Annotated in this window: 102 protein-coding genes, 2 tRNA genes and 1 pseudogene (1 of these 105 only partly in view); 65 read left to right on the forward strand and 40 right to left on the reverse strand. The window is 73.6% G+C overall.

The annotated features are described in order from the left end of the window. Positions 1-137: 137 nt before the first annotated feature. The 3 genes from LG396_RS26800 to LG396_RS26810 all read right to left on the reverse strand — a co-directional run bounded on the left by LG396_RS26800 (position 138) and on the right by LG396_RS26810 (position 2,623). Positions 138-347 carry a DUF397 domain-containing protein gene (locus LG396_RS26800; protein WP_018839091.1) on the reverse strand — a complete coding sequence of 70 codons (210 nt, stop codon included), beginning with the start codon at positions 345-347 and terminating at the stop codon, positions 138-140. 219 nt (positions 348-566) lie between these two features. Then, on the reverse strand, positions 567-1,424 hold the full coding sequence (locus LG396_RS26805) for a helix-turn-helix domain-containing protein (protein ID WP_037745526.1): 858 nt from the start codon (positions 1,422-1,424) through the stop codon (positions 567-569). 446 nt (positions 1,425-1,870) lie between these two features. Further along, positions 1,871-2,623, reverse strand: a complete 753-nt coding sequence (locus tag LG396_RS26810; protein ID WP_037745529.1) for a GOLPH3/VPS74 family protein — start codon at positions 2,621-2,623, stop codon at positions 1,871-1,873. A gap of 204 nt (positions 2,624-2,827) precedes the next feature. On the opposite strand from LG396_RS26810, the gene LG396_RS39815 reads away from it, so the two are divergent. Both LG396_RS39815 and LG396_RS26820 read left to right on the forward strand, forming a co-directional pair. Next, the gene (locus LG396_RS39815; protein WP_225796727.1) at positions 2,828-6,457 is read left to right on the forward strand and encodes a D-alanyl-D-alanine carboxypeptidase; all 3,630 of its coding nucleotides are present in this window, start codon (positions 2,828-2,830) and stop codon (positions 6,455-6,457) included. Between the two features lie 81 nt (positions 6,458-6,538). Continuing rightward, the gene (locus LG396_RS26820; protein WP_225796728.1) at positions 6,539-8,605 is read left to right on the forward strand and encodes a DUF8823 domain-containing protein; all 2,067 of its coding nucleotides are present in this window, start codon (positions 6,539-6,541) and stop codon (positions 8,603-8,605) included. A 76-nt stretch (positions 8,606-8,681) separates the two neighbouring features. Here LG396_RS26820 and LG396_RS26825 read toward each other — a convergent pair whose 3' ends face one another. Further along, the gene (locus tag LG396_RS26825) at positions 8,682-9,305 is read right to left on the reverse strand and encodes a TetR/AcrR family transcriptional regulator (RefSeq protein WP_225796729.1); all 624 of its coding nucleotides are present in this window, start codon (positions 9,303-9,305) and stop codon (positions 8,682-8,684) included. Positions 9,306-9,370: 65 nt separating this feature from the next. Between LG396_RS26825 and LG396_RS26830 the strand changes: the two genes are divergently transcribed. Both LG396_RS26830 and LG396_RS26835 read left to right on the forward strand, forming a co-directional pair. Then, positions 9,371-9,778: a RidA family protein gene (locus LG396_RS26830; RefSeq protein ID WP_018839096.1), complete on the forward strand. Its 408-nt coding sequence runs from the start codon at positions 9,371-9,373 to the stop codon at positions 9,776-9,778. Positions 9,779-10,247: 469 nt separating this feature from the next. Further along, a complete protein-coding gene (locus LG396_RS26835) occupies positions 10,248-11,549 on the forward strand; it encodes a winged helix DNA-binding domain-containing protein (protein WP_225796730.1) in 1,302 nt (433 codons plus the stop codon). A 76-nt stretch (positions 11,550-11,625) separates the two neighbouring features. On the opposite strand, the gene mihF is transcribed toward LG396_RS26835, so the two are convergent. Beyond that, entirely contained in the window at positions 11,626-11,955 is a 330-nt protein-coding gene (gene mihF / locus LG396_RS26840; RefSeq protein ID WP_018839098.1) for an integration host factor, actinobacterial type, read from the reverse strand. Between the two features lie 225 nt (positions 11,956-12,180). On the opposite strand from mihF, the gene LG396_RS26845 reads away from it, so the two are divergent. From LG396_RS26845 to LG396_RS26885, 9 genes are all read left to right on the forward strand, one after another. Further along, positions 12,181-12,654, forward strand: a complete 474-nt coding sequence (locus LG396_RS26845) for an RrF2 family transcriptional regulator (RefSeq protein ID WP_225796834.1) — start codon at positions 12,181-12,183, stop codon at positions 12,652-12,654. 50 nt (positions 12,655-12,704) lie between these two features. Continuing rightward, on the forward strand, positions 12,705-14,006 hold the full coding sequence (locus tag LG396_RS26850) for an MFS transporter (RefSeq protein ID WP_225796732.1): 1,302 nt from the start codon (positions 12,705-12,707) through the stop codon (positions 14,004-14,006). A gap of 65 nt (positions 14,007-14,071) precedes the next feature. After that, positions 14,072-14,515 (forward strand): RidA family protein, encoded by a 444-nt coding sequence (locus LG396_RS26855; RefSeq protein WP_225796733.1) that lies wholly within the window; start codon positions 14,072-14,074, stop codon positions 14,513-14,515. 101 nt (positions 14,516-14,616) lie between these two features. Next, positions 14,617-15,990, forward strand: a complete 1,374-nt coding sequence (locus LG396_RS26860; protein WP_225796734.1) for a radical SAM protein — start codon at positions 14,617-14,619, stop codon at positions 15,988-15,990. 31 nt (positions 15,991-16,021) lie between these two features. Next, the gene (locus LG396_RS26865) at positions 16,022-16,675 is read left to right on the forward strand and encodes a class I SAM-dependent methyltransferase (protein WP_225796735.1); all 654 of its coding nucleotides are present in this window, start codon (positions 16,022-16,024) and stop codon (positions 16,673-16,675) included. Between the two features lie 54 nt (positions 16,676-16,729). Continuing rightward, on the forward strand, positions 16,730-17,140 hold the full coding sequence (locus tag LG396_RS26870; RefSeq protein ID WP_100299680.1) for a MerR family transcriptional regulator: 411 nt from the start codon (positions 16,730-16,732) through the stop codon (positions 17,138-17,140). A gap of 13 nt (positions 17,141-17,153) precedes the next feature. Next, complete coding sequence (locus LG396_RS26875; protein ID WP_027742842.1) at positions 17,154-17,498, forward strand: thioredoxin family protein; 345 nt, start codon at positions 17,154-17,156, stop codon at positions 17,496-17,498. 133 nt (positions 17,499-17,631) lie between these two features. Next, on the forward strand, positions 17,632-18,222 hold the full coding sequence (locus LG396_RS26880) for a hypothetical protein (RefSeq protein ID WP_225796736.1): 591 nt from the start codon (positions 17,632-17,634) through the stop codon (positions 18,220-18,222). A gap of 105 nt (positions 18,223-18,327) precedes the next feature. Beyond that, positions 18,328-18,735, forward strand: a complete 408-nt coding sequence (locus LG396_RS26885; protein WP_225796737.1) for a RidA family protein — start codon at positions 18,328-18,330, stop codon at positions 18,733-18,735. 76 nt (positions 18,736-18,811) lie between these two features. Here LG396_RS26885 and LG396_RS26890 read toward each other — a convergent pair whose 3' ends face one another. The 3 genes from LG396_RS26890 to LG396_RS26900 form a co-directional block, all read right to left on the reverse strand. Then, positions 18,812-19,399 (reverse strand): TetR/AcrR family transcriptional regulator, encoded by a 588-nt coding sequence (locus LG396_RS26890; protein WP_225796738.1) that lies wholly within the window; start codon positions 19,397-19,399, stop codon positions 18,812-18,814. Between the two features lie 123 nt (positions 19,400-19,522). Beyond that, positions 19,523-21,055, reverse strand: a complete 1,533-nt coding sequence (locus LG396_RS26895; RefSeq protein ID WP_225796739.1) for an MFS transporter — start codon at positions 21,053-21,055, stop codon at positions 19,523-19,525. 131 nt (positions 21,056-21,186) lie between these two features. After that, positions 21,187-21,891, reverse strand: coding sequence for a TetR/AcrR family transcriptional regulator (locus LG396_RS26900; RefSeq protein WP_037745561.1), 705 nt, complete (start codon positions 21,889-21,891; stop codon positions 21,187-21,189). Between the two features lie 220 nt (positions 21,892-22,111). Here LG396_RS26900 and LG396_RS26905 point away from each other — a divergent pair, with 220 nt between their 5' ends. The 4 genes from LG396_RS26905 (at position 22,112) to LG396_RS26920 (ending at position 29,431) form a co-directional block, all read left to right on the forward strand. After that, positions 22,112-25,654, forward strand: a complete 3,543-nt coding sequence (locus LG396_RS26905; RefSeq protein WP_225796835.1) for an MFS transporter — start codon at positions 22,112-22,114, stop codon at positions 25,652-25,654. Continuing rightward, positions 25,651-27,372 (forward strand): ABC transporter ATP-binding protein, encoded by a 1,722-nt coding sequence (locus LG396_RS26910; protein WP_225796740.1) that lies wholly within the window; start codon positions 25,651-25,653, stop codon positions 27,370-27,372. Before LG396_RS26905 ends, LG396_RS26910 begins: the two co-directional genes overlap by 4 nt. Before the next feature lie 140 nt (positions 27,373-27,512). Then, entirely contained in the window at positions 27,513-27,929 is a 417-nt protein-coding gene (locus tag LG396_RS26915) for a hypothetical protein (RefSeq protein ID WP_225796741.1), read from the forward strand. 2 nt (positions 27,930-27,931) lie between these two features. Next, positions 27,932-29,431, forward strand: a complete 1,500-nt coding sequence (locus tag LG396_RS26920) for a caspase, EACC1-associated type (protein WP_225796742.1) — start codon at positions 27,932-27,934, stop codon at positions 29,429-29,431. Positions 29,432-29,503: 72 nt separating this feature from the next. On the opposite strand, the gene LG396_RS26925 is transcribed toward LG396_RS26920, so the two are convergent. Further along, positions 29,504-30,046, reverse strand: a complete 543-nt coding sequence (locus LG396_RS26925) for a DUF1707 SHOCT-like domain-containing protein (RefSeq protein ID WP_225796743.1) — start codon at positions 30,044-30,046, stop codon at positions 29,504-29,506. 267 nt (positions 30,047-30,313) lie between these two features. Between LG396_RS26925 and LG396_RS26930 the strand changes: the two genes are divergently transcribed. Continuing rightward, positions 30,314-30,802, forward strand: coding sequence for a hypothetical protein (locus tag LG396_RS26930; RefSeq protein ID WP_037745590.1), 489 nt, complete (start codon positions 30,314-30,316; stop codon positions 30,800-30,802). A 146-nt stretch (positions 30,803-30,948) separates the two neighbouring features. Here LG396_RS26930 and LG396_RS26935 read toward each other — a convergent pair whose 3' ends face one another. Continuing rightward, entirely contained in the window at positions 30,949-32,016 is a 1,068-nt protein-coding gene (locus LG396_RS26935; RefSeq protein ID WP_225796744.1) for a helix-turn-helix domain-containing protein, read from the reverse strand. A 305-nt stretch (positions 32,017-32,321) separates the two neighbouring features. Between LG396_RS26935 and LG396_RS26940 the strand changes: the two genes are divergently transcribed. Then, positions 32,322-32,906 carry a TetR/AcrR family transcriptional regulator gene (locus LG396_RS26940; RefSeq protein ID WP_225796745.1) on the forward strand — a complete coding sequence of 195 codons (585 nt, stop codon included), beginning with the start codon at positions 32,322-32,324 and terminating at the stop codon, positions 32,904-32,906. A gap of 43 nt (positions 32,907-32,949) precedes the next feature. Here LG396_RS26940 and LG396_RS26945 read toward each other — a convergent pair whose 3' ends face one another. Continuing rightward, a complete protein-coding gene (locus tag LG396_RS26945; protein ID WP_225796746.1) occupies positions 32,950-33,636 on the reverse strand; it encodes a TetR/AcrR family transcriptional regulator in 687 nt (228 codons plus the stop codon). A 44-nt stretch (positions 33,637-33,680) separates the two neighbouring features. Between LG396_RS26945 and LG396_RS26950 the strand changes: the two genes are divergently transcribed. Beyond that, positions 33,681-34,724, forward strand: coding sequence for a saccharopine dehydrogenase family protein (locus tag LG396_RS26950; protein WP_225796747.1), 1,044 nt, complete (start codon positions 33,681-33,683; stop codon positions 34,722-34,724). Here the strand turns inward: LG396_RS26950 and LG396_RS26955 are convergent. Then, the gene (locus tag LG396_RS26955) at positions 34,672-35,292 is read right to left on the reverse strand and encodes a TetR/AcrR family transcriptional regulator (RefSeq protein WP_026278497.1); all 621 of its coding nucleotides are present in this window, start codon (positions 35,290-35,292) and stop codon (positions 34,672-34,674) included. The two genes, LG396_RS26950 and LG396_RS26955, sit on opposite strands and share 53 nt — an antisense overlap. Positions 35,293-35,388: 96 nt before the next feature. Between LG396_RS26955 and LG396_RS26960 the strand changes: the two genes are divergently transcribed. Both LG396_RS26960 and LG396_RS26965 read left to right on the forward strand, forming a co-directional pair. Next, the gene (locus LG396_RS26960; protein WP_037745609.1) at positions 35,389-35,787 is read left to right on the forward strand and encodes a nuclear transport factor 2 family protein; all 399 of its coding nucleotides are present in this window, start codon (positions 35,389-35,391) and stop codon (positions 35,785-35,787) included. A gap of 107 nt (positions 35,788-35,894) precedes the next feature. After that, a complete protein-coding gene (locus tag LG396_RS26965) occupies positions 35,895-37,328 on the forward strand; it encodes a hypothetical protein (protein ID WP_225796748.1) in 1,434 nt (477 codons plus the stop codon). Positions 37,329-37,394: 66 nt separating this feature from the next. Here the strand turns inward: LG396_RS26965 and LG396_RS26970 are convergent, their stop codons facing one another. Continuing rightward, the gene (locus LG396_RS26970) at positions 37,395-38,033 is read right to left on the reverse strand and encodes a TetR/AcrR family transcriptional regulator (RefSeq protein WP_225796749.1); all 639 of its coding nucleotides are present in this window, start codon (positions 38,031-38,033) and stop codon (positions 37,395-37,397) included. Positions 38,034-38,155: 122 nt separating this feature from the next. On the opposite strand from LG396_RS26970, the gene LG396_RS26975 reads away from it, so the two are divergent. Beyond that, positions 38,156-38,944, forward strand: coding sequence for an SDR family NAD(P)-dependent oxidoreductase (locus tag LG396_RS26975; protein WP_225796750.1), 789 nt, complete (start codon positions 38,156-38,158; stop codon positions 38,942-38,944). A gap of 238 nt (positions 38,945-39,182) precedes the next feature. On the opposite strand, the gene LG396_RS26980 is transcribed toward LG396_RS26975, so the two are convergent. Further along, a tRNA-Arg gene (locus LG396_RS26980) sits at positions 39,183-39,258 on the reverse strand. A gap of 95 nt (positions 39,259-39,353) precedes the next feature. Beyond that, positions 39,354-39,914, reverse strand: coding sequence for a PadR family transcriptional regulator (locus LG396_RS26985; RefSeq protein WP_225796751.1), 561 nt, complete (start codon positions 39,912-39,914; stop codon positions 39,354-39,356). A 104-nt stretch (positions 39,915-40,018) separates the two neighbouring features. Between LG396_RS26985 and LG396_RS26990 the strand changes: the two genes are divergently transcribed. After that, on the forward strand, positions 40,019-41,347 hold the full coding sequence (locus tag LG396_RS26990) for an MATE family efflux transporter (RefSeq protein ID WP_225796752.1): 1,329 nt from the start codon (positions 40,019-40,021) through the stop codon (positions 41,345-41,347). A gap of 15 nt (positions 41,348-41,362) precedes the next feature. On the opposite strand, the gene LG396_RS26995 is transcribed toward LG396_RS26990, so the two are convergent. From LG396_RS26995 to LG396_RS27005, 3 genes are all read right to left on the reverse strand, one after another. Then, positions 41,363-42,253, reverse strand: coding sequence for a peptidoglycan recognition protein family protein (locus LG396_RS26995; protein WP_225796753.1), 891 nt, complete (start codon positions 42,251-42,253; stop codon positions 41,363-41,365). 323 nt (positions 42,254-42,576) lie between these two features. Next, the gene (locus LG396_RS27000; protein WP_225796754.1) at positions 42,577-43,239 is read right to left on the reverse strand and encodes a response regulator transcription factor; all 663 of its coding nucleotides are present in this window, start codon (positions 43,237-43,239) and stop codon (positions 42,577-42,579) included. Then, positions 43,227-44,516, reverse strand: coding sequence for a sensor histidine kinase (locus LG396_RS27005; RefSeq protein WP_225796755.1), 1,290 nt, complete (start codon positions 44,514-44,516; stop codon positions 43,227-43,229). Before LG396_RS27005 ends, LG396_RS27000 begins: the two co-directional genes overlap by 13 nt. Positions 44,517-44,699: 183 nt before the next feature. Between LG396_RS27005 and LG396_RS27010 the strand changes: the two genes are divergently transcribed. The 4 genes from LG396_RS27010 (at position 44,700) to LG396_RS27025 (ending at position 51,645) form a co-directional block, all read left to right on the forward strand. Then, positions 44,700-45,455, forward strand: a complete 756-nt coding sequence (locus LG396_RS27010) for an ABC transporter ATP-binding protein (RefSeq protein ID WP_018852696.1) — start codon at positions 44,700-44,702, stop codon at positions 45,453-45,455. 3 nt (positions 45,456-45,458) lie between these two features. Continuing rightward, on the forward strand, positions 45,459-48,032 hold the full coding sequence (locus LG396_RS27015) for an FtsX-like permease family protein (protein WP_225796756.1): 2,574 nt from the start codon (positions 45,459-45,461) through the stop codon (positions 48,030-48,032). A 140-nt stretch (positions 48,033-48,172) separates the two neighbouring features. Further along, positions 48,173-50,329 (forward strand): DUF6351 family protein, encoded by a 2,157-nt coding sequence (locus LG396_RS27020; RefSeq protein WP_225796757.1) that lies wholly within the window; start codon positions 48,173-48,175, stop codon positions 50,327-50,329. Positions 50,330-50,406: 77 nt separating this feature from the next. After that, entirely contained in the window at positions 50,407-51,645 is a 1,239-nt protein-coding gene (locus tag LG396_RS27025) for a DUF2510 domain-containing protein (RefSeq protein ID WP_225796758.1), read from the forward strand. Positions 51,646-51,750: 105 nt separating this feature from the next. Here the strand turns inward: LG396_RS27025 and LG396_RS27030 are convergent, their stop codons facing one another. Continuing rightward, positions 51,751-53,661 carry an AMP-dependent synthetase/ligase gene (locus LG396_RS27030; RefSeq protein ID WP_225796759.1) on the reverse strand — a complete coding sequence of 637 codons (1,911 nt, stop codon included), beginning with the start codon at positions 53,659-53,661 and terminating at the stop codon, positions 51,751-51,753. A 25-nt stretch (positions 53,662-53,686) separates the two neighbouring features. Beyond that, positions 53,687-55,027, reverse strand: coding sequence for an acetyl-CoA C-acetyltransferase (locus LG396_RS27035; RefSeq protein WP_100299604.1), 1,341 nt, complete (start codon positions 55,025-55,027; stop codon positions 53,687-53,689). Between the two features lie 106 nt (positions 55,028-55,133). Here LG396_RS27035 and LG396_RS27040 point away from each other — a divergent pair, with 106 nt between their 5' ends. After that, positions 55,134-56,498 (forward strand): 3-oxoacyl-ACP reductase, encoded by a 1,365-nt coding sequence (locus LG396_RS27040; protein WP_225796760.1) that lies wholly within the window; start codon positions 55,134-55,136, stop codon positions 56,496-56,498. A gap of 16 nt (positions 56,499-56,514) precedes the next feature. Next, positions 56,515-57,456: a MaoC family dehydratase gene (locus LG396_RS27045; protein ID WP_225796761.1), complete on the forward strand. Its 942-nt coding sequence runs from the start codon at positions 56,515-56,517 to the stop codon at positions 57,454-57,456. Here LG396_RS27045 and LG396_RS27050 read toward each other — a convergent pair. Beyond that, on the reverse strand, positions 57,439-58,119 hold the full coding sequence (locus LG396_RS27050) for a TetR/AcrR family transcriptional regulator (protein WP_225796762.1): 681 nt from the start codon (positions 58,117-58,119) through the stop codon (positions 57,439-57,441). The two genes, LG396_RS27045 and LG396_RS27050, sit on opposite strands and share 18 nt — an antisense overlap. An 80-nt stretch (positions 58,120-58,199) precedes the next feature. Here LG396_RS27050 and LG396_RS27055 point away from each other — a divergent pair, with 80 nt between their 5' ends. Continuing rightward, entirely contained in the window at positions 58,200-58,664 is a 465-nt protein-coding gene (locus tag LG396_RS27055; RefSeq protein WP_037745908.1) for an SCP2 sterol-binding domain-containing protein, read from the forward strand. Positions 58,665-58,711: 47 nt separating this feature from the next. Here the strand turns inward: LG396_RS27055 and LG396_RS27060 are convergent, their stop codons facing one another. Next, a complete protein-coding gene (locus LG396_RS27060; RefSeq protein ID WP_225796763.1) occupies positions 58,712-60,007 on the reverse strand; it encodes a PucR family transcriptional regulator in 1,296 nt (431 codons plus the stop codon). A gap of 339 nt (positions 60,008-60,346) precedes the next feature. Here LG396_RS27060 and LG396_RS27065 point away from each other — a divergent pair, with 339 nt between their 5' ends. Beyond that, on the forward strand, positions 60,347-60,808 hold the full coding sequence (locus tag LG396_RS27065) for a pyridoxamine 5'-phosphate oxidase family protein (protein ID WP_225796764.1): 462 nt from the start codon (positions 60,347-60,349) through the stop codon (positions 60,806-60,808). Between the two features lie 13 nt (positions 60,809-60,821). Here LG396_RS27065 and LG396_RS27070 read toward each other — a convergent pair whose 3' ends face one another. Further along, entirely contained in the window at positions 60,822-62,036 is a 1,215-nt protein-coding gene (locus LG396_RS27070; protein WP_225796765.1) for a PucR family transcriptional regulator, read from the reverse strand. A 457-nt stretch (positions 62,037-62,493) separates the two neighbouring features. On the opposite strand from LG396_RS27070, the gene LG396_RS27075 reads away from it, so the two are divergent. Further along, positions 62,494-63,078: a hypothetical protein gene (locus LG396_RS27075; protein WP_018841799.1), complete on the forward strand. Its 585-nt coding sequence runs from the start codon at positions 62,494-62,496 to the stop codon at positions 63,076-63,078. A gap of 132 nt (positions 63,079-63,210) precedes the next feature. Then, positions 63,211-64,737, forward strand: coding sequence for a DUF6801 domain-containing protein (locus tag LG396_RS27080; RefSeq protein ID WP_225796846.1), 1,527 nt, complete (start codon positions 63,211-63,213; stop codon positions 64,735-64,737). A 63-nt stretch (positions 64,738-64,800) separates the two neighbouring features. Here the strand turns inward: LG396_RS27080 and LG396_RS27085 are convergent, their stop codons facing one another. Beyond that, a complete protein-coding gene (locus LG396_RS27085) occupies positions 64,801-65,442 on the reverse strand; it encodes a hypothetical protein (RefSeq protein ID WP_225796766.1) in 642 nt (213 codons plus the stop codon). A 678-nt stretch (positions 65,443-66,120) separates the two neighbouring features. Between LG396_RS27085 and LG396_RS27090 the strand changes: the two genes are divergently transcribed. From LG396_RS27090 to LG396_RS27155, 14 genes and pseudogenes are all read left to right on the forward strand, one after another. Next, positions 66,121-67,137, forward strand: coding sequence for an ABC transporter ATP-binding protein (locus LG396_RS27090; protein ID WP_026276549.1), 1,017 nt, complete (start codon positions 66,121-66,123; stop codon positions 67,135-67,137). After that, a complete protein-coding gene (locus LG396_RS27095; protein ID WP_225796767.1) occupies positions 67,134-68,009 on the forward strand; it encodes an MlaE family ABC transporter permease in 876 nt (291 codons plus the stop codon). The genes LG396_RS27090 and LG396_RS27095 overlap by 4 nt, the downstream gene beginning before the upstream one ends. A gap of 3 nt (positions 68,010-68,012) precedes the next feature. Beyond that, a complete protein-coding gene (locus LG396_RS27100) occupies positions 68,013-68,894 on the forward strand; it encodes an MlaE family ABC transporter permease (RefSeq protein ID WP_225796768.1) in 882 nt (293 codons plus the stop codon). Then, a complete protein-coding gene (locus tag LG396_RS27105; RefSeq protein ID WP_225796769.1) occupies positions 68,891-70,201 on the forward strand; it encodes an MCE family protein in 1,311 nt (436 codons plus the stop codon). The genes LG396_RS27100 and LG396_RS27105 overlap by 4 nt, the downstream gene beginning before the upstream one ends. Next, a complete protein-coding gene (locus LG396_RS27110) occupies positions 70,198-71,229 on the forward strand; it encodes an MCE family protein (protein ID WP_037745673.1) in 1,032 nt (343 codons plus the stop codon). The genes LG396_RS27105 and LG396_RS27110 overlap by 4 nt, the downstream gene beginning before the upstream one ends. Next, positions 71,226-72,251, forward strand: a complete 1,026-nt coding sequence (locus LG396_RS27115) for an MCE family protein (RefSeq protein WP_225796770.1) — start codon at positions 71,226-71,228, stop codon at positions 72,249-72,251. The genes LG396_RS27110 and LG396_RS27115 overlap by 4 nt, the downstream gene beginning before the upstream one ends. Then, positions 72,251-73,420, forward strand: a complete 1,170-nt coding sequence (locus tag LG396_RS27120) for an MCE family protein (RefSeq protein ID WP_225796771.1) — start codon at positions 72,251-72,253, stop codon at positions 73,418-73,420. Before LG396_RS27115 ends, LG396_RS27120 begins: the two co-directional genes overlap by 1 nt. Next, positions 73,417-74,811 carry an MlaD family protein gene (locus tag LG396_RS27125; protein ID WP_225796772.1) on the forward strand — a complete coding sequence of 465 codons (1,395 nt, stop codon included), beginning with the start codon at positions 73,417-73,419 and terminating at the stop codon, positions 74,809-74,811. The genes LG396_RS27120 and LG396_RS27125 overlap by 4 nt, the downstream gene beginning before the upstream one ends. Next, positions 74,808-76,073, forward strand: coding sequence for an MCE family protein (locus LG396_RS27130; RefSeq protein ID WP_225796773.1), 1,266 nt, complete (start codon positions 74,808-74,810; stop codon positions 76,071-76,073). Before LG396_RS27125 ends, LG396_RS27130 begins: the two co-directional genes overlap by 4 nt. Further along, positions 76,070-76,612, forward strand: a complete 543-nt coding sequence (locus tag LG396_RS27135; protein WP_225796774.1) for a hypothetical protein — start codon at positions 76,070-76,072, stop codon at positions 76,610-76,612. Before LG396_RS27130 ends, LG396_RS27135 begins: the two co-directional genes overlap by 4 nt. Beyond that, positions 76,609-77,313, forward strand: coding sequence for a nuclear transport factor 2 family protein (locus LG396_RS27140; protein ID WP_225796775.1), 705 nt, complete (start codon positions 76,609-76,611; stop codon positions 77,311-77,313). Before LG396_RS27135 ends, LG396_RS27140 begins: the two co-directional genes overlap by 4 nt. Positions 77,314-77,324: 11 nt before the next feature. Further along, positions 77,325-77,852: pseudogene (locus LG396_RS27145) on the forward strand (Rv1363c family protein); the annotation flags it as partial. Positions 77,853-77,967: 115 nt separating this feature from the next. Then, positions 77,968-78,696, forward strand: a complete 729-nt coding sequence (locus LG396_RS27150; protein ID WP_225796777.1) for a hypothetical protein — start codon at positions 77,968-77,970, stop codon at positions 78,694-78,696. A gap of 96 nt (positions 78,697-78,792) precedes the next feature. After that, a complete protein-coding gene (locus LG396_RS27155; RefSeq protein ID WP_225796778.1) occupies positions 78,793-80,094 on the forward strand; it encodes a lytic transglycosylase domain-containing protein in 1,302 nt (433 codons plus the stop codon). Positions 80,095-80,233: 139 nt separating this feature from the next. Here LG396_RS27155 and LG396_RS27160 read toward each other — a convergent pair whose 3' ends face one another. After that, entirely contained in the window at positions 80,234-80,662 is a 429-nt protein-coding gene (locus tag LG396_RS27160; RefSeq protein WP_018839169.1) for an OsmC family protein, read from the reverse strand. A 207-nt stretch (positions 80,663-80,869) separates the two neighbouring features. Here LG396_RS27160 and LG396_RS27165 point away from each other — a divergent pair, with 207 nt between their 5' ends. Beyond that, on the forward strand, positions 80,870-81,532 hold the full coding sequence (locus tag LG396_RS27165; RefSeq protein WP_130456201.1) for a TetR/AcrR family transcriptional regulator: 663 nt from the start codon (positions 80,870-80,872) through the stop codon (positions 81,530-81,532). Positions 81,533-81,670: 138 nt separating this feature from the next. Beyond that, the gene (locus LG396_RS27170; protein ID WP_225796779.1) at positions 81,671-83,191 is read left to right on the forward strand and encodes an MFS transporter; all 1,521 of its coding nucleotides are present in this window, start codon (positions 81,671-81,673) and stop codon (positions 83,189-83,191) included. Positions 83,192-83,353: 162 nt separating this feature from the next. Here LG396_RS27170 and LG396_RS27175 read toward each other — a convergent pair whose 3' ends face one another. Both LG396_RS27175 and LG396_RS27180 read right to left on the reverse strand, forming a co-directional pair. Next, the gene (locus tag LG396_RS27175) at positions 83,354-84,124 is read right to left on the reverse strand and encodes a dioxygenase family protein (RefSeq protein WP_225796780.1); all 771 of its coding nucleotides are present in this window, start codon (positions 84,122-84,124) and stop codon (positions 83,354-83,356) included. A gap of 94 nt (positions 84,125-84,218) precedes the next feature. Then, positions 84,219-85,340, reverse strand: coding sequence for a questin oxidase family protein (locus LG396_RS27180; RefSeq protein ID WP_225796781.1), 1,122 nt, complete (start codon positions 85,338-85,340; stop codon positions 84,219-84,221). Positions 85,341-85,805: 465 nt separating this feature from the next. Between LG396_RS27180 and LG396_RS27185 the strand changes: the two genes are divergently transcribed. Beyond that, on the forward strand, positions 85,806-86,825 hold the full coding sequence (locus tag LG396_RS27185) for a sigma-70 family RNA polymerase sigma factor (RefSeq protein ID WP_037745695.1): 1,020 nt from the start codon (positions 85,806-85,808) through the stop codon (positions 86,823-86,825). A gap of 64 nt (positions 86,826-86,889) precedes the next feature. Here LG396_RS27185 and LG396_RS27190 read toward each other — a convergent pair whose 3' ends face one another. From LG396_RS27190 to LG396_RS27200, 3 genes are all read right to left on the reverse strand, one after another. Then, entirely contained in the window at positions 86,890-88,011 is a 1,122-nt protein-coding gene (locus tag LG396_RS27190; RefSeq protein WP_225796782.1) for a serine hydrolase domain-containing protein, read from the reverse strand. Beyond that, entirely contained in the window at positions 88,008-88,529 is a 522-nt protein-coding gene (locus LG396_RS27195) for a pyridoxamine 5'-phosphate oxidase family protein (RefSeq protein WP_225796783.1), read from the reverse strand. The genes LG396_RS27190 and LG396_RS27195 overlap by 4 nt, the downstream gene beginning before the upstream one ends. Positions 88,530-88,684: 155 nt before the next feature. Then, a complete protein-coding gene (locus LG396_RS27200) occupies positions 88,685-89,893 on the reverse strand; it encodes a P1 family peptidase (RefSeq protein ID WP_225796784.1) in 1,209 nt (402 codons plus the stop codon). A gap of 101 nt (positions 89,894-89,994) precedes the next feature. On the opposite strand from LG396_RS27200, the gene LG396_RS27205 reads away from it, so the two are divergent. Continuing rightward, a complete protein-coding gene (locus tag LG396_RS27205; RefSeq protein ID WP_018839180.1) occupies positions 89,995-90,153 on the forward strand; it encodes a hypothetical protein in 159 nt (52 codons plus the stop codon). 67 nt (positions 90,154-90,220) lie between these two features. Here LG396_RS27205 and mscL read toward each other — a convergent pair whose 3' ends face one another. The 6 genes from mscL to LG396_RS27235 all read right to left on the reverse strand — a co-directional run bounded on the left by mscL (position 90,221) and on the right by LG396_RS27235 (position 96,364). After that, entirely contained in the window at positions 90,221-90,739 is a 519-nt protein-coding gene (gene mscL / locus LG396_RS27210; RefSeq protein ID WP_037745704.1) for a large conductance mechanosensitive channel protein MscL, read from the reverse strand. Positions 90,740-90,853: 114 nt separating this feature from the next. Further along, complete coding sequence (locus LG396_RS27215) at positions 90,854-91,456, reverse strand: hypothetical protein (protein ID WP_225796785.1); 603 nt, start codon at positions 91,454-91,456, stop codon at positions 90,854-90,856. A 531-nt stretch (positions 91,457-91,987) separates the two neighbouring features. Beyond that, positions 91,988-92,836: an S-methyl-5'-thioadenosine phosphorylase gene (locus LG396_RS27220; RefSeq protein WP_100299576.1), complete on the reverse strand. Its 849-nt coding sequence runs from the start codon at positions 92,834-92,836 to the stop codon at positions 91,988-91,990. Between the two features lie 36 nt (positions 92,837-92,872). Then, on the reverse strand, positions 92,873-93,247 hold the full coding sequence (locus tag LG396_RS27225; protein ID WP_225796786.1) for an FmdB family zinc ribbon protein: 375 nt from the start codon (positions 93,245-93,247) through the stop codon (positions 92,873-92,875). 67 nt (positions 93,248-93,314) lie between these two features. After that, positions 93,315-94,574: an MFS transporter gene (locus LG396_RS27230; RefSeq protein WP_225796787.1), complete on the reverse strand. Its 1,260-nt coding sequence runs from the start codon at positions 94,572-94,574 to the stop codon at positions 93,315-93,317. A 332-nt stretch (positions 94,575-94,906) separates the two neighbouring features. After that, positions 94,907-96,364: a potassium/proton antiporter gene (locus LG396_RS27235; protein ID WP_308190131.1), complete on the reverse strand. Its 1,458-nt coding sequence runs from the start codon at positions 96,362-96,364 to the stop codon at positions 94,907-94,909. 202 nt (positions 96,365-96,566) lie between these two features. Here LG396_RS27235 and LG396_RS27240 point away from each other — a divergent pair, with 202 nt between their 5' ends. Beyond that, entirely contained in the window at positions 96,567-99,284 is a 2,718-nt protein-coding gene (locus LG396_RS27240) for a penicillin acylase family protein (protein WP_225796788.1), read from the forward strand. A 26-nt stretch (positions 99,285-99,310) separates the two neighbouring features. Here LG396_RS27240 and LG396_RS27245 read toward each other — a convergent pair whose 3' ends face one another. After that, the gene (locus tag LG396_RS27245; RefSeq protein WP_225796789.1) at positions 99,311-100,024 is read right to left on the reverse strand and encodes a 5-formyltetrahydrofolate cyclo-ligase; all 714 of its coding nucleotides are present in this window, start codon (positions 100,022-100,024) and stop codon (positions 99,311-99,313) included. A gap of 30 nt (positions 100,025-100,054) precedes the next feature. On the opposite strand from LG396_RS27245, the gene galU reads away from it, so the two are divergent. From galU to LG396_RS27280, 7 genes are all read left to right on the forward strand, one after another. Then, positions 100,055-100,963: a UTP--glucose-1-phosphate uridylyltransferase GalU gene (gene galU, locus LG396_RS27250; RefSeq protein WP_026276554.1), complete on the forward strand. Its 909-nt coding sequence runs from the start codon at positions 100,055-100,057 to the stop codon at positions 100,961-100,963. Further along, positions 100,960-102,423 carry a molybdotransferase-like divisome protein Glp gene (glp, locus tag LG396_RS27255; protein ID WP_372483574.1) on the forward strand — a complete coding sequence of 488 codons (1,464 nt, stop codon included), beginning with the start codon at positions 100,960-100,962 and terminating at the stop codon, positions 102,421-102,423. The genes galU and glp overlap by 4 nt, the downstream gene beginning before the upstream one ends. Positions 102,424-102,534: 111 nt before the next feature. Beyond that, on the forward strand, positions 102,535-103,026 hold the full coding sequence (moaC, locus tag LG396_RS27260) for a cyclic pyranopterin monophosphate synthase MoaC (RefSeq protein ID WP_018841820.1): 492 nt from the start codon (positions 102,535-102,537) through the stop codon (positions 103,024-103,026). Next, positions 103,023-103,622: a MogA/MoaB family molybdenum cofactor biosynthesis protein gene (locus LG396_RS27265; protein ID WP_308190132.1), complete on the forward strand. Its 600-nt coding sequence runs from the start codon at positions 103,023-103,025 to the stop codon at positions 103,620-103,622. The genes moaC and LG396_RS27265 overlap by 4 nt, the downstream gene beginning before the upstream one ends. 35 nt (positions 103,623-103,657) lie before the next feature. Beyond that, positions 103,658-104,236, forward strand: coding sequence for a GNAT family N-acetyltransferase (locus LG396_RS27270; RefSeq protein ID WP_018839193.1), 579 nt, complete (start codon positions 103,658-103,660; stop codon positions 104,234-104,236). A gap of 123 nt (positions 104,237-104,359) precedes the next feature. Then, positions 104,360-105,649, forward strand: a complete 1,290-nt coding sequence (locus tag LG396_RS27275; protein ID WP_372483575.1) for a SepX/GlpR family protein — start codon at positions 104,360-104,362, stop codon at positions 105,647-105,649. A gap of 72 nt (positions 105,650-105,721) precedes the next feature. Next, positions 105,722-105,795: transfer RNA gene (locus tag LG396_RS27280), tRNA-Ala, on the forward strand. A gap of 264 nt (positions 105,796-106,059) precedes the next feature. Here the strand turns inward: LG396_RS27280 and LG396_RS27285 are convergent. The 3 genes from LG396_RS27285 to LG396_RS27295 all read right to left on the reverse strand — a co-directional run bounded on the left by LG396_RS27285 (position 106,060) and on the right by LG396_RS27295 (position 111,151). Beyond that, entirely contained in the window at positions 106,060-109,635 is a 3,576-nt protein-coding gene (locus LG396_RS27285; protein WP_225796790.1) for an amino acid adenylation domain-containing protein, read from the reverse strand. Positions 109,636-110,063: 428 nt separating this feature from the next. Next, complete coding sequence (locus LG396_RS27290) at positions 110,064-110,432, reverse strand: hypothetical protein (RefSeq protein WP_225796791.1); 369 nt, start codon at positions 110,430-110,432, stop codon at positions 110,064-110,066. Positions 110,433-110,686: 254 nt separating this feature from the next. Next, positions 110,687-111,151 carry a MarR family winged helix-turn-helix transcriptional regulator gene (locus LG396_RS27295; RefSeq protein ID WP_130456194.1) on the reverse strand — a complete coding sequence of 155 codons (465 nt, stop codon included), beginning with the start codon at positions 111,149-111,151 and terminating at the stop codon, positions 110,687-110,689. 136 nt (positions 111,152-111,287) lie between these two features. Between LG396_RS27295 and LG396_RS27300 the strand changes: the two genes are divergently transcribed. From LG396_RS27300 to LG396_RS27320, 5 genes are all read left to right on the forward strand, one after another. Beyond that, complete coding sequence (locus tag LG396_RS27300; RefSeq protein WP_037745733.1) at positions 111,288-111,944, forward strand: hydrolase; 657 nt, start codon at positions 111,288-111,290, stop codon at positions 111,942-111,944. Positions 111,945-112,066: 122 nt separating this feature from the next. Then, positions 112,067-112,375: a GNAT family N-acetyltransferase gene (locus LG396_RS27305; RefSeq protein ID WP_225796792.1), complete on the forward strand. Its 309-nt coding sequence runs from the start codon at positions 112,067-112,069 to the stop codon at positions 112,373-112,375. A gap of 30 nt (positions 112,376-112,405) precedes the next feature. Then, complete coding sequence (locus LG396_RS27310) at positions 112,406-112,828, forward strand: (4Fe-4S)-binding protein (protein WP_037745736.1); 423 nt, start codon at positions 112,406-112,408, stop codon at positions 112,826-112,828. Positions 112,829-112,890: 62 nt separating this feature from the next. Further along, the gene (locus LG396_RS27315; protein WP_225796793.1) at positions 112,891-113,730 is read left to right on the forward strand and encodes an alpha/beta fold hydrolase; all 840 of its coding nucleotides are present in this window, start codon (positions 112,891-112,893) and stop codon (positions 113,728-113,730) included. A gap of 21 nt (positions 113,731-113,751) precedes the next feature. Then, a protein-coding gene (locus tag LG396_RS27320; protein ID WP_225796840.1) for an NAD(P)H-binding protein crosses the window boundary here: on the forward strand, positions 113,752-113,853 show its start. The gene runs 252 nt beyond the window's last position; the window shows 102 of its 354 coding nt (coding positions 1-102); the start codon lies at positions 113,752-113,754; the stop codon falls past the right edge of the window.

The following is a 113,853-nucleotide window of genomic DNA, read 5'->3' on the forward strand; positions in this document are numbered from 1 at the left end:
CGTCGTTCGGGGCCTGTGGGGAAAGGCCGAGCCCTCTCGGCCGGGACGGCGTGCCAGTCGAGAGGGCCATCGAAGGTGCGGCGGTGTGATTCCGGGGCTGCGTCACACGGTCGTGGCGTGCACGGAATCACCCGCGGTCACTCGTGGCGAAATGCACCGCCGGCGGCCTCGGCCACGAATGCGGCCCACGAGTCGGGGGCGAAGTCCAGGACGGGTCCGTCCGGGACCTTGGAGTCGCGCACAGAGACAAGTCCGGGAGCGGTCGAACGCACCTCGATGCACTCGCCGTTGCCCGCGGAATAGGTCGATTTGGTCCAGGCGCCGGTGGCGCCGAGTTCGATTGCCATGTTCTCTCCGGTTGGTGAAGTACTCAACTTCTTCCCTGCCCGTTCCAGGCCGGAGTGTTGTCGACGCCCCGGCCCGACGCCGAGACGCTACCGCCCAACAACCCACCGGTCAGGGAGCTTTCACTCAACCGGATGGCGAAAGGCCGCTGCCCTTCCGGTGCGTCCCGGTACGGGTGTACCGTGCCTCCGTTTCGGGATACCCGGACGCGCACGCGAATATCAGCGGGCGTAGTTCTTCGCCCTGTCCACGATGAATTTCCGGGTCTGCTCGGGATTGAGTGCCTGTGCCCGCAAATGTTCGTACATCATGCTGTAGTTGTGGACGTCGTCGCTCTTCTCCAGGTAGAGATCGCTGGTGACGCCCTCCAGATAGATCACGCTGGAGTCGGACTCCTCGGGGAACTCCAGGATGGCGTACTGCCCCGTCACGCCCGGGTGTGCGCCCGTCTCGAAGGGCAGCACCTGCACAGTGACGTGCGGCAGCTCCGACACCTCGACGAGGTGGTCCAGCTGCTCGCGCATGATCTGCTCGTTGCCCACCACGCGGCGCAGCGCGGCCTCGTCGAACACGGCCCACAGCCGCAGCGGCTGCTCCGTCTCCCTTATCCGGTCCTGCCGCCGCATCCGCACGTTCACCCGCTTCTCGACGTCAGCGGGGGTCACCTCCGGCGAACTGCCGGCGATGACGGCCTCCGCGTAGGTGCGCGTCTGGAGCAGTCCCGGAACGACGAGCGACTGGTAGATGCGGAGCGAGGCGGCGGCGGTCTCCAGACCGATGTAGACGCTGTACGGCACGTCCCCGAAGGCGTTCCACCAGCCCTGCTGGCGGGATTCCCGCGCCATCTGCATCAGGGAGTTGACGATCTGCTCGTCGTCCACCTCGTACACCCCGCACAGGTCGCGTACGTCGCGCTGGCTGATGCTGCGCCGGCCGTTCTCCAGCCGGCTGATCTTCGACTGCGAGACCAGCAGCCGGTCCGCGACCTGTTCCGCGGTCATGTTCTTCTGCTCGCGCAGCCTGCGCAGCTCCTGGCCGAGGCGGCGCCGCCTGACCGTGGGGTTGACGTTGGACGCCAAGGGAGTTGCACCTCCGGGTGCGTAATCCGCGTACGGACGTATCTCATTACTGGGTGCAGCCTGCCACCGACGGAGTGTGCGCCGCTGCGATCGTCGCGAAATGGCCGCAGAGGGCAAAGGTTTGGCCCACAATGTGCGCCGCACGGGCGGCATATGCCTGTCGTGGTCACGGAACGCGGCGATGAGATGCGGCGGTGGCACGAGGCAAGGGGGTGCGGCGAGGGCGCGGCCGGGGACGGCCGTGGGGCGGCCGGGGGCGCATCACGCGGCCCGCGCGGCCCCGGGGCAACGCACGGCAGGGCCCCGCCGGTCGAGGCCACTCGACCGGACAGGGCCCTGCACTGTTGCGGCTCCCGTTCCCGGCCCGGCGCACCGGCGTGCGACGCCTGGCCCGTACGCGGAAGATCGCGTACGGGCTCGGCGCTGCTCGCGGCCGTCGGGCGGGCTCAGCGCACCGCGGCCGTCCGGATCATCCCCGCGCGGCGGGACCCCGCGGGAACTCCGGCCGGCTGCGCGACAGCCGGCGGACGAGCCGCGGGACGGCTGCCTCCTCCGGAAGTGCGCCGCGGCTGAGCGGTGACGCCGTTCTGCACGTCCATCACGGCGTGCGCCACCAGACCGCCCATCGGGTCGTGCCTGATCAGATCCCGGAGCCGGGAGCGCGCGGAGCGCCCCTCGTTCCCGGGGTAGAGATGCTTGCCGAGCCCGACCGCGTGGGCCAGTGCGGCAAGCGCCGCGGTCCGCGGGTCCGGCGGGACGCCGGTGCGGATCGCGCTGTCCAGCCGGGCACGTATCTCCCGGCTGATGGCGGTGTCGGTTGCCTGATATCGAGTGGTTGGTAGGACCCCGCACATTTGGCTCTCCACGGCATGCACCATGCCGCAGCGCTCCAGATGAGCGAGATACGTCTGGCGCAACCCCAGACGTGGCCCGCCTATCCAGTTCACCGCGCGCACGGGACTGCCCCGGCGACGCAGCAACTCCAGCGCTGTGTCCAAAGTGGGGTCCCCGGTCGGACGCGGAAGTATCACGGCGATACGATCCCCGTCCGGGGCTATTCGCCCGGCCAGAGCGAGCTCGACGAGCTGTGCTCCTGCCAGGCCGAGGTCGAGCGACTGCGGCTGCGCAGTGGTACCCGTGGCCGGGTCCAGTGCCAGCAGCAGAAGCTCCTCCGGAAGTGTTCTGCGGCTCCTGCCCATCCATGCCTCCCCGCGTGGATGAATGACAGGGTGACGCCTCTCACATTGGTCTGTCGAGAGTGCGTGGGTGCTTTGGACGGGAACCTGTAGGTATGTCGTTCTCGTCTCCCAGGTACGGGCGAGAGACGGCTGCGTCCCCGTAGGGTGGGTGGCCACGCCATGGTTGACGCGGTTGTGCGGTTGTGACGCAGGAGGAGGAAGTCGGTGGCGGTCGAGTCCCCCGGGAGGCCCGAGGAGCAGCAACCGTCGGGGTCGGCGACCGTGGACGAACGCGAGCCGCGCGACGCGCGGGACCCGGACGGCGAACGTGACCCGCGCCTGGCGTTCACGTCCCCCACCGACAACGCCCCCGCCTCCGCGCCGGTTCCCGCCCAGTCCCAGTCGGACGCCGAGCCGGCGGAGCGAACTGCGCCTGGGGCGGCGGCGGATGGCGAGGACGGCGCGGAGGCCGCCGAGGACGGCGGCGCGCAGCCCTCCGGGGGCGCGAAGACGGCGCGGCCCCGTCCGAAGGCCAAGTCCGCGGCGGGGCGCGACAAGGCACCCGAGAGCGACGCCGCTGATGCCTCGGGCCCGAAGGCCGAGGCGGAGCCGGCAGCGAAGACCGGCAGGGCGGGCAGGCCCGCGGACGAGGACGGCACGGCGGAGAGCACGGCCGGATCCCGCCCGAAGGGCGGCGAGGCGGCACCTGCCCGCAAGCGGGGCGGGGCGGCGAAGTCCGCGGACGGGGACGGCAGGACGTCCGGGGCGCAGGCGGCGGAAGCCGATCCGGCGAAGCCGGCGGAGGGCTCCGGCGCGAAGGCGAAGCCCCGTACGCGGGGCGGGGCCGCCCCCAAGGCGAAGACCGGCCCGAAGGCCGACGGCGCCAAGAAGACCGGCTCGGCCGGCACCGGCCAGGCGGCACGAGGCAAGACCCCCGACGCGAAGCCCACGGCTCCGAAGAGCGCAACGCCGGCACCCGCCGCGGAGTCCGCGGCCCCGGCCGCGGACGCAGCTGGCCCGTCCCGCCCGAAGTCAGGCGGATCGCCTGCCGCCGGGTCGCCGTCGACCGCCGGCGGCGCCGCCGCGAAGCCCGCGGACAAGCCTGCGGCGCGGGGCGCCGCGGAGACCGGTTCGACAACAGGCGAGCCCAAGCCCGCTGCCGGAACACCGGGCGCCGCCGGCGCCGAGCCGGGTCCCTCCCGGCCGAAGGCCGAGGACGTGCCCGACGGCGGCGGTACGCCGACTGATGAGCGTGGGTCGGCTGCCGGTGCGACGGGCGACGATCGCGCCGAGTCGGGTGCGCCCCGGCCGAAGGCCGGGGGTTCGGCGGACGCCGACGCTTCCGCTGCCCGGCCTGCGTCCCGGCCCAAGGCCGCCGACGCGCGTGCCGTGGACGGTGCGTCTGCCGGTGCGGCCGCCGCCGATGGCGGCGCGCCGGATTCCTCCCGGTCCAAGGACGACGGACCGGCGGACGCCGGGGCGTCGGCGGCTGCCGACCGTGCCGAGTCCGGCCCCGCCGGGTCGAAGGACCGGGACGCGGCGGGTGCCGAGGACTCCGGTGCCCGGTCCGCGTCCGGGCCGAAGGCCGGGGACGTGCCTGCGCCGTCCCGGTCCCGGGGGCAGGACGACACCGCCACCACGACGTTCCGGGTTCCCCCCGCCGCTCCGGACGCTCCGGGGCCGGGCTCCGGTCGGTCCGCGGCGCCGGCCGCAGGCCGGACCGTGCCGGGGGCGCGGGCCCAGGAGGGCTCTGAGGGCGCTCTGAGCGCCTCTCGTCCGGCTCCCGAGGGCTCGGGTGGGTCCGACCGCTCTGAGGCGACTGAGGCGCGTGTGGAGGGCGATCGCGCCCCCGGCCGTGCCGCGGAGTCCGGGGGTGACGCCTCCGACGGGTCCGGTTCCTCCGGGGACTCCCCGGCCACCGGGTCCTCCGGCCGCCCCTCCGCCTCCACATCCGGTGCCAAGGACTCCGCCACCGCCAGCTTCCGCCTCGTCGCCGAGGCCGACGCCGCCAAGGTCGACGGCGAGGACCAGCTGCGTGCCGCCGTCGCCGCCTGGGTGACCAAGACCGACGCTTCGGCCCCCGCGGCGCCCGCCGTCGAGGACGAGCCCAGCGACGCCGTACCCGCGGCCGCGTCCGGTGACGACGAAGACGGCTCCGTCCAGGACGAGCCCGCCGACGCCGTGCCCGGGGCCGCCGGCGGCGACCCCGCCGACACCCCGCCCGTGGGGAAGCTCGTCGGGCCGCCCGGCAGCACCTTCGTGCCGCTCAAGACCGACTCCGACCTGCCCCCCAAGCCCGCCGCCGCCCCGCCGCGCCCCGCCGCGCCCCCGGCGCAGCCGGCGCCGACGGCGCAGCCCGCGCCGCCGAAGCCCTCCGCGGTCCCCGCCCCCGCCGCGGCCCCCGACTCCGCGCCGCCCAAGCCCGCCGCGGCTCCACCCAAGCCCGCCGCGGCTCCGCCCGCGCCCGCCACGCCCGCCCCCGGCGGGCCCACCGCGCCGCCCCCGCCCCCCGGCGGGCCGGACGCGCCGCCCGGGTGGGAGCGGACGCAGCAGCAGCCCCTCCCGCCGTACGAGGAGAAGCGGCCGCTCGACCTGCTCGCCGAGCTGACCAACACCCCGCCGCCGCCCGAGACCCTCACCCGGACCCTCGTACGGCGCGTGAAGATCTGGACGCCGCTGGTCATCCTGCTCGCGATCGCCCTCGGCGTGGTCCAGATGCTGCGCCCGCTGCCGGCCCCGGCGCTCACCCTCACGGCCGAGTCCGGCTACGCCTTCGAGGGCGGCACGCCCGAGATGCCCTGGCCCAGCGAGGGCCAGGCGTCCATAGACGTCGCGGGGCTCGGCAGCCTCGGCTCGTACGGGAAGCAGAAGTCCGTGCCGATCGGCAGCGTCGCCAAGGTCATGACCGCGTACATCATCCTGCGCGACCACCCCATGAAGCCCGGCGGCAACGGCGCGGCCATCCCGGTCGACGACACCGCCGTCGACGAGGCCGCGCTCAGCGCCGAGGGCGAGACGACCGTCGAGCTGGACCCGGACTCGAAGCTCAGCCAGAAGGAAGCGCTGCAGGCCCTGCTCATCGCCTCCGCCAACAACGTCGCCCGGCTGCTCGCCCGCTGGCACTCGGACGGCGACATGCAGGCGTTCGTGGACGAGATGAACAGGACCGCCGAGGAACTCGGCATGGACGACACCACCTACAGCGACCCCAGCGGCCTGAAGGACACCACCGTCTCCACCGCCGAGGACCAGGTGATCCTCGGCAAGGCGGCGATGAAGGACCCGCTGTTCAAGCAGATCGTCGCCATGCCCGTCTACACCGACAGCCGCGGCGACGACCACGACAACAGCAACAAGATGGTTCCGCTGCACGGCATCGGCATCAAGGTCGGTTCGACCACCAAGGCCGGCGGCAACTTCCTCTTCGCCACCGAGAAGAAGGTCGCGGGGGAGGAGCAGCTGATCGTCGGCGCGGTCCTCGGGCAGTACGCGGTGCCGCAGCTGCCGACCGCCATGGAGTTCGGCCGCCAGCTGATGGCGGCGGGCGAGAAGGCCCTCACGGACATGACCGTCGTGAAGAAGGGCGACGTCGTCGGCGAGGTCGACGACGGCCTCGGGGGTACGACGCCGGTGGTGGCGACCGAGGACGTCGTCGCGCCGGGCTGGGGCGGGCTGAAGGTGGGCCTGGAACTCGGCACGGACCGCTCCGGAGAGGTGCCGCACGAGGGTGCGAAGGGTGACGCGGTCGGGGTGCTGACGATGGGCTCCGGCCAGGGGGAAGTGCGGGTGCCGGTGGCGCTGGCGGAGGACATGGCGGAGCCTGGCATAGGGGCGAAGCTCAGCAGGCTCGGTTAGCGCCCGGGGGCGTCGTACGCCCGTGCTAGCGTCGCTGGCACCGCCCCCGGGGACGTCCAAGGAAGACGGGGAGTCGTCGCAGTGACCACCGTGCAGCCGGACCGCGAAGCCGCGGCCGGCAGCCGATCAGCAGAGGGAGCCGCCGCCGGCGCCGCCGCGAGCGGGGCCGAGCCTGCGTCCACGGACTCCGACGATCCGGCGACCTCCGCGGAGAAGGACACGGCGGACGGGGACGGCGACAGTGCCGGCGACGGCGGTGGCGGCAGCGCCGCTGCCGGCGGTGGTGCGGACGTGAGCCGCGACGGCGGCGACGCCGCCGTCACCCGCGCCCCGTTCGCGGGGCGGCTGCGCTTCACCCCGCCCGAGCGGCTCCGGCCCCACCTGCGCTGGCTCGCCCAGCGCCCCGTGCTCACCACCCTCGTCGCCGCCGGCGTCCTGCACATCCTGTGGCTGCTGCTCCTCGCCAACGAGGGCGGGGACCTGGCGGCGCAGGACGCCTGGGCGGAGTTCGCCGGCCGGCATCCCTCCACGGCGTACAACTTCGCCTGGTACGGGGGCATGCACCCGGTCTCGTACAGCGTCGTCTCGCCGTATCTGATGGCCGTGCTCGGCGTGCGGACGACCATGGTGCTCGCCGGCACCCTGTCCGCCGGTGTGCTCGCGCTGATCCTCGCCCGCTGCCGGCAGGTGCCGCGGCCGCTGGTGCCGTCGCTCTTCGGCGCCGTGGCGCTCGTGGGCAACGCGGCCTCCGGCCGCGTGACGTTCGCGCTGGGGCTGCTCTTCGCGCTGGTCGCGATCGTGCTGGTCTTCCCCGGCGACCGCGACGACGAGGACGAGGACGAGGCCGACGGGAACGGCGCGGACGAGAAGGGCCGGCGGCGGATCGGCGGCTGGCGCGGGACGGCGATCGTGCTGTCCAGCATGCTGGCGACGGCGGCGAGCCCGGTGGCCGGACTGTTCGCCGGGGTGGTCGCCACCGGGCTGTTCCTGCAGAAGCGGCGCACCGAGGCGTATCTGCTCGGGGCGGCGCCGCCGGTGGTCGTCGCGCTGTCGAGCTGGCTCTTCCCGTTCCAGGGGAACATGCCGATGCCGTGGATCTCCGCGGTGGCGCCGATGATCACCGCCGCGCTGATCTGGCTGATGGCGCCGGAGTCGTGGCGTACGGTCCGGATCTGCGCGGCGCTCTACTTCCTCGGCACCCTCGGCGCGTGGGTCATCCCCTCGCCGGTCGGCAGCAACATCGAGCGGCTCGCGCTGATCTTCGGCGGCACGGTGCTGCTGGTCATCGCGCAGACGGGCCCGCGGCGCGCGGCGCCGCGGCTGATGCGTTCCGTGGGGGCGGCGTACCTGGCGTTCGCGGCCATCACCGTGTGGGTGGTCGTCAAGCCCGTGGTCGACCTCGTGCTCACCAGCCCGACCGCGGCCTGGACGCGCGAGCTGGCGCCGCTGGTGGACCAGTTGCAGCAGGTGGACGCGGAGGCGGGCCGGGTCGAGGTCGTGCCCGCACGCAGCCACCGGGAGGCATCCGCGCTCCAGCCGTACGTGAGCCTGGCGCGCGGCTGGAACCGGCAGGCGGACCTGGAGCGGCACGAGATCTTCTACGACGGCAGCCTGACCCCGACGACGTACCACGCCTGGCTGAAGAACTGGGCGGTGCGGTACGTGGTGCTGCCGGTGGAGGACCGGCCGGACACCGGCGCGCACGAGGAGGCGAAGATCGTCGCCGCGGGGCAGCCGTACCTGACGGAGATCTGGGCGGACGCGAACTGGCGGCTGTTCCGGGTGAACGACCCGACGCCGCTCGTCGAGGCCCCCGCGGAGGTGCGGCGGGCGGACGAGGGCGAGCTGGTCATCGACGTGAAGTACGCGGGTCCCGTGCTGGTGCGGGTGCCCTTCTCGCCGTGGCTCGGGCTGGTCGACGAGGACGGCGAGGGCGTCGAGGCGCCGGAGGTGCTGGAGGGCGACGGGTCGGACGAGGCGGACGTCGACGGGGTCCGGGAGTGGTCGGAGAGCGGGCAGCTCTACGTCAACCTGGAGGGCTGTGTGACGAGGGCCGGCGAGTGGACCCGCCTGCACGCCCCCCGCCCCGGCACGTACCGCATCTCGGCTCCGTACCAGTTGCCCCGCGGCACGCACTGCCCGGACTAGGGCCGCGGCGTACCTTGCCGTTGCGGACCGGGCCGTTGCGGACCGGGCCGCTGCGGACAGGGCCGCGGCGTGCCGGTCACGGTGCCGCCGCCCGCAGGCCGGCCCAGCCCTGCGCGACCGAGTCGCGGCACCGGTCCGGCTCGTCGCCCGCCGCCGTGAACAGGGCCGTCAGCATGGGCACGCCGTGGCCCAGGGCCGCCGGCGGCAGCGGCCCCGAGGTGACGAGCGACGCGAGCCCGTGCCCGACGGCCCAGCTCTGCGTCGCCAGTTCGAGCGGGTCGGTCCCGGTGGCGAAGCGCCCGTCGGCCGTGGCCCGTTCGACGGTACGGACGAGGGTGTGCAGGGTCTCGTCGGCGGCGCCGGGGTCCTCGAGGTCGAAGCCCGCGTCGAACATGATGCGGTAGAGGTCGGGGCCCTCCACCGCGTTGACCAGGTACGCGGCCCCCAGCGCGGCGAGGTCGCGGACCGCGTCCGCGGTCGTGTCGACGGCCGCCAGCCGGGCGGTCAGCCGGCTGAAGCCCTCCTGCCGCAGCGCCCGCCACAGCCCGTCCATGCCGCCGAAGTAGGTGTAGACGGCCATCGTCGAGACGCCTGTGCCGGCGACCAGGGTGCGGAGGGTGACGGGCGCTCTCGTACGGAGCATGTGTGCGGCCCGCTCCAGCAGCAGGGCGCGCACCGCCGGGTCCTTCGTCCGTGCCATGACCGTGCACTATACATAACACTGCTATGTATAGTGCCGGGAGAGGCGCGAGGAAGGGGCCGTTCATGTCCGTGACGCTGGTCAATCCCGAGGGGCTGCCGAAGCCCGAGGTCTACCGGCAGTTGTCGGTCGCCACCGGGTCGAGGCTCGTGTTCCTCGCGGGCCAGGTCGCCCGCGACGCCGAGGGCCTGCCCGTGGGCGAGGGCGACCTGGCCGCCCAGGTCGAGCAGAGCTATCTCAACGTCGCCACCGCCCTGGCCGGGGTCGGCGGCACCTTCGACGACGTGGCGAAGCTGACCGTCTACGTCGTCGACTGGAGCCCGGAGAAGATGCCGCTGCTGGGCGAGGGCGTGAACCGGGCGGCGGCGAAGCTCGGCGTGGACCCGGTCAAGCCGATCACCCTGCTCGGGGTCGCGGCCCTGGGGGAGCCCGACCTGCTGGTCGAGGTCGAGGCGACGGCGGTGCTGGACTGACGGGGCGACCGGCGGTCGCCTGGTGGGCGGCGGGCCGCCGTAGGCCTGCCGGCCGGGTGCGGAGCCCGGTGCGGGCCGGCTTCAGCGGCAGCCGCTGCGCGGCCGGCCGCCCGGGGCCACGCACCTCCGGTCGCGCGCGGGAGGTCTCGTGGGCGCGGCGCAGCGTCTCGGCGCGGGCGTGCGCCAGTAGCGCCTGGTCTTGCCGGTCTTGCAACGGCGGGAGTTCCACGAGCCACATGCCATCGGCGACCACCTCCTCGGCCCGCGCCGCTGCCCCGTGCGCCGACCGTGACTCCAGTGTGGTGGGGGAGCGGGTGAGCGGGACGATTCCGCGGGAAACGGCTGTGTGCGGGTGGGGCCGGTGGTAAAGGAGATCGGCGAGGCGCCGGCCGGGGTTGCGGACAGTATCTGACCGGAAGTCGTCCTACGGTCGGCTCGTCAGGCCGGCGGCAGTGGGGAGAGACGGCGGATGGGTACGCGGACGATGACGTGGGCGCAGGCCAGCGCGCGGCGGCTGGCGCGCAGCGGGCTGGCGGCGCGGGTGGCGCCGGAGGGCGGCCGGGAAGCGGACGGCGGCTCCGCGGGCGGCAGTTCTCCCGACGCCGGCTCCCCGGGCGGCACCCGGGGCCCCGCCCCCGCGGACGGCGCTCCCGCGGACGGCGGCCCCGCCGGTGACCTGCCCGACGGCACCCCCGCCGCCGTCCTCCGTACCCTCTGCGGCGCCCAGGCCCAGGTGCTCTCCGCCGCCGAGCTGTCCGTCGGCATGCGCATCCCCGGCGCCACCCGCGCCGACGTGCGCCGCGCGCTGTGGGACGACCGCACCGTGGTGAAGACCTTCGGCCCCCGCGGCACCATCCACCTGCTCCCCGCCGCCGACCTGCCGCTGTGGACCGGCGCCCTCGGCGCCCTGCCCGCCGGCTCCGGCAACGGCGGCGGCACCCTCGGCCTGCTCACCCGCGGCCAGGCCGACGCCGTCGTCGCCGCCGCGGCCGACGCCCTCGCCCACGCGGAGCTGACCGTCGACGAGCTGACCGACGCCATCGCCGAACGCGCCGGGTCGTGGGCGGCGGACCCGGTGATGGAGGCGTTCCAGACGAAGTGGCCGCGCTGGCGTGCGGCCACCGCGCTGGCCGCGCACCGCGGCGCGCTGTGCTTCGGCCCGAACCGCGGCCGGAAGGTCACGTACACGAGCCCGCAGCGCTGGCTGCCCGGCTTCACGCCCGCGGCCCCCGACGAGGCGCCCGGCGCGCTCCTGCGCCGCTACCTGTACGCCTACGGCCCCGCCACCCCGCAGGACTTCGCCCGCTGGCTCGCCGCCCCCGCCGGCTGGGCCCGCGACCTCTTCGCGGCGCGGGCGAAGGCGGCCGAGATCGAGCCGGTGGAGCTGGCCGGGGTGCCGTCGTGGGTGGTGGCCGGGGACGTGGCGGCGCCGGCCGAACCGCCGCGCGGGGTGCGGCTGCTGCCGTACTTCGACGCGTACGGGATCGCCTGCCGCCCCCGCGAACTCCTCTTCCCCGGGCGGGCCTACGAGCGCGCCCTCGCCGGCGGCCAGGCGGGCAACTTCCCGGTGCTGCTGGTCGACGGCGAGGCCGCGGGCGTCTGGCACCAGCGCCGCTCGGGCCGCCGGATCACCGTCACCGTCGAACCGCTCGACCGCCTGCCGGCGCCGCGCAGGCGGGAGCTGGAGGCCGAGGTGGCGCGGCTGGGGGAGATCATGGAGGGCCGGGCGGAGCTGACGGTGGGCCGGGTGGAGGTGGGCCCCCACGCCTAGGGCTGTCCGGGAACCCGCGCGGGCCGGCGGCGCCACGCCGGCCCTGCCCCCTGGACCTCCCGCACCCGGCGGGAGGTCAGCTCCGGACCGCCGCGCCGATCAGCTCGCGCTGCACCGGCGCCAGGCTGCGGAGCCTGCGGGTGTCGGACAGGCCCAGCCTCGCCATCAGCTTCGCCGTCTGCGCCGGCCCCACCCCCGGCAGCGCCAGCAGGAAGTCCTTCGCCAGCATGTCCCCGGCCAGGGCGTCCCGCGCCGCGCGCTCCAGCGCCTGTACGCAGTCGACCTCCCCGTTCTTGATCGCCCGGACCAGCGCGGTCCGGGCCCGCTGGGCCTCAAGTGCCTGGTCCAAGGCGCGCGCACACTCCACCGGACTGCGCTGTCCCGGGATCTTCTTCATCGGCCCCATCCGAGCTACTCCCCTCTCGCTGCTGCGACTTGAGGAGAACAGTAGCCGGAGTATCCGGATTTGATCCGCCATTTGAGTGTGTGCCGCTAAAGTCAGTTGTGCTGAAAAGTAACCGACTTGGGCGCTTAGTCGCGATGTCCGACGGTGTGCTGTACCTATCCACTGCTCCGCAGTTCTCCTGCTTGCGTTGGTAATCCTGGAGCTTTAATATCCAGAATCATGAGGATGACCGAGGGCGTCGAGTGGGCGCTGCACAGCTGCCTGAACCTGGCGTGGGCGGGCCCCGACCGCCCGGTGACGGCGGCCCGCCTCGCGGCGTACCACGAACTCCCCGCCCCGTACCTCAACAAGCAGCTCCAGGCCCTCGTCCGCGCCGGCATCGTCGCCTCCGCGTCCGGACCGCGCGGCGGCTTCCGGCTCGTCCGGCCGCTCGCGCAGATCACGCTGATGGACGTCGTCGCCGCCATCGAGGGCTCCGACGAGGCGTTCCGCTGCACGGAGATCCGGCAGCAGGGGCCCGGCGGCGGCGCGCCCGCGAGCTACCGGCTGCCGTGCGCCTTCGCGCACGCGATGGCGCGCGCCGAGCTGGCGTGGCGCCGGGAGCTGGCCGGGCAGACGCTGGAGGACGTCCGGGAGCAGGCGGAGGCGCAGGCGCCCGCCGCGCCCGAGCGGCTGCGGCGCTGGCTCGCGAACGGCTGACGGACTTTTCGGATACGGACCGGCGGTGCCGGAGCAGGGAGTAATTCTGGATGTCGAATATCCAGAACAATCGGACCGGGGCGGCGGGGGCCGCCGCGGCGCCGCGGGCGCCCGCGCGCTCCGCCGTCCGTGGCCGGCTCGCCGTCGCCGCGGTCACGCTCGGGATCTTCACCGTGATGACCGCGGAGCTGCTGCCCGTCGGACTGCTCACCCCGGTCGGCCGTGACCTGGACGTCTCCGCGGGCACCGCCGGCCTCATGGTCACCGTCCCCGGCCTGGTCGCCGCCGTCTCCGCCCCGCTGCTCACGGTGGCCGCAGGCCGCGCCGACCGGCGCCTGGTGCTGGCCGGGCTGATGGCCCTGGTCGTCGCCGCGCACGCGGCCTCCGCGCTCGCCGGGCACTTCGCCGTCGTGCTCGCCGCCCGCGTGCTGCTGGGCGTGAGCATCGGCGGCTTCTGGGCGTTCGCCGGCGGGCTCGCGCTGCGGCTCGTACCGGAACGCGAGGTGCCGCGGGCCACTGCCGTCATCTTCGGCGGCGTCTCGGCCGCCTCCGTACTCGGCGTCCCGGCCGGCACGCTCACCGGCGAACTCGGCGGCTGGCGCGTCGCCTTCGCCCTCGTGGGCGCGCTGGCCCTGGCCGTGCTCGCCGCCCTGGTGCTGCTGCTCCCGCGGCTGCCCGCCGAGCGCGGGCTGCGCCCCGCCGACCTCGTCCGGCTGCCGCGGGAGAGCCCGGCGGTACGGGCCGGCCTGGCGCTGACGGTGCTCCTCGTCACCGGGCACTTCCTCGCGTACACCTTCGTCCGGCCCGTCCTCCAGGAGCGCTACGGCGTCGGGGACGGCCTCGTCGGCGTCCTGCTGCTCGGCTCCGGGGCCGCCGGGCTGGCCGGCAACTTCCTGGCCGGCGCGGCCGCCGCCCGCAACCCGCGGCGGACCGTGCTCACCCTCGCCGCCGGGCTCGCCGCCGCGCTGGCGGCCCCGGCGCTGCTGCCCGCGCTGCCCGACCCGGTCGGCCCGGCAGCCGGCGGGGGAGCGGTGCCCGGCGTGCTGCTGCTCGCCGGCTGGGGGCTGGCGTACGGGGGCGTCTCGGTCGGCCTGCAGTCGTGGTTCCTGGCCGCGGCGCCGCACGCGGCGGAGGCGGCCACCTCGCTGTACGTCGCCGCCTTCTGCCTCTCCATCGCCGCGGGGGCGGCGCTCGGGGGCGTGCTCGTCGACACGGTCGCGCTGGGGGCGGCGCCCGCGGCGGGGGCGGTACTCACCCTGGCGGCGGTAGTCCTGTGCACCCGTACGACCCGAATACCGCCCGCCGCCGCCCGCGCCGCCAACCCGGCCGCCGCGCCGCCCGGCACGCCGTGACCCCGCCCGGCAGCGTCCCCGGTCCCCGCACCCGCCCCGAATTCACCCGAAAGGAAATACCCGCCATGACACGCACACTCCTCAACCCCCCGCAGCTCCACGACCCGACCGGATACGGCTACAGCCACGTCGCCGCCGCGCCCGGCGAGCCGGTCTTCGTCGCCGGCCAGTACGCCTCCGACCCGACCGGAGCCGTCGTGTCCGCCGACTTCGCCACCCAGGTCGAGCAGTCCTTCGCCAACCTCCGCACCGCACTGGCGGCGGCCGGGCTCGGCGTGGAGGACGTGGTGCGCCTCGGCACGTACGTCGTCGGCCACGACCACGAGCGGCTGGAGACCGTCCTCGCCGCGCTGCACCGGGTGTGGGGCGACTCGCTGCCCGCGCAGACGCTCGTCGGGGTGGCGGCGCTGGCGCTGCCGGAGATGCTCTTCGAGGTGGACGCGGTGGCCGTACGAGCCGTACCGGCGGCGGAGACCTCCGCACCTCAGGTGCCCGCCGGTCCCCGCTGACGCGGCGCGTCCGCTCCCCCGGCGCCCGGGACGGGAGGCCGCCCGTGTTCAATGGAGGGTGCGGCGTCGCTCCGCCACGGACGCCGGGAAGGAGCAACTACATGGCCACCGCAGCCACCGCAGCCGGCCGCAGCCGGACCGACCTGGTCGAGGGTCTGATGGCCCGCTTCCCGAACGTGCCCAGAGAAGCCGTCATCAAGGAAGACCTGCTGCGCGGCGGGATGGCCTTCGACGACTCCGCGCTCAGCGGCGCGGGCGAGGACGGCAGCGGCGAGGTGAAGCCGAAGTCGTACTTCATCTTCTCCTTCGACCACGGCACGCTCCCCGAGCTGGGCGCCGCCGCCCTGAACCGCCCGCCGGAGGAGGTCGTCCTCACCGGCGGCCCGTACGACCTGCGCCGCACCGTCGTCTCCGTACGGGTCAACCCCTCGTCCCCGTACCGCGTGAAGCCCGGTGACGACGGCGCCCTCGGCCTCTACCTCGACGGTGTCCGCATCGCCGACGTCGGCCTGCCGCCGATGCCGGACTACTACCGGCACAAGCTCGCCAACGGGAAGTCGGTGATGGAGGTCGCACCCACCATCCAGTGGGGCTACCTGATCTACCTCACGGTCTTCCGCGTCTGCCAGTACTTCGGCGCCAAGGAGGAGTGCCAGTACTGCGACATCAACCACAACTGGCGCCAGCACAAGGCCGCCGGCCGCCCCTACACGGGCGTGAAGCCGGTGGAGGAGGTGCTGGAGGCGCTGGAGATCATCGACCGGTACGACACCGCGAAGACCTCCACCGCGTACACCCTGACCGGCGGCGCCGTCACCCGCCACATCGGCGGCAAGGACGAGGCCGACTTCTACGGCCAGTACGCCAAGGCCATCGAGGAGCGCTTCCCGGGCCGCTGGATCGGCAAGGTCGTCGCCCAGGCGCTGCCGAAGGCCGACGTGCAGCGCTTCCGCGACTACGGCGCGCAGATCTACCACCCCAACTTCGAGGTGTGGGACCGCCGGCTGTTCGAGCTGTACTGCCCAGGCAAGGAGCGCTACGTCGGGCGCGACGAGTGGCACCGCCGCATCCTGGACTCCGCGGAGGTCTTCGGGCCCTCGAACGTCATCCCCAACTTCGTCGCGGGCGTGGAGATGGCCGAGCCGTTCGGCTTCACGACGGTCGACGAGGCCATCGCGTCCACGCGCGAAGGGCTGGACTTCTTCATGTCGCACGGGGTCGTGCCGCGGTTCACCACCTGGTGCCCGGAGCCGACGACGCCGCTGGGCAAGGCCAACCCCGAGGGCGCGCCGCTGGAATACCACATCCGGCTGCTGGAGACGTACCAGGACGCGCTGGACAGCCACGGGCTGTCGTCCCCGCCCGGGTACGGGCCGCCCGGGGCGGGCCGCGCGGTGTTCTCCGTCAGCTCCTTCATGGACTCGATGCCGCTGCCCGACGACGCCTCGGAGGCCGCCGTCCCGGCCCGCACCTGAACGCGCCCGGCCGCATGGGATCCTGACCGGCATGAGCGACTCGGGGAACGACGCGCGCGCGGCGGTGCGCGCCAGCTACGACGCCGTGGCGGAGTCGTACCTGGCCACCATCGGCGGCGAGCTGGCGCACAAGCCGCTGGACCGGGCGCTGCTCGCGGCGCTCCTGGAGCAGGCCGCGGACGGCGCGCCGGTCGCGGACCTGGGCTGCGGGCCCGGCCACGTCACGGGGTGGCTCGCGGAGCGGGGGGTGCGGGCGGTCGGGGTCGACCTGTCGCCGGGCATGATCGCCCTCGCCCGGCGGGAGCACCCCGCGGCGGAGTTCCGCGAGGGCGACCTGCTGCGGCTGCCGGCCGCGGACGGCGAGTTCGGTGCGGCGGTCGCGCTGTACTCCGTCATCCACCTGGAGCCGGCCGAGCTGGCGCCCGCGTTCGCCGAGGCGCGGCGCGTGCTGCGGCCGGGCGGGCGGCTGCTGGTCGCGTTCCACGCGGGCACCGAGGTGCGGCACCTGGACGACTGGTGGGGGCACCCGGTGGACGTGGACTTCCGCTTCCTGGAGCCGTCGGCGGTCGCCGTCCTGCTCCGGGCGGCCGGCTTCGACGTCGAGGCCACGCTGGAGCGCGCCCACTACCCCGGGGAACCGGAGACGACGCGCGCGTACGTCCTCGCGCGCCGGCCGGAGGAGTAGGGCCCGGCCGGCGCGCTTGTCCTGACGTCGGCGTCAACGTCTAACGTCGGCCGTATGCGCATCGGGGAACTCGCCGAGAGAGCCGGGGTCAGCACGCGGACCCTGCGCTACTACGAGTCGCGCGGGCTGCTGCCCGCCGCCGACCGCGGCGCCAACGGCCACCGCGTGTACGGCGACGACGCGCTGCGGCTCGTCGCGCAGATCCGCACGCTGCAGGACTTCGGCTTCGAGCTGGAGGACACGCGGCCGTTCGTGGAGTGCCTGCGCGCCGGCCATCCGGCGGGCGACTCGTGCCCCGACGCGCGCGCGGTGTACCGCAGGAAGATCGCCGAGCTGGACGGGCTGATGGCCGAACTGCGCTCGGCGCGCGACCACCTGACCGCACAGCTCGCGCGCGCCGAGGCGCTGCCGCCGCCGTGTGGAGCGGGCGGTTCCGACACGGACGTGCCGCTCTGCGGCGGCTGACGGGAGAGGGCAGATGACGACACCACAGACGACGACACACGACGTTCCGTACGTCACGGACGAGACGTTCACCGAGGAGGTGCTGCGCGCGGACGTGCCGGTGCTGGTGCAGTTCACCGCCCAGTGGTGCCCGTCGTGCAAGCAGCTCACCCCCGTCCTCGGCGCGCTCGCCGCCGAACTGGGCGACCGGGTCAGGGCCGTGCGCCTCGACGTCGACCACAACCCGCGGACGACCGTCGCGCACGGCGTCCTCGCCGTGCCGACGCTGCTCGCTTTCCGGGGCGGCGAGCCCGTACGGTCCGTGGTCGGCGCGCGCTCGAAGGCCCGGCTGCTGAGGGACCTCGACGGCGTGATCTGATCACCCGCGGCCCCGGGGAGGGGCGGTGGGGGTTTTCGGCCGGAGGGGTTCCGGTAGGAGGGGTTTCGGCCGGGCGGGGTGGTCGCCGGTGCGCCTGCGCGGCCGTACGCGCACCCGGGGCAAAACTCCGCGTATGTCTGTATACGTTCCCCTCGGCGCGCATCGGCTGCGCCGCGCCCTCACACTCCTCTTCGCGCCCCTCCTCACCGCCGCCGCCCTGCTCGCGGGCCCGGCCGCGGACTCCGCCGCCGCCTGCCCCGCCGGAGCCTGCGGTTCCGTCGTCACCGCCCCGCTCGCCCCGCCCGCGCCGGAGAGCGAGCCGTGCCCCAGCCCCGATCCCGTCGTGTGCCGGATCCGGGTGCTGCCGTGGGGCGAGAAGGTCGAGGCCCAGCAGACGCGGATGCGCTACCACGGGCTCCTGGAGGACATGCGCCGCACCGAGGCCCGGATGCGCGCGGACGGCGCCTCCGACGAGGAGATCGCCAGGAAGCTCGTCGACATGCGCAACCAGGCGAAGGAGATCACCCGCGCCGGCATGACGCCGGCGGAGGTCCGCGTCCTGGAGGAGCGCAACCGGGCCAAGTACGGCAACCCGCTCGGCCCGACCGCGGACCAGCTGTATGCCAAGTACGGCTCGTGGTCCGAGGTCATCGCCGCCTCCACCCGCACCAGCACGGCCGTCGACGAGGCCCTGAGCCTGCACTACCACCCCTGTCCGGTGTGACGCCCGCTGCCGCCGGGCCTCGTGGGGCCGTGGAAAATGCGTGGCGGGCGGGACTGATACTTGCGAGGGTCGTAGGCGCTCTGCCCCAGTTCAGAAGGAGTGCCCGTGCCCCGTGCCGTCACGCTGATCCGCTCCGCGTCCCTCTCGGACGTCGCCGAGTACGCCTACGCCGCCACCGCGCCCCCGGAGGCCCGGCTGATCTTCGCCGCGGGCGCCTGCCCGCTGAACGCGGACGGCTCCACCGCCGCGGTCGGCGACTACGCGGGGCAGGCGGCCAAGTCCGTCGAGAACCTGCGCACCGCGCTCGCGGACGCGGGTGCCGAGCTGTCGGACGTGATCAGCACGCGTGTCCTCGTCGCGTCCACCCGGCAGGAGGACCTGGTGACGGCGTGGCAGGTGGTGCGGGACGCCTTCGGCGCACACGACGTGCCCAGCACGCTGATGGGCGTCACCGTCCTCGGCTACTACGACCAGCTCGTGGAGATCGAGGCCGTCGCCGCGGTGCTGGACTAGCCGGCCGTACCGGCGCGGGCCCGCGTGCGGCCCGTGTCCGTCCCGGTCGGCCCGTGTTCCTTCCGGTCGGTCCGCGTCAGTCCGCGTCGGTCCGCAGGCTGTGCGCGAGCACCGCGCGGATCCGGCGGACGTCCGGGCGGGCGTCGGTGAGCAGGATGTCCGCGCACAGCCCGTCCGTCGCGGCCACGAGCGCGTCGACCGCCCGCGGGTCGGAGGAGTGCCGCTCGCCGATCTTCGCCACGACCTCCCGCCACCGCCGCGCGACCGGGCGGAGGGCGGGGCGGCGGGCGGCCATCGTGGACAACTCGCGCTCGGCCAGCGCGCGTCTGCGGCCGTCGCCGCCCGCGGAGGCGACGAGGGCGGCGAGGCCGTCGAGGTCGTCGGCGTCGCTCTCGATGATCTCGTGCAGGCGGTGGGTGTACTCGTCGGCGACCGTGGACAGCGCCGCGACGAGCAGGTCGTCGAGGGTGGCGAAGTAGTACGCGGTGAGGCTGGTGGGCACGTCCGCCTCGCGGGCGACGGTGCGGTGCGTGACGCCGCCGGCCCCGTCGCGCTGGACGACGCGGAGCGTGGCCTCGATGATCTCCGCCCGGCGGCGCAGGCCGCGGGCGCGGCGGCCGTCGGTGACGGGCTCGGCCTTGCGGCGCGTGACGCCGTGCTCCACGATGCGGGCCTCCCGTCGACGGTGGTGGGGTGGCACCCAGGGTAGTCAGCCTCCCCGCCCGGCCGCCCACCTCAGCCTCCCCGCCCGGCCGCCCACCTCAGCCTCCCCGCCCGGCCGCCCACCTCAGCCGTCCTCCTCCGCTTTCATCGGCCCCACCCCCCGCAGCGCGACGGCCGCGACCACGGCGAGGACGGCCACGGCCGCCCCGGCGATCCCGGTGGCGACGTTCAGGCCCGTGACGAACGCCTCCTCCGACCGCCGCAGCACCCACGCGGGCAACTCCGCCTCCGCGCCCGCCGCGGCGGGCAGCCCGTCGCCCGCGGCCTGCCGCGCGCTGTCCGGCAGCCCGGCCGGAATCCACCCCTCCATGCGGGCGCGGTACACCACCGTCGTGACGCTGCCCAGCACCGCGACCCCCACCGCGAGGCCCAACTCCTGCACCGTCTCCGACAGCGCCGACGCGGACCCCGCCTGCTCCGGCGGCGCGGAGCCGACGACGAGGTCCGTACCGAGCGCGGCGAGGGCGCCGAGCCCGAGGTAGACGAGCGCGAAGCCGGTGACGACCGGGCCCGCGCCGTCCGTGCGGTCGACGGTGGCGAGCAGCCCGTACCCGATCACGGACACCCCCAGCGTCGCCCCGACGACGTAGCCCGGGCGGATCCTGCGCGCCAGCAGCGGCGCCCCGATCGCGGCGACGAACATCATGAGCGCGGGCGGGCCCATCCACGCCCCCGCGGCCAGCGGGGTCATGCCCTCGACCAACTGCAGGTGCTGGGTGACCAGATACATCACCCCGCCGACCCCGACGAGGCCGACCAGCAGCAGCCCCAGCGCCACCCCGAACGTCCGCTCCGCGAACAGCCGCAGGTCGAGGAGCGGCGCGGCGAGCGTGCGCTGCCGTCGTACGAACCACACCCCCGACGCCGCCCCGGCCGCCAGCGCCGGCACCGTCGCACCGCCGAGGCCGCCGGCGCCCTCGGCCGCGACGTGCTTGACGGCGTAGACCACGGGCAGGATCGCGCCGAGCGAGAGCACGACGCCGGCGAGGTCGAACGGCCCCTCCTGGCGCGCCCGGTACTCGGGCAGCAGGAAGGGCGCCGCGACCAGCACCACCGCGACCATCGGCACGGCGACGAGGAACGCGGAGCCCCACCAGAAGCGCTCCAGCAGCGCCCCGCCGACGAGCGGCCCGGCGGCCATGCCCAGCGCGAACATGGTCGCCCAGATGCCGATGGCGAGCGCGCGCTGGCGGGCGTCGGCGAACATGTTGCTGATCAGCGCGAGCGTGGACGGCATGAGCGTCGCCCCGGCGATCCCGAGCGCGGCCCGCGCGGCGATCAGCGCCTCGGCGCTGGGCGCGTACGCCGCGGCGACCGAGGCGGCCCCGAAGGCGCCGGCGCCGGCGAGCAGCAGGCGGCGGCGGCCGAAGCGGTCGCCCAACGTGCCCATGGTGACCAGGAACCCGGCGATCAGGAAGCCGTACGCGTCCATGATCCACAGGGCCTGGGTGCCGCTGGGGTGCAACTCGGCGGCGAGGGCGGGGAGCGCGAGGTAGAGGACGGTGACGTCCAGGCCGAGCAGCACGGTGGGCACGGCGAGCACGGCGAGCCCCGCCCACTCCCTCGGGCCGGCGCGGCGGGCGACGGACGTGGTCATACGGGGCTCCCTCGGCGTGGACGACCGGCTCACTTTCTTGAACGATAGTTCTAGTTGTTGCTTTGTTCAAATTGTTTGCCGCGGGCGGCGAGGAGGCGGGGTGTGGCGGGAAGGGGCGGGAAAGGGCGGGCCTATGCGGGCCGGGCGGCCTCGGCGAGGAGTCCGTCGACGATGATCCGCAGCACCTGCGGGTACAGGTCGAGGGCCGACCGCTCCGGCCACAGGTCGCCGATGGCCGCGAGCTGCGGCTGCCTGGACGGGTCGAGGCGGTGCAGGCCGAACGCCGTGTCCGCGGAGCCGACCTGCGCGCGGCGGCGGTCCGAGCGGGCGCGTACGAGGACCTCGCCGACGGTGTAGTACCAGATGCTCCGGAAGACGTCGACGGCCTGCCCCTGCGTGCAGCCCGCGTCCACCGCGCCCGCGACGATCGTCTCGACGATCCACAGGGCGGAGTCGCCGAGCCGCCCGATGAACCCGTCCGCGGTCAGCGCCTCGGCCGCCCAGGGCCAGTTGGTGAGCGCGTCGTGCATCGTCGTGGCGGCGACGACGATCCGCTCGCGCGGGTCGTCGGGCAGCTCGGGGCGCGCGAGTTGGTCGAGGTGCTGGTTGACCAGCTCGACCACCAGGTCGTCCTTGTTGTGGACGTGGTGGTAGAGCGTCGTCGTCCCGACGCCGATCTCGGCGGCCAGCCGGCGGACGGTCAGCGTCTCCCAGCCGTCCTCGTCTATGACCCGGCGGGCCGCCGCGAGGATCTCGGCGCGCGACGTCGAGCGCGGCCGGCCGGTGCGGCCGGTGGGCGTGGGGGCGGGCTGTCGGCGGTCTCGTTGTCCGGGCACCGTCCCATCATGCTGCCCCGGGGTCTGCCGGGGAAATCGTCCCAGCTCAGCGGCCTTGTGCGAGGTGTTGTCGGATGGGTGGTGTACTTTAGGAACGTGTTCCGGAACATGTTCCGGAAGTCGGGTGGACGCGGGAGGGGCCATGGCGGGGGAACGGGCAGCGGCGGCGGGCCGGGAAGGTGCGGCGGGCGGTTCCGGGCGTGCGGCGCGGACGGGGCTCGTGCTCGCCACGGCGGCGGTGGCGCAGTTCCTGGTGTCGCTCGACCTGTCGGTGGTGAACGTGGGCCTGCCGGAGATCGGCGCCGCGCTCGGCTTCGGCGAGGTGGGGCTGACGTGGGTCATCCACGCGTATGCGCTCACGTTCGGCGGGCTGCTCCTGCTGGGCGGCAAGGCCGCCGACCGTTACGGGCAGAAGCGGATGCTGCTCGTCGGCCTGGGCCTGTTCGGCGTCGCCTCCCTCCTCGGCGGCTTCGCCACCGAGCCGGGGCACCTGGTCGCGGCGCGGGCCGCCCAGGGCGTCGGCGCTGCGGCCCTCGCCCCTGCGGGGCTGGCGCTGCTGACGGCGACGTTCCCGGGCGGGCGGGCGCGGGTCCGGGCGTTCGGCATCTGGAGCGCGACGAACGCGGCGGGCGGCGCGCTGGGCGTGCTGATCGGCGGAGTGCTCACGGAGTACGCGGGCTGGCGCTGGGTGATGTTCGTGAACGTGCCGATGGCGCTGATCGCCCTGGCCATGACCTGGCGCGGGGTCGCGTCCGACGGGTCGCGGGGGCCCGCCGGCGGCAGGGGGCGCGGCGTTGAGGAGTACGGCGGGGACGGCGGCGGGAAGCGGGGCCGTCCCGACGTGCTCGGGGGAGTGCTGGCGACGGGCGGGATGTCGCTGCTGGTGTTCGGCATCGTCCGTACGGACCGGCACGCCTGGACGTCCGCCGTCACGATCACGACGCTGGCCGTGGCCCTCGCGCTGCTGACCGCGTTCGTCCTGGTCGAACGGACCACCCGGCGCGACCCGCTGGTGCGCCTGGGCCTCCTCGCCAACCGCGCGGTGCTCGGCGCGATCACGTACACGCTGGTGATCGGTGCGGCGATGGCCTCGTCGTTCTACTTCATGTCGCTCTACCTGCAGCGGGTGCTGGGGAACGGCGCGGCGCAGACGGGCCTGCAGGTCCTGCCGTTCGCGCTCGGGGTGGTCGCCGGCTCGGTGCTCGCGGTGAAGCTCGGCTACCGGTACGCGCCGAGGCTCCTGCTCGCCGGGGGCGGGCTGCTGACGGCGGCGGGCTTCGCCTGGTTCGGCCTCGTCGACGCGGACGGTTCGTACGCGGCGGACGTGTTCGGGCCCTCGATCCTGGCCAGCGTCGGCTTCGGCCTCGTCCTGGGCCCGCTGGTCAGCGTCGCCACCGGCGGCGTGGCGGCCCACGAGGCGGGCATGGCGTCCGGCCTGCTCAACAGCGCCCGCCAACTGGGCGCCGCGCTGGGCCTGGCGGCCCTCGGCACCGCGGCACACGACCGCACGGGGGGATCCGCGACGCCGGCCGCCCTCAACGACGGGTATGCGCTGGGGCTGACGCTGTGCGCGGCGCTGCTGCTGGTGGCGGTCCTGATCGCCACCACGGTGCTGCCGCGCCGCGGGGCGGAGAACCCGGGGCGCGGCGACGCGGACGGGAAGCAGCCGGAGGGCGCGGACGACGCCCCACCGCCGTCCGCGGACGGGAAGCAGCAGGAAGCCGCGGGCGACGCCCCACCGCGGCACGCGGAAGCCCCGCCACCGCACGCGGAAGCCCCGCCACCGCACGCGGAAGCCCAACCGCCGTACCGGGGTGCCCATCCGACGCACTCGGACGCCCGACCGACGCACCTGGACGCGCATCCGGCCGCGGACGAGGCCGACTCCGCGCCCCGGGCGGCGCAGCCGCCTTCCCGTACGGTCTCCAAGCTCCTCCGCCCCCACCTCCGCGGGTTCGCCGCCGTCGTGTTCCTCCAGGTCGTCGGCGCCCTCGCCGGCCTCGTGCCGCTGCTCGCCGTCGTCGAGCTGGGCCGTGCGCTGCTGGCCCCCGGTCCCGTCGACCGCGACCGGGTCTGGGCCGTCGTCGCGGTGGGCGCCGCCGGGCTGTTCGTGCGGCTGCTGTTCACCGCCGCGTCGTCCGGGGCCGGGCACCTCCTCGACGGCCGGGTGCAGTTGTCGTTCCGCCGCCGGCTGGCGGCCCGGCTGGGCAGCGTGCCCATCGGCTGGTTCTCCCGGCGCCGGACCGGCGAGCTGGCGAAGGTGGTCGGGGAGGACGTGGGCGCGATGCACCCGCTCATCGCGCACGCGCCCAGCGAGCTGATCTCCGCCTTCGTCGTACCGGCCGCCTCCCTGGCGTACCTCTTCACCGTCGACTGGCGGCTCACGCTCGTCACGCTCGTCCCGGTGGTCCTCGCCCTCGCGCACGTCCCGCTGTTCATGGCCCCCGCACGGGTGCGCGACCAGGAGGAGTTCGACGCGGCCATGGGCCGGATCTCCAGCGCTTCCGTCGAGTTCGTGCAGGGGATTGCGGAGGTCAAGGCGTTCGGCGGCGGCGAGCGCGCGCACCGCGCGTTCCGCACCGCCGCCGACGACTTCACCGACACCTTCAAGCGGATGGTCCACGGCCTCTCCCCGATCGGGGCCGGCATGCAGGTGGCGCTGTCGCCGCCGTTCGTGCTGCTGGTCGTGCTCGTCGGCGGTACGTCCATGATCACGGCCGGTGCCCTGGCCCCCGCCGACCTCCTGCCGTTCCTCCTCCTCGGCCTCGGCCTCACCGCCCCCGTCGCCGCCCTCGGCCACGGCTTCGACGACCTCCAGGGCGCGCGCCGCGCGGTCGGGCGCATCCGGGACGTACTCGACGTGGACCCGCTGCCGCAGCCCGCGCGTCCGCTCACGCCGCGCGGGCACCGCATCGAGCTGCGCGGCGTCCGGTTCGGCTACGGGCCGGAGCGCGAAGTGCTGCGCGGGATCGACCTGGTCCTCGAACCCGGCACCGTCACCGCGGTCGTCGGCCCGTCGGGCAGCGGGAAGTCCACCCTCGTCCAGTTGCTGCCGCGGTTCTTCGACCCCGACCGGGGCTCGGTCCTCCTCGGCGGCGTCGACCTGCGCGACATGGCCGGCTCCGACCTGTACCGCGCGGTCTCGTTCGTCTTCCAGGACGTCCGCCTGCTGCGCGCCTCCGTCGCCGACAACATCGCCCTCGCCGTACCGCGGGCCGGCAGGGAGGACGTGATCGGCGCCGCCCGCCGGGCGCACATCCACGACCGGATCCTCGAACTGCCCCGCGGCTACGACACGGTGATCGGCCAGGAGGCGGAGCTGTCCGGCGGCGAGGCGCAGCGGCTCTCCCTCGCCCGCGCCCTGCTCGCCGCCGCCCCCGTGCTCGTACTCGACGAGGCGACCTCCTTCGCCGACCCGCAGACCGAACTCGCGGTGCGCCGCACCCTCGCGGCACCCGCCGGCGACGACAGGACGACGCTGGTCATCGCCCACCGCCTGGAGACCGTCGCCGAGGCCGACACCGTCGTGATGCTCGCGGACGGGGCCGTCGCCGAACAGGGCAGCCCGGCGGAACTGCTGGCCCGGGACGGCGCGTTCGCCGCGTTCTGGCGTACGTACCGGTCCGCGGCCGCGGACGACGAGGAGCCGCGCCCCGAGGCCCCGCCCGGCCCCGGCGCCCCGCCCGCCTCTGATCCCGCACCCACCCCCGCAAGGGCGACGGCCGGCTACGGCGGCGTCCGGCAAGGAGACGAGCGCCGATGATCCGCACCCTGCTGCGGGTGCTGGGACACCAGCACGCCCGCCCGATGCGCCGCACCCTCGCGCTCATGCTGGCGACCGCGGTCGTGGAGGGGCTGTCCTACGCGCTGCTGGTGCCCGTGCTCCGCGCGCTGTTCGGCAGCTCGCCCGAGGACGCCTGGCCCTGGCTGATCGCCTACGCCGCCGTCTTCGCGGCCTACGGCGTGCTGAAGTTCGCCGCCGACCTCGCCGGCTTCCGCGTCGGCGTCGAGCTGCTGCGCGGGCTGTACCACCGGCTCGGCGACCACCTCGCCCGGCTGCCCGTCGGCTGGTACGGCGCGGGCCGCGTCGGCGAGGTCTCCGACCTCGCCGGCCAGGGCGTGCTCCAGGCCATGAGCGTCATCGCGCACCTGCTGGCGCCTTCCGTCTCCGCCGCCGTGACCCCGCTGACGATCGTCGGCGTCATGCTCCTCTTCGACTGGCAGTTGGGGCTGGCCGCGCTCGCCGCGGTCCCGGTGGTCGCCCTCGTACAGGTCTGGACGAGCCACTCGATGGCCGCCGCCGACGAGGAGCGCGCCGCGCGCGACCACGAGGCCGCCGGCCGCGTCATCGAGTACCTCCAGGCCCAGCCCGTGCTGCGCGCCGGCGGCCGGTCCGCGGAGCGGTTCCGGCTGCTGGACGACTCCCTGCACGACGTGCAGCGCGCCTCCCGCCGCACCACGCTGTCCGTGCTGCCGGGCGCCCTCGGCCTCGCGCTCACCGTGCAGGCCCTCTTCACCGCCCTCCTGGCCCTCGGCGCCTACCTCGCCCTCGACGGCGACATCGGCGCGGCCGAGGTGCTGGCACTCCTCGTCCTCGCCGCCCGCTGCGCGGACCCGCTGCTGTCCCTGTCCGACGTGGCGGGCAAGTTCCGCGCCGCGCACACCGTGGTGACGGGACTCGACACGGTGCTGCGCACGGCGCCGCTCCCCGAAGCCGCCGACCCGGTCGAGCCGGCCGGCCACGCCCTGCAGTTCGACGAGGTCGCCTTCCGCCACGGCGACCGCACGGTCCTGGACGGCGTGTCCCTCACCGTCGCCGAAGGCGAACGCCTCGCCGTCGTCGGCCCGTCCGGCGCCGGCAAGAGCACCCTGCTGCACCTGATCACCCGCTTCTACGACGTCGACGCGGGCGCCGTCCGCGTCGGCGGCCAGGACGTCCGCGCGATCGCCACCGAGACCCTGATGTCCAAGACCGCCATCGTCTTCCAGCACGTCCACCTCTTCGACGGCACCATCGAGGACAACGTCCGCCTCGGCCGCCCCGACGCCACCGACGCCGAGGTCCGCGCCGCCGCCACCGCCGCCCGGCTCGACGAGGTCGTCGACCGCCTCCCCGGCGGCTGGGCGGCCGGGGTCGGCGAGGGCGGCACCGCGCTCTCCGGCGGCGAACGCCAGCGCGTGGCGATCGCCCGCGCCCTGCTGAAGGACGCCCCCGTCGTCCTGCTGGACGAAGTCACCTCCGCGCTCGACCCGGTCAACGAGGCGGCCGTCCACCAGGGCATCGAACGCCTCATGGCCGGCCGCACGGTCGTCATCGTCGCCCACCGCATGCGCACGGTCCGCAGCGCGGACCGCATCGTCTTCCTCGACGCCGGGCGCATAGCCGAAGAGGGCACCCACGACACCCTCCTGGCCCGCAACGGCCCCTACGCCGCCTTCCACCGCGCCACCCGCACCCCGACCGCCGCCGCAACCCCCTGACGATTGGCGCAAGGGCACCCTCGACAGCCGAGGACGCCGATTCGTTCACTCTCCGGATGGGAAACGGGGAGGCCGGTTCCTTGCCGTACGCGGGCTGAACAGCCCCTGGCCGCCGGGGTGTTCGCCATAGACTCCTTCCCATGGCGGACAGGGGCGGGGAGCGTACGGGCACCTTGCGGCTGACGGTGGCCGGGGGCGCGGACGTCGATGACGAGGAACTGGACTCCCTCACCCGGCAGTTGCGGCTCGCGCTGCTGGAGTCGGAGGTCGACGACGTACGCGCCGGGCGGGCGCCCGGCGGCGGGCCCGCGGGGGCGAAGTCCGGGGAGGCCGTGGCGCTGGGGGTGCTGTCGGTGACGTTGGCGCCAGTGGTGCTGCGGTCCGTCGTACGGCTGGTGGAGGCGTGGTTGCAGAACCGGCCCGTCCGGTCCGTACGGCTGGAGCTGGACGGGCGCAGCCTCGAACTGGGCGACGCGACCGGCGCCGAGAAGCAGCGCCTCATCGAGGCGTTCCTCGATGCGTCGCCGCCCGCCCGGGGACCCGCAGACCAGGGCTAGCCGTGGCGCCCCCCGCCCCCGGTGGCCGCGACGCCCTGCTCATCGCCACCGACGCGTACGACGACGACGCCTTCCGGCCGCTCCGCTCCCCGGGCCAGGACTGCACCGGGCTGGCCCGGACGCTCGCCGACCCGCGGATCGGCGGCTTCCGGACCGAGGAGCTGAAGGACGCCCCCGCGCACCAGGTGATGCGCGCCGTCGAGCGCTTCTTCCGCAACCGCAGCCGTGACGACCTCCTCCTGCTGCACCTCTCCTGCCACGGCATCAAGGACGACGACGGCCACCTCCACTTCGCCGCCCGCGACACCGACCGCGACCTGCCCGCGTCGACCGCCATGCCCGCCGCGTTCCTGCGCAGCCAGTTGGAGCGCTGCCGGGCGCGCACGGTCGTCGTCCTGCTCGACTGCTGCTACAGCGGCGCGTTCCTGACGGGCGCCAAGGGCGACGACCAGGTGCATGTACGGGACGAACTCGCCGGCTCCGGCAGGGTGGTGCTCACCGCCACGAACCGCACGGAGTACGCCTGGGAGGGCGAACGCCTGGAGGCCGCAGCCCCGCAGCCGTCCCGCTTCACCGGCGCCCTCATCGAGGGCCTGGCCACGGGCGCGGCGGACCTCGACGGCGACGGCCGGATCACGGTGACGGAGCTGTACGACTACGTCTACGAGTCGCTGCACCGCGCCGGCGCACGGCAGCGGCCCCGGATGTGGGCGGACGTGGAGTACCAGGTCGTCATCGCCGACGTGCCGGCCCCGCCGCCCGCGGGCCACGGCCCCGCACCGCAGGGGGACGGCCGCCGCGACGCGCGGGAGCCGGCCGGCGGACTCCCCGGTGCGGACAGCGAGCTTTCCGGGCTGGGCCGCTCCCGCCGGGGCACCGACGCCTCCCTGCGGCTCGACATGGACCTGGAGGACATGACCCGCGACTCCGTCGAGGAGATCGTGCTCGACACCGCGGTCGTCTGCGCGGCCTGCTCGGGCAGGCTCACGGCGGAGGGGACGTCGATGGAGGTGTGCACGCGCTGCGGGGGCGTGGGCCGGGTGGGAACCGCCAGGTGCCGCAGGTGCAAGGGCCTGGGCACGCTCCTGCCGCACCCCTGCCGCGCGTGCCGCGGCGACGGCCGGGTGCGTACGCGCCGTACGCTCAAGGTCAAGATCCCGGCGGGCGTCGACGACGGCACGCGCATCCGGTTCGCCGGCGAGGGCGAAGTCGGGCCCGGCGGCGGCCCGTCGGCGGACCTGTACGTCGACATCGCCCAGCGGCCGCATCCCCACTTCACCCGCGAGGGCGACGACCTCCACATCCGCGTGCGGCTGTCCACGGCGGAGGCGGCCTCGGGGACGACCGTCCGCGTACCGACCCTCGTGGACGGCGACAAGAGCGTCCGCATCCCCGCCGCCATCCGCGACGGCCAGACCCTCCGTCTGCGCAACCTCGGGATGCCCCACCTCCGGGGGCGCGGCCGCGGCGACCTCTACGTCCACGTGGACCTCCACCGCTGACGCCCCCTCGGGCACCGGTCACGTCCCGCACCCGGCGCGCCGCCCGCGTGCCGCGGGCCGCCCAGCCCTCGGTCAGCGACGCGCGTGCCGCACCGTCAGCCGGCCGAAGCCCATGACCCCGGAGATCCGGATCGTCGGTCCTCCGGGGGCGGCCCGGCGCGGCGGCCTGTAGACGGAGTCCTTCATGCCGGTCTGCACGCCGTCGAGGTCGACCACCGCGTCGTGCGGCACCGTGATCGTGGCCCTGCCCGTACCGACGTTCAGCACGATGTCGACCACCGGGTGCTCGATCACCGCCCGCGACAGGTCCAACCGCACCCGCCCCAACGCCGACTCCACCCGCAGCGTCCGCGGCACCCGCCACGCCCCGCTCCGCTTGATCCGCCCGGTGGCGGCCCCGATCGTGGCCGACCTGCCCGGGTCGGGTGCCGGCAGCGACGCCAGCGCCGCGTCCAGTTCGCCGCGCGTCGTGGCGGAGAGCGCCCGGTCGAGGCGCGCGTCCATGTCCTCGCGGGTCAGCCGCCCTTCTGCGTACGCATCACGCAGGCGCCCCGCGCAGCTGTCCCGTTCCTCGTCGCCGACGAGCGTCGAAGCGTCATCTTGAGGGGAGGTCACGGCCTCACTTTAGTGGCGCCCGCGTGCGCCCTTCCCAATCCCGGTGCGCCCGCGCCCCGTTACGCGTCGTGCGATCCCCGCCCCCGGCCCGCAGGATCGGGTGGATTTGCGCCGGATGCTTCTACAACCCCCTAGGGGCGTCACGGGTCTTACCGGGTATCCGGGGCATGAGCCGTATGCTTCTGAAATCCCTCTGTGTCCAGAAAAGGGAGTACAGCTATGCGTTCCACCCGACTCAGGAAACTCGCTCTGGCAGCCGCGGCGACCGTGCTCGTCCTCACGCCCGCCGGCGCCGCCTACGCGGGCAGCGGCCCCGCGCCGGCGCCCGCCGACAAGAGCGACCGGGCCGCGGCCACCGCGCCCACCGCGCAGGGCAACCCCGACAGCAAGCGGGCCCAGGCAGCCGGGGTCTGCGACGACGCGTACCAGGTCGGGGCGACCGGCCACATCAAGCGGAGCGGCACGACCATCGCCTCCGTCAAGCAGTTCTACTCCCCGTCGTGCAAGGAGAACTACGGCTACCTGTGGGTGTGGGACAGCTTCCACACGGGCGCGAAGCCGTACGACGTGACCCTCGGCGTGTTCAGCTATGACAGGGACGCCGTGGTCGGCAAGGTCGGGAAGAACGACACCAGGCAGCAGGAGTTCTGGACGCAGGGCACCGACACCGCGAACGAGTGCACGGCCGCCGTCGGCACGCTGCGCCCCGAGGGCGCACCGCTGCCCAACCAGGGCGCTTCCGAGAAGCGCTGCTGAACGCTCGCCGCCGTACACGTCCCCGGCGCGGGCGGGGGCGGCAGCGCGCCGCCCCCGCCCGCGCCGTCCCGGTCACCGGGATGCCGCGCGCCTCAGCCCCACTCGTGCTCCAGGGGCGTACCCGAAGGACAGGACCTCCGCCCGCCTCACACCGTCACGGCCTGGGTGTGGCCCGCGAGGAGTGCGGTGCCCAGCGGCGTGAGGGAGTGGTGGACGCGGTTGCGCAGGCGCGTGCTGGTGATCAGCCCGGCGCGGCGCAGCACCGCCGCGTGCTCGCTCGCCGAGGAGGCCGACACCCCCGCCCGGCGGGCCAGTTCCGAGGTGGTGCACAGGCCGCCGAGGCTCTGCAGGACGGCGGCCCGGGTGTGCCCGAGGAGGTGCGCGAGGCTCTCGGCCTCGACCGCCTCCGCGCCACCGCCACCGGCCTCCGAGCCCCCGGCAGACCCTCCGGCAGCCCCACCGACAGCTGAGCCGACCGAGCCGCCACCGGCAGCCCTCACCCGGTGCCGTGCCGGCGGCCGGGCCGGGTAGACCAGGATCGGCGGCAGCGACCCGTCCGCCAGCGCGACCGGCAACTGCCGGCAGAAGTACGACGGCACGAGCACGAGCCCGCGCCCGTCGAGGTGGAGGTCGCGGTCGATCGGATAGTCCACCGTCAGCACCGGGGGCCGCCACCGCAGCAGCGAGCCGAAGGTGTGCAGCATCGCGTCCGCACCCGCGACGCTCTGCGTCTGCGCACGCCACAGCCGGTCCTGCTCCGTACGCTCGCTGATCCACGACCACGCCGGCCGCAGGACGGACGCGTGGTACGCGCGCAGCGCCCGCCCCAGCCGCCGCAGGCTGTCCGGCTCGCCCTCCGCCAGCGGCCGCATCCACGCGGGCGGCGATGCCCGTTCCACGAGCCGGGTCAGCTCGGCGCGCAGCCGTGGCCGGGGCGTGGACAGCACGGCGTCGATGCCGTGCTCCAGGCCGCCCAGCGAGGCCGCCGGGGTGAGGAAGTCGGGAAAGTAGCCGCGGGGCGGCATCACGGGCCGCAGCATCCGCAGCGCGGAGCGGCCGCGGGGGCACTCCCGCGTACGCCAGGCGCGCAGCGCCGGGTCCGGGTTCCGTTCGGTGAGCTGGTGGACGCTGAGGACCGTCTCCCACAGCGGGTCCGGACCGTCGGCGATCCGGGTGCGCGCCAGGTCGGCGGCGGTGAAATGCACGCGCAGCAACTTCCCTCCCCCGTGTCGTGTCCCGGCTTGCGGGCACGTCCCCCCGATTCCCGGTCTCTCCTGCTCCGGGACTTGCCGGCGGTGCGTGGCGGGTCCGGTCCCCTGTTCCGGGCCCGCCGGCACCGACGGTGTGGAACGGCCGGGGAACGACCGTTCTCCGCAGAGACTGTAATGTCGAGAACGGTCGTTCTCAAGCGGCCGGACGCTGCCGCGACATGATCGGGACAGCCCCGGTACGTTGTGGGCGGCGAAGATCGGCGGCATCGGGCGCAACGGGCGGAACGCGGCGGAACGGAGCAGGGGACATGGACGACGCGGACAACGAGGCCGCCAGGCAGCGCGTACTCGAAGCCGCCGACCGGCTCTTCTACGCCCACGGCATCCGCGCGGTCGGCATGGACCGGATCCGCGACGCCTCCGGCGTCTCCCTCAAGCGCCTCTACCGCTGCTTCGCCTCCAAGGACGAGCTGGTCGAGGCGTACCTGCGGCGGCGCGACCGCTGGGTGCGCGGGGAGCTGGCGGACTTCGTCGCCAAGGAGGCCACCGGCCTGCCGCGGGAGCGGGTGCTGGCGGTCTTCGACTGGCTGGAATGGTGGTTCGGCGAACCGGACTTCCGCGGCTGCCCGTTCACGAACGCCTTCAACGAGGTCGGCGCCGACAGCGCCCGCGCCGCCGCCGCGGTCCGCGACCACCAGCTCGCCGTCAGCGCGTACCTCCGCGGCCTGATCGCCGCCACGGGGGCCGCCGACCCGGACGCGGTCACGAACCGCTGCCTGGTCCTGTACGCCGGCTCCCTCATGTTCGCCACCATCTCCGGCACCACCTCCCCGGCGAAGTACGCGCGCGAGACGGCGGCCGCGATCCTGCCGCCGGAGTCCGGGAGCCGCTGACTCCGGGGATCGCCGAGGCCGGAGCCGCCGGGTCCGGGAGCCCTCAGGGCAGGAGCTGGCGTACGAGGCCGTCCGCCGCCCACCGCTCCCAGCGCGCCGGCGGCCAGCCGCGGCCGGTGACGAGCAGGCCGTACGTCTCCGGACCCAGGACGGCGAACGCGACGTCGGCGGCCGAGGCGGCATCGTGCCCGTCGCGCAGCCCGCCGGCCCCGGCCGGCCCCGCCGCCCCCGCCTCAGCCCGCGCCTCGGCTCCCGCCCCGGCAGCCGCCTTGGCCGCCAGCGCCTCGGCGAACCGCAGCTGGACGGTATGCCGCTGCTCCTCGTACGTCCGCCACAGCCCGGCCAGTTCCTCATCGGCGCCGACCGCGCCGCGTACGACCTCCAGCACCTCCGCCGTACGCCCCAGGATCCGCCGCGCGCCCGCCGCCTGGCGGGCGAGCTGCGCGGCGGGGTCGGGCTCGGCGAGGACCGCGCGCGCCCAGGGGCGGTCGAGGGTGGCGACGGGGTCGGTGTCGCCGGCGATGGCGGTGTCGAGGAGTTCCTTCACGAGGGCGCGCTTGCTGCCGAAGGTGAAGTAGACCGTCTGCACGCCGACTCCGGCGGCCCCGGCGATGTCCCCGACGGTGGTGGCGGACCAGCCGCGTGCGACGAAGAGGCGGGTGGCGGCGTCGAGCATGCGCTGCCGGGTGCGGCGGGTCTTCTCCGCGCGGGTCGTCGGTCGGTCGGTCACGGCGGTGCGGTGCTCCCGTCTGGTTTCATTGGAGTGTGACTACAGTGAAATCTATCAGCGGCGGGCCGGTGCTGGTGGTCGGCGGGTACGGGGCCGTCGGCACGGCGGTGACGGAGCGGCTGGGGGAGTGGTTCCCGGGCCGGGTGCTCCCCGGCGGCCGGGACGGGGCCAGGGCGCGGAGCCTGGGCGGGGTGCGCGTGGACACGGCGGACCCGGACCACTTCCGGCGGCTGCTGGACGCCGAGGGCGTGGCCGCGGTGGTCCTGTGCGTCGAGCCGCCGGACGAGGGCATCGCGAGAGCCTGCCTGGAACGGGGCGTCCACGTGGTGGACGTGGGCGCGACGCCGCGCCGACTCGACGCGGTGGAGGGGCTGCACGACGTGGCGGCCGGCGCGGGGGCGAGCGCCGTACTGAGCGTCGGCGTGGCCCCGGGCCTGACGAACCTCCTCGCCCACCGCGCCCACTCGGCGGTCGGCGGCGCCGCGCGCCTCGACGTCACCGTGCTCCTCGGCTCCGGCGCCCGCCACGGCGCGGACGCGGTGCGCTGGACGGTGGCGGGCCTGGCCGAGCCCGCCGCGGCGGGTGCGCGGCGGACGGCGCTGCCGGGCTACGGGGTACGGGCCGCGCACCCGTTCCCGTTCTCGGACCAGCACACCCTGCGCCGTACGCTCGGCATCCCGGAGGCGACCACGCGCCTGTGCCTGGACTCCCGGGTCCTCACCGGTCTCCTGTTCGCCCTGCGCCGTACGGGCGCCCTGCGCGCCGCCGGCCGCCCGGCCCTCGCGGGCCTGCTCACCGAGGCGTTCGGCCGGGTGCACCTGGGCGGCGACGGCTTCGCGCTACGGGCCGACGCCCACCGCGGCGCCGCACACGCGGCCCTCGCCCTCACCGGCCGCGAACAGAGCACCGTCACCGGCCTGGTGGCCGCGTACGCCACCCGCGAACTGCTCACCGCCGGCCTGCCCGCAGGCGTACACCACCTGGAGCAGCTGCCGCAGCTGGCGGACCTGCCGGAGAGGCTGGCGGGGGACGGGGTCAGGGTGTGGACGCGTCGCCGAGAGCCAGCCCGGAGACGAGCTGCCGGATGATCGACTTGATCGCGAGGTCGTCCCGCGCGGAGTCCCCGCCGTGGGCGAGGTACTGGGCCGCCTCGTCCAGCGCGCCCACGAGCACGAGCGCCAGCGGCCGCACGGCCTGCGTACGGATCCGGCCCGCCGCGACGGCACCGGCGAGCGCCGACTCCAACAGGCCGATGGTGTGCCGCAACTCCACCTCCCGCCACCGCGCCCAGCCGAGCACGGCGGGCGCGTCGAGCAGGATGACGCGCTGCACCGCGGGATCCGCCGAGGCGTCGAGCCAGGCGAGGCAGCCGACGATCAGGCTGTCGACCGGATCGGCAGCACCCGCGGCGGACACGGCCGCGTCGATCTCCCCGACCAACTCGCGCTCGACGTCCTCGAAGACGGCCTCGAAGAGGTCCCGCTTGTCCGCGAACTGGTGGTACATGGCCCCCCGGCTCACCCCGGCGGCGTCGGCGATCGCCACGGTGCTGACGCCCCCGTAGCCGAGCCGCCCGAACAGCTCGCGCCCGGCGGCGATCAGCGCCTGCCGCGTCGCCACGGAGCGCTCTGCCTGGGTACGACGATCACCGGCCATATCGGCGCCAGCCTATAAGGACGCTTGACGGCCGGCCGACGCGCTGCGAGGCTTAAAAACAATCAGACTGTTTGTTTCTGCGACGGAGGCCGGCCGATGGACACGACATCCACCCGCGACCTGTTCGAGCGCTACCACGCCTGCTGGGAAGCCCGCGACCCCGCCCGCATCGCCGAACTCCACACCCCCGACTCGGTCTTCCACCTCCACTCGGGCCAGGCCCCCGCCCGCGGCCGCGACGAGATCCGCGCCGCGGCAGCCGACTCCTTCGCCCTGGTCCCGGACCTGGCCTTCGAACTGATCGCCCTCCGCGTCGGCGACGACTTCTGGGCGGCCCGCATGAAGATGACGGGCACCTCGGCCGCGGGCACGGCGGTGGCCATCGACCTGGCCGACTTCGTCCTGGTCCGCGACGGCGAAGTACTGGAGAAGCATTCGTACGTAGACGGCCCAGCCATGCAAGCGGCCCTGACCCCGCCCGCGCACACGGCCTGACGACCGCCACCCCCGGAAACTCCGGGCCGACGGCCACGCCCCGAATCCCGCCCGGCGCCTGTCACGTGACGGTCTGTAGGGTGGCCCGCTGAGTTGAGGGGGAGTGCATGGGGGTGGCGAGGCCGGGGGCCGGTGTCGCGGTTGTGCTGGGGCTGGTGCTGGTCGCGGGCTGCGGCGGCGACGGCGGCTCCGGGGGCGGTCCGGGGGGCGGTTCCGGGGGCGGCAAGGGCACGGCGGGGGCGAGCGGCGGGGACGTGGCCGGGCCGGTGGGGGAGTCGCCGGTGCCCGAGGCGTACGACAAGGCCGCGGGCTGGTCGCAGCCGCTGGAGTGGATGGCGGGGTCGACGTCCCCGGCGATGCCCGTGACCGTCGCGCCGCGGGCGGACACCGTGGCGTACCTCCTCGGCGCCTCCGGCGGCTACACCGTCGAGGCCCGCGACGCCCGCTCCGGCGACCTGCGCTGGTCGAGCAGGCCGTGGACCCCGCCGCCGCCCGTGGAGGAGCCGTCGGCGGAGGGCGGGCCGGTGGTCCCGAGCGTGGCCACCGTGGTGCAGGACGGCCGCGAGTACGTCGTCGTCTGGGCGTACGGCATGGAGGGCAAGGACGAGTTGCACGACGGCAAGGAGGTCGTGCGCCTGGCGGTCTTCCCCGCGGACGGCTCGGGCGAGGGCGCGGCGCCGGCGCGGCAGGTCTCCGTACCGGTGGACGCCTCGTCCGGCGTGCAGGTGCGCGACGGCGGCGACGGGGCGCTGGTCACCTGGGAACCGGTCGGCTCGGACGTCTACGGCGCGTCCGTGGACCTGACGACCGGGAAGAGCACGAGGTTCGGCTACGAGGACCTGGAGATGCCGCAGTGCGGGCCGGTGTCGTGCATCGACGGCAAGGTCGTCGGCGCGGGCGGCGACGGGCCGGTGGTGAGCATGGCGAGCGGCGGTTTCGGCGTACCGGGCAGCTGGTTCAACGAGGACTTCGCGCCCGCGGGCGTGTGGAAGGACCCGTACGGCGACGAGATCAATGGCCGCGTGACAGCCGCCTCCCCGGCGCACGTGGCGGCGGTCTGGCGGGTCGGCGAAGCAGGGTTCGACGCCGACTACGCGTGGTCGCTGCACGACGCGCGGACCGGGGAACTCCGGGCGCAGCTGGACTGCGACGCGGAGGACGTGGCGGAACAGGGCAGCGCGTGGGAACCGGCATCCGGCGAGACCCCCGAACTGTCCACGTCCCCCAACGGCCGCTACGCGGCGGCAGGCCCGGCGGCGTTCGACCTGAAGACCGGCAAGGGCGTCTGCCTCGCCGGCGACGGCGACCGCAAGGAGATGCACCTGCTGTCGGTCACCGACGACGGCAAGGGCTACGGCTACGTCGCCGAGGAGTCGGAAGGTCCTCAGACGGCAGTCGAGGTGGACCTGGCCACGGGCACCCCGGAGGCCCTCCCGCCCGACACGGACGTCCCGTTCCGCCCCTTGCGGGGCACGGCCCTGTTCGTCCCCCTGATCGGCGGCGGCGACACCCCGGCGGTCCAAGTACTCCACCACCGCTAGAGACCGCCGCGGACCAGCGCCCCTGGCCAACCCGTCCCTGCCGGAGATTGCAGGGGATTCCCGGTCTCAGGTGCCGTGGGTCCCCGGCGCGCCGTATCGGGCGACCATGGTGAGCACCGCTTGGTCGACCGCGTTGGTGACGGCGGAGTCGTCAGGCTCCCAGCGTGCGAGCAGCATCCGCGGCCAGAACACGTAGTTGGAGATCATCCCGAGGAACTGGGTCGCCGCCGTCTCCGCATCGTCGAGCAGGGCTGTACCGGCGGCGTTTTCCGCAGCCAGGTAGCGGCGGACCGATTCGAAGTAGGGCATCTTGCCGAGCTTGAACTGGGTCTCGCCGAGCTCCGGGAAGCGCGGCACCTCGGCGATGACGATGCGGAAGAGGGCGGCCATGCCGGGCTGGGTGAGGAGCGCCACGTACCGGTGCCCGATGGTCTCAAGCCCGGCGCGGAGGTTCCCCGGCTCGGGGAGGGGCGCCTCCTCGTCGTCGACCTTCCAGTGTTCGGTGACGATCGCCTCGAACAGGGCCGCCTTGGTGGTGAACTGCTTGAACAGAGTCGCCCTCGACACCCCTGCCGCCTCGGCGATGCGGGCCAGCGAGGTGCCGTCGTATCCGGAGTCGAGGAACAGCCTCGTCGCCGCCTCGATGATGGACGTCCGCTTCTGCGCTGCCACGCGCCGGTGGTATTCCGAGGGCTGTGCCGTCATGCACTCCAGTATGCCGCTTGCTACGAGGTGAGTCACTTGACTCACCTCTAGCGCGGCCCCTACCTTGAGAAAGGAGGTGAGCCACTCGACTCACCACTCATGCACGTCCGGAAGGAAGCATCATGGGACGCTTTGAGGGCCAGACCGTCATTGTTACGGGCGGTGGCGGGGGCATGGGCAGTAGCCATGTACGGGGCTACCACGCCGAGGGGGCGAACGTCGTCATTGCCGGCCGCGACGACGACGCCGGCCGGGATCTCGCTGATCGGCTCGGCCATCGGGCTCTGTCCGTTCACCTGGATGTCGCCAGCGAGGACGACTGGGCGGCGGTGGTGCGAGAAGTCGAAGGCCACTTCGGGCCGATCACCATCCTGGTGAACAACGCGGGCGTCCAGAACCCGGCGGCCCCTATCGAGCACACCGAACTCCGCACCTGGGAGCACACCTTCAGCGTCAACGTCACCGGCCAGTTCCTCGGCATCAGGGCCGTGGCCCCGTCGATGCGCAGGGGCGGTGGCGGAAGCATCGTCAACATCGCCTCGACCATGGCCCACATCGGCACGGCCTTCTACGCCCCTTACACCGCCAGCAAGTGGGCCGTGCGCGGACTGACCAGGACGGCCGCGCTGGAACTCGGCCGGGACAACATCCGGGTCAACTCCATCCACCCCGGCGTCGTCTCCACACCACTGATCAACGAACCCGCCGTCGCAGGCCAGCCGGCCATCGCCGACTTCTACTCACCCGATCCGTTCGCCATCCCCCGCCTCGCCGAACCCTCCGAGGTCACCCGCCTGTTGCTCTTCATCACCTCTCAGGACGCATCTTTCGCCACGGGCTCGGAATTCGTCCTGGACGGGGGCCTCCTGCTCGGCCCCGCACTGCAACCCGAAGCCGACATCGCAGCTTGAGCCGGCAATGCGGTACGGAGCACGCAGTCGCGGGCGGCCCAAGGCGAAGCGACCGTGCCTTGCGGTGATGCCACGCTGCGGCAGTCGTGACCACGACATCCGAGCCGCCCAGGATGTGGCTCGCCGCTGAAGCGTGTGCCTACGCAGGGTTCGAACCGAGGCGTCACCCACGCGCGCCGCAGCACTGGCAGCCGAGTATGCGGAGCCGTGCCGGCCTGCGGTTTCACACATCGCAGGCTGGTGCCCCCGGCAGGATTCGAACCTGCGACACCCGCTTTAGGAGAGCGGTGCTCTATCCCCTGAGCTACGGAGGCGTACCGCCATCCTGAGCGGCCTCTGACAGGGTAGCGGATGGGGCGTGGTGCCTGGTTCGTGGAGGCGCGGGTGCTGTTCGGTGGGTGGCGCGTGCTCAGGGCTCCGGGGGCGGGTCGGTCCGGGGTGGGGTGGGGTTCTCCAGGGTTGGGAGTGTTTGTTCCAGCCAGTGGCGTTCTGCCTGCCGGGTGGCTCTCGCCATCACCAGCATCCCCTTCCGGAACGGGTCCTCCACGTCCTTGGCGCGGGCCGGTTCTCCGTCCTTGCGGAAGAAGCTGCCGGGCCTGGTGAGGAAGTCCAGCCGGCGTCGCAGCACCGCCGACTGGGCGGCCGGGTCGTCGAGTTGGCCGAGGAAGGCCAGCAGGGTGAAGAAGGCGCCCCCGTCCGTGATCTCGGTTTCCTTGGGGGTCGTCAGGCGGCGGTGGAGTTCCGCGCGGCCGGTGGCGGTGAGGTGGAGCACCTGGCGGGCCGGGGCGCCCTCGCCCGGGGTCTCCTGTCGTTCGACGTGGCCCGCCTCGCGCAGCCGGTTGAGCGCCGGGTAGAGGGCGCCGTCGCTCACCGGGCGGTTGTGGCCGATCAGGTCGGAGACGACCTGCCGCAGCTCGTACGCGTGCATGGGGCGCTCTGCCAGGAAGCCGAGGATCGCGAGGGTCAGCACAGGTCTCCTTCCGCGGGTGTCCGAGTGTACCTCTTTTCGAGTCTCTCTAATCGAGGTAGTGTCCGTGTCCCCTTGTTCATCCGTGCCTTCGGAAGGTTCCGGTCGTGTCCACCGCCCCCGCCGCCACCCGCCGGACCCTGCTCACCCTCGGCGTCCCCGTCTACGTCGAGTTGCTCTCCGGCGTCATCGCCGGCGTCATCGACACCGTCTGGGTCGCCCGCCTCGGCGGGGCCGCCGTGGGGGCCGTCGCCGTCGCCACCACCCTGGAAAACGTGCTCCTCGGCGTGATCCTCATGGCCAACGTCGGCGGCACGGTCCTCATCGCCGACGCCCTCGGCCGCGGCCGGCGCGCCGACGTGGCGGCGGTCGTGCGGGCCGTCGGGGTGCTGTGGCTGGTCGTCGCCCCGGTCGTCGGCGTCGGCGGGTTCCTGCTGCGTGAGCCCGTCGCCCGGCTCCTCGCCGGGGGCGAGGGCGAGGTGTTCCGGCTGACCGCGGAGTTCTTCGCCGTCGCCTTCCCCGGGACGGCCGTCTTCTTCGCGCAGAACGTCGTCGACGGCATCTTCAAGGGCACGGGCGACACCAGGACCCCGATGCGGACCGCCGTCCTCGCCAACGTCCTCATCCTGGTCCTCGACCCGCTGCTCATCTACGGCGTCGGGCCCCTGCCCCGCATGGGCGTGCAGGGCGCCGCCCTCGGCATGCTCGCCGGCCGGGCCGTCGCCCTGTGCGTCAGCCTCGTCCTGCTGCGGCGCCGGCGGCTCACCGCCGATGCCGGCGCCCCCGCTGCCCTGCGTCTGCCCGCCGCCCTGCGCGGCGTGCTGCGCACCGGGCTTCCCGCCTCCGGCGACTTCGTCCTGCGCATGGGCATCAGCGCGGTCCTCGTGGGCATCGTGGCCCGGTTCGGGGAGGATCCGCTCGCGGCGTACGGCATCGGGATCAAGGCGATGTTCTTCGTCACCATGGCCTTCTACGCGGTCCGCCAGGCGGGCGGCATCCTCACCGCCCGCGCCCGGGGCGCCGGGCAGGCCGCGGAGACCGTGATCGGGCGGCAGAGCGTGCTGCTGGCCACCCTGGCCGGCGGCGGGGCCGGCCTCCTGCTCGCCGTCGGCGGCCGCGGGCTCATGGGGCTCTTCAGCGACTCCCCGGGAGTCGTCGACTCCGGTGCCGTGCTGCTCGTCTACCTCTTCCCCTACCTGCTGCTCCTGGCCGGCGTGGTGGGGATCGGCGGGGTCTTCACGGGCGGAGGGCGCGCGTCGTCGCTTTTCTGGGTGACCCTGGTGGGCGCGGTGGTCCAGATACCCCTGGCCCTCGGGCTGAGCGCCATCCCGGCCCTGGGCGTGGAGGGGGTGTGGCTGTCGATGAGCATCGGTGCCGCGGCCCAGTACGTCATGTCGTACGCGCTGTTCAGGCGGTATTTCCCGGCGAAGTCCTGAGCGCCCCCCGTGCCGTCAGCCCGTGCTGCCGGGCGTCCTGCGGGTGGCGGCGCCGTTCCCGTCCTGCGCTTCCTGGTTCTGCTGCCCTTCGCGGTGGCTGCGGATCCGCTGCTTCGCCTTGCTCTGCAGCAGGGTCGCCTCCTTCCGGAGGGCGGGCAGCACCTGCATGAGCGCCTCGCCCGGGCAGTTCGTCTCGTACCCGTCGATGTGGCCGAAGACCGTCGGCATCCTGACGGTGGAGTCCTTCGGGAACCGGCTGCTGTCGTTCGTCGAGACGAGCCGGGCGCGGTCGGCGGGGGCCGTGCCGGTGAGCCCGAGCTTCCAGGCTATGAGCATCTCCAGGGACTTCTGCAGCGGCTTCGGCACCGGCACGCCCTCCGTGTACGTGCCGATCGCGGCGATGCCGGTCGTGCCCCTGTTGAGGCCCACGGTGTGGGCCCCGACCACCGGGCGGTCCGCGCCGCCTATTCGGCCCTCGAAGATCGTGCCGCACTTGTCGACGAGGAAGTTATAGCCGATGTCGCCCCAGTCCTTGCTCACGGCGTGCGTCGCATACATGTCGCGGACGAGGTACGGGCTGTCCGAGCAGTCGTAGTCGTTGGAGTGGCCGGTGTGGTGCAGGACGACGGCGTGCACGGCGTCGGCGTAGCGCGGCTTCTGGTCGAGGATGCGCGGGTCCGCGCCCCACTGCCCGCGGCCGACGATCGGCGGCCGCAGCACGTCGGCCAGGGAGGGGCGGCCGGCCGTGGCGTGCGGTGCCGGTGCGGCCGGGGCGCGGTCGGCGCCGAGGGGTACGGTCCCGGCGAGGGCCAGCGTCGTCAGGCCCGCCGCGACCGTGGCTCCGGCTCCGGTGGCCGCCCAGCGGTGCGGGCGGCGGTGTCTGCCGGAACCTTGCGGTCCTCTCATATTCGATCAGCCTGAGGGCTCGGGTCCCGTCCCGCCCGTTGGATTGCTCTGGTCGGAGGCTCACGCTCCGTGAGCACGCGGCAACGCGCGAGGCCACGGGACAGCCCTTAGGTCAGGCTGAGCGTCACGTTGATGCACACGCCCACGATGACGACGGCCGCCAGCACCCAGGGCCACAGGGGACGTTCTCTTCGGGGCTGCCATCCGGACATCGCATTTCCTCTTCGCCGTCGGGTCTTTCCTCGTACGGCGACGCTATTCCGCGACCGGCGGCCCCCGCATTCCGGCTGCCCGCAGTCGTCGGGTGCAGTTTTCTGCACCCGCTAACGGTTCTGGGAATCCATCGAGTTGAGATAGGTGAGCACGGCGCGCACCCGGCGGTTGCTGCCGTCCGTCGCCGGCAGCCCGAGTTTCACGAAGATGTTCCCGATGTGCTTGTTCACCGAAGTCTCCGCGAGGAACAGCAGTTTGGCGATGACGGCGTTGCCGTGGCCCTCCGCCATGAGGGACAGCACTTCCCGTTCGCGCGAGCTGAGCGCTTCCAGCGGGTCGTCGCGTACCCGGCGGACCATCAGCTGGGAGATCACCTCGGGGTCCATCGCGACCCCGCCGCCCGCGACCCGCTCCAGTGCCTGGAGGAACTCCTCGACGCGCGAGACGCGCTCCTTGAGGAGGTAGCCCACGCCGGAGGCGCCCTGGGCCAGCAGCCGGGCCGCGTAGGCGTGTTCGACGTACTGGGACAGCACCAGGACCGGCAGGTCCGGCAGGGTCTCGCGGGCGGTGACCGCGGCGCGCAGGCCCTCGTCCCGGTACGTCGGCGGCAGCCGTACGTCCAGGACCGCGATGTCCGGCTCGTGCTCCAGGAGTACGGGCAGCAGGCTGTCGCCGTCCGCCACCGTCGCGCAGACCTCGTGGCCCACGCCGGTCAGCAGCAGGGACAGGCCCTCCAGCAGCAGGACGTTGTCCTCGGCGATCACGATCCGCACGGCAGCTCCACTCGCAGTTCGGTCGGCCCGCCGGGCGGGCTGTCCAGTTCGGTGACGCCGTCGAAGGCCGCGACGCGGCGCCTGATGCCCCGGATCCCGCTGCCCTCGCCGTCCGCGGCTCCGCCCCGCCCGTCGTCCCACACGGAGAGGTGGATCCTGCTCGCGGTCGTACGCACCCGCACCTGGCTGTGCGCAGCCCCGCTGTGCTTGGCGACGTTCGTCAGCGCCTCGGAGATGACGAAGTACGCCGCGGCCTCCACCGCGGCGGGCGCCCGCGCGCCCCCGGTCCCGGACACGACGTCCAGCTCGGTCGGGATCTGGCAGGCGGCCACCAGCGCGCGGGCCGCCTCCGGCAGGCCGTGGTCGACGAGCACCGGCGGATAGACGGAGCGGACCGCGACGCGCAGCGACTGCACGGCCCGGTCGGCCAGGTCGCGCGTCTGGTCGATCATGTCGGGCAGCCGCTCCGGGCTGTCGCGGACCAGCTGCCGCATCAGGGCCAGCCGCAGGGAGACCGCCACCATCCCGGCCTGCGCCCCGTCGTGCAGGTCACGTTCGATGCGGCGCAGTTCGGCCGCGTGGGCCTCCAGCGCCTCGGCGCGGGTGACGGTGAGTTCCTCGACGCGCCGGGCCAGGGAGGCCCGTCGCTTGCGCGGCCGGAGCAGGGCGCGGGTCATGACCGCGTGCAGTCGGGCGTACCAGGGCAGCAGGAAGCCCGCGAGCGCGCCGTAGACGAGGCCGGCGAAGGTGGCTCCCAGCACCGCCCACCAGGAGTCGACGGACCACACCAGGAGCTGCGCGTGCGGGACCAGTTGCCACCACAGGGCGACGGTCAGCCAGCTCAGCGAGCCCAGGCACAGCCCGAGGGCGAGGACGGCGCCGAGCGTGCCCACGACGGCGTGCGCGAGCAGCCAGAGCATGTCGGTGTACGTGGCCTTGTCGGTGAGCATCACCTGCGCGCGGCCGAGGACCTTGCCCTCGGCCGGACGGTACGAGGACGGGATGTCCCGGCCCAGCCAGTGCCCCGCGCGGCGCCGGTGGACGTCGGCCCCGCGCCGCAGCAGGGCCAGGGAGGGCGGCAGCAGGCGGAGCCCGGGCCCCACGAGGCTCAGGGCGAATACCGCGACCAGCGCGTAGAAGCCGGCGAAGGCGACCATTCCGGTGCCGCCCGCCGCTATGAGGTATTTCAGGGCGTGGACGAAGCGTTCGCCGAACTCCCGCCACGCGGCCGCCGGCGGCAACCCGCGGCGATCCGGCCGCTGGGCAACGCCATCCATTTTCCGCCCGGCCCCCCTATCACCTGTATTACCTGTGAATTTCCCACGCTAGCACCGCGCGCCCCGCTGGAAGGGGGCAGACAACTGCACCTTCGAACTCCAGTGAGCGCCCTGGTTTCCGCCTGATCCGGGCGCCTAGCGTCGGCTTCTCCGGCCACGGAGCCGGGGGAAGGGGGACGCGCTGTGGCGCACGGCGAGGCCACCGGGGCGAGCGGGCCCGCGGTGGAGCTGGAGTCGGTGGGCAAGACGTACGGCCGGGGGGCCGGGGAGGTCACCGCGCTGCGGGGGCTCACCATCGCCTTCGGCCGGGGGACGTTCACCGCGGTCATGGGCCCCTCGGGCGCCGGCAAGAGCACCTTCCTGCACTGCGCGGCGGGGCTGGACCGGCCGACGTCCGGCTCGGTGCGGCTGGGCGGCACCGACCTGGCGGCGCTCGACGAGGCGCAGCTGACCATGCTGCGGCGCGAGCGGGTCGGCTTCGTCTTCCAGGCGTACAACCTGCTGGACTCCCTGACGGTGGCGGAGAACATCACGCTCCCCCTGCTGCTCGCCGGGGAGCCGGCCGAGCCCGCCCGGCTGGACCGGGTGGCGCGGCGGGTGGGGATCGCGGACCGGTTGGGGCACCGCCCGGCGCAGCTCTCCGGCGGGCAACAGCAGCGGGTGGCGATCGCCCGGGCCCTGGTCACCCGGCCCGAGGTGATCTTCGCCGACGAGCCGACCGGCGCGCTCGACAGCCGTACGGGGCGGCAGGTGCTCGCGCTGCTGCGGGAGGTCGTGGACCGGGACGGCGACACCGTCGTCATGGTGACCCACGACCCGGTCGCCGCCTCCTTCGCGCAGCGCGTCGTGTTCCTGGCCGACGGCGCCTTCGCCGAGGTGCTGGAGTCCCCGACGCCGGAGCGGGTGGCCGCGCGGATGACGCGCCTTGAGGAGTGGTGAGCGGTGGTGTTCAAGCTCGTCCGCATGACGCTGCGGCAGCGCCGGGCGGGGCTCGTCGGGGCGTTCGTCGCCTTGGCGGGGGCGTCGATGCTGATCACCGCGTTCGGCATCCTGCTGCAGTCGGGCCTCGGTACGGGCGTGGCGGCCCAGCGCTACGCCGGGGCCGAGGTGGTGGTCGGCGGCGAGCAGTCGTTCTCGGTCACCGCGGGCGGGACGAAGACGAAGCCGCTCGCCCGGCCCGCGCCCCTGGACAGCGACGCGGTCGGCGAGGTGGCGGCCGTCGAGGGGGTGCGCGAGGCGGTGCCGGACGTCGGCTTCCCGGCCCGGGTGGTGCGGGACGACGGCGGGTTGGACCCCGGCGGCGGCGAGCAGCCGTCGACCGGCCACGGCTGGGCCGGCGCCGCGCTGGGCCCCTTCGGGCTGGACCGGGGCCGGGCGCCGCGGCAGGCCGGCGAGGTGGTGCTCGACGCCGCGCTGGCCGAGCGCGTACGGGCCGGGCCCGGCCGGCGGGTGACGCTGGCGACCCCGCGGGAGGCGCGGGAGTACCTGGTCACCGGGATCGCCTCGCTGCGCGGTACGGACAGGCCCTTGCGCGCGGCGGCGGTGTTCTTCAGCGACGCCGAGGCCGCGGCGCTCTACGGCCGCCCGGGACGTATCGACGCCGTCGGCGTGCTGGCCGAGCCCGGTACCGACCCGGACGGCCTGGCCCGCCGGCTCGACGAGAAGCTCGCCGGCTCCGGCGCCCGGCTGTACCGGGGCGACGACCGCGGCCGGGTGGAGTTCCCCGACGTGGCCGCGGCCCGCTCCGACCTGACGGAGATGGCGGCCTCGCTGGGCGCGACGGTCGTGCTGATCGCGATGATCGTGGTGGCCGGCACCCTCGCCCTGGGCGTGCACCAACGGCGCCGCGAGCTGGCCCTGTTGCGGGCGGTCGCGGCCACTCCGCGGCAGGTGTACAAGATGATGGCCGCCGAGGTCCTGCTGGTGTCACTCGCGGCTTCGGCCGTCGGGTGCGTGCCGGGCGTGCTGGTGGCCGGTCTCCTGCGGGAGGCGCTGAGCGCGACCGGCGTGATCCCCGGGGACTTCGCGTTCTCCTACGGGCCCCTGCCCATGCTGGTCGCCGTCTTCGCGTCGGTGGCCGCCGCCGAGGCGGCCGCGGTCGGGGCCGCCCGCAAGGCGGCGGCGATCCGGCCGGTGGAGGCCCTGGGGGAGGGGCGGATCGAGCGGGCCGGGCTGGGGCGCGGCCGGGCCTTCTGCGGCGTGCTGCTGTTCCTGCTCGGGGTCGCGGCGTCGCTGCTGCCGCTGTTCTTCGGCACGGTCTTCGCGGTGGCCGGCGCGGGCATGGGCGGGTTCCTCATGGTCATCGCGGTGCTGCTGCTGGCCCCGCCGGTGGTGAGTGCGGCGAGCAGGCTGCTCGCCGGTCCGGTGCGCCGCCGTACGGGACCGCACGGCCACCTGGCGGTGGCCAACACCCGTGCGCACGCGCGCCGGCTGGCGGCCGGCACCGGGCCGCTGACGCTGGCGGTCGGCTTCGCGCTGGTGCAGCTCTGCGTGCCGACGACGACCGCGGCGGCGGCCCGGGAGCAGGCCGGGCAGGGCGTCGTGGCCGACTTCACGCTGCGGGGCGGACCCGGCGGACCGCCGTCCGGCGTGGTCCGGGACGCGGCGTCGCTGCCGGGGGTCGCCGCGGCCACGGGGGTGGTACGCGCCGAGGTGCACGCCTACCGCGAGCTGCTGGGCTCGCCGGAGGTCTTCGACTACCAGGCCCAGGGGGTCACCCCGGGCGGGGTGGAGCGGACCATGGACCTGGGGGTGACGGCGGGCGGCCTGGCGCGCTTGGAGGGCGACGCGGTGGCCCTCAGCGGCAGCGCCGCGGAGACGCTCGGCGTGCACGTGGGCGACGAGGTGCCGGTCAACCTCCCGGACGGGACCGCCCTCAGGCCCGAGGTGGTCGCCGTCTACGAACGGGGCCTGGGCTTCGGCGATGTGACGCTGCCCCAGGAGACCGTGCTGGCGCACAGCGGCGGCGGCCGGGTGCAGGACGCGGTGTTCGTCACGGCCGCGGAGGGCGCCGAGCCCGAGGAGGTGGAGGCGCGGCTGCGGGGCCTCGCCGAGCGGTATCCGGGCCTGGAGGTGCTGGACGGGGGCGGCCTCTCGGCGGCGCAGCGCTCGCAGGCCACGGCGTCGGTGCTGACCAGTGCGCTGCCGCTGGCCCTGGTCTTCGGCTACCTCGCGATCTCGGTGGCCAACACGCTGGTGCTGGCCACCCTGGGCCGGGTCAGGGAGTTCTCGCTGCTGCGGCTGGTCGGGGCCCCGCCCGCGCAGGTGGTGCGGATGATGCGGGTGGAGGCCGGGATGGTGGTGGGCATCGCGGTGGCGGTGGGGACGCTGGTGCCGCTGCTGCCGATGGCCACGATGAGCCTGGGGCTCACCGGGTCGCCGCTGCCGCGCTTTCCCGTGCTGCTGTACGCGGGGATCGTCGCCGTGACGGCGCTGACCGGGCTGGCGGCGATCCTGCTGCCCACCCGGCTCGCGCTGCGTACGCGGCCGGTGGAGGGCATCGGCCTGCGCGAGTGACCGGCCGCCGGTGCGGCGGGGGTTCGGGGCGCCTGAGTCCGGGGTGAGAGGAGGGGACCGATTGCCGGGTGGTGTCTTCCCACGTTGAAATTGAACGCGTACGGTCAAGTTGTAGGCCGCAACGAACGGAGGACTCCTGCATGCGCCCACGCCGTGCTCTGCTCGTCCCCCTCACCGCCGCGCTCTCCGCCCTCCTCGCCCTCCCCCTCTCCGCCCAGGCCGCCGCACCACCGGCCTCCCCGCCCGTCGGCGTCGACGTGCTCTCCGGCCGCCCCGACTCCGTCACCGGCGGCGACGCCCTGCTCCGCGTCGAGGCCCCCGACCCCGGCGACGTACGCGTCCGGCTCAACGGCCGCGACGTCACCGGGCAGTTCGCCCCCGCCGGACCCGGCACGCTCACCGGCGTCGTCGACGGCGTACGCGACGGCCGCAACACCGTCACCGCCACCGCACCAGGCCACCGCACGGCCCGGCTCACCCTCACCGGCCACCCCGCCGAGGGCCCCGTCTTCTCCGGTCCGCACCAGCAGCCCTTCGTCTGCGAGACCGGCACCTTCCGGCTGCCCGTCGTCGGCGGCACCCTCGGCGACCCGCTCGACGCCGACTGCTCCGCGAAGACCCGCGTCGACTACTTCTACCGGAACACCGCCGGCGTCTACACCGCCTGGCCGGCCGGCGCCACCGCCTACCCCGCCGACCTCGGCCGCACCACCACCTCCACCGGCCGCAGCGTCCCGTTCATCGTGCGCATGGAGACCGGCACCGCCAACCGCGGCATCTACCAGTCGACGATCCTCCACGACCCCCTCGCCGAGTCCGCCCCCGATCCCCGCACCCGCCCGGCCGGCTGGAACGGCCGCGCCGTCTACACCCTCGGCGGCGGCTGCATCGGCGGCTGGTACCGGCAGGGCAACACCACCGGCGGCGTCACCGACGCCTTCATGCTCGGCCAGGGGTACGCCGTCATGTCGTCGTCCCTGAACGTCTTCGGCGCCAACTGCCACGACCTCACCGCCGCCGAGACCGCCATGACGGTCAAGGAGCGGTTCACCGAGGCGTACGGGCCGGTCGACCACACCATCGGCTTCGGCTGCTCCGGCGGTTCGTACCAGGCGTACCAGATCGTCGACAACTACCCGGGCATCCTCGACGGCATCCTGCCCGCCTGCTCCTTCCCCGACGTGGGCTTCGCGATGACGCACCGCGTCACCGACACCCGCCTGCTCACCGAGTACTTCGCCGGCGACACCGACCTGGCCTGGACCGACGAGCAGAAGCGGGCCGTCACCGGCTTCGCCTCGTACGCGGTCGCCACCGGCACCCAGGGCGACGCCGCGCGCATCGACCCGACGGGCAACTGCGGCGTGCTGCCGGAGGAGTTGCGCTACGACCCGGAGACCAACCCGCACGGCGCGCGCTGTGACCTCTACGACCACGCCATCAACGTCTACGGCCCCGACCCGCGCACCGGCTTCGCCCGCCGCCCGCTCGACAACGTCGGCGTGCAGTACGGCCTCGGCGCGCTGGCCGCCGGGACGATCGACAAGCAGCAGTTCCTGGAGCTGAACGAGCGCGTCGGCGGCTACGACCACGACGCCCGCATCGTCGGCGACCGCACCACCGCGGACCCCCTGGCCACCCGCACCGCGTACCGCACCGGCCGGCTCACCAACGGCGGCGGCGGCCTGAAGGACGTGCCGATCATCGAGTACCGCGCGTACGTCGACGACGCCCCGAAGGGTGACACCCACCTGCGCTACTACTCCCTGTCCATGCGCAAGCGCCTGGCGAAGGCCAACGGCACCGCGGCCAACATGGTCAGCCTCATGGAGGACAACCGCTACGGCGGCCAGAGCACGGCCAGCCCGCTGGTCCGCCACTCGCTGGTGATGATGGACCGCTGGCTCACGAACCTCGACGCAGACACCTCCGCCGCGCCGCGCATCGACAAGATCACGGCGGCGAAGCCGGACGGGCTGCGGGAGGGCTGCAACACCCGCGACGCCGAGCCCCGGTTCGTCGCCGAGGCGCTGGACCGCGACCCGGACAGCACCTGCGAGCGGCTCTACCCGTCGAACTCCTTCCCGCGCGAGGTCGCGGGGGAGGACATCGCCACGGACGTGATCAAGTGCCGTACGGAGCCGCCGCGGCGGGACGCGTACGCGCGCGAGTACGGCGTGACGTGGACGGACGCCGAGTGGCGCCGGCTGCGGTCCGTCTTCGACCGGGGCGTCTGCGACTACTCCCGGGCGGGGGTGGGGCAGCAGGGTCTTGCGGGGACCTGGCTCTCCTTCTGAGGGTTTGCGCAGTTGGACGCGTACAAGCCTCAGACCGCTCTCATCCGGTTCTCAGGGAGCCTCGGTAGCCTGCATGCATGAGTGGAATGGCACCTGCAGGGTGGTATCCCGACCCGGACCGGAGCGACGACGAGTCGCCGAGGGAGCGGAGGTGGGACGGTGAAGGCTGGACGGACGAGGTCAGGCCCGCTGCTGTCGCCCCAGATGTCCCTGCGCAGAGCCCCGAAGGGGCCGGCGGTGCCGGGGGTCCGGACGGGCCCGCGGCCCCCGCGGCGCCCCCGTTCCCCGGGCCCGCCCCGCAGGACGCTCCGCCCGGCGGCGCGCACGAGGCGCCCACGGAAGTCCTGTCCGGCGGCCACGCGGAACCACCGGGCCCCGCGGGCCCGTACGGCGGGAAGCGCTGGAAGGGCAGGCGCCCGCTGGCGCTCGGCATAGCCATCGGCGTGGCCGCCGCGGCGCTCGTCGGCGGCGGCATCGCCGGCGGGTACGCGCTGTGGGGCGGCGACGACGGCGACGAGGCCGGCAGCGGCCCCGTGGTCTACGGGCCGGACGGCGAGCCCCGCTCCCCGGGCCCCGGCGAGGGGCCGGGCGGCGGTCCCGGCGGCGGCTCCGGCGGCGGCTCCGGCGGCGGCTCGGGCGGCGGCCCCGGCGAGTCGCCCGGTCCCCAGGACCCCGAGGGCGGCGAACAGGACCCCGGCGACCCCGACGGCGGCGGGCCGCCGCTGGAGGTGCCCAGCGAGGACGGCTTCGCCACGGACCTGGCCAGCGGCATCAAGATCCCGGTGCCGGACGGCTGGAAGGGGCAGTCCGGGCAGATAGGCGCCTCGGTGACGGTGGGCGAGTACAAGTGCCCGACGTCACCGAAGGACACCTGCGTACGCGGCGGGGTGAACTCCGCGCCGGCCCTGGCCCTGGGCCTCGACGGGAGCAGCCCGAAGCGGATCGCCGAGAAGGACATCGAGCCCAACGCGGAGGCGTCGTACGGCGACGAGGCGTACGGCGGCATCACCTCGCACGACGAGGTGGAGTCCGGCGAGGTCGAGGTGGCCGGCGAGAAGGGCTACCTGGTGCGCTGGAAGGTCGTGACGAAGGAGGGCGACGACGGCTACGTGCAGTCGCTCGCGTTCCCGTCCCCGGCGAACCCGGACACGCTGGTCCTGGTCCGGGCCGGCTTCGACATCGGCGACGAGGCGCCCGCGCTGGACGAGCTGGAAGAGATCACGGACGGCATCGAGAAGTCCGAGGGCGGCGCGGGCCTGCCCGGCGGGGGCGGACAGCCGGCGAGCCTCGCGCGGGCGGTGACCGGGGCGGGGTGAACCCGGCGGCGCGGTGAGCCACGGCGGACACCTCCGGGACGCCGTGCGGCGCGCCCGGGGTCGTACCCGTACGACCCCGGGCACCGCCGACGCCCGGACCCGCGCTCAACTCTCGTACAGGCCCTCGATCTCCTGCGCGTACGCCGCCTCCACCGCGTGCCGCTTCACCTTCAGCGACGGCGTCAGCATCCCGTTCTCCTCCGTGAACTCCCCGTCCACGATCACGAACCGGCGGATCGACTCCGCCCGCGACACCGCCTCGTTCGCGTGGTCCACCGCCCGCTGCACGTCCGCCCGCAGCTCCGGGTCGTCCACCAGCTCCGCGAGCGGCGTGTCCCGCGCGCGCTTGCGTACCGCCAGCCAGTGCGTCATAGCCTCCGGCTCCAGCGTCACCAGCGCCGCCACGTACGCCCGCTTGTCGCCCACGACCAGCACCTGCCCCACCGGCGGCCGGCTGCGCAGCCGGTCCTCCAGCACCGCGGGCGAGACGTTCTTGCCGCCGGTGGTGATGAGGAGGTCCTTCTTCCGGCCGGTGATCGTGAGGTAGCCGTCCTCGTCCAGCGCCCCGAGGTCGCCGGTCGCGAACCAGTCGTCCGCCAGCACCTCCTCGGTCGCCTCCGGGTTCCGCCAGTACTCGCCGAAGACGATGCCGCCCTTGATCAGCACCTCCCCGTCGTCGGCGATGCGGACCGCCGTGCCCGGCAGCGGCCGCCCCACCGTGCCGGGGCGGGGGCGCAGCGGCGGGCTGATGGTGGCGGCGGCGGTGGTCTCGGTGAGGCCGTAGCCCTCGTAGATGACGATGCCCGCGGCGTAGAAGAACAGGTTGAGGTCGCGGTCGAGCGGGGAGGCGCCGCTGATGGCGTAGTTGAGCCGGCCGCCCAGCTCCTTGCGGATGCGCCGGTAGACCAGCAGGTCGTACAGGCCCCACGCCAGGGTCAGCCGGAGCCCGGGGCCCTTGCCGGTGCCGAGGAACCTGTTCAGGTGGGCCTCGCCGAAGCGCACCGCGATGCGGTCGGCGCGGTCGAACGACGAGCCGCGGCCGAGCTTCTCCGCCATCTCCCGGCCGGTGTGGTGGATCTTCTCGAAGAGGTACGGGACGCCGACGAGGAACGTCGGCCTGAAGACCTTGAACTCCGGCCGCAGCTCGTCGGGTTTGATCGACGGCCAGTGGCCGATCTCGATGCGCGCCGACAGGCAGGCGATCTGGATGGCCCGGCCGAGGATGTGGGCGAGCGGCAGGAAGAGGAGCGTCGAGGCGGTCTGCCCGGTGACCTCCTTGAAGATGGGGTGCAGTAGTTCGACGCTGTTGGCGGCCTCGGCGTGCAGGTTGCCGTGGGTGAGGACGCAGCCCTTGGGCCGGCCGGTGGTGCCGGAGGTGTAGCAGAGGGTGGCGATGGTGTCGGGGGTGAGGGCGGCGCGGCGCTTGGCGATCTCCTGGTCGGGTACGTCCCGGCCGAGGGCCTTCAGCTCGTCGAGGCAGCCGGCGTCGAGCTGCCAGACGCGTGCCTGGCCGGAGGCGGTGCGCACGGTCTCCTCGTTGGCGGCGCTCTCGGCGACGACGAAGCGGGTGCCGGAGTCGCGCAGGATCCACTCGACCTGGTCGGCGGAGGAGGTCGCGTACACGGGGACGGACTGGCCGCCTGCCGCCCAGACGGCGAAGTCCAGCACGCACCACTCGTAGCGCGTACGGGACATGATCGCGACCCGCCCGCCGGGTTCGAGCCCGGCGGCGACCAGGCCCTTGGCCACCGCCGTCACCTCGTCGGCGAACGCGCCGGCCGTGACCGGCACCCATCGGCCGCCCTCCTTGCGGCGGATGACCGTGGCGCCGGGGTCCTCGGCGGCGTTGGTGTAGGGGATGTCGGCGACGGCGCTGCCGCGGGCGGGGGGCGGCGCGGCGAGCCAGGGGACGGCGGCTTCGCGGACGACGCCGCCGTCGGTGCGTACGTCGACGGGGGCGCGCTCGGCGAGATCCGAGCGCTTCCGCGCGGCCTTGAGGTCCTTGCGTACGCTCACGCTCTCTCCTTCGGGTAGCGGAGGTTCAGGCTTCGAGCAGCGCCGTGACGCCCTGGCCGCCGGCGGCGCAGATGGAGATCAGCCCCCGTACGGGCGCGTCGTCGCCGGCCGCGCGCGCCGCCGCCCGCTCGTGCAGCAGCTTCGCCAGCGTCGCGACGATCCGCCCGCCGGTCGCGGCGAAGGGGTGCCCGGCGGCGAGGGAGGAGCCGGCGACGTTCAGCCGCTGCCGGTCGAGGGTGCCCAGCGGCCCGTCGAGGCCGAGGCGCTCCTTGCAGAACACCGGGTCCTCCCAGGCGGCGAGCGTGGCGAGGACCTGGGAGGCGAACGCCTCGTGGATCTCGTACAGGTCGAGGTCCGCCAGGCCCAGCCCGGCGTCGGCCAGCAGCCTGGGCACGACGTACGCGGGCGCCATCAGCAGCCCGTCCGGTCCTGCCACGAAGTCGACCGCGCCGGTGCGCGCGTGCGTGAGGTACGCCAGCACCGGCAGCCCGCGCTCCGCGGCCCACTCCTCGCTCGCCAGCAGCACGGTGGCCGCGCCGTCGGTCAGCGGGGTGGAGTTGCCGGCGGTCATGGTGGCGTCCGGGTCCGCGGTGCCGAACACCGGTTTCAGCCGGGCCAGTTTGCCGGGCGTCGAGTCCGGGCGCAGGTTCTCGTCGCGGTCCAGCCCGCGGAAGGGCGTGAGCAGGTCGGCGAAGAAGCCCGCGTCGTACGCGGCGGCCAGCCGGCGGTGGCTGGTGGCGGCCAGCTCGTCCTGCGCGGCGCGCGGCACCCGCCGTTCGCGGGCGGTGAGCGCGGCGTGCTCGCCCATGGACAGCCCGGTGCGCGGCTCGGCGTTGCGCGGGATGTCGGGTACGACGTGCCGCGGGCGGAGCCCGGCGAGGGCGGCGGCGCGCCGGCCGGCGGACTTCTGCCGCCGGGCGTGGAGCAGCACGCGGCGCAGGCCGTCGTTGAGGCCGAGGGGCGCGTCGCTGGCGGTGTCGACGCCGCCGGCGACGCCCGCGTCGATCTGGCCGAGCGCGATCTTGTTGGCGACGAGGAGCACCGCCTGCAACCCGGTGCCGCACGCCTGCTGGATGTCGTAGGCGGGGGTGCGGTGGTCGAGCCTGCTGCCGAGGACGACCTCGCGGGCGAGGTTGAAGTCGCGGCTGTGCTTGAGCACGGCGCCGGCGACGAACTCGTCGAGCAGCGCGCCGCGCAGCCCGTACCGCTCGACCAGGCCGTCGAGGGCGGCGGAGAGCATCTCCTGGTTGGACGCGGTGGCGTACGCGCCGTCGGCGCGGGCGAAAGGGAGCCGGTTGCCGCCGACGATCGCGACGCGCCGCGGGCCGCCGTCCGTACGCCCGCCCGTCCTCGCCGGTGTCGTCATCGCCGCGCTCCCTCCCTCGCCGGCCCGCGGCTCCTTGTGCGCCGGGGGCCCCGTCCCTACGCTCCTTACTCCGCAGTAAACTTACTCAGCCGTAAGGAGATTGCCAATGGCCGATCGCTACCAGAAATTCACGAGCCGCGGAGCCGGGGCCGTCGTCGCCAAGAGGCTCGGTCTCCCGCGGCCCGCGCGCCTGGAGCGGTACCGGCCGGGGCAGCCCGTGGCACGCGGGCCCGTCGTGCTCGGCGGCGCGCCGGGCGGGCGGCTGCACAAGACCCTGCGCGAACTGCTGGACGCGGTAGGCGCGGAGACGGTGCCGGCGGACGCGGCCGGGGCGGCGGCCGAGCCGTCCGTACGGGCCGGGGCGCTGGTCTTCGACGCCACCGGCATCGACTCCTCCGCCGGGCTGCGCGCGCTCTACGACTTCCTCCACCCCCGGATGCGCGAACTCGCCCCCTGCGGGCGCGTCGTGGTCGTCGGCACCCCGCCGGAGGACGCCGCCGGGACGGGGGAGGCGGTGGCGCAGCGGGCGCTGGAGGGGTTCACCAGGTCGGTGGGCAAGGAACTGCGGAACGGCTCGACTGCGCATCTGCTGCTCGTCGCGCCGGGCGCCGAGGGCGGGGTGGAGTCGACGCTGCGCTTCGCGCTGTCGGCGCGCTCGGCGTACGTCTCGGGGCAGGCGCTGCGTATCACCGGTACGGCGCCGGTGCCGCGGACCGCGGACTGGGAGCGGCCGCTCGCGGGGAGGACGGCGATGGTCACGGGGGCGTCGCGGGGGATCGGCGCGGTGGTGGCCGAGACGCTGCACCGGGACGGGGCGCGGGTGGTGTGCCTGGACGTCGCCGCGCAGCGCGCGGAGCTGGCGGCGGTGGCGGCCCGGTCCGGCGGCGGGGCGCTGGAGCTGGACATCACTTCGGCGGACGCGGGGGACCGGCTCGCCGCGTACCTGGACGAACACCACGCGGGAGTCGACGTCGTCGTGCACAACGCGGGCATCACCCGCGACAAGACGCTGGGGCGGATGAGCGCCGACCAGTGGGACGCGGTCGTCGGCGTCAACCTCACCGCCGTCGAGACCCTCACCGCCCGCCTCCTCGGCGACGGCCTGCTGCGCGCGGACGGCCGGATCGTGTGCACCTCCTCGATCTCCGGCATCGCGGGCAACGTCGGCCAGACCAACTACGCCGCGAGCAAGGCGGGGCTCATCGGCTACGTCCGGGCGACGGCCACGGCCCCGGCGGCGGCCGGACGCGGTGTGACGGTCAACGCGGTCGCGCCCGGGTTCATCGAGACCCGGATGACGGCGACGGTCCCGCTGGTGATCCGCGAGGCGGGCCGGCGCATGAACAGCCTGAAGCAGGGCGGCCTGCCGGTCGACGTGGCGGAGGCGGTGGCGTACCTGGCGGCGCCGGGCAGCGGGGCCGTGACGGGACAGGTGCTGCGGGTGTGCGGCCAGGCCCTGCTGGGGGCATGAGGTGGAGACACGGGAGTTGAGGAGAGCGCCCCGGCTGCTGCCGCTGTACGGGCGGGCGGTGGTGCCGAAGCGCCGGAGGCGGGCGCACGGGGCGGAGACCGGCGCCGCGGAAGCTCCCGGGACCTCGGCGCAGGCCGGGACCGGGGCGGAAGTCGGAGCGGTCGCCGGGCTGCCCTACGTTCCCCAGCGCCGCCTGGTCCTCCCCGACGTACGCCCCGACCCGGCCAGGCTGCGCCGCTACGCCGCCGTCTGCGGCTTCCCCGACGACGGCCGGCTCCCGGCCACGTACCCGCACGTCGTGGCCTTCCCGCTCGCCATGTCCCTCATGGCGGAACGCGACTTCCCCTTCCCGCTGCTCGGCCTCGTCCACCTCGCCAACCGGGTCGAGCACCTGCGCCCCGTCGGGGCCGGCGAGCGGCTGACGTACGCCGTCGCGACGGGCCGCCCGCGGCCGCACCCGAAGGGCACCGCGTTCCCGGTCACCGCCCAGGCGCGGCTGCGCGGCGAGACGGTGTGGCGCTCGACGAGCACGTACCTGAGCCGCGGCCCGGGCGGCGGCGAGGCGGCCGACCGCGAACCCGGGGTGCCGGACGTCACCGCCGCGGAGCGGGAGGAGAGCTGGCGCCTGCCGGGCTCGCTGGGCCGCTCGTACGGCGCGGCCTCCGGCGACCGCAACCCCATCCACCTGCACCCGCTGGCCGCCCGCGTGTTCGGCTTCCGGCGCGCGATCGCGCACGGGATGTGGACCAAGGCGCGCTGCCTGGCGGCGCTGGCGGACGGACTCCCCGGGGCATACGCGGTGGACGTGGCGTTCCGTGCGCCGGTGCTGCTGCCGGCGGCGGTGCGCTTCCGCGCGCAGCGGGCCGAAGCCGCGGCGGACGGCTGGGTGTTCGACGTACGCGGCGCGGACGGCGCCCGCACGCACCTGCGCGGCGCGGTCTCATCCCTTGCCGGGTGACGTGTCCGGCGGCGGTGTCGGCGGTGGCGGTGTCCAGGTTTCGCCGCCGAGCACGTTGCGCATGCCCACCCAGACCATGTTCATCAGCCGCCGCGTCATGCCCTCGGGCGACTCGGCGGGGTGGTCGGCCATCCAGTCCGTCAGCGCGTCCGCCGCGCCCACGATGGCGTGCGCGACGAACTCGGCGTCCTCGTCCCCGAGCCGGGCCGGCCCGTCGTTCTCCTCGATCCCGGTCCGTACCAGCGCGGTGACCTCCGCCATCACCGCCCGCCGCGCCTGCGCCGACTCGGCGGCGATGGCCGCGCTCAGCTCCGCGGCGTGCCGGTGCAGCACGACCCACCCGTCGCGGTGCTCGGAGACGAACGAGAAGAACGCCCGCAGCCCCGCCCGCAGCCGCAGCTCGGGCGTGAGCTCCCCCTCGGCCGCCGCCCCGTGGAACGCGGCCACCAGCCGCTCCGCCTCGCGCCGCAGGCAGGCGATGAAGAGGCCCTCCTTCGACTCCAGGTAGAGATACACCATCGGCTTGGAGATTCCGGCCAGTTCGGCGATCTCGTCCACGGAAGCCGCGTGGTAGCCACGCTTGGAGAAGACCTGGACGGCCACGTCGATGATCTGCTGCTCGCGTACCTGCCGGGGGAGTCGCCGCCTGCGCTTTTCGGTCACAGTTGCGAGCGTACTCTGCCGCCTCCTATATTTAACTACCCAGTAAGTCTACTGTTCGGTAAGAAAGTTGGGGTGTGCAGATGGCCGAGGACACGCCGGGTCTCGGGGACCTGGACTTCGCCGCGGTGTCTCCCGAGGAGTACGCGCGCATCGTCAAGGGGCTGTCCTCGCGGGAGATCGGGGAGCTGGCCCGGGACGAGGCGCTGCGCGCCAGGGTCGTCGGGGAGGTCTTCCGGCGGATGGAGCAGCAGTTCCGGCCGGACAGGGCCGGGGAGCTGGAGGCGGTCATCCGCTGGCGGATCGCCGGCGTGACCGAGGCGGTGTACGACGTGACCGTCTCGGGCGGCACCTGCGCCGTGCGGGAGGGGCGGGGCGAGGCGAAGCCGCGGGTGACCCTGGACATGGGCGACGAGGAGTTCCTGAACGTCACGTCCGGGAACGCGGGGCCCGTCAAGTTGTTCATGACGCGGAAGCTGAAGGTCACCGGCGACGTGGCGCTTGCGCTGAAGCTGACGAGCATGTTCGACATCCCCAAGGCCGACTGAGCGCGGCGACCCCCGCCGCCCCGCCCGGTCCCGCCGGTTGCCTGCCGTCAGCCCTGCGGCTCGCCCTGGCCGGAGCGTCCCTCGCGTCCCTCGCGCCCCGCGTGTCCCGTACGGCCCGTGATCGGGCCCGTCGACGGCAGGTCCGCCTGGTCGCGCAGCCACAGCGCGCGCAGCGTCGCCTCCAGCGCGAAGCGCCGGTCGGGCTCGGAGAGCTGGGAGCCGAAGTGCTGGCCGAGCGTCCGCATCCGGTAGCGCACGGTCTGCGGGTGGACGTGCAGTTGCTCGGCGATGCGGCCCGCGGTGCCGCGGGTGGTCAGCCAGACCCGCAGCGTCTCCACGAGCCGTTCGCGCCGGCCGGTCGTCACGGCGGCCAGCGGCTCCAGCTGGCGGCCGGCCATCTGCTCGACGAGGGCGGGGTCGGTCAGCAGCCACAGGGTGAGCAGGTGGTCCTCGACCCGTACCGGGGAGGGTGCGCGGATCGCGCCCGACTCGACCATGTCGAGGGCCTGCCGCGCCCAGCGCAGCGAGTCCGCGGTCCTGTGCAGCGGCACGGTCAGGCCCACGGCCACGCCCGCCGGGCCGAGCGCGACGTCGAGTTGCTCGCGGCGCTCGTCGTCGAAGGGGCCGGGGATCAGCAGGTACGGGTGTGCGCCCGCGGTGTCCGCGAGCACGTCGTCGGGCAGCGCGGTCAGCGACGCGAGCCGCTCCGCCGGCACCAGCGCGGCCGGCGTCACCTCCTCCGGTAACTGCCAGCGGGCCTGTGCGGCGATGTCCTCGATGGTGTGGCGCGGCACGGGCGGCTCGGCGACCAGCGTCCGCAGCAGCCGCCTGCGCAGGCTCTTCAGCCGCTCCGCCGAGTCGGCCTCCGCCTGCAGATAGCCCTCCCTGGCGAGCTGCGACAGCTCGTCGATGTAGGCGAAGAGGGCGTCGGCGAAGGTGTTCATGACCTGCGAGGCGAGGTGGTTGCGCTCGCCCACGGCCATCGCGCGCCGCCACGCGATCCGGCCGCCGATGCGGTACGCCGACTGCAGCGCGTCGAGGCTGCGGCCCTCCTGGGCCTCGAACCGGCCGAGTCTTCGGTGTACTTCGGCGAGGTTGACGGCCCGCTTGCGGGGCGCGGCGACGCGGTCGGTGAAGGTGTTCAGCGACTGCCGGACGCCGAGCCTGAGGGCCCGGTCGTACGCCTCGCCCATCTGGAGCCCGTACTCGGGCACCGCTTCGCGGATGGCCGCGACGATCTCCCGGTAGAGGCTCGGTAACTCGGGCCGGATCAGCGCGGCCAGCTCCCGCGGCAGCGGCTCGGGCGGCTCGGCCAGTGCGATCGCCTGCACTTCGGAAGGCATACGTCTACCCCTCACGCCGCCGGCGAGGCAGGGGACACCGACCCGGTGGGGGGTGGGCGGGGCAGGTGCCCTCCGGTAGGGGGGTGCCGGCGGCTCACTGTTCGGATGAAGAACCGCGGGTGCCCGGCAGCGCACCGGTGACCGCGGTGTTGCGCGTGGCTCGACTCTGTTACCGGAAGGAACGTTGTAGCCCACACAGAGTGGACGCGCCACTACTCACCCGGCAAGCGCTTGTACGCATCTTTTGTACGCCGGTGATAGTTCCCCTCAATGGTAAGTTTTGACTTACGGTTCGCCTGGGCTTACGGTAGGCGCGAACTCGCCCCTGGAGGTGGACCCGTGAGTGCCGACATGCCCCGTCCCCATGCCGAACGCGTCGCTGCCGCGCGCCTGCGGCTGGCGCAGGACTTCCAGATGTGGCTGTCGACGGGCGGGCACGCGGGGCCGCATCTGATTCCGGTGGCGTTCGTCGCCGACGGCGATGCCCTCGTCACCGCAACCGGCGAGGGCAGCAGAACGGTGCGGAACCTCCGCGAGACCGGACGAGCGCGCCTGGCGGTCGGCACCACGGCCGACGTGGTGATGGTCGACGCCGCCCTCGACGACCTCGTGCCGGTTCCCCGGGTCGCCACGGACGTCGCCGACCGCTTCGCGGCCGTCTCCCACGATCCGCGGGAGCGGCCGGGCAACGTCTACATCCGCCTGCGGCCGCAGCGCATCCAGGTATGGAACGGGTTCCACGAGTTCCCCGGCCGCACGGTGATGCTCAAGGGCGACTGGCTGACGGAACCGGCCGACTGACCCCGGGCAGCCCTCAGTCGCCGTCGTCGTCGCGCCGCCGCAGATGCAGGGTGCGTACGGCGACCTCCACCGCGAAGCGCTCGTCGTGGTCGTCCAGTCGCACGCCGAAGAGCTGGTGGAGGCTGCGCAGCCGGTAGCGCACGGTCTGCGGGTGGACGTGCAGCAACCGGGCCATCCGCGCCGCCGTGCCGCGGGTCGTCAGCCACACCCGCAACGTGTCGACCAGGCGCTCCCGGCGGGCCGGCGTGTGGTCGGCGAGCGGCGCGAGCTGCCGGCGGGCAAGCTCCTCGGCCAGCGGCGGGTCGGCCATGAGCCACAGGGTCACCAGATGGGCCTCGCAGGCGAACACCGGTGCGTCCCTGATGACCCCGGTCTCGGCGTGCACGAGCGCCTGCCGGGCCCAGCGCAGGGAGTCCGCGGACCTGCCGAGCGGCACGGTCACGCCGACGGCCGCGCGGCAGCCCGCCAGTGCCGTGTCGAGTACGGTCCGGCGCAGCCCGGTGAGGCGCCCCGGTACCAGCATGTGCGGCTGCGGGTCGGAGAGTTCCGCGAGCACGTCGGGAGGGAGCGCCTCCGGGGCCGGGAGCTGCCCCGCGGCCAGCGCCACGGGCGTCGCCACCTCCGGCAGCGGCCAGCCGACGCCCTCGGCGAGTTCGGTGACGGCCGGGTGGGCCAGCGGCAGCGTGCCGCCCGTGAGCAGCAGCCGCAGGAGCCGCCGCCGGCGCGCCTCGGCGTCCTCGGGCCCCGACTGCGCCTCCCGGTAGCCCTCGCGGCACAGCTCCTCGGTCGCGTCGACGTGGGCGAAGACGGCGTCGGCGAACATCGCCATCAGCGTGGGGGACATGTTGTAGCGGGCGCCCACCGACTTGGCGCGGCGCAGTGCCACCCGCGCGCCGATGCGCAGCGCCGAGCGCAGGTACTGGAAGCTGCGGCCCTCGTACGCCTCGAACCTGCCCAGCCTTCTGCACATGTCGTCCCAGTGCTCCGTCGAGGATTCCGGGTCCGCCACCTGCTCGACGAAAGTGGAGAGATTCTGCTCGACGCCCTGCTGCAATACCTCCCCGTACGGGCCCTCCAGCAATTGGCTGTATTCCGGGATGGCCCTCCTGATCTCCTGCGCTATTTCCTCGACGAGGCTGGGCAGTTCCGGCCGCATGATCGCGGCGAACTCCGGCGGCAGCGGATCGGGCGGCTCGGCGAGTCCCGCGGCGGGTCCTGCGTCCGGCATCTGCATGACTCCTCCCACCCGTCACGGAGCGCCGGTCGGCCGGACTCCCCTGCGGGCCGGCCGGCGGTGCACGCGGGCCGCGGACCAGCATGCGGGGCGTGGCGGCCGGGCGGGAGGGGAACGCCCGCGATTGCGCACTCGGCGACAAACCCCGGCGGCGGGATGCTGCGTGACTGACAAGAAAACACACCGCCTCAACAAAGTTCCCCGATTCGGGAGCCAAGGTATTGCGTTCGCTTGTTACTCGTACGTAACGTACCCACCTGCAAGGCGCTGGTCGGGGCATCCTTTGCGGCCTGCATGCCAGGCCCGGATCGCTCCACGGTTTCGATTTGCCGCGCCCCGTCCGTTCCCGGGAAGCGGGCGGCGCAGCGGCGCAGAACCGTCACTTCAACTCACGAGGGGAATCGCAGTGCGAAGACTCACGAGAAGCGCCGCAGTCGCAGCAACCGCCCTCATGGCGGCCGTCGGCTTCACCGTCAGCTCGGCCTCCGCGACCGCGCAGGCGACCTGGACGGTCTCTCCGGGCGGGCCGTTCACGGCCCATTCCGGAGACACGCAGCTGGGCGTGCCCAACGCCGTCCTCGTCTGTACCGACTCGGACGCCTCCGGGACGCTCAAGAGCGGGTCGGGGCTGGACGGTGTCGGCATCGGCACCATCGACAACCTGACGTTCACGAACTGCTCCGTGGCCGGGCTCCTGTTCGACGTCGACACGTCGGTCTCGCTGCCCTGGGACCTGAACGTCACCGGCGTCGACCCGAACAACCCCGACCGGGTGCTGGGGTCGATCACGGGGATCGTCGCGAAGATCGCGGACCAGGACGGCCTCTGCACGGCGACGTTCGCCGGCCCCGGCGGCGCCACCGACGAGGGCGAGGTCACCGGGTACTTCGACAACGCGACCAGCGAGCTCGTGATCCAGGACGGCAACCTCACCGCCCACGACGCGAACTGCCTGGGCATCATCAACGACGGCGACCCCGCCGCGTTCACCGGCACCTACGATGTCTCGCCGGCGCAGACCATCACGTTGGACTGACGCCCGGCCTGCCGGCCCGGGCCGCAGCCGACCCGAGTTCCCGGTCGGCAGCGGTCCGGGCCCCCGGCGTTCCCGCCCAACGGCCTGCCGGCCCGGGTACACGGCGCTCACCTACACGTCAGAAGGAGTTCGATGAGTCCACGTACCGGGCGGCTCACCGTGATCGCTCTCGGTGTGCTCGTCGCAGGACTGCTCCCGGCCTCCGGCGCGGCGGCCCAGGAGGGGACCGTCTCGGTCTCCGTCGGCTACGTGTGCGAGCCGGCCGACGGCGGAGCCGTCGACACCACGGTCGAGTTCACGGGTTCCTTCCCGGCGTCCGTGGCCTCCGGCGAGGCCATCCGCCCCGGCGACCTGACGATGTCGGCGACGCTGGGCGGCGGGCTGCTGGACGGGCTGCCGGTCGAGGAGGGTGCCACCGTCGCCGGGTCCGCGTCGGTCGCCATGAGCGTGGCCCAGGAGCGGGAGTCCGCCGACTACCCGTGGACCGGCGCGACCGGCGAGCCGGCCCAGGTGGCGGCGGACGGTACGGCCGCCGTGTCGTTCTCCGGCGGGATGTCGTCGGCGACACCCGGCGGCTCCGGCGACGTGGTCTTCACCCTCGGCCCGTTGACGCTGGAACTCCAGGGCAACCCCCCGGCGCCGGGCGACACTTCCACGCCGCCGGCAGATCCGGCGTCCCCGCCGGCCGATCCGACCGTCCCGGGAGATCCGGCCGCGGCGACCCTCACCTGCGCCGTCGCCGACGGCCAGGACGCCACCCTGGCGACGGTCGCCGGCCCGGACGGGTCCGGCACACCGGGCGGCGGGGACGGCGGCGGCGACAACGGCGGCACCGGGCAGGGCACTCCGGGGGCCACGGGCACCGAGCCGGGGAGTGGGGGCGCCGGCGTGGAAACGGCGCCCGGAGACGAGCCCGTCGAAACCGGTGTGGTCAAGCCGTGCCCGCCGGACCAGCGGCCGACGGCGGAACTGGACCCCGACCGGCTGATCGAACCCCCGGAGGGCTCCAGGATCATCGAACTGCCGGGCGTCTACACATGCACGGCTGCGGTCGGCATGGTGAACTCCAGGAAACTGAACGGCGCGCTCATCGTCAACGATCCGCACGCGCCGACGCTCGACAGCGTGCGCGTCCTGCTGAACAAGCAGATGGTTTACGGCCCCGGGAACATCTACAGAGGCACGCGCAACGTCGCAGAGTTCACCCTCCCCGACGCCGAGGCGACTTTCCTCGCCTACGGGTTCGTGCCGGTTTCGGCGAAGGTCGAGTTCACGAACGGGCCCATGACGATTGTCACCGAACAGTTCGGCGGGATCGAGACCAACGAGACCACCGCAGGCTTCTACCAGTCTCTCAGGGTCCACGACGTGAAGGTGAACGGCGTGCCCCTCGATGTGGGTGGCGACTGCAGGACGAGCACGCCCATAGACGTTGTGCTCAAGGGGAAGTACCCGGAGTACCAGGTATTCACCGGTGGCACGTTGAGAAGCCTGGTCACGGTGCCGCCGTTCACCGGTTGCGGTACCGGCGGCGAGGACCTCGACCCCATCTTCACCTCGGCTCTTTCCGGTCCCGGAAACTATGTCGAGCTGAACCAGTCGAGGCTGTGCACGATTCCGTGTTCGCCGGACGTCCCCGAACTGCCCGCCCACGGCTGAGTACGGAAACCCGCCCGGGTTCCTCCCCGCGAAGGAATCCGGGCGGGCCCTCGTGACCGGGTGTCAGCCCGGCGGTGCCTGCGCGGCGCCGAGATCCAAGCTGATGGTGTTCCCCTCACCCGGGATGATCGCGTTGATCACGGGAGTGGCGAGCAGGCAGTGCTCGAAGTCGGGAATCGTGTACGTGCCGCTGAGCGTGCCGCCCTTGAGCGGGTTGAATCCCGGCTCGGACTTGAGGGCTATCTCGGCGGGCACCTCGGTCTGGCAGTGGCTGCCCACCCAGATCGGCAGCCCGGCGACCTTCAGCTCGGTGATCCGCAGCGTCAGCTTCGAAACCGTGTTGACCTCGCCCGTCGCGTTGCTGATGGTGCCGGTCGTGGGCTCGGTCTCGATGAACTCCGTAGTCGCCGTCGCCGGGATCAGGTCGAGCGTCTTGAAGGAGCCGGTGGCCGGCGGGAGCTTGGTGTTGGCGGTGAGCGCGCCCGTGGACAGATCCACGGTGGTCTCCAGCTTTCCCGGGCCCAGTTCGAGGTCCGAGTCGGTGCCCGCGAGATGCGTCGTGCCGGTCAGCGGGTAGTCGAGCCGGACGGGCGCGGCGCTCGCCGGACCGGTGGTGGCGACGGTGAAGCCCGCCGCGGCGAGCAGCGCCAGTACCGCGCGGCTCAGATTCCGCTGCCCTCTCGATAGAGTCAACCGTCTGGCCATCGAGAATCTCCTCAATGTCGTGTGGGGGAGCCCGGGTTGGTTACTGCCGACTGTCGGCGTGGGAATGCTACGCGCCAGTAATAAGGCTGGCAATGAGTCGGGTCCTGAGATCTCCGAATATGCGGGCACGTTGTCAGGAGATGAGAATTCGGGCCGGGAGATGTGTTGCCGGGTGAGTGTCGGCGGCCTGCGCGGCGGTCTTGTCATCCGTTGATAAAGCGGTGTGCCCGATTGCTCAGCGGGCGACAAGAAAATACCCGCCGGTAAGGAGGTAGGGACTTTCCCTGCCGCGGCTATTGATTCGCCGGTTACCCGTGCGTAGCGTCTCCCCCCGCAGGTGCTCGTGCAGCCCGTCCCCCAGCAAGGCCGCACCGCAGAAGTCGTGTCCGCCGCAGCGCGGATCCCACAGGCGCAGAGGCCGCACCGGCTGCTGCAGGACCCCTCATGGAGTGATGCACGCATGTGCCCGGCAGAACACGCGTCGCGCACCACCCGGTCCCGCGGTGCTCTTTGCTCACTCGGAGACAAGGCCGCCGCCCGGGATTGTCACCCGTTGCCAGTCGTCGTCTGCGACCGGCGCCCGCCGGCGCCGGCTGTGCTGTGCTGTGCCCGCACCGGAGTTGACGGGACCGGCCGCGCTGTACACGGCCGGCGCCGCACACCCGCCAGGGGGCTGTGATGGGAATCGAAGTGGTCGTCGACGGCCTGACGAAGTCCTTCGGCCGGCAGAACATCTGGCGCGACGTCACGCTGACGCTGCCGGCCGGCGAGGTCAGCGTGATGCTGGGCCCGTCCGGTACCGGCAAGACCGTGTTCCTGAAGTCGCTCATCGGGCTGCTCAAGCCCGAGGAGGGCCACGTGCTCGTCGACGGCGTCGACATGGTGAACGACCGCGAGCGCGACGTCTTCGAGGCCCGTAAGAAGTTCGGGCTGATGTTCCAGGACGGCGCGCTCTTCGGCTCGATGAGCCTCTTCGACAACGTCGCGTTCCCTCTGCGCGAGCACACCCGCAAGAAGGAGTCCGAGATCCGCCGCGTCGTCATGGAGCGGATGGACCTGGTCGGCCTCGGCGGGGCCGAGGGCAAGCTCCCGGGCGAGATATCCGGCGGCATGCGCAAGCGGGCGGGGCTGGCCCGTGCGCTCGTCCTCGACCCGGAGATCGTGCTGTGCGACGAGCCGGACTCCGGCCTGGACCCGGTCCGTACGGCGTTCATCTCGCAGCTGCTCATCGACGTCAACGCGCAGATCGACGCGACGATGCTGATCGTCACGCACAACATCGACATCGCCTCCACCGTCCCCGACAACATCGGGATGCTCTTCCGCCGCAACCTCGTCACCTTCGGGCCCCGCGAGGTGCTGCTCACCAGCCAGGAGCCGGTGGTCTCCCAGTTCCTCAGCGGCAGCCGGCTCGGCCCCATCGGCATGTCGGAGGAGAAGGACGCGGCGACGCTCGCCGCCGAGGGCTTCGACGCCGCCGCCTCGGCGGCCGGCCCGCGCGAGATCGTGCCGCAGCTGGAGCCGTCGCCCGGGATGCCGCCGCGGCAGGCGGTGGACCGGCACCGCGAGCGGGTGCTCGGCATGCTGACGCAGCTGCCGACCGCCGCCCGCCAGGCCATCCTCGCCGGCATCGGCGGCTCGGTCGCCCACGCGAAGACGCTGACCATGCCCGCGCCCCCGGAGGAGCGGCCGTGACGACGACCCTGCCGCCCGTACCGCATCCGCCGGACCCGCCGGACCCGGACCCCGGCGAGGAGCCGGCCGCCGCCGTACCGAAGGAGCCGCCCCCGGGCTGGTCCGTACCCGGCGCCGGGGCGCTGCGCGAGACTGGGAAGCTGTTCGCGCTGGCGCTGTCGGTGGCCCGGCTGTCCTTCAAGCGGCCGTTCCAGCTGCGCGAGTTCGTCGAGCAGTTCTGGTTCATCGCCAGCGTGACGATCCTGCCCGCGGCCCTGGTGTCGATCCCCTTCGGCGCGGTGATCGCCCTCCAGGTCGGCTCGCTCACCCAGCAGTTCGGCGCCCAGTCCTTCACCGGCGGCGCCAGCGTCCTCGCGGTCATCCAGCAGGCGTCACCGCTCATCGTGGCCCTGCTGATCTCCGGCGCCGGCGGCTCGGCGATCTGCGCCGACCTCGGCTCGCGGAAGATCCGCGAGGAGCTGGACGCGATGGAGGTCATGGGCGTCTCGCCCGTCCAGCGGCTCGTGGTGCCCAGGGTGCTGGCCACGATGGGCGTCGCGGTGCTGCTCAACGGGCTGGTCTCGGTCGTCGGCACGCTCGGCGGCTACTTCTTCAACGTCATCCTCCAGGGCGGCACCCCCGGCGCGTACCTCGCCAGCTTCTCCGCCCTCGCGCAGCTCCCCGACCTCTACATCAGCGAGATCAAGGCGCTGATCTTCGGGTTCATCGCCGGCATCGTCGCCGCCTACCGCGGCCTCAACCCGCGCGGCGGCCCCAAGGGCGTCGGCGACGCGGTCAACCAGTCCGTCGTCATCACCTTCCTGCTGCTGTTCTTCGTCAACACCATCCTGACGTCGATCTATCTGCAGGTCGTCCCCCCGAAGGGAGGCTGAGCGATGGCCCTGGTCCAGAAGGACGGCACGGCGGGGGAGCACGAGCGGCCCCCCCGGCGGCTGCGTCCCGGCCGGCTCCTCGACCGCCCGCTCTCCTGGCTCGACCAGGCCGGCGACCAGCTCATCTTCTACGTACGCGCCCTGCTGTGGACCCCGCGGGCCGCCCGCCGCTACCTCAAGGAGGTGCAGCGGCTGCTCGCCGAGGTCGCCTTCGGCAGCGGCGGCCTCGGCGTCATCGGCGGCACCATCGGCGTGATGTTCGCGATGACCCTGTTCACCGGCACGGTCGTCGGCCTCCAGGGCTACGCGGCCCTCAACCAGATCGGCACCGCCGCCTTCACCGGCTTCGTCTCCGCGTACTTCAACACCCGCGAGATCGCCCCGCTCGTCGCCGGCCTCGCCCTGTCCGCCACCGTCGGCGCCGGCTTCACCGCCCAGCTCGGCGCGATGCGGATCAACGAGGAGGTGGACGCGCTGGAGGGCATGGGCGTGCGCTCCATGCCGTACCTCGTCACCACCCGCATCATCGCCGGGGTCGTGGCGATCATCCCGCTCTACGGCATCGGGCTGCTCAGCTCCTACCTCGCCTCGCGCGCCGTGACGGTGTTCTACAACGACCAGGCCGCCGGCACGTACGACCACTACTTCAACCTCTTCCTCTCCCCGACCGACGTGCTCCTGTCGTTCATGAAAGTGCTGATCTTCAGCGTGATGGTGATCCTCGCGCACTGCTACTACGGCTTCCGCGCCACCGGCGGCCCCGCCGGCGTCGGCGTCGCCGTGGGGCGCTCGGTGCGTACCGCGATCGTGCTCATCGCGGTCACCGACTTCTTCCTCAGCCTGGCGATCTGGGGCACGACGACCACGGTGAAGGTGTCCGGATGAGCGACGCGCTGCAGACGACGAGACGCAGGCTGGCGGGGCTGGTGTTCCTGCTCGTGATGGCGCTGCTGGGGTGGCTGTCCGTCGCCGTCTACAACAAGGAGTTCACCGACACCGCGACCGTCACGGTCGAGACCGGCAGCGTCGGCAACGAGATGCACCCGTACGCCGAGGTGAAGATGCGCGGCGTCGTCGTCGGCGAGGTGCGGGAGATCTCCGCGGAGAAAGGCGGCGAGAGCGCCCGGCTGACGCTCGCCCTCAAGCCCGGCCAGCTCGACCGCATCCCGGCGGACGTGTCCGCTCAGATGCTGCCCACCACGCTGTTCGGCGAGCGGTACATCGCCCTCGTGCCGCCCGCGGACGGGGGCACGGCGGGCGAGACGCTGGCGGCGGGCGGCGTCATCCCGCAGGACCGCAGCGAGAACGCCATCGAGCTGGAGCAGGTGCTCGACAACGTGATGCCGCTGCTGACCGCCGTGAAGCCGTCGAAGCTCTCCGCCACCCTCACCGCCATGGCCGACGCGCTCGACGGCCGCGGCAAGAAGCTCGGCGACACCCTCGTCGAACTCGACGACCACCTGCGGAAGCTCAATCCGCACCTGCCGACGCTCAACCGCGACATCCGCGAGCTGGTCGAGTTCGGCCACCTCTACGCGGACACCGTCCCCGACCTGATCAAAGCGCTCCAGGACGCGACCACGACGAGCAGCACCATCGCCGAGAAGGCCGAGGACCTGGGCGGCCTCTACGGCACGCTGACGACCACGTCGCAGGACCTGGACACCTTCCTGGAGCAGAACCAGGAGAACATCATCCAGCTCTCCGCGGACGGCCGGCCCACGGTGGAGAAGCTCGCCGAGTACGCGCCGGCGTTCCCCTGCACGCTGCGTACCCTCGCCGACTTCGTGCCCGTCATGGACAAGGCGCTCGGCAAGGGCACCGGGAAGCCGGGACTGCACGCCGACGTCGAGGTGCTGCCCGCCCGCGGCAAGTACGTACCCGGCCGGGACACCCCCCGCTTCGACGCCGGCGGCGGCCCGCAGTGCTACGGCGTCCCCTATACCGGCGCGCCGTCCAGGACCGGCGGCGCGGCCGGCCGGCCGCAGTCCGCGAAGACGCTCGCCACCGGACTCGCCACCGACGTCGCCACCGACGAGACGGCCCTCGGGCTGCCCAACTCCCCCGCGGAGAACCAGCTTGTCAACGAACTCCTCGCGGCCGGCATGGAGAGCCCGCCCACCGACCTGCCCGACTGGTCGAGCGTGCTCGCCGGACCCGTCTTCCGCGGCACGGAGGTGCGGCTGAAGTGAACAGAAGAAGCATCGCGGGGCCCCTGGTCAAGTCCCTCGTCTTCGTCGCGGTCACCGCACTGGCGACCACCGCGCTCGCCTTCTCCATCGCCAACACCGGCGTCGGCCCCACCGACGGCTACAGCGCCCGCTTCACCGACGTCACCGGCCTCGTCGAGGGCGACAGCGTGCGGGTCGCGGGCGTGAAGGTCGGCGAGGTCGAGTCCATCGAGCTGAGCGGGCGGCGGCACGCGCGGGTGGAGTTCACCGTACGGGAGGGGCGTGAGCTGCCCGCCTCCGTCAACGCGTCGGTCAAGTACCTCAACATGGTCGGCCAGCGCTACATCGACCTGGAGCAGGGCGAGGGCCCGGTGGGCCGCTCGCTGCCGCCCGGCGGCACGATCCCGCTGGAGCGCACCCGGCCCGCGCTCGACCTCACCGAGCTGTTCAACGGCTTCCAGCCGCTGTTCCAGGGGCTGTCGCCGCAGGACACCAACAAGCTCGCGAACGAGATCGTCCAGGTCCTCCAGGGCCAGGGCGGGACGGTCGACAGCCTCGTCGAGACCGTCGGCTCGCTGACCAGCACGCTGGCCGCGAAGGACCAGGTGATCGGCGAGGTCATCGACAACCTCACCGAGGTGGTGGAGACCGTGAACACCCGCGAGAAGGAGTTCAACGACCTGCTGGTCACCCTCCAGGACCTGGTCTCCGGCTTCGCCGACGACCGCAAGCCGCTCTTCCGCGCCGTCGACGCCATGGGCGACCTGACGGCCAGCACCGCCGACCTCGTACGCGACGGCCGCGCCCCGCTGAAGGACGACATCCACCAGGTCGGCCGCGTCGCCGAACGGCTGGCGGACAACACGCCGCTGGTGGAGGAGTTCCTGGAGCGGACGCCGGTCAAGATGGCCACGCTGGGGCGGCTCGCCTCGTACGGCTCGTGGTTCAACCTCTACCTCTGCGAGGCGCAGGTGACGGGCGTGAGCACGTCCGACGGCAGCGAGCCGCCGACCGGGATCTCCGTGACCCAGCCGAGGTGCGAGCGATGAGACTGCCCGCGCTGAAACCCGTACGCGAACGCAACCCCGTCGCCGTGGCGCTGGTGGGGCTGCTGGTCCTCGCCCTCGGCGGGCTCGCCGCCTACCGCGCCGACGCACTGCCCGGCGCCGGCGGCGGCACCGCCTACACGGCCCACTTCTCCGAGGCCGCCGGGCTGCGCCCCGGCGACGAGGTGCGGGTCGCGGGCGTGAAGGTGGGCGAGGTGGACGGCGTCGGCCTCGACGGGGCGAAGGTCGCCGTCGACTTCACGGTGCGCGACGCCTGGATCGGCGACCGGTCCACCGCCGCCATCGCCATCGAGACGCTCCTCGGCGAGAAGTACCTGGCCGTGGATCCGCTGGGCGACGCCCGGCAGGACGCCGACCAGCCCATCCCGGTCGACCGCACCACCGCCCCGTACGACGTCACCCAGGCGTTCCAGGACCTGTCGTCCACCGTCGGGGAACTGGACACCGACGCCCTCGCGGACAGCTTCGAGGTGATCTCGGAGACCTTCGAGGACACCCCGCCGAACGTGCGCAAGGCGGCGAACGGGCTGGCGGACCTCTCCGAGACCATCTCCTCCCGGGACGCCGAGCTGGCCCGGCTGCTGTCCGGCAGCAACGAGATCACCAAGACGCTGAAGAACCAGAACGACACCTTCGAGACGCTGCTGGAGGACGGCAACGATCTGCTCGCCGAGGTACGCGCCCGGCGCGACGCGATCCACGCCCTCTTCACCGGCACCCGCGACCTGGCGAAGGAGCTGGACGGGCTGGTGGACGACAACGAGGCGCAGATCGGCCCCACGCTCGACGCCCTCGACCGGGTCACCGACGTGCTCCAGGACAACGAGAAGAACCTCGACAAGGCGCTGGCCACGGCCGGCCCGTACTACCGGCTCGTCGGCAACACCCTCGGCAGCGGGCGCTGGTTCGACAGCTACCTGTGCGGCCTGGTGCCCAAGGACTACGCGCCGGACGTCGTGCCGGCCGCCGGCTGCAAGCCGCCCAAGCCGGAGGGGAGCCGATGATGGCACTGCCAGGAAGAGCGGCCGCCCGGCGCGCCCGCGCGGCCGCCGGCAGGCTGCGGCCCCGCAGACCGGTCGCGCTGCTGGTCGCCGCGGCGGTGCTGGTGGCCGCGGGCACCTGGGGCGTACGGGCGCTCACCGGCCCCGAAGGCAAGGCGGTGACCGCCTACTTCGACTCCGGAGTCGGCCTGTACGAGGGCTCGGACCTCAAGATCCTGGGCGTCAGGGTCGGCACCGTGGACTCCGTCGAGCCCGAAGGGGACCGGGTGCGCGTCGGATTGACCCTCGACGACGGCGTCCGGGCACCCGCGGACGTCCAGGCCGCGGTCATCGCGCCGAGCGTCGTCTCCGGCCGCTACGTGCAGCTCAGCCCCGCCTACACGGGCGGCCCCGAACTCGCCGACGGCGACGAGATCCCCGTCGAACGCACCGCGACCCCGGTGGAGATCGACGAGCTGTACGCCTCCCTCACCGACCTCAGCGACGCCCTCGGCCCCGACGGCGCCAACGCCCAGGGGGAGCTGAGCGAGCTGCTCGAAACCGGCGCCCGCAACCTGGAGGGCAACGGCAAGGAGATCGGCGACAGCATCGACCGGTTCGGCGACGCGACGCAGACGCTCTCCGGCCGCAGCGGCGACCTCTTCGGCACGATCGAGAACCTGCAGTCCTTCACCACCATGCTGAAGAAGAACGACCGGCAGGTGCGCGACGCCGAGCGGCAGCTCGCCGACGTCGGCACCTTCCTCGCCGAGGACAAGGACGAACTGGCCGCGGCGCTGAAGGAACTGGGCCAAGCCCTCGGCAAGGTGCAGGGGTTCATCAAGGACAACCGCGGCCGGCTCAGGACCAACGTCGACAAGCTCGCCTCGCTGACCCGCATCCTCGTGGACAACCGGGCCTCACTCGCCGAGGCACTGGACGCCGCTCCGCTGGCCACCGACAACCTGCTGCGCGCCTACAACCCCGGCAAGCGCACCATCGACGGCCGCGGCAACCTCAACGAACTGAGCATGGGCGGCCCACCGGACGCCGGCCTGGCGAACACCGGCGGCGCCACCGGCCGCGAAGGGCTCGTACCGGCGCCCGCCGAGCGCCGCGCGGAGCTGCCCGCGCTGCCGCTGCCCGCGGTCGGCGACGTCTACGGCACGCCCGAGCAGGGAGGCGGCCGATGAACCGGCACCTCAAGACGGTCGCCGGGATCGCGACCGCCGCACTCGTCCTCGCCTCCCCCTTCGTGGTGATGGAGGTCTACCAGAGTGCCGATGTCGAGTTCACCGGCATCCAGGACCTGCCGCTGCCCGGCGGCGCCGACCTCGGGAGCCACCCGTACGAGGTCACCGCCGAGTTCGAGGACGTGCTGAGCCTCGTGCCGCAGTCCTCGGTCCGGGTCAACGACGTGGCCGTCGGCCGGGTCACCGACATCGAGGTCGCCGACGACGGCTGGACCGCGATGGTCACCATGAAGGTCAACGGCGACGTGCGGCTGCCGGCCGGCGCGTACGCCCGGATCGAGCAGTCGAGCCTGCTGGGCGAGAAGTACGTCCAGCTCCTGGCCCCGCCCGCGAAGAAGCCGGTCGACGCGCAGGACGCGGGCGGCCTCGGCACCGCCCCCGGGGACGTGACCGCGGCCGCGGCCCCGGCCGGCGCGGAGCCCGACATCCCGCTCGCCCGCACCAACCGCAACCCGGAGGTCGAAGAGGTCTTCGGCGCCCTCTCGATGCTCCTCAACGGCGGCGGCATCGAGCAGCTGCGCACCATCAGCCGGGAGCTGAACGACGCGCTCGACGGCAACGAGCCGCAGGTCCGCTCCATGCTCAAGCGCGTCGACACCCTGATGAAGAGCCTCGACGACAACAAGGACGGCATCACCGACGCGCTCGACAGCGTCAACCGGCTGTCCGCCACGCTCGCCACCCGCAAGACCGAGATCGGCGTCGTCCTCGACGACCTCAGCCCCGGCATGAAGGTGCTTGAGGAGCAGCGCGGCGCGCTGGTCACCATGCTGCGCTCGCTGGAACGGCTCTCCGACGTCGCGGTGGAGACCATCGACGCGAGCAAGGAGGACATGGTCGCCGACCTCAAGGCGCTGGGCCGGGTGCTGAAGAACCTCGCCGACGCCGGGGACGCGCTGCCGCAGTCGCTGGAGGTGCTGTTCACGTACCCCTTCACCGACGAGGTGCTGCGCGGCGTCAAGGGCGACTACCTCAACATCTACCTCACGGTGACCGCGCCTTCCGGTACGCAGATCATCCCGCCGCTGACCGAGGACCCGATCCCCGGTTCCGGCGACCCGGGCGGCGCCCCCGCGGGCACCGCCCTGACGCTGCCCCTGCCGTCCGTCGAGCCCACGGCGCCCGGCGGCGCCCCGCCGTCGTCCGGGGCGACCGGCGACCCGGCGCCGGACGACACGGCGTCGCGGGATCCGGGGTCCGGCACGCCCGGCGGCGACCCGTCCGACGGCGCCGGCACGCCGTCGGGGTCGCCGACGGACAGCCCGGCCGGTACGGAGCCCGCGTCGCCCCCGGCGTCCGGCAGCCGGTCACCCGGGGGTGAGAACTCGTGATCACCAGGTCCGTCATCGTCAAGAACATCGTGTTCGCCGTGGTCGCGGTGCTCGTCATCGGGTACGTCGGCGTGCGCTACGCCGACCTCGGACGCTACGTGGGCATGCGCGACTACTACACGGTCCGCGTCGAACTCGCCGAGACCGGCGGGCTGTTCACGCACGCGGAGGTCACCTACCGCGGGGTGTCCGTCGGGCGCGTCGGGTCGATCGAGCTGACCGACACGGGCGTCGAGGCCGAACTGCAGATCCGCGACTCCGCGCCGCCGATCCCCACCGACCTGTCCGCCGACGTCGCCAACTACTCGGCCGTGGGCGAGCAGTACATCGACCTCAAGCCCGCCGGCGGGTCCGGCCCGTACCTCGCGGACGGCGCCGTCGTCGGCCGCCAGCACACCGCGACACCCGCCCCCGTCACCAACCTCCTCACCAGCATCGACTCCTTCGCCACCTCCGTCGACACCGGCGAGCTGCGCACCGTCGTCGACGAACTCGGCGACGCCCTCGCCGGCCAGGGCGAGAACCTCCAGCGGCTCCTGGACACCGGCAGCGAGTTCGTCCGCGCCGCCGACGAGGCACTGCCGTACAGCACCCGGCTCATGATCGACGGCGAGACGGTGCTGCGCACGCAGAACGACTCCGGCGAGGCGCTGCGGGAGTTCGCGGAGGGCGCCGAGGAGCTGACCGCGCAGCTCAAGCGCTCCGACGGCGACCTGCGCCGCGTCGTCGAGGCCGGGCCGGGCGCCGCGAGCCAGGTCACCGGCCTGCTGCGGGACCTCGACCCGAGCCTGAGCATCCTGCTCGCGAACCTCCTGACCACCTCGGAGATCGCCGTGACCCGGCAGGACGGCCTGGAGCAACTGCTCGTCCAGCTGCCGCAGGTCGCCGCCGCCGGCTCCACCGCCATCACCTCCGACGGGGCGCGCTTCGGCCTGGCCCTCAGCTTCTTCGACCCGCTGCCCTGCACCCAGGGGTACGGCTCCACGGCGTACCGCAACGGCCTCAGGACCAGCCCGGCGGGCTTCAACACCGCCGCCCGCTGCACCGCCCCGGCGGCCGGCGGCGTCAACGTCCGCGGCTCCGCGCACTCCCCGGGCGGCGGCGCCGTACCCGCTCCGGCCAAGCCGGGCTCCGGCCTCGCCGACGACCGGCCGGGCACCCGCGCCGCACCCGGCGCCCTGCCCGGCGCGCTCGGACTGCCCGCGACCGGCGACGGACCCACCGACATGGCCGGGCTGCTCGGCCTGAAGGAGGCGCGATGAGCACCCGACTGCCCCCGCTCCGGGGCGTACCGCAGCGGCGGACGGTCCTCGCCGCGCTCGCCGCCGCCCTGGTCCTCGCCTTCGCCGGCTTCTCCGCCTGGCGCTACGCGGACGCCGCGACCCGCGACGACCTGGACTTCGCCCGCGAGCGCGACCGCGTGCTCGCCGCCGGCCAGGAGCACATCGGGACGCTCAACAGCATCGACGGTGCCGACCCCGACGCGGGCCTGGCGCGCTGGCAGGACGCCACCACCGGGCAGCTGCACGAGGACCTGCGCCGGTCGCGGGCCGCAAGCGCCGACGCCTTCGAGCGCGCCGGTATCACTGCCCGCGCGACGGTCACGGAGGCCGCCGTCACCGAGCTGGACACGCGCGCGGGCACCGCGAAGGCGCTGGCCACGCTGCGGGTGGAGACCAGCGGCGGGGCGGAGGGGACGCGTACGGACCGCAAGCGGTACGAGGCGGGACTCGAACGGACGGCGGACGGCTGGAAGATCGCGTCGCTCACCGCGATCACGGTGGAGGGGAGCGGGACATGAGCCGGGACAGCACGGCGGGGACCGCCGTCACCGCACGCGAGCAGGATCCGGCGGAGCGGGCGGAGCAGCGGGAGCCGGAGGAGCCGGGGCAGAAGGGGGACCCGGCGGCCGGGCCACCCGAGCCCGGCACGACCGGCGAGTCCGCCGAAGCCGCCGAGCCCTCCGAGTCCGGCGGCGCGGAGCGTACGCGCCGCGGGACCGCAAGCCGCCGCCTGCGCGTCGCCGGCGTCGCGCTGCTGGCCGCGCTGCTCCTCGCCGGTACGGGCCTGCTCGTCCAGGCCGCGCGGCTCAACGGCGACGACGCGCTGGCCAACCGCGCGCTGACCGACGCCTCCGCCACCGCGGCCGTCTCCGGCGACGTCAGCAACGCCCTCAGCAAGGTGTTCTCGTACGCGCCGGAAGACCCCGGCGTCACCGCCAGGGACGCCGACGAACTCCTCGCCGGCCGCGCCCGCGAGCAGTACCGCCGGCTCTTCGGCCAGATCCAGCAGCGGGTCGTCGCCCAGGAGCTGACGCTGACGACCCACGTCGTACGCGCCGGGGTGGTCCGCCTCGACGGCGACGACGCCACCTTGCTGGTCCTCCTCGACCAGGTCACCGAGCGCAGGGGCGAGGACCCCGCGAGCGTCGGCGCGCAGCTGTCCGTCACCGCCGAGAAGCAGGACGGGCAGTGGCGCATCACCGACCTGAAGTCCCGCTAGCGAAAGGGCGGATCGACGTGAGCCTCAGGAAGAACCCCCTGCTGGCGCTGGCCCTCGTGGCGGTGGCGCTGGCGGCGGTGCTCGCGGCCTGGGCCGGCACCTCCTGGTACGCGGCCGCCGACGACGACGCGGCGGACTTCGCCGCCTCCCGGGACGACGCGCTGGCCGCCGCCCGGCAGGCCGTGACGAACCTCAACACCCTCGACCACCGCGACCTGGACGAGGGCCTGGACCGCTGGGAGGCGTCCGCCACCGGCGAACTCCTCACCCAACTCCGGCAGGGCCGCGACGGGTTCGAGAAGGAGGTGCGGAAGGCGGAGACGGTGACCACGGCCGAGGTGCTGTCGGCGGCGCTGACCGAGCTGGACGACCGGGCCGGCCGGGCGGACGTGCTGGTGGCGGTCCGTATCACCGTCGCCGCGCCCGGGGAGAAGCCGCAGGCGAAGCAGAGCCGGATGCTCGGCGAGGTCACCCGCACCGGCGACGGCTGGAAGCTCAGTGCCCTCGGGCAGGCGCCGGCGGGCGACTCCGCGGGCGGGAACGCGAGCGAGGGGTCGGGCGAGGGCTCCGGCCAGGGCGCCGACCAGGGATCGGGCTCGGACTCGGGCCGGGCCGGCGAAGCCGGGCAGTGAACTTCCGGAGAGGACCGCACAGATGTCGACGACCCGCCACCTGATCAACCGGCGCCGCCGCACCGCACCCCCCGCCGGGGAGTCCCCGGCGGCGGCCCGGCGGCAGTCCGCGTCCGCCGTACGTGCCAGGCCCAGGACCCGGCCCGCGGCCCGGCCGGCGGAGTCCGCCGCCAAGCAGGGCCCGGTGCCCGCGCGGCGCCCGCGGGGCGGCGGCGGGGACCGCGGCGCCGGCTCCGCGGCGCCGGCGCGCGGCGGGCGCCTCACCGCGGCGCTGGGCGCCGCCGCCGTACTCCTCGGCTGCTTCGCGGCCTTCGCCGCCGTGCAGGCGAGCGGCGGCGACGACCCGGCCGCGGAGAACGCGGCGCTCGTGGACGCCCCGCTGACCAGCGAGGTCAAGGGCGGCGTCGGCGAGGCCGTGGAGGCGGTGTTCTCCGTCGACTACACCGACCTCGACGAGAACCGGCAGGCGGCCCGCACGTACCTCACCGGCAAGGCCGTCGGCCAGCACCGGCAGATGCTCGCGGACGTCCGCGAGCAGGCCCCGTCGCAGAAGCTCGTCCTCACCACCACCGTGACCGACTCGGCCGTGGAACTCGCCGACGACGGTGCGGCCCGCGTGCTGGTCTTCGCCGACCAGCGCAACACCCGTACGGACACGGACGAGACGTCGTACGGCGCCGCGATGGTCGCGGTGGACGCGGTGAAGGACGACGGCAGGTGGCGGATCTCGAACATCGACACCTTCGGCTGACGGCAGGGCGGGCACGGCGTTCACGACGGCCACGGCGCTTCACGATGTCCACGGCGAACCACTGCACACCCTCGACTTCCGCCGGGAGGCAGGTCCATGGCTTCACTCAGCAGGATGCGCCACAGCGTGGCGACGGCGGCGCTCGCGGCGGCGGCGATGGTCGCGCTCACCGCCTCGCAGGCCCCGGGCGACGAACCCGGCCGGGCGGCGGGCGGCGGCGGGGCCGACGACCGGCTCGACACCGCGCCCGTGCTGCCGCCGGGGACCCCGGGCGACGGGCAGTACCACACCGAGATCCCGCCGCTGCAGGGCATGGACCCGGTCGTCGGCACGGATCCGACGCCGCCCGCCGTGATCGAGCAGCAGTCGGGCGTCCCGGCGACCGTGCTCGCCGCATACCGCAAGGCGGAGCGGCGGCTCGCGGTGAGCGACCCCGGCTGCGGGCTGCCGTGGGAACTGCTGGCCGCCATCGGCAAGGTGGAGTCCGGCCACGCCCGCGGCGGCGCGGTCGACGCGGACGGCACCACCCTGACCCCGATCCTCGGGCCCGTGCTCAACGGCAACGGCTTCGCGAACATCGCCGACACCGACGGCGGCCGCTACGACGGCGACACCGGCTTCGACCGGGCCGTGGGGCCGATGCAGTTCATCCCGTCGACGTGGGCGGGGTGGGCCGCGGACGGCAACGGCGACGGGCGCTCGGACCCGAACAACGTCTACGACGCGACGCTGGCGGCCGGCAACTACCTGTGCGCGGGCGCGCGGGACCTGACGGCGGCGGCGGACCTGGACCGGGCGATCCTGAGCTACAACTACTCGCGGGACTACCTCAACACCGTGCTGGCGTGGCTCGGGTTCTACCGCTCCGGCGTGCACGCCGTGCCGGACGGCACGGGCGTACTGCCCGCCAGCTCCGGCGCCGGCAACCCCCGTTCCGTACCGGAGAAGGGCAGCCGCAAGACGCCGGGCGGCGGCTCCGACGGGCCGGGCGGCGGCATCGTCGTGGGGCCGAAGCCGGACCCGCCGGGCGGCAGTTCGGGGGGTACGGGCGGCTCGGGCGGCTCGGGCGGCACCGGGGATCCGGGCGGTACGGGCGACCCGGGCGGCGACTCCGGCGGTGGCGACCCGAGCCCCGGGCCCAGCCCCAGCGAACCGGGTGAGACCGGCGGCTCCGGCGACCCGGGCGGCGACCCCGGCGGCGGCACGGGCGACCCCGGCGACCCGGACCCCAGCGACAGCTGCTCCGCCGACCCCGGCGATTCGCCGTCGCCCAGCGAGGGCGGCACCGGTGACACCGGCGACCCCGGCGACCCCGGCGACCCGGGTGACCCCGGCGATCCGGGTGAGTCCCCGTGCCCGGACGACTCCACCTCGCCGGACCCGTCCGGCACCACCTGACGGCCCTTCCCCGGCTCGGCTCCGGCCCGGCCCGGGGACGCACAGCGGATCGCCCGGTCCGCGCCATGGCGCGGACCGGGCGATCCGCGTCGGCCCCGCCGCCCGTGCGGCCGGGCCGGACCGTGCGTCATGCCCGGGCTCAGACCAGCTTGGCGTCGAGCGTGATGTTCTTGACGCCCGCCAGCGCCTGGCTCACCGGGCAGTTCTTCTTGGCGTCCTCGGCGGCCGCCTGGAAGTCCTCCTCGGACAGCCCCGGCACCGTCGCGCGCACCGTCAGCACGATGCCGGTGATGCCCTCGCCCGGCTGGAACGTCACGTCGGCGCTGGTGTCGAGGGACTCGACCGTGTGGCCCTTGCCGGCCAGGCCGTGCGAGAAGGCCATGGAGTAGCACGCCGAGTGGGCCGCCGCGATCAGCTCCTCGGGGCTGGTCTTGCCGCCGGGCTCGGCGGAGCGGGCCGGCCAGCTCACGTCGTACGTGCCGATCTTGGAGGACTCGAGGGCGACGGTCCCCTTGCCCTCGAGCAGGTTGCCCTCCCAGTGGGTCTTCGCGGTGCGGGTGGTTGCCATGGCGGTCAGCCTCCGAGTCTGGAGCGAAAGACGGTACGTGCCCCAAGTTATCGGTGCCGGGGCGCCCGAGCGCGTCCGGGCGGCGCCCGGGGGCCTGCGTGGCGCAGATCACAGGAGAGCCGGGAAATAGCGGGGAGTGCTTCCCCGTTTAGCTGGTGTCGAAAGAAAGCGGGGAGTGATTCCCCGGAAGCCACCAGGGAGGCAACCATGGGCATGCGCAAGGGCGCCACGCTCCCCGAGCAGCGGCAGCCGCGTATGCGCGCCGACGCCTCCCGCAACCGCGAACGGATCATCGACGCCGCCCGGGAGGCGTTCGTGGAGTGGGGCCCCGAGGTCCCGCTCGACGAGATCGCCCGCCGCGCCGGCGTCGGCAACGCGACGGTCTACCGGCACTTCGCCGACCGCCGCGAGCTGATCATCCAGGTGACCCTGAAGTCCATGCGCCGCATCGCGGAGCTGGCGGAGGCCGCGCTCGCCGAGGACGCCGACGCGTTCGAGGCGCTGCGGGGCTTCGTCCACCGGGGCGCCGACGAGCGGATCGGGTCGCTGTGCCCGCTGCTCGCCGACGGCTTCGATGTCGCGGCCGCCGAAGTGGCGGCCATGCGCGAGCGGCTCGACACCGCACTGGAGAACCTGATGGCGCGGGCCCGCGCCGAGGGCACGCTCCGGGCGGACGTCGGCGTCGGCGACCTGATGGTCGCGCTCGCCCAGCTCACCCGACCGCTGCCCGGTCTGGAATGCAGTGTGGGGTTCGACACGTACACGCACCGGCACCTGGAGCTGTTTCTCGACGGGCTGATGAATCCGGCCAGGTCAACGCTGTCCGGCAGTGCCGCCACGTTCGAGGCTCTCAGGCAGAAGGGCACATGAAAATGAGGTGATCCACGGCCGATGAGTCTGTTCTGATCATCGAGACTCTTCTTCCTTCCGAGCCCTGTGCGGTGATGAGCACCGGTTCGTTCTGATTCGTACCAAGATCAACCCTGAACTCGAATGGTGGGTACCCCCATGCCAGAAACGGCACTGCAGCCTGATCCGAGGCGCTGGAAAGCCCTCGCGTTCATCGCTGTGGCCCAGCTGATGGTCGTCCTCGACGCGACCATCGTGAACATCGCGCTGCCCTCCGCGCAGGAGGACCTCGGCATCTCCGACGGCAACCGCCAGTGGGTCATCACGGCCTACGCGCTCGCCTTCGGCGGCCTGCTGCTCTTCGGCGGCCGCATCGCCGACCTCTGGGGCCGCAAGCGCACCTTCATCACCGGCCTCGCCGGCTTCGCCGCCGCCTCCGCGCTCGGCGGCGCGGCGACCGGCGAGGTCATGATGTTCGGCGCCCGCGCCCTGCAGGGCGTCTTCGGCGCGCTGCTCGCGCCCGCCGCCCTGTCCCTGCTCGCCGTCCTCTTCACCGACGGCAAGGAGCGGGCCAAGGCGTTCGGCATCTACGGCGCCATCGCCGGCGCCGGCGGCGGCGTCGGGCTGATCCTCGGCGGCGTGCTGACCGAGTACCTGGACTGGCGCTGGACGTTCTTCGTGAACATCCCGTTCGCCGTCGTCGCCATCCTCGGCGCGATGGCCGTCATCCACGACCCCAAGGGCAGCCGGAACCGCTCCACGCTCGACATCCCGGGCGTGCTGCTGGCGACCACCGGTCTGGTGGCGCTGGTCTACGGCTTCACCCGGGCCGAGTCGAACGGCTGGACCGACACCCTGACGCTGGTCATGTTCGTCGCGTCCGTGGTGCTGCTGGCCGCGTTCGTGGCGGTGGAGGCCAGGGTCAAGAACCCGCTGCTGCCGCTGCGCGTCCTGCTCGACCGCAACCGCGGCGGCATCTACCTGTCGCTCGGCCTCGCGGTCATCGCGATGTTCGGCGTCTTCCTGTTCCTCACCTACTACCTGCAGGTCGTGAAGGGGTACACCCCGGTCAAGACCGGCCTGGCGTTCCTCCCGATGATCGTGGGCATGATCATCGGCTCGACGCAGATCGGCGCCCGGCTGATGACCCGCGTGCAGCCGCGGCTGCTGCTGGTGCCCGGCTTCCTCGTGGGCGCCCTCGGCATGCTGCTGCTGGCCCAGATCGAGCCCGGCAGCTCGTACGCCGCAGTCGTCCTGCCCGGTCTCATCCTGCTGGGCCTGGGCCTCGGCACGGCGTTCATGCCGGCCATGTCCCTGGCCACCTTCGGGGTGGAGCCGCGCGACTCCGGCGTCGCCTCGGCGATGGTCAACACCTCGCAGCAGGTCGGCGGCGCCATCGGCACCGCGCTGCTGAACACGATCGCCGCCAGTGCCACGACCGACTGGATCTCCTCGCACGGCTCCGAGGCCCGCAGCCTGGGCCGCCAGGGCTTCGAGAACTCCGCGGCCGTGCACGGCTACTCGACGGCGATCTGGTGGGCCGTCGGCATCCTGGTGGTCTCCGCCGCCATCGCGTACGCCCTGGTCAACGCCCGGGCCCAGGGAGGCCACGAGGTCTCCGGCGACGGCACGGGCGCGGGCACGGCGGACGAGGCGCAGGCGCCGGTGATGGTCCACTGACCGCGCTCGCGCACTGACTCAAAGGAGAGTTCAGGGCTGAGCGAAGGCCCCTTTCCGTTCCTCGGGGGGACGGGAAGGGGCCTTCGGCATGCCTGCCTGCGCCGGCTCTCTCTGTCTCTCTCTGTCTCTCTGTCTTTCTCTGTTTCTCAGTCTCCCCGGATCTCAGCCGAGTTGGAGGGAGCGCTTGGCCAGCCCCATCCAGAAGCCGTCGATGACGCTGCGCTGGCCGGCCAGGTCGCCCTCGGCGGCGCCGAGGGTGACGAACAACGGCGCGAAGTGCTCGGTACGGGGGTGGGCCAGCCGGCCGGCGGGCGACTTGTGCGCGAAGTCCAGCAGCCCGTCCACGTCCTGCGCCGCCAGCGCCTCCCGGCCCCAGGCGTCGAACTCCGCGGACCACGCCGGCGGCCCGTCGCCCTTGTGCCGCAGCGCGGCGAGGTTGTGGGTGAAGAAGCCGCTGCCCACGATCAGCACGCCCTCCTCGCGCAGCGGCGCGAGCCGGCGGCCGAGGGCGAGCAGCCGCTCCGGGTCGAGGGTCGGCATGGAGATCTGGAGCACGGGGATGTCGGCGTCCGGGTACATCTCCACCAGCGGCACGTAGGCGCCGTGGTCGAGGCCGCGGTCCGGGAAGTCCTGCACGCCGTCGCCGGGGGTGCGCAGCAGCTTGCGCACCGACTCGGCCAGCGCGGGGGCGCCGGGGGCCGGGTAGCGCACGCGGTAGTAGCGCTCGGGGAAGCCCCAGAAGTCGTGGACCAGCGGGACGGTGGTGGTGGCGCCGAGGGCGAGCGGGGCCTCCTCCCAGTGCGCCGAGACCACGAGGACGGCGCGCGGGCGGGGCAGGTCGGCGGCCCAGGCCGCCAGCTCGGCGGGCCAGACGGGGTCGTCGGCCAGCGGCGGGGCGCCGTGGGAGAGGTAGAGCGCGGGCATGGTCGGCATGGCGAGTCCTGAATCCTCTGGAAGTTTAGACTTCAACTATACCCGCGCTCGTGCGCATGCGCGGCGGCGCGTACGCGCAGGCGTACGGGCCGCGTCAGAACACCGGGTCGAGGAGCGCGACCGACTGCAGCGCCGCGACCCGCGCGGTGTCGTCGCCGACGTCGAGCGCCGTGTCGACGAACTTGATCGTGTGCTCGTCGCCGTGCGCCGCCGCCCGGGTCAGCAACTCGTCCGCCGCCTGCGCCGCGTCCCCCGCCGGCGGCGCGGGGATGCGCTCCGGCGGCAGCGGGGCGGCCGGTTCGTACGCGGCGGTGACGGCGGCGCTCGCCGCCCACGCGGCGGCGTAGCTCGGGACCCACAGGTCGCGGGGGAGCGCGGGCAGGGTGCGGAGCACGGCGTTCGGGGCGGTCGCGGCGTGCACCAGCATCAGCGGCTCGCCGTGGCCGTACGCCGCATAGCGGTGGACCGCGGCCCGCACCAGCCCGGCCAGCGCCTCGCGGGCCTCCTCCGGCGTACGCGCCGGGGCCAGCGCGCTCACCGCCGCCGGCCAGCCGGGCGTCGACTCCGGGGTGAGCTGCGCCAGCCGCTCCCGGATCCCGCCGGCCTGCGCCGGCACGGCGGGCACGCCGGCCAGCGCGGCGTCCGGCGTCGCGGTGCCGTCGGGGACGGGGGCGCTGGGCAGCCGGGCGTAACGGGCGGCCCAGTAGCCCAGGGCGTGCGCCAACTCCGTGACGCGGGGCTCGGTGACGGTCCGGCCCGCGGCCTCGGTGTCCTGGAGGGTCCGTACCGCATGGCCCGCGCGGATCACCGTGTGCGTGGCGGCGCCGGCCAGCCCGGGCAGCAGCCGCGGCCACCACTCGGCCAGCACCTCGCGCCACGGGCGGTCCGTGAGCTCCCGCGCGAAGTACGCCGGCCAGTCGCCGAGCCGCGACGGGTCGCCGAGCGCCTCGCGCCAGGCCGCGGGGTCGATGGGGCGGGCCTGCGGCGGCATGTCCTCCAGCTTGTCGCGGTAGCGGTCCAGCCAGCGGTGCACGGTCGCCGCCCGGTCCCCGTACACCAGGGCCTCGACGGCCATCGGCCCGTGGTTGGACAGCCAGCCGTCCCGCTCGGGTCCCGAGGCGTGCAGTCGCTCCAGGGCCTCGTCGAGCACTCCGCTGTCGTCCCGGGTGCGGCCCGGGCCCGTCTCCGTACGCGCTTCCTCGCGGCTCATGTCCATGCATCGAACCTACGGCGGCCCCCGCCCGGCCCGTAACGGCCGCGGGCCCTAGGTCCCCCGTAGGTCCGCGGGCCCAGGCCGCACCGCCGCTTTCCGGCCGCGGGAGCAACCAGAAGGCGCCGCGCGCCGTCTTCACAGGGGGAGGGCGGCCCCGGACGGCGCCGCCCAGGGGGGAAGGCCACGATGTCGAACGTGACGGGCATCTCGCGGATCCGCTGCCGCCGGCACCGGCCGAGGGCGTCGGCAACCGCCGTCCGCCCGACCTGACCAGGCTGTCTCCGGCCCGTACGGCGCTCCGTACGGCCACCTGAGCCTGCCTTGTGGCGGTGCAGGGTACTGCAAGATCACGAAAATCGGTGCACTCGAGGGGAATTCTGTCCTGATTCTCTTCGTTGGACAGGGCGTAAGGGACACCCGGTAGGTGTCGGACCACCGGTTGACGAACTCACTCGCAAGGGAGAACGCATGGCAACCCGTGCCGTCGCCCGCCGCCAGGCCGAGACCCCGGCCGGTGGGGCAAGCAGCGCTCGCGGCGCTCGCGCCAAGAGCGGCGAGATCGCCGACCGCGACCTCGTCGGGATGTACCTCGACGAGATCGCGCGGACGCCGCTGCTCGACGCCGCGAAGGAAGTCGAGCTCTCCCTGGACATCGAGGCCGGCGTCTACGCCGAGAAGCTGCTCGCCGGCGAGGCGAAGCCCGAGGCGGTGGACGCGCCGAGCGCGTCGGCGAACCGGGAGGAACTCGAAGCGATCGTGGCCCAAGGCGACCGCGCCAAGGACCTGTTCATCCGCTCGAACCTCCGCCTGGTCGTCGCCGTCGCCCGCCGCTACCCGCGCAGCGGGCTGCCGCTCCTCGACCTGATCCAGGAGGGGAACGCCGGCCTGGTGCGCGCGGTCGAGAAGTTCGACTACAAGAAGGGCTTCAAGTTCTCCACGTACGCCACGTGGTGGATCCGCCAGGCCATCACCCGCTCCATCGCCGACCAGTCCCGGACGATCCGGCTGCCCGTCCACCTCGTCGAGGAGCTGGGCCGCATCCGGCGCGTACAGCGCGAGTTCAACCGCGAGCACGGCCGTGAGCCGGAGCCCGCCGAGGTCGCCGCCGAGCTGGGCTCGACGCCCGAGCGCGTGACGGACGTCCTCGACTGGGCCCGCGACCCGGTCAGCCTCAACATGTCGGTGGACGACGAGGGCGAGACCCAGTTCGGCGACCTGCTGGAGGACACCGGCGCGGACTCGCCGGAGGACTCCGTGCTGGTGATGATGCGCCGCGAGGAGCTGGAAGACCTCATCGGCCGGCTGGAGCCGCGCACGGCGTCGATCATCAAGGCGCGGTACGGCATCGAGGACGGGCGCGAGCGCACGCTGACCGAGGTCGGCAAGCAGCACGGCCTGACCCGCGAGCGGATCCGGCAGATCGAGAAGCACGCGCTGGTCGAGCTGAAGAAGCTCGCCCGCGACACGGGCTTCGAGTCGGCCGCGTAACGCCGTACCCCGAACAGCCCCCGGCGTCTCCCCCCGGCACCGGGGGCTTCTCCTGCCCGCCCGCTCACGCGCGCGGGCAGAGTGCGGCCGCGGTCACCTCCGAGAGCCGCAGCGCGGTGTCGAAGTGGGGGGTGAGACGGGTCTTCGTCAGGGCGAACGAGATGCCGGACACGGGGTCCGCCCAGACGCAGCTGCCGCCGCCACCGACCCAGCCGAACGTGGTCGGCGTCTCCTCCGGTGACGTACCGATGCGGCCGAGCGGATAGCCGAGCGCGAGCCGCGCAGGGTTGCCGAAGACCTGGTCGGTGCCCTCGAAGGCCACCGCCGTCAGCTCCCCGAGCCGGCCGGAACCGATGAGCCGGCCGTCGAGGACCGCGGCGTTCATGGCGGCGACGCCCCGCGCGGTGAAGGTGCCGACCGACGGGACGTCCGCCCGGAGGATCTCGCGGCTGTTGCCCATGGCCGCCGTCGGCCGCATTTCCCAGGGCGCGAGAACGGCGCCGTCGCCGGGCGGGGCGGCCGGCCGCGGTGCGGCGTCCTCCACCGGCCGCGGTGCGGCGTCCTCCAACCGTGCCAGCCGGGGCAGGTCGGCCCGCGGTACACCGAAGTACAGGTCGCCGTCGAGGCCCAGGGGCTCGGCGACCCACTCGTGCAGGAGCCGGCGCATCGGTCTGCCCGTGGCGCGGCGTGCGACCTCGCCGACGAGGAAGCCGAAGGTGAACGAGTGGTAGCCCGTTTCCGTCCCGGGCCGCCACCGCGGTTCGGCACCGGCGAGCGCCGTGCACACCCGCGGCCAGTCGGCCAGATCGGCGGGCCCGATACCGCGGGGCATCGCGGGCACGCCGGCCGAGTGCGTCAGCACATGCCGCAGCGTCGCGGTCTCCTTGCCGCGGGCACCGAACTCCGGCCACAGCTCGGCCACCGGCGTGTCGTAGCCGACGGCACCGGTCCCGACGAGCAGGTGGGCGATCAGCGACGTCATCACCTTCCCGGCGGAGAAGCTGAAGACCGGGGTCTCCGGGGTCATCCCGCGGCCGGTGCGGCGGTCGGCGGCACCGGCGACGGCGTCGACGACGAGAGCACCGCGGTGGTGGACGGCGACCTGGAGGCCCGATTCGGCACCGGACGCCACGAGTTCGTCGAGGATGCCCTGGACCCGGCGCTGGAGCGAGGGCGCCGTACTCACCGGCCCGGCCAGGTGTAGCGGGTCTGGCTGGACACCGGCAGCTTGCCGAAGGCGAATCCGGTGGCCGGCGCCACCCGGTACAGCCTCACGTCGCCCGCGATGACGGCCTCGCCCAACCCGTACCAGGTACCCCCGGGGTCGGTCAGATGCGCGCCGTACTTCGTCTCGAAGTCCGCGACGGCCCGCTCCCGCTCGGAGCGGTCGTCGACCGGAGACGCGACGCCCTCGATGACGACGTCCATCCCGGTCAGGGCATTCGTGCCGGTCGTCAGCACGCAGTGCGGATCGTGGTCCAGATTGCGCGCCTTGCGCTCCTGGCCGCCCGTGGTGAAGCACATGCCGCCCAGGCTCCACGCCGCCAGCAGCGGCGTCACGTGCGGGCGCCCATCGGGCCGCACCGTGGAGAGCCAGAACACCTCCGCCTCGCCGATGACCGCCAACGCCGCCGCCCAGGGCGTCGCCCGGGCGGCCGGAGACGAGAACGGCCCCAGCTCCGCATCCGGTTCGCTCTCCCGCATGTCGCATCACTTCCTCGGTGAGGCACGTATGGCCGCCATGCGCCGGCGCGGCAACGCAGGCAGGCCGACAGGTCGCCATGATGACCCGGGCCCGCCGGGAAACTCATCGCTCTCCGCGCGCCCCGGCAGCCCGTGTCCCCCGCAGGGGACGGGCTTCAGATGGTGCCGTAGAGGTCGCGGTAGGACGGGAAGACACCGCCGGGGCCGTCGACGCTTTCGGCGGCGCGGAGCGCCTTGGCCATGGCGCGGGTCAGGACGTCCGCACCGGCCGCGAACACCTCGTTGAGGGCGCCGGCCTCCTGGTGCACCGCGAACGCCGGGTCGGCGGCGACGTCGTCGGGCGGCAGCAGCGGCCGGGCGCCGGTGGCCAGGGCGAACACCGTGTCGCCGTCGGAGAGCAGGTGCGCGGGGCGTACGGCCCGGGCCAGGCCGTCGTGCGCGGAGCCGGCCATCTTCTGCGCCTGCGCCTTGCCGAGCGCGGCGTCCGTGGCGACGACGGCCAGCGTGGTGTTCAGCGGCGGGCGGGCCGAGGCGGCGAACCGCCGCGCGGTCTCCTCCCGGGCCGCCGCCAGCCGCCGCACCGCGGCAGCGTGCACCTCCGCCCCGGGCAGCCCTCCCGCGACACCGCCCGCGACGCGCCGCCCGCCACCCGCCGAAGAACCCCCGGGGGGGACCCCCCGCCCCCCATCCCCGCCCTTTGCTTCGCCGGGCTTCGCGCCACCGCCCGGGGTCCCGCCGGCTTCGCCGTACAGCTCCGCATACAGCGCGCCCGTGGCCGGGTCGGTGCCGGAGCCGGCCGCGTTGACGACAGCGAGCGCGGCGACCGTGGTGCCGGACGGCAGCACGGTGCTCGCCGACCCGACCCCGCCCTTCATCGCCCCGCACACCGCACCCGTGCCCGCGCCGACGTTGCCCTGCGCGACCGGGGCGCCGGACGGGGTGTCCGCGGCCGCGGCGGCGGCCTCGCGGCCCATGGCGGCGCCGGGGCGGGCCCGGAAGTCGCCGCCGCGGCCCAGGTCGAACAGCGCCGCCGCCGGCACCACCGGGACCACTTGCGCCGGGTCGGGCCCCACCCGGAAGCCGCGGCCCTGCTCCTCGAGCCAGGCCAGCACGCCGGAGGCGGCGGCCAGCCCGTACGCGGAGCCGCCCGTGAGCACCACCGCCTCCACGCGCTGCACGATGTTGCGCGGGTCGAGGGCGTCGGTCTCCCGGGTGCCGGGCCCGCCGCCGCGTACGTCCACGGAGGCGACGGCACCGCCCTCGGGAGCGAGCACCACCGTCGTCCCGGTCAGCCAGCCGCCCCCGGTCCGCGACGCGTGCCCGACGCGCACTCCCGCCACGTCCGTGATCCCGTCCACGCCCATGCAACGCACCCTAACCGCGCGCCCACCGCCCCCGGACCGGCCGGAGGGCCCTCCGACCGCGCCCCCGCCTCCGGCGGGGGCCGCCGCGTACCCTGGGGTGCATGAGCACCGAGCCCGAGAACCCGCTCGTCTTCGACGACCCGCTGGCGCAGCCGAGCCGGGACGACACCGACGAGGGCTGGGGCGAGCGGCCCGCCGCCGAGGGGAGCGCGGCCGATCTGGCGCGCTTCCTCGACGAGAAGCCACCCCACCACATCTGACGCCGCACGGTCCGATGCCGCCCGGGCCCTTCGCGGGCCCGCGGTCGGCGGACAGCCGCCCGCTGCCCTACCTCTGCGTCGGCAGCGTGCCGCCTTCGCGGCTCGGCGAGGCGCCGTTGCCGTTGCGCTGGGCCACCAGCTCGTCGCGGATCTGCGTCAGCAGCTCGATCTCCGTGGCCTCCGCGGGCGTCTCCGCCACCGCCCCCTTCGCCGCCTGCCGCTCCCTGAGCTTGTTCATCGGCAGGATCATGGCGAAGTACACGACGGCAGCCGTCATCACGAACGTCAGCGTGGCACTCAGCACCGGGCCCCAGAGGATCGAGACGCCCTTGGTGACCTCGCCCTCCGGACTCGTCGTGCAGACGTCGCTGAAGCACGAGTGGTACTTGTCGAGGTTCTTCGAGCCGAAGATGCCGACGATGGGGTTGATGACGCCCTTCACCACCGCGTTCACGATGTTCGTGAACGCGGCGCCGACGACGACGGCGACCGCGAGTTCCATCACGTTCCCGCGCATCAGGAACTGCTTGAACCCGGCGATGACGCCCTGACTGTCCGAGGTGCTCCCGGCGCCCTGCGTGCTCAATGCCCTTCCTCGCTTCACTCTCGACGGGTCGGCCGACCCAGCTAGGTATGGCAGAGATACGGAAGGATTGTCCAATCCTCCCACTCGGGCCGGTGACGATCCGCGCAAGTGTCGTCATCGCAGGGTCACCGCCAGCCCTTCGCCGGCCGCCGCACCGGCGAGCGCCGCGGCCACGCGCCCCGGCACGGACAGCACCACCAGCGTCCCGTCGTCCCACCCCGCCAACTCCGGTGCTCCGGAAGGCCACTGTCCCTCCGCAGCCCTCGGCGCGGAAGCCTCGTCCGGCGTCTCTGTCGATCCCGGTGCCCCGGCGGTTCCCGCTGTCTCCGCCGCCCCCGTCGCGTCTGCTCCCTGCTCCGCGTCCGGCGCCTCCGCGGCCCCCGGGATCTCCGCCACCCGCGCGGCCCGCGCCACGACCCGCGCCGGGCCGCCGTCCTCGCCCCCGGTGGCCAGAACGTCCACCAGATCGCCCGGCTTCAGCAGCCCGACCACCCCGGCGTCCGCGATCCGCACCGGCGCCAGCACCTCACCGGCGTCCGCGTCACCACCGCCGCGCCCCTCGGCGCCCGCGCCGGCGGCATCATCCGGCACTCCGCTCCCCGGGCCGTCCGGCGCCGCGGCGGGCGACGGGCGTTCCGCGTCGCCGCGCGGCGACGCGGCCAGCGCCGCTGCCGCCATCGCGAGCAGGGCGGCCAGCAGGCGCCGCCGACGCGCCACCGCCCGCCGCAACCTGGCCCCGCGCGCGGGGCGCAGCGGCTCGAACTCCGGCACTCCGCGCGGCGGCGGCGCGCCACGCGGCAACGGTCCGGGGCCTGGTCCTGGCCTCGCTCCCGGTGGGTGTCCCGATCCCGTTCCCGGCATCGATCTCTGTGCTGGTGCCGGTGCTGCCGTAAGTCCGCCGCTTCCGCGTGAAACCACCACCCCGGCGGGGCCGTTGCCGCCGGCAGCCGCCTCGTCATGGCCCATGCGCGCACCGGCCCCGGGAGAAGAGGCGCCGGGAGAAGCGCCGCCGCGGGAGCGGGACGGCAAGGATTCCGGGAGAGCGCGGGCCAGGGTGGGCATGGCGGCCACCACCTTTACGTGACAAGTCGATCGCGTTCCGTGACGCCCTCGACTCTGCCCGATCCCCGCCCTCCCCGCTCCGGGCTGTGGATAACTCGCCGGTTGTGGATAACCCGGCCGTCCCATGCCGCACGATCGCGCACGAAGGCGCCCAAAGCCCCCGCGCGCCGGGGCGGGCGACCGCCCCTACGGCAGCTCGATCCCCGGGTCCATCCCCGCCAGCGCCCCCGTGCACAGGCAGTTCCGGTCCGCCGTCGCCGGCAGCCGCCCCACGGCGTCGAACAGCACGTCCCGCAGCCGTCCCACGTTCGCCGCGAAGACCTCCAGGACCTCTTCGTGCGAGACGCCCTCGCCCGTCTCGGCGCCCGCGTCGAGGTCCGTCACCAGCGTCATCGACGTGTAGCAGAGCTCCAGTTCACGGGCCAGCACCGCTTCCGGGTGCCCGGTCATCCCGACCACGGCCCACCCCTGCGCCCGGTGCCATACCGACTCCGCCCGCGTGGAGAACCGGGGCCCCTCGATGACGACGAGGGTCCCCCCGTCGACCGCCTCCCAGTCGCGCTCGTGCGCCGCCTTCAGCGCGGCCCCGCGCCCCGTCGGGCAGTACGGGTCGGCGAGGCTCACGTGCACCACGTTCGGCGTCGCGCCGTCGGGCAGTTGCTCGCCGTCGTAGTACGTCTGCGTGCGCGACTTCGTTCGGTCCACCATCTGGTCCGGCACGAGCAGCGTGCCCGGCCCGTACTCCGGCCGCAGCCCGCCCACGGCGCAGGGCCCCAGGACCTGCCGTACGCCCAGGGAGCGCAACGCCCACAGGTTGGCGCGGTAGTTGATCCGGTGCGGCGGCAGGTGGTGCTTGCGGCCGTGGCGGGGGAGGAACGCGACGCGTCGCCCCGCGATCTCGCCGAGGAAGAGCGAGTCGCTCGGCGGTCCGTACGGGGTCTCGACGGCGATCTCCGTGACGTCGTCGAGGAACGAGTAGAACCCGGAGCCCCCGATGACGCCGATCTCTGCCTGCTCTGCCACTGCCTCAGCCATGCCGCAACGATAACCGCGCGGCCGGCCCGGCGGCGTTCAGGCCGCGGACGTCCCGCTGGAGGACTTGGCCGACTTCGACGACGAGGACGACGAGGACGAAGAAGAGGAAGAGGACGAAGAAGACGAGGAGGACGACGAATCCGAAGAGGAGGAAGAAGACGAAGTCGACGACTCCGAGCCCTTCTTCTCGCTCGATCCGGACCCGGAGGAGCCGGACCCGCTGGAGCCCGCTCCGCTGCGGCTGTCCGTCCGGTAGAACCCGGAGCCCTTGAAGACGACACCGACCGCGGAGAACACCTTGCGCAGCCGCCCCTGGCAGGCGGGGCACACCGTCAGCGGCTCGTCGGTGAACTTCTGCACCGCTTCGAGGCCCTCGCCGCACTCGGTGCACTGGTACTGGTAGGTCGGCACGTGCTTCCTCCTGGCACTCTCAACTGTTGAGTGCTAACGACGCTTCATCATGCAGCATTCCCGGCCGTCAGTCCACCGGCGCGGGAACAGGGCGGCCGCCGCCACGTACCGTGATCGACCCGTGGCTGTCCGCAGGCCGCAGCCGCCGCCGCAGCGCCAGCAGGGTCGCGCACGCGAGCGCGGTCGCCGCCAGCGGCACGAGGAACCCCGCGGACGCCCCCGGCCCGTCGGCCAGCCGGCCGGCGGCCGTCGTCGCGGCGGCCTGCCCCAGCGCGACGGCGCCCGTCAGCCAGGTGAACGCCTCCGTACGCGCCTCCTTGGGCACCAGCGCGTCCGCCAGCGTGAAGCCCGTGATCAGCGCGGGCGCGATGCACACGCCGACCGCGAGGCCGAGGCCGCCGAGCGCCGCCGCGGACCCCAGGCCCGCGACCGCCCACAGCCCGGAGGCGGTCGCGACGAGCAGCGGGTACGCGACGAGCAGCCGCCGCTGCGCCGCACCGCGCCAGTGGATCATGCCGACGGCCACGCCGGCGAGCATGTTGCCGGCGGCGAAGACCCCGTACAGGACCCCGCTCAGCCCGGGGCGGCCGATCGACTCGCTGAACGCCGTCAGCGACACCTGCATCCCGCCGAAGACCGCGCCGACGCCGAAGAACGCCGCGACCAGCACCGGCAGCGCCGGCGCCCGCAGCGCGGAGGCCCGCCGCCCCCGCGGCAGGTCCCCGCTCTCCCCGCGCCCCACCGGCGGCGCCGTCCGCCGCTGCGCGGCGAACAGCAGCCCGCCGGCCAGCGTCAGCACTCCCTCGGCCACCAGGCCGGCCGCCGGATGCACCCCCGTGCACAGCGCCGCCGCCAGCACCGGCCCGACGACGAACGTGAACTCGTCCGTCACCGACTCGAACGCCGTTGCCGTGTGCTGCAACGGGGTGCGCGGATCCGGCCCGGCGGCGAAGAGGTGCGACCAACGCGCCCGCACCATCGGCCCGATCTGGGGTATGGACGCGCCCGTCGGCACCGCCGCGGCCACCAGCGCCCACCCCGGCGCACCCGCCAGCGCGAGCACGCTCAGCAGGGCCACGGAGGCGGTGTGCAGCAGCACGCTCGGCAGCAGCACCGCTGGCTGCCCGTAGCGGTCGGCGAGCTTGCCGCTGACGGGCGCGCAGAACGCCATGGACAGGCCCGCCGCGGCGGCCACAGTGCCGGCCAGGGTGTACGAGCCGGACGTGTGCTGCACCAGCAGCACGATGCTCATGGTCAGCATCGCGAACGGCTGGCGGGCGGCGAAGCCGGGGAGGACGAAGCTCCGTGCCCCGGGCGTGCGCAGCAACTGAAGATAGCCGGGCCGGGCACCGGCCGATCCCGAAGGCGAGGGGTATCCCGAGGGGGAGGGGGAGGGCGAAGGCTGGGGCGGGCGCGACACGGCCCGGTCCTTCCTGCTGCCTGGTAGTGCCGCGCACCGAGGGCCGTCCGCTGTGCGCACCCGTCAGGCGCGCCGGCCCTGCATCAGACAGAGACAACTGTTCGTACGAATTCCACCCCGACCATACCGAACACCACCCCGCGCCGACGACCGACGACCCTGAGCCCCCGGCCCGCCCCGGGAACGGGCCCTCCACGAGCCGCCCCCCACAGGCCCGCGCCACGAGCCCGCCCTCCGTCCTACCTCGCCCTCCGCTCGTCCGCGGACAGCCACCGCGCCAGCTTGCCGCCCCGCCCCACGTCCCGCAGCCGCTGCTCCGTCGCGTCCCGCACCTTGTCCGTCGTCACCACCAGCAGCTCGTCCCCGCGCCGCAGGATGTCCGTCGGTGTCGGCACGAAGCTGGTCCCGTCCCGCACCACCAGCGTCACCGCCGCCCCCGGGGGCAGCCGCAGCTCGCCGACCTCCACCCCGTGCATCCGCGACCCCTCCGGTACCGACAGCGACAGCAGGTGCCCCCGCACCCGCTCCAGCGGCGCCGACTCGATGCCCAGGTCGTACGCACCGTCGGTGTCCCCGAGCCGCAGCCACCGGGCCACCAGCGGCAGCGTCGGCCCCTGCACCATCGTGTAGACGATGACGAGCACGAAGACGATGTTGAACACGCGGCCGGAGTCGGGGACGTCGTTCACCATCGGGATCGTCGCCAGGACGATCGGCACCGCGCCGCGCAGCCCCGCCCACGACATCAGTGCCTGTTCCCGCCACGGGATGCGGAACGGCAGCAGGCTCACGATCACGGACGCCGGCCGCGCCACCATGGTCAGCACCAGTCCCACGATCACCGCCGGCAGGATGTCGTCGCCCAGCTCGTGCGGCGTGACCAGCAGCCCGAGCAGCACGAACATCCCGATCTGGGCCAGCCAGCCCACCCCGTCGGCGAAGCCGCGGGTGGCCGACCAGTGCGGCAGCTTGGCGTTCCCCAGGACCATCGCCGCCAGGTAGACCGCCAGGAAGCCGCTGCCGTGCGCCAGGGCGCCCACGGCGTACGCGACTATGGCGAGGGCCATCACCGCGATCGGGTACAGGCCGGAGGCCGGCAGCGCCACGTGCCGCAGCGCCATGGAGCCCAGCCAGCCGATCGCCAGCCCGAGCGCCGCCCCGATGGCCAGCTCCAGCAGGATCTCGCCCAGGAGGACGTACCACGACTCGATGTGCCCGGAGGTGGAGAAGGCGACGACCAGGATGACCACGGGCGCGTCGTTGAACCCGGACTCGGCCTCCATCACGCCCGTGACCCGCTTGGGCAGCGGCACCCTGCGCAGCACGGAGAACACCGCCGCGGCGTCCGTGGAGGAGACGACGGCGCCCATGATGAGCGCCTGCTTCCACTCCAGGCCGACCAGGTAGTGGGCGCCGGTCGCCGTCACGCCGACGCTGACCGCGACGCCGGCCGTGGACAGCACGGCCGCCGCGGGCAGCGCGGGTCTGATCTCACTCCACTTCGTGCCGAGGCCGCCCTCGGCGAGGATCAGGGCGAGGGCCGCGTAGCCGAACACCTGGGTGAGTTCGGCGTCGTCGAAGCCGTAGCCGAACAGGCCGTCCTCGCCGACGAGGACGCCGATGCCCATGTACAGCAGGAGGCTGGGCAGGCCGCTGCGGGACGCGAGCCGGACCGCCGCGACCGCGACCAGCAGCACCAGGGCGGCGACGAGCGCCAGCTTGTTGAGTTCTTCGACTGACAGCTTTCTCCCTCTCGTCTCTTCTACCTTGACGGAGAATTTACCTGGAGTGACCGTCCGCCTGCTGCTTCGGGGGACAGCCCAGGGGCCGTACGGAGCCCCTTGACCGGGCGCCTAAGGTTGCTCCAGCAAGTGCTCCGCTGGCTCCAGAAGGACAGGCATGCCCGTCAACGAGAACGGCCGCACGAAAGGCAAGAGGCGCCGCCTCATCTACGTCGCGATCGGTCTCGCCACCTTGCTGGTGCTGGGCGTCGGCGCCGCCGCGTTCTGGACCGTCAGCACGGTGCGCGACTCCTTCCCGCAGACGACCGGGTCGCTCAAACTGCCCGGTCTCGCCTCGCCGGTCACGGTCAAGCGGGACGCCCGCGGGGTGCCGACGCTGTACGGGGACACCGCGGAGGACCTCTTCAAGGCGCAGGGCTTCGTGCACGCGCAGGACCGCTTCTGGGAGATGGACGTCCGCCGCCACATGACGTCGGGCCGGCTGTCGGAGATGTTCGGCAAGGAGCAGGTCGAGACCGACGAGTTCCTGCGCACGCTGGGCTGGCGGCAGGTGGCGCAGAAGGAGTACGACGAGAAGCTCTCGGCGGAGACCAAGAAGTACCTGCGCGCCTACGCCGACGGGGTCAACGCCTACCTCGCGGACCACGGCGGCTCCAGCCTGTCCGTGGAGTACGCCGCCCTGGGGTTCGTCAACGACTACGAGCCGGAGAAGTGGACCCCCGTCGACTCCGTCGCCTGGCTGAAGGCGATGGCCTGGGACCTGCGCGCCAACGTCGAGGACGAGATCGACCGCTCGCTGCTCTCCCAGCGCTTCGACGAGGGCGAGATCGCCGACCTGTACCCGCCGTACCCGTACAAGCGCAACAAGCCCATCGTGGAGGGCGGCTCCGCCACCACGGACGGCTACGCGCCGCAGAGCGCCGCCGGCGGGGCGCAGGGGGTGCCGGGCGCGCAGAACACGTACAGCGCCGCCTCCGCGGGCCTCAGCAGCCAGATGGGCTCGCTGGCGAAGACGATGGACGACATCCCCGCCCTCCTCGGCCCCAGCGGCAGCGGCATCGGCTCCAACTCCTGGGTCGTCTCCGGCGACCTGACGACCACGGAGAAACCGCTGCTCGCCAACGACCCGCACCTGTCCGCGCAGCTGCCCTCCGTCTGGTACCAGATGGGCCTGCAGTGCACCAGGGTCAGCGACGACTGCCCGTACGAGGTCAGCGGCTTCTCCTTCTCCGGCATGCCGGGCGTCGTCATAGGCCACAACGCCGACATCTCCTGGGGGCTGACCAACCTGGGCGCGGACGTCGCCGACCTGTATCTGGAGAAGGTCGAGGACGACGGCTACCTGTACGACGGCAAGGCACGCGAGTTCGGCACCCGCGAAGAGCTGATCAAGGTCGCGGACGGCGAGGACAAACGCATCACCGTACGCACCACGCGCAACGGGCCCGTGATCTCCGACCGCAGCGACGAGCTGGCCGAGGTGGGCAAGGAAGCCCCCGTGGGCAACTCCGCGCCCGACCGCGGCGACGGCTACGCCGTCTCGCTGCGCTGGACCGCCCTGGAGCCGTCCAGCACCATGGACGCGGTCTTCGGCATAAACAAGGCCGCGGACTTCGAGGAGTTCCGCAAGGCCGCCCGCGACTTCGCCGTGCCCTCGCAGAACCTCGTCTACGCCGACACCGACGGCAACATCGGCTACCAGGCCCCCGGCAAGATCCCGCGGCGCGGCAGCGGCGACGGCAGCCTTCCCGCCCCCGGCTGGGACCCGGCGTACTCCTGGAACGGCTACATCCCCTTCGACGCGCTGCCCTGGGAGCTGAACCCCGACCGCGGCTACGTCGTCACCGCCAACCAGGCCGTCGTCGACGAGGACGACTACCCGTATCTTCTGACCACCGATCCCGGCTACGGCGCCCGCAGCCAGCGCATCTCCGAGCTCATCGAGGAGAAGATCAAGGACGGCGGGAAGATCTCCCCGGACGACATGCGCACCATGCAGCTCGACAACCACAGCGAGATCGCCGAACTCCTCACCCCGCTGCTGCTGAAGATCGAGATCGACGACCCGATGGTGCGCGAGGCCCAGGACCTGCTGAAGGACTGGGACTACAGCCAGGACACCGACTCCTCGGCGGCCGCGTACTTCAACGCCGTCTGGCGCAACATCCTCAAGCTCACCTTCGGCGACAAGATGCCCAAGGAACTGCGCCCAAACGGCGAGTGCCTGAGCGTGCCGCCCGCCAACCCGGCGGCCGACCCGGACGGCCCCGCCACCGTGCGCGAGTGCGGTGAGCGCGACGCGGACGCCGCCCAGCCCGACGGCGGCGACCGGTGGTTCGAGGTCGTACGGACCATCCTCAAGGACGAGGACAACCGCTGGTGGAAGACCACCGGCAGCGACGGCGAGCCCCTCGACGAGAACCGCGACGAGGTGTTCGAGCACGCCATGAACGACGCCCGCTGGGAGCTGACCGCCGAGCTGGGCAAGGACATCGACACCTGGTCCTGGGGTCGCCTGCACCAACTGATGCTGCGCAACCAGACGCTGGGCACCGAGGGGCCGGGCGTCGTGCAGTGGATGCTCAACCGCGGCCCGTGGAACCTCAGCGGCGGCGAGGCGGCCGTCAACGCCACCGGCTGGAACGCGGCGGGCGGATACGACGTGCTGTGGGTGCCCTCCATGCGGATGGTGGTGGACCTGGCGGACCTCGACGCCTCCGGCTGGGTCAACCTCTCCGGCGCCTCCGGGCACGCCTACCACCCGAACTACACGGACCAGACGACGGCGTGGGCGAAGGGCGAGCTGTACGAGTGGCCCTTCTCGGACAAGGCGGTGCAAGAGGCCGCGAAGGACACGATGACGCTGTCGCCGTGAGGTGTACGGGCCCGGCGGCGGGGCGGCTACGGCCGCGGGAAGCGGTGCACCGCGGAGGGCGTGACGGCGGCGGTCACGGGGCGGTCGTGGGGCTCGGCGGGCACGTGGTCGAGCACTTCGCCGTCGTAGAGCAGCACGACGAGCGCGGGCCCGCCACCGGCCGGAACGCCATCGGACGGAACGCCGCCGGACGGCGCGCTGCCGGACCGAACACCACCGGCCGGGCCGCCATCGGCCGGGCCGCCATCGGCCGGGCCGCCATCGGCGGGAGCGCCCTCCCCCGCCAGCCGTGCCAGCACCCGGTCGTACGACCCGCCGCCCCGCCCCAGCCGCAGCCCCCGGCCGTCGACCGCCAGCCCCGGCAGCAGCACCGCCTCCGCCGCCCGCACCGCCGCCGGCCCCAGCCGCGGCCCGGCTGGCTCCAGCAGCCCGCGCCCGGCGGGCCGCAGCGCGTCCGGACCGCCGTACTCCGCCCAGTCCAGGTCGCCGTCCGCCAGCAGCACCGGCAGCAGCACCGCCGTGCCGCGCGCCCGCAGCGTCTCCAGCAGCTCGCGCGTGCCCGGTTCGCGCCCCACCGACACGTACGCCGCCACCGTCCGCGCCTGCGCCAGCTCCGGCAGCTCCAGCGCGCGCCGGGCCAGCAGCCGCCCCGCCGACGCGGCCTCCTCCGGCGGCACGGCGGCCCTCGCCGCGAGTAGGGTGCGGCGCAACGCCGCCTTTCTGGCCTGGTCGCTGCCCACTTGTCCGTACCTACCCTTATGGTGCTGAACATGGATTCTTCGCGTACTCGGATCACCAAGGCTGTCATCCCGGCCGCCGGCCTCGGCACCCGCTTCCTGCCGGCGACCAAGGCGACGCCGAAAGAGATGCTGCCCGTCGTCGACAAGCCCGCGATCCAGTACGTCGTCGAGGAGGCCGTCTCGGCCGGACTCACCGACGTCCTCATGATCACCGGGCGGAACAAGCGCCCGCTCGAGGACCACTTCGACCGCAACCACGAGCTGGAAGAGGCGCTGCGCAAGAAGGGCGACGAGGCCCGCCTGGCCAAGGTCGCCGAGTCCAACGACCTGGCGAACATCCACTACGTCCGACAGGGCGACCCCCGCGGCCTCGGCCACGCGGTGCTGTGCGCCGCCGAACACGTCGGCGACCAGCCGTTCGCCGTCCTCCTCGGCGACGACCTCATCGACCCGCGCGACCCGCTGCTGGCCCGCATGGTGCGCGCGCAGGCCGACCACGGGGGCAGCGTCATCGCGCTGATGGAGGTCGACCCGGAGCAGATCCACCTCTACGGCTGCGCGGCCGTGGAGACCACCGCGGACAGCGACGTGGTGCGCGTCACGAACCTCGTGGAGAAGCCCGCCACCGCCGACGCCCCCAGCAACTACGCGGTCATCGGCCGCTACGTCCTCGATCCCGCGGTCTTCGACGTGCTGCGCACGACGGAGCCCGGCCGGGGGAACGAGATCCAGCTCACCGACGCGCTGCAGCGGCTCGCGACGGACGAGGCGCTCGACAGCCCGGTGTACGGCGTGGTGTTCAAGGGCCGGCGGTACGACACGGGCGACCGCGGCGACTACCTCCGGGCGATCGTGCGCCTCGCATGCGAGCGCGAGGACCTCGGCGCCGACATGCGGGCGTGGCTGCGGAAGTACGTCGCCGAGGAGATGGCGGATTGAGCGAGGCCGTGAAGGGGGCGACGGACGCGGGGGAGCAGGTCCCCGAGACGGCGGCGCAGGAGCCGGGCGCCGCGGCGCGGGAGGCCGGGCCGGGGCCCGGGTCCTCCGGAGTGTGGTCGGTCGAGGAGCACCTCGACGACATACTGCGGCAGATCCGGCCGCTGGAGCCGCTGGAGATGCAGCTGCTCGACGCCCAGGGCTGCGTCCTCGTCGAGGACGTGACCGCCGCCGTCGCGCTGCCCCCGTTCGACAACAGCTCCATGGACGGGTACGCGGTGCGTACCGTCGACGTCGAGCGGGCGAGCGACGAGTTCCCCGCCGTCCTGCGCGTCATCGGCGACGTACCGGCGGGCGGCGCGGGCGAGTTGCCGCACGTCGGCGCCGGCGAGGCCGCGCGCATCATGACCGGCGCCCCGCTGCCGCCGGGCACCCAGGCGGTCGTCCCGGTGGAGTGGACCGACGGCGGCACGGGCCGCGGCCGGGTCGACGCCATGCGCCCGCACAGCGAGTCGCCGGCGGGCGCCGGCGGCGAGGTGCGGATCTACGCGCCCGCAGGGGCCGGCCGGCACGTGCGCAGCCGCGGCAGCGACGTCCTCGCCGGCGACCTGGTGCTGCGCGCCGGCACGCTGCTCGGGCCCGCCCAGATCGGGCTGCTCGCCGCCATCGGCCGCGGCACGGTGCGGGTCCGCCCGCGGCCGCGGGTCGTCGTGCTGTCCACCGGCAGCGAGTTGGTGCCCCCGGGCGAGCAGCTCGCCCCGGGACGTATCCACGACTCCAACAGCTATGCGCTGACCGCCGCCGCCCGCGACGCGGGCGCCATCGCGTACCGCGTGGGCGCCGTCGCCGACGACGCCGAGACCCTGCGCGCCACCGTCGAGGACCAGCTGATCCGCGCGGACGCCCTGGTCACCAGCGGCGGCGTCAGCGTCGGGGCGTACGACGTGGTGAAGGAGGCGCTCTCCGAGCTGGACGGCGAGGCGGGCGGCGGCGTGGAGTTCCGGCGGCTGGCCATGCAGCCGGGCAAGCCGCAGGGCTTCGGCCGCATCGGCGCCGACCGCACCCCGCTGTTCGCGCTCCCGGGCAACCCGGTCAGCGCGTACATCTCCTTCGAGATGTTCGTCCGGCCCGTGATCCGCAGGCTGCTGGGCGTGGAGCCGGTGCACCGCCCGGTGGTACGGGCCCGGCTGGCCGGCGACGGGCCGCTGACCTCGCCGGCGGGGCGACGGCAGTTCCTCCGCGGCTGGTACGAGCACGGCCGGGCCGACGGCGGCGCGGCGGGCCCCTCGGACGGCCCCGCGGACGACGGCACGGGACCCGCCGCCGGGGAGGTCGCCCCCGTCGGCGGCGCCGGATCGCACCTCATCGCGGCGCTGGCGCGGGCGAACGCGCTCGTCGTCGTACCGGAGGAGACCACGGAGGTGGCGCCGGGGTCGCTTGTCGACGTCGTACTCCTGGACTGAGAGGCGGCAGGGCGCGGAGCGCACGCCGGGGCGGGAAACGCGCGGAGCCGAACGGCAGGCCGTGGAGGTACGGTGGCTCCGCGCGAATTCACCCCGGGAGCTCCTGACGCCATGAGCCAGCCAAGCCGCCTGACCCACCTCGACGACACGGGCGCCGCCCGCATGGTCGACGTCTCCGCCAAGGACGTCACGGCCCGCACCGCCCGTGCGAGCGGGCGCGTCCTCGTCTCGCCGCGCGTCGTCGAACTGCTCCGCGGCACCGCGCCGGGCGAGACGCTGCCCAAGGGCGACGCCCTGGCCACCGCCCGCCTCGCCGGCATCATGGGCGCCAAACGCACCCCCGACCTGATCCCCCTGTGCCACCCGCTCGCGCTCTCCGGCGTCACCGTCGACCTCGGGGTCGCCGACGACGCGGTGGAGATCGCGGCGACCGTACGCACCACGGACCGCACGGGCGTGGAGATGGAGGCGCTGACCGCGGTGTCGGTGGCGGCGCTCACGGTCGTCGACATGGTCAAGGCCGTCGACAAGGCGGCCGTCATCACGGACGTGCGGGTCGAGGAGAAGACCGGCGGCAAGTCCGGCGACTGGAGCCGGCCGTGAGGGCCCTGGCGGTCACGGTGTCCAACCGGGCGGCGGCGGGGGTTTACGCGGACACGGGCGGCCCGCTGCTCGTCGCGGGCCTGACGGAGATGGGCTTCGCCGCGGAAGGACCGCGGGTGGTGCCGGACGGCGAGGCGGTGGAGGCGGTGCTGCGCGAGGCGGTCGCCGAGGGCTACGACGTGGTGCTGACCACGGGCGGCACGGGCGTGTCGCCGACCGACCGCACCCCGGAGATGACCGCCAGGGTGCTGGAGCGCCAACTGCCGGGCGTACCGGAGGCGATCAGGGCGTACGGGTACGCGAAGGTGCCCACCGCCGCGCTCTCCCGCGGCCTGGCGGGGGTCGCGGACCGCACGGTCATCGTGAACCTCCCGGGCTCGTCCGGCGGCGTACGCGACGGGCTCGCGGTGCTGGCGCGGCTGCTGCCGCACGCGGTCGACCAGGTGCACGGCGGCGACCACGCGCGCACCGACGCGGGCGTGCAGGCGGGCGACGCGGCGGACCACCACCCGCGGGCGGGCGACGCGGCGGCCGACGGCCCGCAGTCGGGGCACGCGGCGGACGACCGCCCCAGACATCCCGGCGGTGCCCACTGAGCGCGTCCTGGCCCGCGGTGCTGGCGGAGGGACCCGTGACCCTCCGCCCCATCCGCGTGCGCGACCAGCGCGCCTGGCGGGAGATCAACCAGCGCAACCGCGACTGGCTGCGCCCCTGGGAGGCCACCGTCCCGCCCCCGCCCCCCGGCACCCCGCACACCCGCCGCCCCACGTTCCGGCAGATGGTCCGGCACCTGCGCAGCGAGGCGAGCGCGGGCCGGATGCTGCCCTTCGTCATCGAATACGAGGGCAAGCTGTGCGGGCAGTTGACGGTGGCGGGTATCACGTGGGGCTCGATGCGTTCCGGGCACGTCGGTTACTGGATCGACCGGGATTACGCGGGCCGCGGCGTGATGCCGACGTCGGTGGCGCTCGCCGTGGACCACTGTTTCCGTACGGTGGGGCTGCACCGCATCGAGGTCTGCATCCGCCCGGAGAACATGCCGAGCCGCCGTGTGGTGGAAAAACTGGGCTTTCGTGAAGAAGGTGTGCGTCCGCGCTACCTGCACATCGACGGGGCCTGGCGCGACCACCTGGTGTTCGTGCTCACCGCCGAGGAAGTGCCGGAGGGGCTCGTCAACAGGTGGCGGGGGCTGCGCCACTCGGAGAAATAAAACAAAGATTCGATAGTGCTGCCGTAAAAAGTCAGAAGAAAAGGTCGAGATATCAGCCAGATGGTGCGACACACCGAGCCAATTGGCCCATGCGCTGACGCCGCGGCCTCTACCGTGTAAGGCGTGAGCAGCAGCGGCCTCATCTACGCAATGATCGTCGGGGCCTGGGCCGCCTACTTGGTGCCGATGTGGCTCCGTAGGCAGGACGAGCTGAACGAAGCCCGTCCGACGGAACGCTTCAGCACCGCCATCCGGCTGCTGACCGGACGGGGCGGGGCGGACCGTACCCAGGAGCCGGACGACCCGGACGCCGGGTCCGGCGCGGAATCCGGCCCGGGCCCGGACCCCGGGCAGGACGCCGGGGACGACGACGAGAGCCCGGACGCCGCACCCGCCGCACCCGGCGTGGTGGACGTCCGGGCCGCTGCCGTGCCCGTGACCGACCCCCGCGCCGCCGCCCCGCGCCCGCGCCGCGGCCGCAAGGAGGCCCCGGCGGCGCCGGTGGCGCGCCAGGGCGTGGCGGCGCGGGTGGACGAGGAGCCGGAGGCGGCCCCGCAGGGGCGTAAAGACGCACCGGCCGGCGCGCCCGCCACCGCCCGCGCCCCGGAGGAGGACCCGGCCCCGGCCCCCGCCCCCGCGCGCAACCAGCAACCCCCGTCCACCCCGGAACGCCGGGCGCGGGCACGGGTGCTGGCGCGCCGGAGGCGCACGCTGACGCTGCTGTTCGTGGCGCTGACGGCGGGCGCCGTGGCGGCGTCGGTGGGCGGCCCGCGCTTCCTGTGGGCCGTCGTGGTCCCGGTGCTGCTGCTCACGGCGTACGTCGTCCGCGTACGCACCCAGGAGCGCCGGCGCCGCACGTTCACCGCGGACCAGGCGCGCGGCGAGGCGGCGGCCCGCCGCCTGCGCGAGGACCGCGAGCCCGCGGCGCACCGGACGTACGGGAGCGCCGACGACAGCGCCGCCGAGGGGGCGGACGAGGACGCGGACGACGCGGACGACCCGTCCGCCACGGCCCCGTTCGACGCCCCGGCGGCGGCGTACGAGGCGGACCGCAGGGCGCTGGTGGAGCAGACCGACCACGCGGAGTGGGTCGACCAGCAGCGCGAACGCGACCGCCCCGCGGACGCCGGCTGGGACCCCGTACCGGTCCCGCTGCCCACCTACGTCACGGCCCCCGTGGCCCCCCGCGCCACCCGGGGCCTGGACTTCGACGCCCCGGACACCTGGAGTTCGGCCCGCTCCAGCGCGGCCGAACCCCGCAACCAGCAGCCGGAAACCCCGCCCGCGGACCCCGCCCACCCCGCCCAGGACCCGGCCCCGGAACCCCCGCCGCGCCGCCCCCGCCCCACCAGCCGCACCCCCCTCTTCGACCAGTACGCGGACCCGCCCCGCCGCCGCGCGGCGAACGAGTAGCGAGCGCCCGCCGGTCACCGGAACCGATTTCCTGGGCGGCGATCCGGGATGCTAAGGTTCCTTCCGTTGTGAGGGCCTGTAGCGCAGTCCGGTAGCGCACCTCGTTCGCATCGAGGGGGTCTGGGGTTCAAATCCCCACAGGTCCACTTCAGCACCGTTTCACGAGATCCCGTCCGATCGTCTCGATCAGGCGGGATCTAGCTTTTCCGGCTTCGTCGGAAAGCCTGTGTGCCGGTGCCGCCGGGGGCTGGCGCGCGTGCATCGTGCGCTCGCCTGTTTCCGGGCGTGGGGAAGCACGCCGATCGTGGTGATCGGCGTGCTTCGGCGATGTGGTGTTGTTTCGCGAGAGCCCGGTCAGGCGGTGTGCGGTGGCAGAGGGCCGCTCGCGTCGAAGTCAGCGGTGGTGGGCCTCACGCGCCACTCGTTGAGCTCTGCCAGTCACTGAGTCGTCCGATGAGCCAGACGAACGGCTGGGTATGGCCGGTGAGCACGCAGGTGCCTGCGATCACACTCTGAAGCAGGTTCCCCACGTTCCGCGAGCACAGTGCGGCTGTCGCCTCATCGTCGACCAGGCGAAGCGAACAGGCAGGTGTCGCGGCGTTGCTGTCGGGTTCTCGGGTGACCCCGTGTTCGTTGATCCGGACCACAAGTTGCTCCTCTCCTGGCAGTACGATCGTGACCGCGAGATGTGGCGCCGGTGCGGGAAGCTCGGCCATGACGGATTCCAGATAGGTCGTCAACCCGTCAGCCCAGTCCGCCACGTCGAAGCGTGGGGACTCCTCGTCCCCTCCCTCTCGCAGGTCCATATCGTCGTGCAACGTGGGAACTGTCGCGGCTTCGGCCTCGGCGTCGATCAGGGCCTGCAGCGTCTCGTCGACGTCCGCGCGGGTATGGGACGCCGAGCAGATGAACCTCAGGCGGCCTCGCCCGCGCTCGACAATCGGGTAGGTCACGGCAGCGGCATGGACGCCCCTCCGGAAAAGCCCTCGCGCTATCGCATGCAGCTTCTCGCCGTCGGAGAAAAAGGGGGTGATGATAAGCCCGTCCCCGGTGCCGAGTTCGTAGCCGGCGTCCGAGAAGCGCTTCCGCATGTAGTGCGCGGTATCCCACAGCCTGGCCCGCAGCGCGTCGCCCGCAGCGACCCTGCGCAGGGCGGCAAGGGCCGCCGCCACGTCGGCAGGTGAGATGTTCGCCTGGAAGACGTACGACCTCGCCGACGCCCTCAGCAATGCAATGTGCTGTTCCCGGGCGGCGACCACACCGCCGATGCTCCCGAGGGCCTTGCTCAGGGTCGTGAGGACGAAGTCAACTTGCTCGGTGACGCCTTCCGCGGCGCACAGTCCGGCACCTCCCACTCCGTAAAGCCCGAACGAGTGGGCCTCGTCCACCAGGACGAGCGCGCCGGACTCCTTTGCGGCGGTCACGACCTCCCGCAGCGGCGCCGCCCCCTCGCCCATGCTGTACACGCTCTCGAGCACCACCAGCGTCGTACGGTAGGGCGAGGACTCCGCTTTGAGGACCGCCCGCAGGTCGGCTGCGTCGTTGTGCCGGAAGGTCCGCACCCTCGCGCCGCTCAGGCGGGCCCCGTCCACCAGGGAGGCGTGGCAGAGTTGGTCCATGACCACGACGTCCTGATCGCCCACGATTCCGGCGACGGCGCCGAGGCTCGCGGTGAACCCGGTGGGGAACAGGCAGGCGGCCGGCTTGCCCACCATGGCGGCGAATTCCTGCTCGAACTCCGTGTGGAGGTCGGTCTGCCCCGAGCCCGCCGCTGAGATCCCCATCCCGGTACCAAACCGGCCCAGCGCACTGCGTGCCTCCTCGATGACCTCCTCGTTGCGGTTGAGCCCGAGGTAGAGGTTGGTGGTCCAGATGAGCGCCTCATGCTCCTCGCCCGTACCCGGGTCGGCGACGACGCCCCGCTTGGCGCTTCCGGTGCGGACGACCTTTCCGTACGGGTCCAGCCCCGAGCGCGCCAGGAGGCCCCGGAAATGCTGTACGAGCGCGCCCCGGTCGGTCGCAGACCAGGCCGGCGCCTTGGCGGCGAAGGACGGCGGGTGACCGGACCGGACCTGGTCCTGGAACACATCGAGCCGATCCGCGGCCCCGACGCCCTGCGGGCGCGAGCGCACCTCGCCGCCGCCGGAAGCACGGCCCGGCACCGCCAGCAGCACGTCGACGGCCTCCCTGGGAGTCATCTGCTCCACCAGGGCGGATGAAGGCAGGTCAGTGGCCAGCGCTCGCGACAGGCGCACCGTCAGCTCAGCGATATCCAGCGAATCGAGCCCCAGCGCGGCCAGCGGCTCGTCCGGCCGGACCGCATCGGGGCCGGGGGCGCCGAGGAGCAGCGCCGCCTCCTCTGTCACCATGGCGAGCAGTGCCGAGCGCTGCTGCTCGTGCGGCGAAGGCAGTGCACCGGGTCCGGTCCGCGACGCGGCCGGGCCGTCGCCGCCCGCCTTCCCTTCGGGAACCGCCTCGTCGCCGTGGTGCGCGGGGGCGGGGAGCCGAAGCCGGTCGACCTTGCCGTTGGGCAGTTTCGGCATCTCGGCCGGCACCATGACGTGGTGCGGGATCATGTAACCCGGCAGCCGGTCGGCCAGCCGGGAGCGCACGGTCGATGCGGTCAGCGACTCCTTCCGGCTCACCGCGTACGCCGTCAGGAGGCTCTTGCCTTCGCCTGTGGTGGCAACGACTGCAGCCTCGTCCACCCCGGGCATCGAGGCCAGCACGGCCTCGATCTCGTCGAGTTCGATCCGGTGGCCCCGGATCTTGACCTGCCGGTCGGCGCGGCCGAGGAACTCGAGTTCCCCTGTTTCGGTCCACCGGCACAGGTCGCCGGTCCGGTAGATCCGCCGCTCCGGTACCGGGCCGTCCGGCGCGAGGGCCGGAAAGCTCTGCCGGGTGCGCTCGTCGTCATGGAGGTATCCCCTGGCCAACTGGTCGCCGGCGAGAGTCAGCTCTCCCGCCGTGCCAGCCGGCACCGGCTGCAGGGACTCGTCCAGCACGTACGCCCGCGCGCCCAGGACCGGGCTGCCGATGGTGACCGGCCCGCTTCCCGCTTCGGCGGTGGTGATGAACACGGTGGCCTCGGTCGGGCCGTAGACGTTCACGACCCGTGGCGCACAAGGATCAGCGTGCACCCGCTCCACCAGAGAACGGGACAAGACCTCACCACCCAGCACCGCACACCGCAAACCACCGGGCAGCGGCCCGGCCGCGAGCAGCGCCTTCATCGCGGACGGCACCATGATGGCCGTGCGCACGCGGTGCGCTGCGGGCAGTTCGCGCAGTGCGAGCACGTTCTCGGACAGGACGACCGTGCCGCCGAGGACGAGCGTGCCCAGAATCTCCATCACCGAGGGGTCGAAGCAGACCGAGGCCGCGGCCAGGACGCCCGCCAGGTCCTCGTCGTCCAGCAGCCGGCGCATCGAGGCGGCCATCGCCACCACGCTGCGGTGCTCGACCGCCACGCCCTTGGGCTTCCCGGTCGACCCCGAGGTGTAGATGACGTACGCGAGATCACCGGCCGAGCAGGTCGGCGGTGAGACCGCCGGGCGGTCCGGCACCGCGTCGAGGCGCACGCGGTCGGGGGCCGCCGAGCACAGCGCCGCCGTACCGGCGTCGACGACCACCGACGCCGCCCGGGAATGTTCGATCATGTAGCGCACCCGTTCGGCCGGGTAGGCGGGGTCCATGGGCACATAGGCGCAGCCTGCTCGCAGTACTCCTAACAGGGTTGCGACAAGCTCCCACGTCCTGCCGAGGCATACGCCGACGAGTGCGCCCGGCGCCACGCGTCGGGCCGTCAGCTCCCCGGCGATCGCCTCCGCCCGGGCCCGCAGCCGCTCGTAGTCGATGTCGACCGCCCCGTCCACGACGGCGATCCGACCCCCCTGACGCGCCGCCCGGGCTTCGAACAGCCCCCAGACGGTCTCGTCGGGGGCGTCCGTTCCCCCGCGGGCGGCCTTGTGTTCGGCGTGATACATCTCCTGCTCCCACTGTTCAGAGATTGTGATATTTCGTCGAGCATCCTGGGGAAATGCCGAGAACTGTGCGTTCCTGCCGGGTGATGTGCAGGCTCGGTCAACGAGCCTCTTCGCCTCCTCGCGCAGCGCGTTCCAGGACTGCAGCACTGCGCGCCGGCAGCTTCACTGCGGGCTCCGGCGCGGGCGTCCGCGGTCGCATCGCTGAGAGAACGCCCCGGAGCGGAAGACCCACGAAGTCCTCCAGGTCTTCGGTGTGCTCCACGCGGCACACGGCCTCGTACTCCACAGCGAGGTAAGGGCAGGGACGGGCGCTCTGAGCGGCGGTCAGCCAACCGTCGTTCCCCACACGCCACTTCTTGGGAGCCGCATCGCGTGTCTCCGGTTCCACGGACGGTCGCCGGTCCACCGATGCCTGCTCGGCGTGACAGTCACAGGGTGGCGCAGGGGCACGAGGAAGCGGGCCTCGGGAAACAGCCGGCGGACCCGGAGTGGGCCGGCAACGCGAGACGGGCGGGTTCGAACTCCTTCAGGCTCCAGGCGCAGGGGTGCTTCCGGGTGGCCAGGTGATCGCGCACGCTCAGGGAAGCGCCGCGTTCCCGCTCGCACGGCGGCCGCTGGTCGTTCAGGTTGTCCCAGTCCTGGCCGCTGCGGGCGGCCTCGGGCAGATCCTCACGCTTCTTGCCGATCGTGTCCGGCAGCGTGCAGGCGTGATGGGTGGCAGGATCCGCGCACAGCCTTCCCTGCCCCCCTCCGTCGTGCCGGGGAACCCGCACGGACGGATGCTGGACAAAGTGCATTGCGGACTCCCCTGGCACCGTGCTGCCCAAGTCGGCCCTCACCCTACTTGCGTTCGGGGTGCGCCGATCGCCTCGATCGGGCGGGATCTTTGCGTTTCGGCGGGATCTCGTCAAGCGCGCTTGAGATGACCCGAGAACGGCGCTGAGGTGGGGTGCTCACGAGTGCGCTTGACCCGCAGGCGATGAGCTCGATCAAGATCTTTCCCCGCCGGGCCAATGATCGTTCCCCAGCGTCGTTCAACCCATCGGATCCGTCAGTCGGGCTGGTTCTCCATGTGGGCGAGGACCCGGTTCGAGATACGGGCGAGTGCGGCGAGGTCCTCTTGGGTGAGGGCGTCGATGAACAGGCGGCGGACGTGGTCGACGTGTACGGGTGCGGCGTCCTCGATCGCCTCGTGGCCGGCCGGGGTGGCGACGATGAATGCGCCGCGGCCGTCGTCGGGGCATTCCTCCTTGGCCACCAGTCCGCGTTTCGCCATCCGGCCGACCTGGTGGGACATGCGGCTCTTCTCCCACTCCACCAGTTTCACCAGGTCCATGAAGCGCATCCGCCCGCCGGCTTCGGTGAGTTTGACCAGCACGATGTAGTCGGAGGCCGACATGCCGGAGTCCGCCTGGACCCGGCGGGAGAGGCGGCCGACGAGCTTCTCCTGCATGCGGATGAAGCTGTCCCAGGCCGCCTTCTGCTCCGGGGTCAGCCAGCGAGGCGTTGCGTCCATGGGGGGAGCGTAACGAGACCCCCGACGGGTCCTCCATCCTCCCGGCAGGTCGCCGCCCCCGGCAGTTAGTTGACGTCTCAACGAGCGGTCCCTAAGGTAGGTGATGCGTCAACCAAAGCTCCAGGAGGGTAATCCCATGAGCACCGAGAACAAGGCCGGCCTCGACGCGCTGCTGACGCCCGAGGAGAGCGTTCTCGTACTGATCGACCACCAGCCGTTCCAGTTCGCCAACCTGAACAGCCACGAGCCGACGATGGTCGTCAACAACGTCGTCGGACTCGCCAAGGCGGCCAAGGTGTTCGACGTCCCGACCATCCTGACGACCGTGCTGGAGGAGCGCGGCGGCCTGCTCGTCCAGGGGGTGCAGGACGTGTACCCGGAGCAGAAGCCGATCAACAGGACCTTCATCAACACCTGGCAGGACGAGCGCGTGGTCGACGCCGTCAGGGCGACCGGGCGCAAGAAGCTGATCATCGCCGGCCTCTGGACGGAGATATGCGTGGCGATGCCGGCGATACAGGCGGCGGGTGAGGGCTTCGAGGTGTTCGTCGTCACCGACGCCTCGGGCGGTGTCTCGAAGGAGGCGCACGACACCGCCGTGCAGCGCATGGTCCAGGCGGGCGTGGTGCCGATCACCTGGCTTGCCGTCATGGGCGAGTGGCAGCGGGACTGGGCCCGCGAGAAGACCGTCGCCGGTGCCGCGGAGGTGCAGGCGCAGCACGGCGGGGCCAGCGGTGTGGCCTTCGCGTGGGAGATGCAGCTCCTGGCCACGCCCGTCGGAAGCGACGCCTGACGTCGTCCCCCGGCACGGAATTGCGGCACATGTACGCGGACACGCCTGCCGTAAAAGATGATGTATCAACTTGGTTCGGTTAGCGTGGCGTGGAGTCCACGCGGAAGGCGTACGGAGGAATCGTGTCAGTGGAAGTGAGCGACGTTCCCGAGGCGAAGCGGTACGAGGCCCGGATCGAGGGGGAGTCGGAGGTCGCGGGCGTCGCGGATTACATCCGCACGGCGGAACTCGTCGCGTTCGTGCACACCGAGGTCCCGCCGGAGTACGAGGGCAGGGGCGTCGGCGCCGCGCTGGTCCGCACCGCGCTCGACGAGGCGCGCGCCGCGAACCTGCGGGTGCTGGCCATCTGCCCGTTCTTCGCGGGGTGGATCGCCCGGCACCCCGAGTACAAGGACCTGCTGTACCAGTCCCGCAGCAGGGTCAGCGACTGAGCACCGGGCACGGGAGCGGCGGAGGCCGGTATGAGCAGTGGAACAGGGAAGAAGGCGTACGAAGGCCGGTCGATCACCGTGACGTTCGAGGCCGCGCGCTGTCTGCACGCGGCCGAATGCGTCGGCGGGCTGCCCGAGGTCTTCGACCTCGGGCAGCGCCCCTGGATCCGGCCGGACGGCGCGGCGGCCGAGCGGCTGGCCGAAGTGGTGCGGCGCTGCCCCTCGGGTGCGCTGCGGTACGAACTCGCGGACGGCGGGGCGGAGACGCCGGACCGGCCCACGCGGATCACGCACACCTCCGCCGGGCAGCTGATCGCGCGCGGCGAGTTGAGCCTGGACACGGCGGCCGGCCCGCGCGCGGAGACCAGGGCCGTTCTGTGCGGCTGCGGACAGAGCCGCCAGCAGCCGTACTGCGACCACGCGGGGCCGTGCGGCCGGGAAGCGTCCGCCTGACCCCGGCCCGGCCCCCGCGGGCGGGGCTCGCAACGCTGGGGATCTCAAGAACGGAAAGGCACATGGGATACATCACCGTCGGGAACGAGAACAGCACGCCCGTCGAGCTCTACTACGAGGACCAGGGCGAGGGTCAGCCCGTCGTCCTCATCCACGGCTATCCGCTGAACGGCCACAGCTGGGAGCGGCAGACGCGAAGCCTCCTGGCCGCCGGATACCGCGTCGTCACCTACGACCGCCGGGGCTTCGGCAAGTCGTCGAAGGTGAACTCCGGATACGACTACGACACCTTCGCCGCCGACCTCGACACGGTGCTGGAGACGCTCGACCTCCGCGACGCCGTCCTGGTGGGCTTCTCGATGGGTACGGGCGAGGTCGCCCGCTACGTCACCCGATCCGGCCACGAGCGGGTCGCCAGGCTCGCGTTCCTGGCCTCGCTGCAGCCCTTCCTCGTCGCCCGGGACGACAACCCCGAGGGCGTGCCGCAGGAGGTCTTCGACGGCATCGAGGCGGCGGCGAAGGGCGACCGGTACGCCTGGTACACGCAGTTCTTCTCGGACTTCTACGACCTCGGCGAGAACCTCGGCAGCCGCATCAGCCAGGAGGCCGTCACCGCGAGCTGGAACGTGGCGACGTCGAGCGCCCCCGTGGCGGCCTACGCGGTCGTGCCGGCCTGGATCGAGGACTTCCGCGCCGACGTCGAAGCGGTCCGCGACAGCGGCAAGCCCGCGCTGATCCTGCACGGCACGGCCGACAAGATCCTGCCCGTCGACGCGACCGCCCGCCGCTTCCGGCAGGAGCTGCCCAAGGCGGAGTACGTGGAGATCGAGGGCGCGCCGCACGGCCTGCTCTGGACGCACGCGGACGAGGTCAACGCGGCCCTGCTCGCCTTCCTCGGCTAGCTCGCGGGGGACGTCTTCATCATCGGCGTCAGCGGGGGCGTCGGCGGCCTCCTCGCGCAGAAGCTGCGCGCGCGGGGAGATGCCGTCGGCGGCCTCGTCCGCCGGGACGACCAGCGGGAAGAA

It is taken from the genome of Streptomyces aculeolatus (genome assembly GCF_020400605.1).
In the GTDB taxonomy this organism is placed as follows: Bacteria; Actinomycetota; Actinomycetes; order Streptomycetales; family Streptomycetaceae; genus Streptomyces; species Streptomyces aculeolatus.

Excerpts from the sequence above, each read along its gene's own strand:
- LG396_RS26800 (WP_018839091.1), bottom strand. The coding sequence starts at position 347 with ATGGCAATCGAACTCGGCGCCACCGGCGCCTGGACCAAATCGACCTAT.
- LG396_RS26810 (WP_037745529.1), bottom strand. The coding sequence starts at position 2,623 with ATGGGCAGGAGCCGCAGAACACTTCCGGAGGAGCTTCTGCTGCTGGCA.
- LG396_RS26825 (WP_225796729.1), bottom strand. The coding sequence starts at position 9,305 with ATGGCACGGACGAAGGACCCGGCGGTGCGCGCCCTGCTGCTGGAGCGG.
- LG396_RS26830 (WP_018839096.1), top strand. The coding sequence starts at position 9,371 with ATGTCCGTGACGCTGGTCAATCCCGAGGGGCTGCCGAAGCCCGAGGTC.
- LG396_RS26835 (WP_225796730.1), top strand. The coding sequence starts at position 10,248 with ATGGGTACGCGGACGATGACGTGGGCGCAGGCCAGCGCGCGGCGGCTG.
- mihF (WP_018839098.1), bottom strand. The coding sequence starts at position 11,955 with ATGGGGCCGATGAAGAAGATCCCGGGACAGCGCAGTCCGGTGGAGTGT.
- LG396_RS26845 (WP_225796834.1), top strand. The coding sequence starts at position 12,181 with ATGACCGAGGGCGTCGAGTGGGCGCTGCACAGCTGCCTGAACCTGGCG.
- LG396_RS26850 (WP_225796732.1), top strand. The coding sequence starts at position 12,705 with ATGTCGAATATCCAGAACAATCGGACCGGGGCGGCGGGGGCCGCCGCG.
- LG396_RS26855 (WP_225796733.1), top strand. The coding sequence starts at position 14,072 with ATGACACGCACACTCCTCAACCCCCCGCAGCTCCACGACCCGACCGGA.
- LG396_RS26860 (WP_225796734.1), top strand. The coding sequence starts at position 14,617 with ATGGCCACCGCAGCCACCGCAGCCGGCCGCAGCCGGACCGACCTGGTC.
- LG396_RS26865 (WP_225796735.1), top strand. The coding sequence starts at position 16,022 with ATGAGCGACTCGGGGAACGACGCGCGCGCGGCGGTGCGCGCCAGCTAC.
- LG396_RS26870 (WP_100299680.1), top strand. The coding sequence starts at position 16,730 with ATGCGCATCGGGGAACTCGCCGAGAGAGCCGGGGTCAGCACGCGGACC.
- LG396_RS26875 (WP_027742842.1), top strand. The coding sequence starts at position 17,154 with ATGACGACACCACAGACGACGACACACGACGTTCCGTACGTCACGGAC.
- LG396_RS26880 (WP_225796736.1), top strand. The coding sequence starts at position 17,632 with ATGTCTGTATACGTTCCCCTCGGCGCGCATCGGCTGCGCCGCGCCCTC.
- LG396_RS26895 (WP_225796739.1), bottom strand. The coding sequence starts at position 21,055 with ATGACCACGTCCGTCGCCCGCCGCGCCGGCCCGAGGGAGTGGGCGGGG.
- LG396_RS26910 (WP_225796740.1), top strand. The coding sequence starts at position 25,651 with ATGATCCGCACCCTGCTGCGGGTGCTGGGACACCAGCACGCCCGCCCG.
- LG396_RS26915 (WP_225796741.1), top strand. The coding sequence starts at position 27,513 with ATGGCGGACAGGGGCGGGGAGCGTACGGGCACCTTGCGGCTGACGGTG.
- LG396_RS26940 (WP_225796745.1), top strand. The coding sequence starts at position 32,322 with ATGGACGACGCGGACAACGAGGCCGCCAGGCAGCGCGTACTCGAAGCC.
- LG396_RS26955 (WP_026278497.1), bottom strand. The coding sequence starts at position 35,292 with ATGGCCGGTGATCGTCGTACCCAGGCAGAGCGCTCCGTGGCGACGCGG.
- LG396_RS26960 (WP_037745609.1), top strand. The coding sequence starts at position 35,389 with ATGGACACGACATCCACCCGCGACCTGTTCGAGCGCTACCACGCCTGC.
- LG396_RS26965 (WP_225796748.1), top strand. The coding sequence starts at position 35,895 with ATGGGGGTGGCGAGGCCGGGGGCCGGTGTCGCGGTTGTGCTGGGGCTG.
- LG396_RS26970 (WP_225796749.1), bottom strand. The coding sequence starts at position 38,033 with ATGACGGCACAGCCCTCGGAATACCACCGGCGCGTGGCAGCGCAGAAG.
- LG396_RS26975 (WP_225796750.1), top strand. The coding sequence starts at position 38,156 with ATGGGACGCTTTGAGGGCCAGACCGTCATTGTTACGGGCGGTGGCGGG.
- LG396_RS26995 (WP_225796753.1), bottom strand. The coding sequence starts at position 42,253 with ATGAGAGGACCGCAAGGTTCCGGCAGACACCGCCGCCCGCACCGCTGG.
- LG396_RS27005 (WP_225796755.1), bottom strand. The coding sequence starts at position 44,516 with ATGGATGGCGTTGCCCAGCGGCCGGATCGCCGCGGGTTGCCGCCGGCG.
- LG396_RS27020 (WP_225796757.1), top strand. The coding sequence starts at position 48,173 with ATGCGCCCACGCCGTGCTCTGCTCGTCCCCCTCACCGCCGCGCTCTCC.
- LG396_RS27025 (WP_225796758.1), top strand. The coding sequence starts at position 50,407 with ATGAGTGGAATGGCACCTGCAGGGTGGTATCCCGACCCGGACCGGAGC.
- LG396_RS27035 (WP_100299604.1), bottom strand. The coding sequence starts at position 55,027 with ATGACGACACCGGCGAGGACGGGCGGGCGTACGGACGGCGGCCCGCGG.
- LG396_RS27040 (WP_225796760.1), top strand. The coding sequence starts at position 55,134 with ATGGCCGATCGCTACCAGAAATTCACGAGCCGCGGAGCCGGGGCCGTC.
- LG396_RS27055 (WP_037745908.1), top strand. The coding sequence starts at position 58,200 with ATGGCCGAGGACACGCCGGGTCTCGGGGACCTGGACTTCGCCGCGGTG.
- LG396_RS27060 (WP_225796763.1), bottom strand. The coding sequence starts at position 60,007 with ATGCCTTCCGAAGTGCAGGCGATCGCACTGGCCGAGCCGCCCGAGCCG.
- LG396_RS27070 (WP_225796765.1), bottom strand. The coding sequence starts at position 62,036 with ATGCCGGACGCAGGACCCGCCGCGGGACTCGCCGAGCCGCCCGATCCG.
- LG396_RS27075 (WP_018841799.1), top strand. The coding sequence starts at position 62,494 with ATGGCGGCCGTCGGCTTCACCGTCAGCTCGGCCTCCGCGACCGCGCAG.
- LG396_RS27080 (WP_225796846.1), top strand. The coding sequence starts at position 63,211 with ATGAGTCCACGTACCGGGCGGCTCACCGTGATCGCTCTCGGTGTGCTC.
- LG396_RS27085 (WP_225796766.1), bottom strand. The coding sequence starts at position 65,442 with ATGGCCAGACGGTTGACTCTATCGAGAGGGCAGCGGAATCTGAGCCGC.
- LG396_RS27090 (WP_026276549.1), top strand. The coding sequence starts at position 66,121 with ATGGGAATCGAAGTGGTCGTCGACGGCCTGACGAAGTCCTTCGGCCGG.
- LG396_RS27100 (WP_225796768.1), top strand. The coding sequence starts at position 68,013 with ATGGCCCTGGTCCAGAAGGACGGCACGGCGGGGGAGCACGAGCGGCCC.
- LG396_RS27105 (WP_225796769.1), top strand. The coding sequence starts at position 68,891 with ATGAGCGACGCGCTGCAGACGACGAGACGCAGGCTGGCGGGGCTGGTG.
- LG396_RS27115 (WP_225796770.1), top strand. The coding sequence starts at position 71,226 with ATGAGACTGCCCGCGCTGAAACCCGTACGCGAACGCAACCCCGTCGCC.
- LG396_RS27120 (WP_225796771.1), top strand. The coding sequence starts at position 72,251 with ATGGCACTGCCAGGAAGAGCGGCCGCCCGGCGCGCCCGCGCGGCCGCC.
- LG396_RS27125 (WP_225796772.1), top strand. The coding sequence starts at position 73,417 with ATGAACCGGCACCTCAAGACGGTCGCCGGGATCGCGACCGCCGCACTC.
- LG396_RS27135 (WP_225796774.1), top strand. The coding sequence starts at position 76,070 with ATGAGCACCCGACTGCCCCCGCTCCGGGGCGTACCGCAGCGGCGGACG.
- LG396_RS27140 (WP_225796775.1), top strand. The coding sequence starts at position 76,609 with ATGAGCCGGGACAGCACGGCGGGGACCGCCGTCACCGCACGCGAGCAG.
- LG396_RS27150 (WP_225796777.1), top strand. The coding sequence starts at position 77,968 with ATGTCGACGACCCGCCACCTGATCAACCGGCGCCGCCGCACCGCACCC.
- LG396_RS27155 (WP_225796778.1), top strand. The coding sequence starts at position 78,793 with ATGGCTTCACTCAGCAGGATGCGCCACAGCGTGGCGACGGCGGCGCTC.
- LG396_RS27160 (WP_018839169.1), bottom strand. The coding sequence starts at position 80,662 with ATGGCAACCACCCGCACCGCGAAGACCCACTGGGAGGGCAACCTGCTC.
- LG396_RS27165 (WP_130456201.1), top strand. The coding sequence starts at position 80,870 with ATGGGCATGCGCAAGGGCGCCACGCTCCCCGAGCAGCGGCAGCCGCGT.
- LG396_RS27170 (WP_225796779.1), top strand. The coding sequence starts at position 81,671 with ATGCCAGAAACGGCACTGCAGCCTGATCCGAGGCGCTGGAAAGCCCTC.
- LG396_RS27175 (WP_225796780.1), bottom strand. The coding sequence starts at position 84,124 with ATGCCGACCATGCCCGCGCTCTACCTCTCCCACGGCGCCCCGCCGCTG.
- LG396_RS27180 (WP_225796781.1), bottom strand. The coding sequence starts at position 85,340 with ATGGACATGAGCCGCGAGGAAGCGCGTACGGAGACGGGCCCGGGCCGC.
- LG396_RS27185 (WP_037745695.1), top strand. The coding sequence starts at position 85,806 with ATGGCAACCCGTGCCGTCGCCCGCCGCCAGGCCGAGACCCCGGCCGGT.
- LG396_RS27195 (WP_225796783.1), bottom strand. The coding sequence starts at position 88,529 with ATGCGGGAGAGCGAACCGGATGCGGAGCTGGGGCCGTTCTCGTCTCCG.
- LG396_RS27200 (WP_225796784.1), bottom strand. The coding sequence starts at position 89,893 with ATGGGCGTGGACGGGATCACGGACGTGGCGGGAGTGCGCGTCGGGCAC.
- LG396_RS27205 (WP_018839180.1), top strand. The coding sequence starts at position 89,995 with ATGAGCACCGAGCCCGAGAACCCGCTCGTCTTCGACGACCCGCTGGCG.
- LG396_RS27220 (WP_100299576.1), bottom strand. The coding sequence starts at position 92,836 with ATGGCTGAGGCAGTGGCAGAGCAGGCAGAGATCGGCGTCATCGGGGGC.
- LG396_RS27240 (WP_225796788.1), top strand. The coding sequence starts at position 96,567 with ATGCCCGTCAACGAGAACGGCCGCACGAAAGGCAAGAGGCGCCGCCTC.
- galU (WP_026276554.1), top strand. The coding sequence starts at position 100,055 with ATGGATTCTTCGCGTACTCGGATCACCAAGGCTGTCATCCCGGCCGCC.
- moaC (WP_018841820.1), top strand. The coding sequence starts at position 102,535 with ATGAGCCAGCCAAGCCGCCTGACCCACCTCGACGACACGGGCGCCGCC.
- LG396_RS27285 (WP_225796790.1), bottom strand. The coding sequence starts at position 109,635 with ATGTATCACGCCGAACACAAGGCCGCCCGCGGGGGAACGGACGCCCCC.
- LG396_RS27290 (WP_225796791.1), bottom strand. The coding sequence starts at position 110,432 with ATGCACTTTGTCCAGCATCCGTCCGTGCGGGTTCCCCGGCACGACGGA.
- LG396_RS27295 (WP_130456194.1), bottom strand. The coding sequence starts at position 111,151 with ATGGACGCAACGCCTCGCTGGCTGACCCCGGAGCAGAAGGCGGCCTGG.
- LG396_RS27300 (WP_037745733.1), top strand. The coding sequence starts at position 111,288 with ATGAGCACCGAGAACAAGGCCGGCCTCGACGCGCTGCTGACGCCCGAG.
- LG396_RS27310 (WP_037745736.1), top strand. The coding sequence starts at position 112,406 with ATGAGCAGTGGAACAGGGAAGAAGGCGTACGAAGGCCGGTCGATCACC.
- LG396_RS27315 (WP_225796793.1), top strand. The coding sequence starts at position 112,891 with ATGGGATACATCACCGTCGGGAACGAGAACAGCACGCCCGTCGAGCTC.